Here is a 115,343-nt window from a genome sequence, read left to right on the forward strand (position 1 = left end):
TCCTTGCTTCCAACCCGCCAGATCTAGTTCAACACAGCGTCTGCGGAGTAGTTCGTAATCTGATTGTTTGTATTTTCCCATACCGACAACAAGATACGATTATTATAAGCTTATTCACGGATCAATATATGCCTTATCTCTTATCGGACAGTAAATATATTGTTCACCTTGACTATGGTAAATTGTAAATTCTGCTGGAGCCTTAGTGGGCTTTTCCTCTGTTTCAATCTCTCTAAATTTCACGATGAATTTGATTTGCTGTTCTCAGTAATGATTTGCTTTAAAAGGACCTCAAGAAAATAAAGAATCCTTTATAGACTTTCAAAATGAAGTCAATATTAGCATTTTTTCTGTTACAAATGGTGATACATTTTTAAATAAAAAAGCCCCAAATCTTACGATTTGAGGCTTTTTGCTCCCGAAGCTGGGCTCGAACCAGCGACCCTCTGATTAACAGTCAGAAATTTTTGTTTTTCTTTTCTTCGTCTTTATTTCGTAATATTACTAATATACAGGTAGTTAAATTAAAAATATTAGCTACTTTTTTCGTCTTGCTATTTGTTTTTATGGGGTAAATGTATGCAAATTTGTATGCAAATGGTTCGGCCATCTGATTGTCGGTATCTCAACCGGTTTCAAGTTAGCTAACCATCGCGAACCCATCTATGAGTGCAATTGTTAGCCTTTACCTCGACACCCGGCGCCAGAAGAATGACGGCACCTATCCGGTCAAATTGCGCGTCACTTTCAAACGAAAACAACAGTACTACCCAACCGGTATTAATCTAACCGAATCTCAATGGGAGAAAGTTGGTAAGCCAAAGCCTCGTGAAGACTACATTAAAGATACCAAGGCTTTGCTGGAAACGGCATGTAGCCGGGCCGAAAAGGTTATTCGAGATTTACCGCTATTTACGTTTGAAGAGTTCGAGACTCGCTACGCTGGTACGGTAGGGGCTCCATCTAATAGTGTATTTGCAGGATTCGAGCGTTACATCGAGCAACTTACTAAAGAAGGTCGTGCCGGTACCGGGAGCAGCTACCGATGTGCTCTAAACGCCATACAAAATTATCACCAGAGTAAGGCTCCGCTAACTTACCGTGATGTTACCCCACAATGGCTACAGGGATTTGAAAAATGGATGCTGAGCATCGGCAATTCTATTACTACTGTCGGTATTTATTTACGATCGCTAAGAACGATTTATAATAGAGCAATCGAAGATGGTGCTATTGACCGGGAAAATTATCCATTTACAAAACGTCGGTACCAGGTTCCTACTGGCCGTAATGTAAAGAAGGCATTAACCCTGGCCGATATTGAAAAGATATTCCATTATCCGGCTGAGCCAATGAGTGCTGAGGACCGGGCTCGGGATCTGTGGCTGTTCTCTTACCTCTGCAATGGGATGAATCCAAAGGATATGTGCCGGTTAACATATCAGCAAATCGGCTCAACACATATTCGATTTGTACGGGCGAAGACAGAACGTACCAAGCGTGAAGTTAAGCCGATCGTGGTAGCTATTACGGACGATGTCTGGCGGATTATCGCTAAATGGGGTCAAAAACCTGCTATTCCACATAGATACGTTTTTGGTGTTCTGGAACCAGGTATGAGTGCTGAACGGGAATTAGCAGTTGTGCAGCAATTCGTAAAGACCATCAATAAGTATATCAGCCGAATCGCTCAAGATCTAGGCATCGATAAAGAAGTGACTACATACACGGCCAGGCATTCGTTTAGTACGGTTTTGAAGCGATCCGGAGCGCCTATCGAGTTCATCAGTGAAAGTCTGGGGCATCAAGACATTCGAACGACGGAAAACTACCTTGATAGCTTTGAGGATGAGGTTAAGCTTCAATACGCCAATGCTTTGACGTCATTTAAAAAAACAGTTTAAAGTGGCCGGTCCAACCTTCTGAAACCTTTATACAATGGAAAAGAAAAGATTTGTAATTGATTTAGATAAGCTTGATGAAGGCGAGGATGCACGTGTGTATTGGGATGATCAAAATATTATAGTTGAAAAAATTGACGATTTTACAGTGGATACTGCTGAAGAGGAGCCTGAAGATCCTGAATTAGAAAAATGGGTTGATGCTATTGTAAGTTTATTTCCTTACTCCAAAACGGAATGCTATACCAGAATAAATGCTTACTACGCAATTCGAAAATCAGTATGGAATACAGATGCTAGAGAGTTGGTTACATCGATTAAAAAAGGGATTAAGTTTCTGCCGAACCCTAAGAAAGATGCCGCGAGTTTCCTAAGAAATGAGTTTGAACGTATTAAACATTTGTTTGAAGAATGTCCTCAGTGTGAGGTCGTATTTGAATATAGTCGAGGAATTCTTGTCAATTTTGTTCTTTCTGATACTTGGGACGATATTTGGTGGGATTTGGAAAGTTTGAAAAAAGAATCTACTCATGAATATCCTGCTAAAGATGAAATTTTAATCTGGGATGAATTTTGGGAGAAGGCAGAGCCAATTCTTGACAGCTACTTAAAGCCACTCGGCTACCTGGCCACTTTAAAATGGCTTCAATTATATATTCATCATATAGAAAATTCAAACCATCCTACGAATATTGAGACTGGAAAGAATAATCAGGTCAAATTATCTCATAGGCAAATCGCAATTCTCTGTCATTACCAAGATATTACAGTTGATTCTCACAACCAGGAAGAAATAGCATTAGCTAATGGTTGGTCAAAACCCACAAGTGGCCAAAGTATTTACATGGATTTTTGTAGAACCAAGTCAAAAAATGATCGAACCGCGCAGGGGAAAAATGTGGTGAACGATATCGAAGTAGTTTTGGGGTATTTGCGAGATATACAAAAAAAAGATGCGAAAATTATTAGGGCTATTAGAACCGCTGAAGACGAACTAATAAAAGCCAAAGAAAACAATCTCAAAAAATAGTAACCGGTTATAACCGGTTACTGAACGGCCAAGATTTTAGAATTGCATCAGTTAAAACACAAAACACCGGTGCAATGGAAAATCACCTTGAAGTAATCAGCAAACGGTTAGGCATTATTGAAGAATTATTGCTAGATCTGAAACACGCGCCCGCTCTTCCTCCTTCCACTTCATTCGAAGAACTTCTTACTGTCGAGCAAGCAGCACGCTTACTTAAATTAACTCCCCCAACTATTTACGGTTTGGTATATGAGCGAAAGATTCCTTATAGCAAGAGAGGGAAGCGCTTGTATTTCTCCCAGCAGGAGCTTTTAGACTGGGTAAAATCTGGACGCCAGAAAACAGCAGGTGAGTTGGAGGAGCAGGCCCGCCAAATTGTCACCATTCGGCAGAACCGTCGAATTATTTCGAAGGACAATAAAGATCAAGGAAGATCTCGTAAATCCTTAAGTTAAGTCCTACCCAGTTATTGCCATATCCACATCAGAATGAATAGCGAGAAATCAATTGCTCCAGCACTGGATTTTATACGAGCATTCCAGCAACATCAATGGAATTTTATCAACGCCAAACCACAGTGGACTCGCCAGGAGTTCGAAATAGCTTTCTACTGTCACAACGAATGGGTACCCGAGGTGCAGGATTGGTGCTACTCACGCGAAACGGTCGAGAAGTTTGCTTTCGACCCTCGAACACCCAATGATCGGGCAAAGGAACTTCGGCATGCTTTGAAACAATACCGGCAACAATAAAAGCGGAGCAGCCATGAACTACCACAGCCGCCCCGTACAGAAAGTTGAAGGACAGGGATTATTTGTACCAAAGACCGTACAAATTGAAAATGACTTTGACTTTAACACCAATGTCAAACAGCAGGAGCCTGACCATGAGAATTACTCCAAAATCATTGAAAATGCCGAAATCAACTTGTCAATTGACGAAGCAATACCACCAACTTGCTTTACGATTGAGAGTGGAAAAATCACGGCGCCGGTTGGCACGCTCGGAAACTTCTCGATTGCAACAGGGAAAGCTAAATCACGTAAAACGACTGGCCTAGCCTTTTTTATTGGGGCTGCTATTTCAGGTAATAAAGTTGGACCGGTACGCGGGCATTTCCCTGAGGACCAAAGAGTAGTGGTGCTTGCCGATACAGAACAATCTAGGTATCATGTTCAGCGATCAGCTAAACGGGCTTTACGATTGGTTGGGAGCCATTTGCAAAGTAACCTGAAAGTATATGCCTTCCGTAAAAATGACCCTCGAACTCGTCTTAAGTCGATTGAGCAGATTGTTTACAATACCCCTAACCTTGGCTTGCTGGTGATTGATGGTATCCGTGATTTGGCGCAAGACCCGATTTTAGAAGCGGATCAGGCTAACGAAATCATTACTCATTTGATGAAATGGAGTGAAGAGTTAAGAATTCACATTATTGGGGTCATTCATCAGAATAAAAGCGACTCCAATATCAGAGGGCATCTTGGCACTGAGGCTGTAAATAAGGCGGAAACGGTTTTTTCGGTTGCTAAAAATCCTGAAGATAAGGAGACGTCAATTGTTAGTCCTGAATATTGTCGGGATATTGATTTCGAACCTTTTGTCTTCGGCATCGACGAGACCAGCTTGCCTTATTTAGTTGATGATTGGAAAGCCGAAGAAAAAGGGAAAAGGAGTAACCAAGATAGTCAGGGAAAAACCAAGAAGAATACCCCTGAGGGAACACCGAATGAAAAACATATTGCCATTCTAATCCGAGTGTATGAGCAGGAAGCGGAATCTTATGGCAAAATGGTCAGTCGTATCAAAGCTGCTGCTGGGTACTATAGCTTAGCCATTGGTGACAATGCTGCCCGAGACTTCATGGCATATTACATACAGCATCAATTGATCCATAAGGTAGAACAAAAACCTTTTCCAGTCTATGCTTTGAATGCGGACAAACTGGAAGAAACCAGGCTACGGCAACCAGGTACGTTAGTGTGTTAAGTACGTTAAGCCCTCTATATATAAGGGCTTTTAACGTACTAACATTAACCTACGTTACGCTAACCTACGTTAACGCGCTTAACACAGTAACATAGTTAATAGGATGAAGGACATATACGAAGGGAAATACATTAGTTGCTATGCAAATTGCCGGAAGCCTGGAGCCCCTAAACTAGTGAAGATGATCACTTGGCTAAAATCACCCAAATGGTACTCGGAGCAATTACGGATTCGGGCATTAAAGGCAACAAATGAAAAAGCGTATCAGTACGAAAAAGTGAATACGCTGCCAGCGTCTACCATGTCCGGTGAATTTGAATACCGAGAAGCGTCGGGCCTCATCAAGCACAGTGGTTTTATCTGCCTGGACATTGACCGAAAGGATAACCCACACCTGACCAACTTCTACGAACTGAAAGAACAGTTCCCGAAAATCAAGAATGTAGCTTATTGCGGCTGGTCGCTGAGCGGGGAAGGGTATTTCATTTTGATCCCGATTGCCGAGGTAGACCGCCACTCAGAATACTTCGAGTTTTTCCGGGCGATGTTCGGAAAGTGGGGTGTGATGATCGATAAGAAGTGTGGCGACGTTAGCCGCCTTCGGATTTACAGCCACGACCCTGAAGCCTACTTTAACCATCAGGCTGAGGTAGTCCGGTTGCCTCCCCTACGGCCTAAACCGGAGCCCAAACGAAGCGAGTTCAAAGCTAAGGCAGATGATAGCAACAGTACCCGGCAAAAGGTCGAGCAGGTCATTGAAAAAATCTGCCGGCAAAATATAGACATCACTGCTTATGATGGCCGCTGGTTTCGGGTTGCCCTGGCGCTGATTGATGAGTTTGGCGAAGGTGGTCGAGAATACTTCCATGCTGTTAGCCAATTCCATCCGGAATATAATTACGCCGAATGCGATCGTAAATACAGCTACTTTCTGAAGAAGGCACGCGGTCAAGTCAGAATAGGAACCTTCTTTTCGATCTGTCGGGAATTCGGGATCGTATATGAGCATCCGGTAGGAACGCAAGCCTCTATTCAGACAGTGCCTACACAAACTTATTCAATGTGGGATAATCTGCCGATTGAATACGTGCCTGTTTCATTTGAGGCAATGGCCGATTATCCGAAGGGATGGGATGTAACGGATCAAAAACCAACATTTCGTCTTGTTGTTAGTCCTCGACGAGCCGAAATAGCCGCGGCTTTCAATCTATCTGAAGAAACGTTACCTCTCTTCTCATTTGAGTCGATTCCGGACCAGTTAGAGCAAAATCTTTCACTTACATAAACAATCAATCCACACCATGGAAATTCAAAAACAACGTGGCACACCAACAAAGTATCGGCCAGAGTTTGCTAGCATTGCCCGTAAAGTCTGTCTGCTCGGAGTAACCGACAAAGAACTAGCTGATGTATTCGGCGTTTGTGAGGCTACGATCAATAATTGGAAGCTGAGATATCCCGATTTTTTAGAGTCAGTCAAAGCGGGAAAAATTGTCGCCGATATGAATGTGGCCGAAGCCTTCTATAAACGAGCTATAGGCTTTGAACATCACGAAGTTACGCGCGAAGGGGACGCTCCATTTGACCCGAATACGGGAGGCTATGATAAAAAACTATTGCGGGTCACGAAAGTCGTTACCAAGTACTTCCCTCCGGATGCGGCTGCCTGTCTAAACTGGTTAAAAAACCGACAGCCGGAACATTGGCGCGATAAGCAACACGTCGAGTTGGCCGCTGAAATTGAACTGACGATGAATTTAGAGGGGGCAGATTCGGGAGAAAATTAATTTCAAAATCCAATCCACACCAGAATGTCTCAGGAAAAAGAAAACGAAGTTCTCATCGAGATCACCATCGATGAGGCCGCTACTGAAAAACGGATCGCAGGCCTCCGTAAATCGCTGGAGGATCTGCGGGCTGAAAAAGCCCGGATCAAAAAGGAGTTTAAGGCCGGGGCCATCACCTCCGAAGAATACGCCACGGCAATTTCTAAAAACGAACGGGCAACCAAGGCGCTGACGACCGAAATGAAGGCCAATGAACGTGCCCTGACGCTCAACGATAAGGCGAATAAAGCTGTTTCCGGATCGCTGAACGAAATGCGTACACGGCTGGCTCAGTACAAGGACCTGATCGGCGATCTCTCTCCGGAGGAACGGGCGTCGAAGGCCGGGCGCGATTTCATCAAAATGACCAACGACCTCAACGAAGAGGTTCTGGGGATCGAAAAATCGTACGGTGTAGCCGGTCGCGGAGTGGCCCGGTATGCCGACGGTATCCGGGAAGCGATTGGCAGTCAGGTGCCGATTATTGGTCAGCTAAAATCCATTCATGGACTGCTTACCGATGGGATCAGCTACCTGAAAGAAAACCGGCAGGGATGGATTGACCAGGCGAAAAGTATCCAACTGTCGTCGATCGGTGTTACCGGTTTTGGGAAGGCGGCAAAGGCAGCGCTGGCCGCGACCGGTATCGGGTTGTTGGTGCTGGCGTTTACAGCCCTGATCGGTTTTCTGACCAAAACGCAAACCGGGATGGATTTCATTGAACGAAAAACCAAGGCATTCGGGGCGGTGGTCAGTCTGATATCTCGTGGCATATATTCGCTGGGCGAGCTATTGGTCAACGTCTGGACGAAACCGGGCGAAACGATCAAGAAATTCGGCGACTTCATTCAGGAGAACCTCATTAACCGGGTGAAGGGCTTCGGGGTAATCCTGAAAGCGATCGGCGAGGGTAATTGGGTTGGCATGATGGACGGTGTTGTCCAGGTGGCCACCGGTATAACGGACGCTTCGAAAAAGGCGTCGGGCTTTGCCGATGAGTTGGAACGGGCGGCTAAGGCAGGGGAGGCCAATGCCCTGGAATCGCAGAAGATTCGGGACCTATCGATCCAGATGGAAGCCAGATACAAGCAAATGCGGGGCGAAGCCGAACGGCTCAAACAGATTGCCGACGATACGACGAAGCCGTATAACGATCGGCTGGCTGCGATCCGGAAGGCAGGCGAGTTGGAAAGCCGGTTGCAGAAGGAACGGGAGGCCTTCCAAAAACGGGTTGTCGCCAATGTGAAGGAGGAAGCCAAATTGAACGGCAACAATTTCGAGGATCGGAAGAAAGTAGCGGAAGCTGAAGCCGAATTAGGCGACATCCGGGAGGAACGCTACGAACGGGCTACCGAGATTCAAAACACCTTGAACGGTTTGGTGACGGAGGAGAAAGAAAAAAGCATCGAAGCCAGTAAGGAGGCGTTGAGTGCTCAGATTGCCGGGAATGAGTTGCGACTGAATGCCGCCAAAAAGTTAGGCCGGGATACGCTGGCCATCGAGGAGCAGTTAATCCGGCAACGGGCCGAACTGGAGAAAAAGGATTTGAAAAACAAAGCCCAGATCCGCATGGTCGATGCCAAAGCGGAGGCCGATATCGTCGATCTTCGGGTCGCGAAAGCCGTCGAGGAGCAAAGCCGGTTTTTCCGAATCCAGCAATCAGGCATTGCGGCCCGGCTGGCGTTGGTCAAAAAGGGAACCGTGGAAGAGGCTGACCTGGTCAAACAGCAGATTACCAATCAGGCTCAGCAGGAACGAATCAACGTGCTGGCCACGATCAGGAACGCCAATGAGCGAAAGGCGAAACTGGCCGAAATCGATGCGTCGGAGAAGGCTCAAAAGCTCGTCGTCGATGCGGCTTTGAAGGCACAGCTGGCGCAGAATGATGCGGTAGCAATTCAGGCCCGGTTGAATGCGGTTTCGGAAGGTTCGGACGCTGAATTTGCGCTCCGGAAGGAGTTGCTTGATGCCCAGATGAAGGCCGAACTCGAAAACATCACCCTGACGGAAGAACAGAAAAAAGAAATCAGGAGTCGGTTTGCCAAAGAACAAGCCGCGGTGGATCGGGAGTTGCTGGTCAAACAGAAAAACGATGCGGTGACGGCGGCTCAGTCCCGGTTGAATGTGACCAAATCCGGCAGCGCTGCCGAATATCGACAGCGTAAGGAATTATTGGCTCAGCAGGAAGCCTTGGAAATCGCTCAGGCCGGTAAAAATGAAGTGGCGAAGGAGGAAATTCGGACGCGTTACGCGCGGGCCCAGAAGGATTTGACAAAAGAATACTTTCAGGACATCGCCGATACCATCACCTCTACGCTGCAACAGGGTACGTCGACGCTGTCAGCCATCTACGACGCTCAAACGGCCATTCAGCAGAAGGCGTTGGATGATCAGCAGAAGTCGGCTTTGAAGTCAGCGGGGGCGAATGCCGAAATGAGGGAGAAGATCGAGCAACAGTTTCAGAAAAAACGGGAAAAGTTGGAAAAGGAGGCTGGGGAGAAGCGTAAAGCCGTGGCCAAGATCGAGGCCCGGATTAACCAGGCGCAGGCCATCACCAACATTCTGGCCAATAATGCCGGGCGTCCGTTGCTGGCGGCTTTATTGGTGGCACTGACGGAAATCCAAACGCAGGCGCAACTCCGGAAGATTGAAGCCGAGCAGTTTGCGCAGGGTGGGTACGTCTCCGATCGCCGGGGTGCATATGTCACCGGACCCGGCACCGGAACTTCAGACAGCATTGCGGCCCGGATCAGCAACGGTGAGGCTGTGATCAATGCGGAATCAACCCGGAAGCATTACCATACGTTGTCAGCAATCAATATGGATGGCGGTGGACGGCGGTTTCCGGGAGCGCTTGCGACAACTATTATCCCGCGATTCAATTACGGAGGAGTTGCTTTGCAACCAACCAGCCCCTTTGATGAGGGCCGGTTAGCAACGATGATTGGCCGGGAAGTTTCTAAGCAAATGTCTGCGGTTCTGCAAAATATTCCCGCTCCGATCGTGGCCGTTACTGACATTCACACCAAATCCGCTCAGATGACCAAAGTTCAGGTCCGGGGCGATGTCACCACCAAAGGATAATGAGACCGCTATTCAGAAAATACCGGATCCTCCGCCAACGGCGGCAAGTGATCCGGGCAATACTGGCTGAGTATCCCGACATGAAGGGACTCGTACCGGATGAAATAATCGGTCAGTATTTAACGGAGGCTGTCGCGCACTATACGACAGCGGAGATGATTTGTCGCGAAAATAACCAACCTTTGCCGACGTGTCCGGCTCTGCTCCGGAAGGTGATCGACTATCAGGCTCGCTGGCTGGACGATCCTCTGTATTATGCCATTCGTTGCCATACTGTTTTATTTCAGAAAGTGCTGCTGGAACAGGAGGTGGAGCGTTTACGGCAACGGTTGCAAGCCTACTCCCAGCACACGGAAGAGCTTTGGGACGTAACCGATGAGGTGTCTCAGCAACTCTTTGATCTTCACGAAACCACCCAAATCAAGAACCGACTGAACTGATGGAAGACGGAATCTATTTGCAGGGGCCGGCCGGCTGGGTATGGGTGGCCGAATCATTGTTGGCGCTGACGATTCAGGCTAACGACCTGACCAAGCCCGACAGTATTCAACTCACTTATTCGAATCAATTTACGCTGCCGAATTCGTTGGCCATCCAACGATTGCTGGAAAATGCCGAACAACTGGATGCGGGTAGTCAACACCCCTATAAGCTGATTCCGGCCCGGCTGGTTGAAGAGGATGAAATTGTTTTTGAAGGCGTGGCCGAATTGCAACAGTTTCAGGGTGAATGGCAAGTTGCTCTCTATGATCCGCAGCGGGCGCTGTTTGACAAGCTGGCGGAGAAAAGTATTCGTGATCTGGATTTGTCGCGGCTGGATCATCCGTGGACACTCGACGAAATCAACGCCAGGGCCGGGGCGACAGAAGGCGTTTGTTACCCTGTTCTGGATTATGGGACCATTGATGGTGGCATAGTGGCGCAGGATACCATTTTTCCCGCGGTGTTTTACAAGGAGATCATCGGGCAGGTCTTACAAGAGGAGGGCTACAAGCCGGTGGGGGCCTGGCTGGATGATCCGTTGTTGAAGCAAATGGCCATTCCATTTACGGAAGCGGAGCCGCTGGCTCGGGATCAGGAGTGGATCGATGCCCGGACGGCCCGGGTCACGGTCGAGACCATGGCGCCGACCCCCATGTTTGGCGGAGTCCTCAACCAGATCATTGCGCTTTCCGTGGATGACCGGGAACTGGACAACTGGAAAGACGGTAAAGCCAATAACTTCAACACCACGACGTATAGCTATGTGGCCGATGCGGCAATGCGATTGAAAGTAATCGCGGTGCAGCGGTTTATGATTAAAGTGGACGTGGGGACCGTGGAGGTCAAGCTGCAACTAGAAAAAAACGGGGCTTTCGTCGAGCAGGCGTACTGGTCGAAAACGACTGGTTACAACCAGAGCCGGGCGAAGATTGACCAATTAGAACTCGATACCGAGATTCTGCTGAAGAAGGGTGACACGGTAAAAATCAGACGGATTGTACAGAAACGCTCGGCGATCGCCCAGTGGGAAGGTTTTATTATGAATGATCCGGATTCGACCTATGCTTCGTTTATACCGGATCCGACAATTCATACGGGAGATACCTGGTTAGTGGCTCAGAATCTACCCGATCTCAAATGCACGGAGCTGTTGCTCAGCCTGGCTTTCAAAATGGGGGGCTGGTTTGCTATCGACAGTCGTCGGAAAACCGTGGAGCTGGTCAAGTTGACGGATGTAACCCAGAACCGGGCGCAGGCGGTGGATTGGTCGGCCTACCTGGAAGAGGGAGAAGAGCCAAGTCTTTTGTTCCAGATCGATCCGTACGCTCAGCGGAATTTGCTGAAGTATAAAGAGCAATCCGGCGTGGATAGGGGGTTTGGCGATGGCGTGATTCGTTGCGACCGGGCAACATTGCCTGCCGAGACAACGTTGTTCACGCTACCGTTTTCCGCATCGATGGAATCCATCCGGCAGGTCGGCAGCTACGGCGCACCGTTGTTGATCGAAACCAGGACAATAACCGGCAGCGGTGAGACGCTCCAGATTCAGAAGAAGGCGACCGGGGCGCGGGTTATTCTGGTAGAACCAACGAAATCATTTGAGATCAGCACGAAGGTTTTGAACACGGCAGGCGAAATTGTTCCGGCCTCGGTGACACTTACTGGCTGCTGGTTTGGCCGACGGCCCCAAACGATTATTACAGAAAACAATGCCTTTTCGCTGGCCTTCGATCCGGTACCGGCTCAGATTTCAGAAATGGGCTTAATTGCTCGGTATTATGACGGTTTGAAACGGGTGCTGCGCAGGCCTCGAGTCTTTACGCCTTCTATTTATCTGCAAAATCATGTGGTTGCCGACCTCAACCCCAAACTGCCAATTCGTCTCCGGAAAGTCAGGTTAGGTGAGATTGAAATAAGTGATGGCTATTTTTATCTGAATCAGGTTAACAGCTATAGATCAGGGCAAATGTGCACGGTAACGTTGATTGCATTTTAGTCGAATACGTAAGAACGCCCGGATCGGTTTTGGGAATTCGTTCAGGAGAAAGGCTATTGCAAATTGGAAGGACCTGCGTAAAGAATATAATTTGTCTTGTGTAATCTCGCTAATATTTTCAATCGGAATATGTCAGCCAAAATTCAGTTTTTTACCATTCAAGCACTTAGCTTCTAATAGTAACTATTTGAAAAATAGTCTTTTAATGCAGTTCTCTTACTCTCCTTGTAAAACTCCCAAACGATCCGGTAGCTACCGGATCGTTTGGGGTCGGCTTCCTGTTTTAAAACAGTTGGAAACATTATTTGAGAATAACTGATTACACTTATCAGGTAATTCTAGATATTGGAATAAAGTAATTACCAAAATGACTCGAATGTATTTTAGCAAACCTGCCATGTTGTTTTCAATGAGTACGAAGGCGTTATATAGCTGCGGGTTTAGAAACAAATTGCTTTCTTAGCGCTTCAGTCCAGCCTTCGCGATGTACCAAGCGATCTAAATGCAATTCTCCGTTGAGTATTTCCGCTTTTGTCATCTGTGAGATATTAGCCCAGTTTTCGCCTAATATATATGTAGCATTTCCCACAAACATGCTTTCTAATACGTATATACCTAACTTGGAGAATCCGAAGATTAGATAACCGTGAAAACCCGCCTTTCCTGTGGCTACAAAATCCGGCTCATGGGAAGCAACAACTTCCAATCGGTGAGCAAGAATTTTTTGCTTCTGCTCAGAAACTTGCTCAATCAGGGGCATTACTTCTGATTTAAGCCGTTGCCAAGGATACTTCCCCTGTGGCAAAACATCCCAATGAAGTCGTTTCACTTCAAACTTGTACACTGGTATCAATGCATCAGTGAGTAGTTCGCATTCTCCAAACAGCTCAAGAAACAAATTGATCAAGTGTTTTATGGCTGGGAGTTGAATATCAGCTTTTAATAGTTTTCGAGAGACAATTAGCTTGTTGCCATCTTTTTCAATAATGGTCAATTCTTCTGAGGGTGCTGGTATTGGCTCCCGTTGATAGCGTTCGTAAGGTACATACTTTACGTCAGCATACTGGTTTTTATTCCAGTCTTCCCATTCCCACCAGATCTCCCGGTAAGCGGTTTCTTTAGGTAAATCCTTTAGAACGCGAAACCCTCCTTGTGCGTTGAAGCGGGATACAGCCCCAATTGGTTTGGGCAATACCTGCGTTCCTACTGCTAACTCAGGGCCAAAACCTATACCAATAAGCTTCAAATGAAAGTCCTCGATATTTGGTAAAGACACATAAAAGTTACTTCCCTCGGCAAATTCTGTTAAAAAGTTCTCCGGTTTACGGATACGTCGTTGTTTGATGATCATATTGATAAGTTACTTTAAGTGAGTACTACAATTTTGCCCGAATTCAAATGACTTCGGACAGACTTTCAATTTCGTCAAATTAGCCTTTGCTTGATTTAGGGTCATTGCCGTAAGAATTGCGCCAGCTTATTTGCCCGTTTTGCGCATGAACTATCATTTCAATCCGCTGATTTTGGGCAATCTCCTTAGCAATTTGAATGGCTTCGCGTTGCGTATCAACAATTCTTGTTGCGCGTTCTCCGCCTGCTCGTTGCACTGCCCACTGATCTCCTCGTGGGACAACATGCGTATTTGGTTTTGGCATAGTGTTTGTTATAGTTAACATATATAATACAAATGTAAATTATAACAAACCAAATTGTCAAGTAAAAATTAACATTTTTTTGTGTCAAATAAATTGTGTTTGTAATACTTGACATTTTGTAATTAAAATGTTACCTTAGTACTATGAATAAGAAAAGTCAAGAGGAATTGTATCGACTCCTGGGAGAGAATATAAAGACCAGTCGTATTAGGCAAAAAGTCAGTCAACAAGACTTGGCAATCAAAGTTGATCTTAGTCGCACATCTATCGTCAATATTGAACAAGGGCGCCAGCATCCACCTATACATTTATTGTATGAAATCGCCGACTGCTTACAGGTTAATGCAAATGATTTGCTTCCTAAAGCCTCTGAAATAAATGTTGGAATTGTACTTGATTCAGATAAGGAGAAAATCGAACAAAATGACTTAGACGTAATTAATAGCCTTATAAAAGACTTTCAAACTACCAACACGAAGCCATGAACAAGAAACGTCAGAAACAAATAGAAGAATTGGCATTGTCGGTACTCAAAGAAACCGGTTTCTATCCTGAACCGTTGGATAACTACAGCGACTTTTTACCAATAGATGTTGAGAAGGTTGCTAAAAAAAAGAATATTGAGGTGTTAGGCGTTGATTTCACAATAGGAGTTTCGGGTGTCTTTTTGCATGATGGAGAAAAGGCTCAAATTGGTTATAGCAATAATAATAAACCTAATAGACAGCGTTTTACCATTGCCCACGAATTGGGTCATTACGTGCTAGGGCATCAGCGGAAAGGTGTCTTTGTTGATACACCCGATAAGTACTTTACGATTCTATTCCGTGATGAGAACTCCTCAACCGGTGAATTTTTGCAGGAGCGAGAGGCTAACGCTTTTGCCGCGGCATTGCTAATGCCCAAAGAAATAATACTGGAAATAATGAAAAATATTCTTGATTATTGTGATTTCCGAGAAGAGGAAAACGACGTAGTCAAAGAGCTAGCTAAACGATTCGGGGTAAGTATACAGGCAATGAGCTTCCGTTTATCAAATCTCGATTTGACATGGTAAACAGAATAAGTACCGTTTCTTGAGATATTATATTTTAACGAGCCCGGCTACCACTGCCGGGTTTTATTTTTTGTTAAATACTGAGTCAATCTTTACTTCATTATTTGCCAGATTACTTGTTCACTCAAGTTCTGACTTTCAGATTTATACAGGTGAATGATGTCCGCTTACACAGAAGTTTCCTGACTTTTAGAGGATATTGCTTTGATCAGTTTCAAGCCATTCAATATAGGAATCTCAATAATGTTCTCAGGAGGAATGATACCACTGCTGATCCATCCCAAAATTGTGTCGGTATCGTCTATACGAAACAGTTTGGCATATTCGGCGATCGAGACCCACTCCTTGAGATTGTATTGAATTCCGTTCGCATCGAGCATAGCTAAAATCTCTTGGGTTGAAGCCTGCATTTCGTCAATGAACTCCTGATTCGATTGTTGCTTTTCGGTTGCCATAGCAAAGGTTTTACCTTCAATATACGCAAAATATTTCGCTTACTTAATTGGAATATTTAGGATGAAAACCGGGTTTTAAGTTTGACATTTATTCGGTTGTTGTCCAATAGATGTCAAATTTTTACCATATTTATGTCAAACAATTTGCCGTGAAGTCTACTAATAAACGTCCTGGTAAAGCCTATCCGCTCCGTGTTTCGGACGAACGGTTTAGCAAGATGAAAGAGAAATGCCAGGAAAAGAAGATTCCCATGAATCGCTATATAAATACACTAATAGCCGCCGATCTGGAAAAGTGACGGTATAGTCCGGCGCCATTAACCGTTTACTTGAACACATGGCCATTTACTAAATAGGTAAGCCTAGCAAAATCAATGAACTACTAATATTGCCACTCATATAAACATCCTTATCATGTCAAATACACCGGAAGAAATCGGACAACTTATTAGAATTACTCGAAAGAAAAAGCAATTAACGCAGAAAGAGTTAGGAGCAAAGATGGGAGTGTCTGAATCAGCAGTTAACAAACTGGAAAGTGGTACACGTAGTCTGACTGTTCAAACTTTAAAGAAAGTGACAGAAGCATTAGGAGTTAAACTATGCATACTATTTGAGGAAGCGTAAATTTTTTATACTTTAACTTGACTATTTTGTCCAGTTTGGATATAATTGTATTATCAAATTGGCAGATATCAGAAAAGGCGCTATAGTACCGATGAGGTTGCTCGCTGGACTGTATGAGGACGCTACTTGTGAATTCAAATGAAAACCCCGACGCTGTAGTTTACGAGGCCATAGCGAGGGGGTTTTGAGAAACCCAAAACAATTACTGTTATGAGTCGGGAGCAAAGCTACATTCCGGTAGCATCTGGCGCAAGTGCGCCCCAACAATCTTCACGAACGGTTAGCCAGTTCCTCAGCTGTTGTCCAGAAGTGGGTAGCCTGAGCCTACTGCCACGGTTCAGGGTCGAATATGTCTATCCTGAGAATTACATTCCGATTAGCGTCGAGACACCTGGTGATGCCTTGCGGCTTTTCTTAGCCATGCAGGATCAGGAAGAGTACAGATGTTTAGATAAAGTATTTGCTCTGTTATTGAAAGGCAGCCAGATTCTAGCTTTGCAACCATTGGATATAACAGCTGCAGCTTTATGTAAATATCTCCGGATCTCTCGGATTGCTCGGTTGGCTTACTTCGCTGATGCGGATAATGTCATTTTGTTTTCAACGCATTCGGGCTCGAAGGCGGAAAATATCGAACATGGTGAGCTGGATTATTTACGAAGCCTGCCCGAAGAATTTGAGCCATTTGATGTGGCCTTAACCGATATCGTTCGGATTGGGGAAAATGGGGACTTCTCACTTTTTGCGGCTGGGTATCCCGAGTACGCTGGATTAACGCCTCCGGATTATTACACCTGGCAACGGAAATACAATCTATAAAATACGGTACGCCGGAAATCAACAACACCCTTGTAAAACGGCCCTCATTATCGAGGGCCCAATCTCTCCTATGAAACAGTTTCCAAGCTATCCCTTGAAAATTCCGCTGTCAGTGAAGGCACCAGACCAATTTCTTATCTGGGTAAAAACTCAGAAGAAATTGATCGATACAAATTCCATTATCCGGATCGAGGCTCAGGGGAGCTATTCGCTGATCTATACCCGAAATGGGGAGCGGTATTTGGTCAGCGGTAACCTCAGCCGACTAGGTGCTCGGTTCAAGGGCTTTGTCCGTATTCATCGCTCTCATTTGATTAACCCTGCTTTTGTCAATCGATCCGCGCCCTGGCTGATCCGGGAGAGCTTGCATTTTATGCAATTGGCCAATGGCGAATCGGTTCCGGTTTCGCGCCGAGTCTGGAGGAATACCAAGGCAATTTTAACCATTGATTTATAACTCATGGAAATATCACGCTATCTCCGCCAGGAACGTGCGGATGAGAATGGAGAATGCCCTATTGACTTTCGAATCTGTTGGAAACAACAAAAGATTCGCTTTTCATCGGGTTATAAGGTTCATCCGGACGATTGGATTGAAACCGTTGAGATGGTAGTCGATCCCGCGACCGGCAGACGGCGGAAACGTAAGAAATTCCAAACGTTGAACCGCGCCGTCAACCGAAAATTGGATGTATATTCCAATGGCCTCGAAGAATACTTTGACAAACTGGATTACTACCCAACCATTGCAGAGGTACGAGCCGAATTGGCCCGGATAAGGCAAGCAGAATTGGGGATTCAGTCAAAGCAACCAGAAAAGAAACAGCCGGAAGAAACTGCGGCAATGGCCCCGACTCTATTTGAATTCTGGGATCAGTATATGTCTGATCATACCGGCCTGAAAGCAAAACATTATGTCCGTCACTTTAAGGCCACCAAGGATCATTTGCAGCGTTTTGCTCCTTGGGCCGACTTTAAAGATATCACTCTGCCTTTTGCCAATCGCTTTTTACAATACATGATGAAGCAAGGAGTGCAGGACGAAACTGCCTATAAGCAGTTGAAGCACCTACGCGTTGTGATGAGGTATGCCCGAAAAAGCGGCATAGTTATCCCGAATGATTTCGAAGATTTTCCTTCTTATCGATCAATTATCCAACGGGAAGCCTTGAAGTGGGATGAAGTAGTAGCCCTTCAGAATGTCGACCTCTCGGGTAGCTTTGCCCGGCAACGAGACATTTTTTTATTTCAGTGTTATACCGGTTTGCGCTGGAGCGATTTAAAGCACGTTCGACCTGGTAACATGATTGAGATCCGGAGCGATGGAAATGAAATGGCGCCAGCATTGCGACTGATTCAGGAGAAGGGGAGACGTGAAAATCTGGTGCCACTCACGGATCAGGCGGTTGAACTTCTTAAAAAGTATGATGGCACCTTGCCAGTCATTTCAGGCCAGAAATATAATGTGCTGATTAAAGAGGTTGCCAGGAAAGCCGGATTGAATCGTCGGGTTGTCCTGACAGAGTACTATGCTGGTCAGCGCGTCGACGTCGAGAAAGCATTACATGAAATTATCTCTTCTCACATGGGTCGGCACACGTTTGCAATGATCATGCTCGATCGGAAAGTCGACATTACGGATTTGAGCGATTTGATGGGCCATGGATCGATTTCTACCACAATGATCTACCGGACCATTCGGGGAGAGGATAAAATCAAAGTGATGCAAAAAGCCTGGGGTAAACAATCGGCAAAAATTTAGTAAACCTAAAGTACATGAAGCCAACTTTTGAAGAGGAAGTTCGTGCAGCTTTAGCGCGAATTGAGCAAAATACACACGTCGTAGCAATCAGAGCCAAGGTGTTATATGACGTTAAGGATGTGGCATTTTTAACCGGATTTTCAAAAGACACCGTTTATGATTGGATACGTGTAGGACGTTCCATAAATGGAATGAAGAAACGGGTTTTTCTCAAACCGGCTTCCGGGCTAGATGATCGAGGCTTCCGAATATTTCCGGATGAGCTCGATGATTTTCTGTCACATTTTCCACCCATGAAGGCTTAGTCGACTATGGGCAAAACATTCGAAGAAGAAATTCGGTCTCTAATGGAGGAGCTGAAGCAACTCACAAAACAGGGAACGATTCGCTCAAAGGTACTGTACACCGTGGAGGAGGTAGCATTCTTGACCGGCTTCTCTGTTTTGACGATTTACGGCTGGATTCATCGAGGCCGACCGATCAACGGAGGCAAAAAGAGAGTTTTCTTAAAACCGGCTGCCGAAATAGCTGAACGTGGTTTTCGCATTTTTCCTGATGAACTTGATGATTTCCTTTCTCACTTTCCACCAGCTAAAGCCGAATGAAAAATATCTCAATTATATTGAAAAATTGAGATTACAAGCCCGATTCTACTCGTACAAAATTCTTGATAAGATTTCAACCTTAGTCAAGATGCTAATTCTTTTCAACTAAGGTTGAAAGTGGGACAATTTTTTTCTTAATTGATACAGGTATAAAATCGTTAGACGTCAATTCATTAATAATATAATCTTTCCAATTTGTGTCTCCATCACCTGTGTATGAAGGTCCAGCTGTTCGAAATAAGTTGATTACTTTTTGGGACCAATTTACAAAATCATTCATAGACCAGTAATAGAGGTTACTGCAGGCAAATAAATGTTCTGCTTCTATTTTCGCTCTATTTGTGAGAAATATTGTTATTATTTCTACATCTTTAGCTAGATCTTTAATATTATTTAAAATCCAATCTTTGTGGGTATTGGCTTGTCGAATATCATTTATATTAATATATCCATCCGTAGTGGAATACCATTTGTCTTCAAATACATAAACTAAGTTATTGGAAGAAATCCACCAAGGATCTGGGGAAGCTGTCGAGCTCATGTTTCCAGTACGAAAACCAAGCAGTTTACCTATCTCTTCATTTGCAGCCTCAAATTCTTCTTTTCTAAACAATTTTTCCTCAAGCTCTCTAAGTTTAAGCTGAAATTTGCTAGGTCTTGATATATTCCAAGCTCGTAATGTTATAAGAAGTGTGTCAATATTTAGCAGCAACTGCTCATCAAATTGAACTTCGGCCTTTGGTAGCTCATCTGCCAATTTTCTTAACCATGTTACTGAAGGGGCTATGACTGATGCTTTATTTAGAAATTTTCTTGAATTAGTTTTATACAGGTTATTATCTAAGTCATTTCCGGCTAACCATGCTGCAGCTCCTGATAAGTATGACCAAAATCCGCGGTATCCTTTTAGCTCATGGCCTCCTGAGAGGCCCTCAAGTACCTTTTGACTATAATTTAAGGCATTTACATAATCCTTATTCCAAAGAGCGTATAAATACCTTATTTCATCGCTGACGACATTTTCAAGTTCTGCTTCGCCAGGGATAGGCTCTCTGTTGGATTCATTTCTATAATCGATTATTTGCTTTTCCGCTTCCTTCCATTCATCACCTTGTGCAAAAAAAATATCAATATTGTCAATAAGGTCTTTAATCGTTGATTTTTTTGATTGATTAATACCAAAAGTTATTTCTGCTTGCAATTCTGGATGAAAAAAACTCCTCTTTTCTTTAAATGTAAGCCATTCAGTTAACCCGTCTCCCATTATTAATACCAATGAATAATCTTTAGGACTTCTAGTACATCTTCCTAACGCTTGAATTAAGCGAGTACGATTTCTGTCGTTGTATATTATTGAAGCATCTAGTCTTGCTCTCAAAAACTTCTCTTGTAGATTCGCAAAATACGGTATGTCAAATAATATTAGTGACCTTGCCTCTTCACCTGGAAAATCTATTCCATCAAATCTATTCGCTAAGATTAATAGCCCTTTGCGGCTATTAATAAATGTATCTTTAGATAATTCAATATCATTAATAGTAAAGATTTCAACGTCTGAAATCTTGCTAATTGAACTCGTTAACTCTGATACTTTTTCTTCACTTGAAGTTAAAATAAGCGACCTGGGCGTTGATTCGAAAACGTTTTTAAGTAGCGCTAAGGTTTCACTTTCATCTAGACTTTGTTGGGGAAATACAAAAAATCTTCGCCCAAGTCCTTCTTTATCCCAGCCTTTTGGAATGGGGATTTTGTGAAAGTTGCTGATGCCAGTTAACCTCTCTAAATCCCCACCGTTTCCTAAAGTCGCTGACATAAATATCCTTTGATTTGCATTTGCAAAAGCACTATTTGTCAAAGTTGGTGGTATCAAAGGGCGAATTAAAATTTCATTCCAGCTAAAATATAGATTGCAGGCTTCAAGGTTGTCAGAAATATTGTGCCATTTATATGAAAGGTTATTTCCTGTGCCATTTAAGAGCCCATCTAAAAGTGTTCTTAATTCTATTGTTGCACTAGTGAAATTTTTAAATGGTAATTTATCAACCCAACCTCTATAAAATGGATCATAGCTATCATTCAATAACTTATAAGATGTATGATCTTCTAGCTTGTCTTTTAAAAAATACACTAGTGCGTTAAAGATGTCCTCATTCTTAAAACGATTTATATTAACAGACCAATTAGAAGCTATATAATTTTCCGCAGCGTGAGCATCATCTATGATTATTAGGTTGCTTTCTGTAAAATATGGATTAGTATTGAATAAAGAGCTATAAGTTGTAACCGCTATGGAGTCTGCGTTTTGATACGAACTTTTGGAAGAGACAGAATACTGAGATTTTGTACCAATAAACGGTGTAGTTTTGATATCATACCTTTCTGCTAGTTCTATAACTTGCCCGACAAGTTGTTTTGTCGGGCAGAGATACAATGCTCTTTCGCCCCAGTTTATTCTTTTAAACTCTGCGATTAATAATCCGACTAATGTTTTTCCACTTCCTGTAGGAAGTTCAATGGCAATATTTTCCTTGTTTAAAGCATCTTTTTGGTAACTCCTTAATATATCGGCTTGATGCGCGTATAAAGCCTCAATGCCAACTGTATTAAGGTCCATAAAGAGAGCTTCAATGTCAGTATACTGGCTTCTTTTTGAAGCCTTAGATTTGAATGCCATAATAATTAACCGAATTTATTGACGTAAAGTGGAGCTAAACTTGTGTTTAAATAAGATTTTTATAGATAGATAAATACTTCCGGGTTAAATTGACGCCATTTATTTTATACTATGATTATATACGTAAATGCATTTCACTGATGAAATAAATTAATTCGGTCAAAAGCAACTTTTATCAGTGATGGAGTCATAATTTCTCTTTTACGAGTGCTCCAATTATGAATGTATTGTACAACAGAATCAAGAAGAGGTTTAGTCACATTGAGTTGCTTCATTGTCCAATGAACAGTCGCAAGTAATTCTAAGCCAAAAGGTGATTCAAAGCCTTCTATTAATTGTGTAACAGTTTTTAATCGCTGCTTTTCTGTTGGAGATGTATTTTGAGACAAGAAATTAGATATTTCATTAATTCTTTCATTATAAAGCGCAAGAGTATCATGAGGGCGTGCATCTGCCACGCGAATATGACCTTGTAAATATGCTCCTTCTAACCTTGCCAATAAGTGCTGGAGGTTATAGGCAAAGGGACCATATGTGCCCTGCTGGTATTTTAGCCTAAGATCAGTTTGACCAAATTCCTGCAAAAAATATGCTAGCTTCTGAATTTCAATGTGAGTAACGTCAAAACCTAATATTGTATACTGATTGATAAGTGTTAAGATAAGTGCTCTTGCTTTAGTCAGCCCTCGACTGACTTCTGGAGTAGTAACTTCTTCTGGGCTTAAGCCAGGTTCATATAAATAAACTTCTGCTTCAATATGACTTAATTTTTCTATGAGAATCGGTTTAACAGAATTCCAGTCTAATCCTCCATTTCCACAGCCGAGAGGGGGAACTGCAACTGATCGAATGTTATACTCCTGGATGACACGTATTAAGTCATCTAAGCCTTGCTCTATGTATTCTAATTTTGATTTTCCTTTCCAGTGTTCCTTGGTTGGGAAGTTTATGATAAATTTAGGATGACCTATCCGATCAGTCCTTGTAACAAACATTTTACCAATCTTAATTTCTTTTTTACTGCATGCCTTGTGGTATAATTCGTAGTTCAATGGGTACTTCTCGCGGAATTGTAGCGCAATTCCTTTACCCATAACTCCAACTGTGTTAACTGTGTTAACCAGTGCTTCAGCGTCGGATTTAAGTAGGTTGTCTTGAACGAGTGTAATCATTGTTCAATAATAGAATTTAGGTCGGCATACAACTGGCAAAAATACTTTTGCCTCTTCCATTGCTACTTCTACTGAGTTCTTGATAGTTTCATTATGGCATACTATTCCCTGAATTAAATTAATAGGGACCGTCTGATATACAAGAAATTCGGCTTGTTTTTTTTCTTTTTTTAATACTCCATACTGTTGCCCCCAATTGTCACTTTGGATTGTGGCCCAATCTAAATCAACCAATCGGCTGCAATCGTTAAAATGCTGGGCATAGTCTAACTTCGCATGACGATCTGTAAAAACGAATAGTCTGCCTGCATTTTGTATCACATTTACATTGCTTACTAAATATATAAGCTCCTCTTGTATCCCTTTGTAGTCCGGTACTTGTCCTTTATTTATCATAAATAGCATTGGTGAACGCGGAGTAAAGTAAAAAGGAACATAATCATTTAAGACACCTGACGGCGGTACTTTAACAGGTGTCTTTCCTCTTGACTCGATTAGTCTCTGAAAACCAATATTGATAAATGCCGGATCTTTAACCGGACTATTTGCACAATGTAATCCATTATGCAAGATAAATGGTAGGTTTTTATAATGGGTTAGGCGGTATATGCGTATTTTAGAAAGGTCTTCCATCAACTTTCCTACTTTATAAGCTTAACCCTTCAAACCCTCATTTAAGTAATAATGTATGCAAATCGGTATGCAAATAAAAAAGCCACTTACAAATAATTTTTCGTAAGTGGCTCACTATCAAGGCTCCCGAAGCTGGGCTCGAACCAGCGACCCTCTGATTAACAGTCAGATGCTCTAACCGACTGAGCTATTCGGGAGTGACAACCCATCGTGGTGGGTTATTGTGGGTGCAAAAGTAAGACTCCGGCTCAACTCGTGCAAGTATTTTCTTGAAAAATCCGCAAGAATTCTTTCCTGAACCGGCCTGCTTAGCCAAGTGTCGGCACCCGTTCCAGGATTAACTGCTTGATCTGCCGGGCGTCACCGCGCGTGAAGTTCTTGATCACGATTTCGGGGCGAGCCCGCGGAATGATGCGAATCGTCGAAAAAAAGAGACCATTATCAATTTCTACCCCGGAAATATCACCGTAGAATACGAAATTGTCAGTGCCGCCAATCAGTCGGTTGACCCGGAACGTTACCCCTTTTTCGTTGAACTCGACGACGTCGCGGTTGATGGGGTCTTTAAAACTGCTGGATTTAAAAATCTCTGCCATGTGCGTTTAGTAGGAATGTGGGTAGTTGTCAGGGGCGGAGCGGTTTTAGACCGTCCCGCCTGGAATTACTTGGGAATATAGATGACCTTCTTTGTTTCAAAAAACGGCTCGTCAAAATAATCAGATAATTCATAGATCCGATACTTGTCCTTCACTTCGGCCAGTTCTTCCGCCAAATCGCCCCCTTTCAGGTACAAAACACCGTTCCGAAGCTTATTGTTGCCTGTTTTCAGGATCTTGTAACGCACCCAGCCCAGAAACGGTTTCAGGCGCGTCACCGCCCGGCTGATCACAAAATCGTAGGTGGTTTTCAGGTGCTCTACCCGGGCTTGCTCCGCCCGCACGTTGGTCAGGCCCAGGGCGGAACTGACTTCCGTTACCACCTTGATCTTTTTACCAATGCTGTCGACCAGGTGAAAGTCGGCCAGCGGGAACAGAATCGCCAGGGGAATGCCCGGAAAACCGCCCCCCGTGCCAACGTCCAGGATTTCCGTACCCGGCACAAACTGAATTACTTTGGCAATGCCCAGCGAATGCAGTACGTGTTTTTCGTACAGGGAATCGATATCCTGCCGCGAAATCACATTGATTTGGGCATTCCATTGGCGATATAATTCCTCCAAAGCCGCAAACTGATCCAGTTGCTGCGTTGTCAGATTCGGAAAATATTTTTTTATCAACTCCACTACACGATAAGGAATGAATGGTGAGTTATGAATACAGGCTTGCAACGATTCACCGCAGTAGGCGCGGAGGCTCAGTGATCGGATTTCATTTCCATTTCATAAGCCGGTTTTTATGACGGGGGCGCAGGGTGACAACGCCCATCACGGCGTAATAAATTCCCAGAACGATATCCAGAAACGGAATGGCGACCCAATCGACCGTATGGCCCAGCCGGTAGCTGATCCGGCCAACAATGACCCAGAAAGCCAGAAACCGGACTAGAAACAACCCGCTCGCAGCGAGCAGTAACTGCCCTTCCTGCTGACTCGCTAAAACCGGAAAACCGCTGGCCTGTAACTGGGTGGCCGTTATTGCGACAACGACCGGCCCCAGGAGCCAGGTGAGCACGTGCGATAGCGACAGCAGCCCCAACCAGAATTTGTTCCGGGTTTTGTAGTATTTTCCGACCGACAGATGGCGCTGTTTCTGGTGCCACCACTCCGCAACCGTTTCTTTCGGTTTGGAGTACGTAAACGTCGCCGGGTGGAGGCTGATGGCTACATTTCGCGACGTGGCTACTTCGTTGATAAACAGGTCATCGTCGCCCCCCATCACCCGCATGTGCGAGTAAAATCCTTTGTTGTTGAGGAACAACTGCCGGCGGTACATCAGGTTGCGGCCGACGCCCATATACGGCATCCCGGCTCGCGCCAGGGAAAAATACTGAACCGCCGTGAAGAGGGTTTCATAGCGAATCAGCCGGTTGATCCAGCCGTGTTTGTTCCGTCGTTTGTAGGGACCAAAACCGAGAACAATCTGTTTTTGGGGATCATCCAGTTTCAGGGCCATCCCCGCCAGCCAATATTCACTGGCCGGTTGGCAATCGGCGTCGGTTAGCAGAATTATATCGTAGGAAGCATTCCGGATACCGGTTGTCAGTGCGTATTTCTTGGGGGTAACGTGTTCGTGCTCCCGATCAATGCGAATAAACCGGACGTGTTCGAACCGTTCGGCGGCTTTTTCCAGAAACTCCCGGGTGCCGTCGGTGGAGCGGTCGTCCATCACCAGTACCTCGAAATTCGGATAGACCTGATCGTCGAGCAGCGGCAGGAGTGTCCGCAGGTTTTCCAGTTCGTTCCAGGCACAAACAATAATACTAACCGGCGGATCGGCGGTTTCGCCAGCCGACGATTCGACGCCACCCGGCGACCAGTTTTCGTTGGAATCAACGTAAAACGCTGTTCGGGAAAAAATACCAAGAATATAAAAAAGCTGTATGCAAATCACAGCAAGGCATACAACCGACACGATAACCACCACGAAATACCAGGGATAATGAACTGATGGACAGGATGCGAATCCGGCCGCAAATATACGGATTTTGATTTTCGGCGCAGGTCTTTCGACCTTTGTAGTCAGAAAAGATCGTTAAACCAACAGCATGCAATTTTCCATCCAAGCTTTTGACCCGCAGTCGAAAGCCCGCACGGGCGTCATAACAACTGATCACGGTTTGATTGAAACCCCCATTTTTATGCCCGTCGGAACCGCCGGAACCGTAAAGGCCGTCCACCAGCGTGAACTGGTCGAGGACGTTCGGGCGGAGATTATCCTCGGTAATACGTATCATTTATACCTGCGCCCCGGTCTCGATATTCTGGAGAAAGCGGGCGGTTTACACCGGTTTAACGGCTGGCAACGGCCGATTCTGACCGATAGCGGTGGGTATCAGGTGTATTCGTTGTCGGGGACGCGGAAAATAAAGGAAGAAGGTGTCACGTTTAAGTCGCATATCGACGGTTCCAAACACATCTTTAGCCCGGAAGGCGTGATGGATATTCAGCGAACGATTGGGGCCGACATCATCATGGCGTTCGACGAATGCACACCCTATCCCTGTGACTACGGCTATGCGCGGAAGTCGATGGAAATGACCCACCGCTGGCTCACCCGCTGCATCGACCGGTTTGATGCCACCGAGCCGAAATACGGGTATCGGCAAACCCTGTTTCCGATTGTGCAGGGAAGTACGTATCGTGATCTCCGGCGGCAGTCGGCTGAGTTTGTGGCCGAACAGCAGCGCGACGGCAACGCCATTGGCGGTTTGGCCGTGGGTGAACCCGCCGAGGAAATGTATGGTATGATCGAACACGTCAATGCCATTTTACCGTCGGACAAACCCCGCTACCTGATGGGCGTCGGCACCCCCGAAAATATTCTGGAAGCCATTGCCCTGGGAGTCGACATGTTCGATTGCGTGATGCCCACCCGCAATGCCCGGCACGGCATTCTGTTTACAACCGAAGGCGTCATTAACATCAAAAACGAGAAGTGGAAAGATGACTTCAGCCCACTGGATAAGGCGCTGGGCGGGTATGCCGGAACGTTTTATTCCAAAGCGTACCTGCGCCATCTGATAAAGTCTGAAGAAATTTTAGGCGCACAAATTGCCAGTCTTCAAAACCTTACTTTCTATTTATGGTTAGTGAAACAGGCCCGATATCAGATAAACACGGGGAATTTTACAAACTGGAAGGATAATATGACAAAAAAACTGATGCAACGTCTTTGATGGTACCCAAATCCTGTTTTTCTTGTGCCGAGAAAACAAATCGATCGAATGAACAAACAGGCCCATAACTTGTTTGTAAACTACCGATGTCTTGTTTGCAAACTAAACGAAAATCTATAGTTTTGCGGCAAAGCGTTGAAAGTTGTTAAAAAACAACCGGATTGAATTAACCGACACACGTTGTTTCACCACACTCAATGGTTTACTAACTGTCAAACAATAACCTGATAAGTATGAAAAAAGTATCCCTGTTCGTAAGGGCAATGGGACTGGCTCTACTGGCAGCGACAGGTGCCAGTGCCCAGTATAACCCGAAAGCCTCGTATGAAGGTCCAGCTAAACTGAACACCTGGTCAGTTTCACTCATGGGTGGACCCACTCAATTCTTTGGAGACCTGCGGGAATATGACTTCTACCCAGTCTCAAAAACCAATTTTGACAGTTACAACGAACGTAAGTCCGCGTTTTTTGGCGTATCGGTCAATAAACAGTTATCCCACCTTTTCGGGCTTCAGCTCGACGGCCAATTTGGGAACCTGGTCGGTATGAAGCGCCGGCTCTATTATTCATACTTTCGGTCTAATTTCATTCAAACCGATTTGACAGGTAGTGTCAACCTGAAGAGTCTGTTGTTTGGAATCAATAAAATGAAGCGGTGGAAAATTGACGCCTACACGGGTGTGGGGGTTATGTTTTTTAAATCAACCGCTTATGAGTTAGGAACCGGACGGGTACGTCGCTGGACCAAAACCAACAATGGCGACGGGATTCTGCGGGATGCCAAATATGAAAAAGACTGGGTTATCCCCGTTGGTGTGGCCGTTAACTATGAACTGAGCTCCCGCTTCGATTTGGGCCTCGATTTTCGGTTTAACAACGTAAATACCGACCGGCTCGATGCCACTATCGGTGGAAATAGCTCCAGCTATTTCGACGGTTTCGGAACCCGTGGTCAGTTTGACAACCCGTTTGAGCGGAGAGGGGAATCGAACCTCGATAAATGGGGGTATGTGGCCGCTACGGTGACTTACAAATTAGGTAAGAACGCCATCAAGGTACAGAAAGTGAACGGGAAGTACGAGTACGATACGACCAAAGGAACCTACCACCTGCGCTGGACCGATCCGAAAAACCTGATTAAACCGCCGGTTATCTTGACGTTGGAACAAATCGACTCTGTTGCGAAAGCAAACCGGCCGAAAGACATCGATCCGAGACTGTTGATGGATACGGATAACGACGGGGTGTCTGATTTCTTCGACCGTCAGCCCAATACGCCAGCGGGTAGCATTGTTTCCGGAGCCGGTGAAGCCATCGATTTCGACAAGTACGTCAGTGCTGCGTTGCCGGGTATTGCCTGCGCCGAAATCCTGACGAACGTGACGTTCGATACGGACAAAAACATCATCAAGCCGCAGTTCTACGATATGTTGAACAAAGTGGTTGAGCTGTTGAACAAGACGCAGTGCCGCCTGCAACTGTCGGGTCATGCCGACCGCCGGGCTTCCGATCGCTACAACATCGCGCTGTCTCGTCGCCGGGTTGAAGCCGTCAAAAACTACCTAGTGAAACAAGGTCTGAATGATCCGAACCGGATCGTCATCGACTACTTTGGTTCTTTCAAACCCATCGGCGACAACTCGCGGGCGGGTCTGACGAAAAACCGCCGGGTTGAATTGCGGCTGGTTCCGTAAGGACCTTAAATAAATTTCAACAAAAAAGCCCCGGAGGTGTAACCTGCCGGGGCTTTTTGCGTCTAAAGAATACGGTTTTGAAAGTTCCATGACGCGAGATCAGCCCAAAAAGAAAGACTGGAAAACGGACACCCTACCGGTCTGCAACTCTCCGCACCGGAATGCACAGATCGCTATTTACCCTCGTTATTTATTAATGGTCTTTTGGTGACACCCATTTTCAGTAAGGTAGAAGATAGTACGGGATCGACAGCCCGGCCGAAAAATCGTAGGGTTTGGCGCCGGAAAATCGGTTGGTTTATTCTGTTAGGGAGTTTTTTGTTGACCCGTCCGATGCGGGCCCAGAAAGTAAGCGATCTGACGGATGATCAGGTTCGCCAGTTTGTACAACAGGCTAAAAGCAGCGGTCTGTCGGAAGCCCAGATCGAGCAGCTGGCCGTGTCGCGTGGATTTACCAGCGATGATATGGCCAAAATGCGGCAGCGGATTACGGCCCTGGAGAATCCAGCAGCGGTCAACGCAACCCCGCCCCCGGTTAACCGGGAACAAGCCGATCAGGGAAAAATCGATGCTGCTCCGGCACCCCACACGGGCCATACAGGGCTGCCGGTTTTTGGGGTCAGTTTGTTTTCCTCTACGAATCTGACCTTCGAACCCAACCTGCGGATTCCGACGCCGAAGAATTATCAGATCGGTCCGGAAGATGAATTGATTATCGACGTATATGGGAATGCGCAACAGAATTACCGGGTAAAAGTCAGTCCCGAAGGAGCCATTAAACTCGAAAATTTAAGCCCGATTTACGTTAATGGCCTGACTATTGAACAGGCGGAACAACGGATTGTGAGCCGGTTACGCCAACTGTATGCCGGTTTGAATTCGGCCGCCAGTGGCGTGTTCGCCACCATCACGCTGGGTAGTATTCGAAGCATCAAAGTAACCTTGATCGGGCAGGTCGTGAAACCGGGAACGTATACGTTATCGTCCCTCTCCACGGTTTTTAATGCGCTCTATGTGTCGGGCGGTCCTGATCCCGACCGGGGTTCGTTTCGCGATATTCGGGTGTATCGCGGAAACCGCCTGATTCGTTCGCTGGACATTTATGATTTCCTGCTGCGGGCCGATCAGAAAGACAACATCCGGCTTCAGGATCAGGATATTGTGTTCGTCAACCATTACGATACGCGGATCGAGCTGACCGGTGAGGTGAAACAGCCCGCTGTCTACGAAGTCCGGAAGGGAGAACTGCTGAAGAACGTGCTGGCGTTTGCCGGCGGATTTACCGATAAAGCCTATACGGCCTCGCTCACCCTGCGCCGGAACACGCCGAAGGAGTTACAGATTGTAACCGTTCCAGCGGACGAAATCCCGGTTTTTGTGCCGCAGCGCGGGGACCAGTATTCGGTGGGGGCCATCATCGATCGGTACGAAAACCGCGTCATGATTAGCGGGGCGGTTTTTCGGCCCGGAGCGTATGCCCTGCAAAAAAGCCCCACCCTTCGACAATTGATCCAGACGGCCGAAGGCTTACGGGAAGATGCCTTTTTGAACCGGGCTATTATCCGGCGGTTGCGTGACAATCTGGACCCGGAAATCATCGCGGTTGATTTGGGTAAATTGATGCGGGGCGAAGCCGGAGACATGGTGCTTCAGCGGGAGGATGTGGTAACGGTTTCGTCGTATAGCGAGCTGCGGGAACACCGCCGTGTCAGCATTCAGGGGGCCGTCAACCGGCCCGGGACTTTTGACTATGTCGACAGCCTGAGTGTGGCTGATCTGGTTATGCTGGCGGGCGGTTTTTCGGACGGCGCAACGGCCACCCGGATTGAAATTGCCCGGCGGATTCGGAAGGATACCACCGGTTTACTGCCCAGTCAGAATGTCCGGCTCTTCCAGTTTAACGTCAGCGACGATTTAAAGCGGAGGGAGACAGATGCCCGGTTTGTGCTTCAGCCGTTCGATCAGGTGTTTGTACGAACATCGTCGCGCTATGAAACCCAGAAACTTGTGACCATTACGGGCGAGGTTCCTTATCCGGGCGTTTATCCGATTCGGGATAAGTCGGAGCGAATCACGGAATTGATTGCCCGTGCGGGCGGTTTGCGACCGGAGGCTTATTTGAAAGCAACCCGGTTTGTTCGGAAAGGAGAGTTAATTTCCGTAGACCTGCGGGAGGTCATGGTGAAAGCCAGTGATAGTGGGAACCTGTTACTGTTGCAGGGGGATTCCATTCACATACCCAGGAAGACAGAGTTGGTTAAAATTCGCGGAGAAGTCCTGAATCCCGCCATTGTTGACTATAACCGCAGCAAGTCGATCAAAGACTATGTCAGCGAATCGGGCGGTTTTACTGCCAAAGCCCAGCGTCGGAAAGTATACGTCATTTATGCCAACGGCAAAGTCAATAAAACGAAAGGCTTTCTGGGTTTTCGCTCGTATCCGGAATCGGAACCGGGTATGGAACTGGTCATTCCAGCCAAACCGCCCAAGTCGGAGAGTAAATTATCACCCGCTGAACGGGTGGCCGTCATGACGGGAATTTCGTCCCTGGCGGCTGTGGTATTGACGCTGGTTCGGCTATGGCAATGAGTGAACGAAGCGGAATGGGCATGGACGAAAAAGACAGTGGACCACCAAACCGGCAGCCGAACTGGCCGACCATAAGCCCCGAAAAAATAATCGGCATCTTGTGGCGTCGACGGTGGAGGTTGCTGCTCATCGGTGGTTTGTTCGGTTTGGTGGGCGTAGCAGTGGCTTTGCTAACGACGCCGGAATACGTTTCAGAAGCCCGGATTGTTCCGGAAATGAATCAGAGTTCGGGGGATATGTTTCGGAAGCTGGCGTCAGCCGCCGGTTTTGCCGGGATTGATTTTGGGGATGCCGAAGGATTGGATGCGGTTCGACCGGACCTGTATCCCAATGTGTTACAAAGTATGCCGTTCATTTTGTATTTGCTGGAGCGCCCCGTTCTTACCAAAGACGGAACCCGGAAAACCGTTTCCGCGATTCTGTTGGAACACCGGACGGTATTTGGGAAGGGTGTTTCGTCGGAACAGACCGATGCCGTTCGAAAGGGAAATGCCCGTCAGCCAGTCCGGTTGACGCAGGAGCAGCAGGATTTGCTGGAAGATATACAGACGCGAATTTCGGCCCGGATGGATACCCGTTCGGGGATTATCACCATTTCGGCCAAAATGCCTGATCCGGTAGCAGTGGCCGCCGTAACCCAGCTGGCGATGGATTATCTGACTCAGTATGTGACGACCTATCGGACCGGTAAGGTACGGCAGGACCTGCAATTTTATACCAACCGGCTGAACGAAGCGAGAAAACGTTTTGAAACCGCTCAATACAATCTTTATCAGTATAACGACCGGCACAAATACATGATCGTGCAGGCCGCTACGATGGAAAAAAAACAGTTAGAAGCTGAACTGGCCATTTCAGAAACCGTTTATTCCGAGCTGGCCAAACAACACGAGCAGGCCAAAATTAAAGTACAGGAACGGACCCCCGTGTTTAAGGTGCTGGAACCACCTAAAATACCCCTGAAGCGGGTGTCGCCCCGTCGGACGGTCCTGGTATTCATGTATACAATGGTTGGGTTTATGGTTGGCAGTTTATTTTTGATTATTATTGGGTCTGGTACGCTCGGAATCGTTCGCCAGCGGATGCGGGAGGTTACCACTGCCTGATTGCCTACAACCCTGTTCTACTCATAAAACCGCCAGATTGTGTACCAGGAATTACGTAAAAAACAAAAACAGATTGCCGTTATTGGACTGGGTTACGTCGGACTGCCGATTGCCCTGGAATTTGCCCGTCAGTTTAAAGTGGTGGGTTTTGATATTAATGCCGACCGGGTCGCGATGATGCGCCGGGGCGAAGACCCTTCAAACGAGATCGGACCGGAAGGGTTCGAAAACCGGGATATTCACTTCACCAGCGACCTGGATGACTTGCGGAACGCCCATTTTTTCGTGGTGGCCGTTCCGACGCCGGTTGACGATTATAAGGTTCCCGACCTGAAACCGCTTCAGCGGGCGTCCGAAACGGTGGGGAAGGTGCTGAAAAAAGGCGATTATGTGGTTTATGAATCAACGGTCTACCCGGGATGCACCGAAGAAGACTGTGTTCCGATTCTGGAACAGTATTCCGGTTTGACGGGCGTAACGGATTTTAAAATTGGCTATTCGCCCGAACGGATCAATCCGGGCGATAAGGAGCGGACGTTGACCACGATTCTGAAAATTGTGTCGGGCAGTGATGCCGAAGCCCTGGACGAAATTGCTGCCGTATACGGCAGCATTATCAAGGCGGGTATTTATAAGGCACCGACGATCAAAGTGGCGGAGGCTGCCAAGGTGATCGAGAATACCCAACGCGATCTGAACATTTCGTTGATGAATGAATTGTCGATCATATTTGACAAGATGAATATCGATACGCAGGAGGTCATCAAAGCCGCCGGAACAAAATGGAACTTCCTGAAATTCACGCCCGGTCTGGTCGGTGGACATTGCATTGGGGTCGATCCGTATTACCTGCTGTATAAAGCGCGGCAGCTGGGCTACGACCCGCAGGTGATTCACAGTGGCCGGCGGATTAATGACGGGATGCCCGCGTACATTGCCACCAAACTGGTACAGATGCTGATCAAAAAAGGCAGGGCACCCCAGCAGACGAAGGTGCTGGTGATGGGGATTACGTTCAAGGAAAACGTGTCCGATATCCGGAATTCCAAGGTGGCCGATCTGGTGCGGGAATTGATGAAGTATTCCGTCAACGTTCATATTGTGGATGAACACGCGTCGCCGAACGAAGTGGCGCATGAATACAACCTGACGCTGATGGATTCCCCCTCGAAGAAATACGATGCCGTGGTGGTAGCTGTTGGGCACGACGAATACAAGCAGCTGGATATCGGTTATTTTCGGTCTATCATGAATGACCAGCCGGTTTTGCTGGACCTGAAAGGGTTATACGCATCAGAAGAAACGGAAGGCATGGAATACTGGCGGATGTAAAGACGTTTTCGGGAAATGGGAAAAATAAAGGCAGATAAATCCTTGCCAATCCTTGTTTTTAATAGTCATCCGATCCAGTATTTTGCTCCCTTATACCAGCAAATGGCTCGCGATGAAACCATTGATGTAACAGTTTATTATGCCTCCCGGCACGGTATGACGGGGGAAACGGACCGGCAGTTTGGGCAATCCGTTCGTTGGGATATTCCCCTGCTGGAGGGCTACAAACATATATTTTTGTCCAATCATTCGCTGCGACCATCGATCTATTCGTTTTGGGGTTTGCTGAATTTGTCGGTGATTCGTCGGTTGTGGGAAGCCCCCAAAAGCGTCCTGATTGTCTATGGCTGGGCGTATGCGGTTAATTGGTTGGTTATTTTGTTTGGAAATTTGCTTGGGCATACAATTTGCCTGCGTGGGGAAAGTCCCTTAAAACATGAACGCTTGAAAGCGGGATGGAAGCAGACGGTCCGAAGAGGCCTGTTGCGGTTTGGCCTGTTTCCGCTGGTTGATTATTTCCTGTATATCGGTAAACAGAACAAGGCTTTCTATCAGTCGTTTGGCGTGTCGGAAAACCGCCTGATTTTTACCCCCTATGCGATCGATAATAGCCGTTTCAGAGCTTATGCCGAGAAGTCGGTGACGAACAAAGGGCAAAACCGCCAGCGTCTGACGTTACCCGTGGACAAGCGCATTATCCTGTATTCGGGAAAATACATACCGAAAAAGCGACCGATGGATTTAATCAGAGCTTTTCATCAACTCAACCGGCCTGATACCGCACTGGTGATGATGGGGGAGGGCGAGCTCCGGTCGGCCATGGAGGAATATATTCAGGAAAACAAGCTGACTCAGGTGTATTTAACGGGCTTTGTCAATCAGTCGAAGGTTCTGGAATATTACGCTACCGCGGACGTCTATGTGATGTGTTCGGGGGTGGGCGAAACCTGGGGGCTTTCCACCAATGAAGCCATGCTGTTCGGGTTGCCAGTGGTATTGTCCGACCTGGTGGGCTGTGCGGAAGATTTACTGATTGAAGGAGAAACCGGTTTTGGATTCCGGACGGGCGATATTGATGGGTTGGTAGTGGCGTTAAACCGCCTGCTTGATCTGGACAAAACCACCTTTGAGACCCTGCGCCGACGGTCGGCCGAACAAGTGGCGGATTACAATTATAACGTCACGATATCCTCTCTAAAACAGACGTTTAGACCCTTGTTCGAATGAAAGTACTGATTGTGGGTGATGTAAATAATTATTCGCTGGAATCGTCTTACCGGCGAGCTTTTCAGCAACTGAAGGATGCGGTTCAGGAGTTTTCAATCTATCGGGAAGTCGAGCGTTATACTCGGTTTGGCCGATTGGGGCTGTCCCTGAATCGATTCTGGCCCGTGGATGCCTGGCTCCGGAAAGCAAACCGGGCCCTGGCGGTGGCGATTAAAAGCGGGATGCCGGATTTGGTACTCGTGTTTGGCAATGCACCGGTTTTATTCAGTACGCTGGCGTTTGCCAAATCAATTTCCAACGTCCGGTTTGTTCTCGTCTGGCCTGACCCATTAACGGGAATGCAAGCTCATGTGCGGGAAGCGGCTGCCTTGTACGATGGCGTAGCCACCTACTGCCGGGCCTCCAAGCCGGTTTTTGAACAGCTGGGGTTCTGCCAGGTTCACTGGGTGCCGCTGGCGGCCGATCCGGTTTTACACAAAACCGAACCGCGAAAAAATGCCTTTGGGTATGATCTCACATTTGTCGGGGCCTGGCGACCGGAACGGGAACAGGCATTGTCTGTGATAATCCGACAATTTCCACACCTGAAGATGGGCATCCGGGGAACCGACTGGCAGCGGGTGAACGACCCGGTTTTGCGACCATTTTTGCTTCGGCAACCCCTGCGAGGGAGGGCGTATTCCGACATGCTTAACCAGAGCCGGATTAACCTGAATGTGATTGATGATACCTGTTTCCCGGCCGCCAATATGCGGTTTTTTGAAATTGCCATCGCGGGTGGTTTGCAGTTAGCGAGCGCGTGTCCGGAGTGGGAAGCAATCTATAAAGATGGAGAACAGGTGCTTTATTATCATACTGATGCCGAGCTGGTTACGCAGGTTCGTCGCGGGCTTCAAAACCCCCTCGAAGCCGAATCGATCCGACAGACGGGTTTTCGGTATACGCTGAAAGAGCACACGTATCAGCAGCGGGCTGAGCAACTAAAGCATCTGTTTTACCCATCTGAGCCGGTGCGGGCTTTCACCGACAAAGACTAGATACAAAAATGGTTAGTCGTCCCTTTTTCACAGATCGCCTTCCCGTCAACCGCATGTTAGGCGTTCTGCTGAGCGTCCAGGTTATTGTGGCGCTGGCGGGACTAGCGTACGGAAAACTAACCGCACTGTATATTCCGCCCGATGAGTTTGGTACTTATTCATTGCTGTTTGCCGTCATGACGCTGGTGCATACGACATTTATTGCGCCTTGTATTCAATCATTCAAATCAACGCTGGCAGTTGCCAATCCGCAGCATACCCTACGGTTTTATAGTCAGGTATTGGGTGGTTTGTATCTGCTCATCGTGGTGGTAGGGAGCGGGTGGGGCTGGTTTACCCAGAATCATACGGTTATTTTATTGATACCCGCAGTTATCGGACAGGGCCTTTACGCTTTGTCGAATGATTACCTGAACCTGACCGCCCGACATCGCTTCTTTGCGTTGTTGCAGGTGCTGTATGCAATGGGTAACGTGCTGCTGTTTTGGGTTCTTGTCGTGCAGGCCGGACAGCGAAATGCAACGGGATTATGGATAAACCTGGCCATTCTGAATCTCCTGCTGGCCGGGCTGGCCCTGTGGACCGCCCGACGGGTCTGGCGGGCAAATCCATCTTCCGGAAAAGAAGGCGAAGCCTATCCCTATCTGCGCAACCTGATTCGCTATAGTGCTCCCCTGCTCGGGCTGGCTTTTTTCAACTGGATAGTCAATTATGCCGACCGTTATCTGATTGGCTATTTTCTGACGAAGGCCGAAGTGGGCTATTATTCAACGGGGTACAGTGTCGGGTCACGGATGCTATTGCTGGCCGCTCCGTTTACGGCCCAATTGACACCCCTTGTTTTTCAGGCCCGGAGCCAGCAGAAAGCAGCCTCCTCCGTGAATAAAACCGTAATAGCGTATTTGAAAATCTACGGATTGCTGGCCGCAACGGCTTGTTTCGTCTTTTTCGTGTTGCATGATTGGTTCGGGAGTGTACTCTTATCCGAGCAATACCGCCCTGCTTTTCTGATTGCCCCAATGATCGCAGGCGGCTACCTCTTTTTGACGGGCATTCACCTTTTGGAAGTGAAGTTTTACGTATACGGATACACAAAATTGATCCTGTTTCACAACGTCATCGGCGCCTTTTTAAATCTAGTTTTTGGCTGGTTTTTTATTCCATATTTTGGAATTATCGGTGCGGCAATGGCTACAATTTTGTGTTTTATGATCCAGTTTTGTATCGTTCTATACCTATTTCTAAAAAAATAAGCCTTCAGTATGCAAAGAATTATATGGGTATTTTCAGGCGTTTTACTAGCAGTTCTACTTTATCTAGGCAGCCCTATGACCGCTCTGGAAAGCGCATCCGTTAGTTTTTCGGCCATTACCTTTTATCAATGCTTGCATACACTGGGCCGACGCATCGCAATTCTGGAAATCTGGGTCTTTATTGCCTGTTTAGAGATCCTGTTGATTCCCTGCGTTGCGTATGCGGTTTTTCCGGCATCCATGCCCCTGGATTCCGACCTCTACCTGAGTTTTGCGCTGTCCGGTGCCATCCTGTTTTGGCTGGGTTTACATGTTCCATTCGCCCGATCCACCGTGCCGCATCAGGCATATATAGACCGGGCAAAGGCGTATTTGAAAGATAAAGGAAACGTTGGGATTGGCCTGATCGGTATTGGTCTGACGGGCCATATCGCTCAGATAGTGGCGCCGGATTCCGTAAAAGCGTTGTTTGTTGTGGTGGCAAATTGTGCCAATATCGGCGTGCTGTACACCTATTATTCCAGGAGTCGGGGCCGAAATCTGGCGATTTTGATAGCCGTTGGAGCCTTATTGCTGCAAACTGTGCGGCAAGGAATGTTCGGTGAACTGGTCTTCTGGGTGCTTCTCTGGGTTCTGATGGTCGCGATGGGGAACGATTGGGTCTTTCGTTCAGGCTTTAAACTTGGCTTAGTGGTCTTTGGTTTTGGGGCTTTGCTTGTGCTACAATCCATTAAGTTTGAATACCGTCTCAATACCTGGGGCAATACGCGGGATGAGCGAGAGGGTGATGCCGGTTTAATGGTTGAGTTGGTTGCTGAACGCCTGCAAAATCCAGCGAAACTCGTTGAAATAGCGCCACTGTATAATTCATTTACACGGTTTAACCAGGGCATTACTATGGGAAGTGCCATGGTGCATGTGCCCTTGAATGAGCCGTTTGCCAACGGAGAGGTGTTGCTGGCGCTGACCTATCCGTTTATTCCCCGGCTTTTCTGGAACAATAAACCGATTACGGGCGGAGAAGAAACCATTCGCCGGTTTACCAATCTTCCCATTTTTAAAAATAATAGTATCAACATTACTCCGCTGGGCGAAGGCTACGTCAATTTTGGTTATTGGGGCGGAATTATCTACATTTTTTTCTTTGGCCTCCTGTTTAATTGTTGTTTTCACTGGGTACTGAAAAAAGCGGAATATATCCCTACGCTGGTGCTTTGGTTGCCGAGCTTTTTTGCCCGTAGCCTGACTTTTGAGACGGACCTGTATACAACCTGGGGGAGTTTGGTTCAATCGGTTTTGTTTGCTTTTTTCTTCTATAAAATGGCGGGTTTATTACGAATAAGCATTTAGAAAAATAAAAACTATCGTCTTATTAAATGAAGATTACGTATTTATTCCGGAATGAAAAAACCGGCTTTAGTATTGAAGGGATTTTTTCCGGTTTGATGGAAGAAATGCGCTTGCAATCGATGTACCGGATTACGGCGGTGAAAATGCGGTATGTCAGTTCATCGCTGCGGTCTATTTACGAGAATCTAAAGCAGGCTCGTGGCGTTTCGTCGGATGTTTACCACATAACCGGCGACAACAATTACCTGGCCCTGGCAACGCCATCTGACCGCACGGTTTTAACGATTTTGGACAGTATCATTCTGGTACGCACCTGGGCCGATCGCCAGTATTTCCGCTTTGCCTTCTTTTGGCTGTTGTATTATTTCTGGCCGATTTGGAAGGCGGGTATTGTTACGGCCATTTCCGAAAAATCGAAGGAGGATCTTGTTCAGTTTATTGGCCGCCGTCTGGCTTCCAAGATTGTCGTGGTTCCCTGCTTTTACGATCCCGTGCTTAAACCGGCTCCTCAGCCGTTTAATACCGTCGACCCTATTATTCTACACATCGGAACCCCACCCCATAAAAACCTGCTCCGACTGATTGCGGCCCTGAAAGGAGTTCGCTGCCGACTGGATATCGTGGCCGAATTAACCGATGAAGCGCGTGATGCGTTGCGGACGAATAACATTGTGTACACGCAAAGCCAGCGGCTTAGTCAGGCGGACATAATCCGTAAATACCAGGACTGCGATTTGGTGGCGTTTGTATCGACCTATGAGGGTTTTGGAATGCCGATTATTGAAGGGAATGCCATCGGACGCCCAGTTCTGACTTCCAACTTGTCGCCCATGCGCGAGGTGGCCGGTGCGGGAGCGTGCCTGATCGATCCGTTTGATGTTCAGTCCATCCGGGAAGGGGTTCTGCGGATTTGTGAGGATGACACTTACCGGGAACAGCTCATTCAGCGTGGTTTTGAAAACGCCCGGCGGTTCACACGAAACCAGATCGCTCAGGAATACGACCTGCTTTATAAACAAATTGGTGAGCGAAACCGAAGCCGCATGCCTGAAGTAAAAATGGAAAATTAATACGATAATGACTGATTTTTTTCAGGGAAAGGCAGCTTCGTTTCCTTGATTGTTTTAACCCTTACACTATGTTAATAATTGATGCATCGAACGTGTCTGGAGGAGGAGTCGTATTACTTCAATATCTCGTAGATAAAATACAGGCGAAAGGATATGAGTTCTTCCTGATTAAAAAGCCGGGTACGCCGGTTGATGTGCCGCCGGACCTGGTCGTAGAAGCCATTAGTCCTAACTTTAAAAGGAAGACCTTTCTGAAGAAATATATTGATAGTCTTCAGGCGAAAAGGTTGCTCTGTTTTGGGAATTTTCCGCCACCCTTTAAGACGAATATTCGCACCATAACGTACTTTCATAACCTGCATATTCTTCGAGATCATGACCAGACGAATCACACTTTTCCGGATAGGGTCCGATCGATAGCCCGGCGCATGTATATGCGGTTTTATTTGAATAACTCAACGGAGTTTGTGGTCCAAACGCCACTCGTAAAAGACGGTTTTGTTGAATCATTTAACATCCCGGCTGATAAAGTAAAAATATTTCCGTTTTTTAATGAAGAAAAAATTGTGGCTGCGAAGGGGGGGTACGAACGAACCGGAATCCGGAAACAGTCCCAGACATTTTTATACGCAAGTAGTTCTGAATCCCATAAAAACCACATTAATCTATTGAATGCCTGGCGTTTGTTGGCGAAAGATGGGCTTTACCCCACGTTGTTGTTGACCATTTCGCCCCAGTCGCCGTTCACCACCACCAGACTGAAGACTTATTTACAAGCGCTTCAGCAGGAAGGGGTCCGGGTAAATAATCTGGGAAATATATCTTATGAAAAATTGCTTGATCATACATATAGTAGCTCTTTTTGCGTGTTCCCCTCCCTGAACGAAACCCTGGGGTTAGGCTTGGTAGAAGCTCAGCTAATGGGTAATCCAATTGCGGTTAGCCAGCGGCCTTTTCTAAAATATGTGGTTAAACCTACGGTCGAGTTTGATCCCTATGATCCAGCCGATATTGCGGCCGCCGTTCGAAAGTTATTGATGCAGAAAAACCCGGCGTCTGAGTTGATAATCCAGAATAAGGTCAATGAATTTATTGATTTTTTGTATCAATAACTTAAGAATGAATAGTGTTAAGGTCTGGATTTATTCAGATGAATATGAGAGACGTTAAGTACATAGTTACTGAATTATAAATTGAAGAGATAAATCATGTGCGGTATCGTAGGGCTTATAGCGGATAACCCAAAGGAGTATGTCGATTACTGTACAACTCTTCTTCACCACCGGGGGCCGGATGACCGAGGAGTTTATGCGACTGATAAACTGGCATTGGGCCATACCCGTCTGGCAATTCTGGATCTTTCGCCAAACGGGCATCAGCCGATGTTCTCGGCCGATCGTCGTTTCGTGATCGTCTTTAACGGTGAAATTTATAACCACCTTGAACTGAGAAATGCGCTCAAAGATCGGTATACATTCCGATCAACCTCGGATACTGAAACGCTGCTGTACGGTTTTGCGGCTTACGGGCCAGCGGTTTTCAATAAACTTAATGGAATATTTGCCTGTGCTATTTACGACACCCACCTGCACGAGCTGACGCTGGCTCGCGATCCGTTTGGTGTCAAACCGCTTTACTATTACCACCACAAAGGCCAGTTTTTGTTTAGCTCCGAGCTAAAAGCAATGGCTAACTATCCGGGGGTCGATAAGGCTCTCGATTACGAGGCTCTGGCCAATTATCTGCATTTTCTGTATTCACCGGGTTCCCAAACGCCCTTTCGGCACGTCTGTAAGTTACTGCCGGGGCATTTGCTGCGGATTCAGATTGATAGGCCGGAAACGATTCAGCTTGAGCGGTATTATGAGCTGCCGTTTGACGGTATCTACAGCCCGCTTTCGGAAGTCGATTTACTGAATGAACTGGATGAGCGCCTATTTCAGGCTGTAAAAAGGCAGTTGCAATCGGATGTACCGTTGGGTTTTTTTCTGTCGGGTGGCCTGGACTCCAGCATCGTGGTGGCTATGGCAAAGCGGGCGCGACCCCACGAACGGTTGACGTGCTACACGATCCAGACAGCCGGCGGTGGACTTCAGTTCGATAATTTTGCCGACGATTTACGGTATGCCCGACAAGCGGCTAGCCATCTGAAGGTAGAGTTGATCGGGGTTGAAGCCGAAGCGGCCGTAGTCCGTGATTTCGACCAGATGATTTATTACCTCGATGAACCTCAGGCTGATACCGCTCCGATTCACGTGCTGAATATTTGCCGTACGGCGAGAAAGAATGGGCATACTGTACTTTTGAGTGGAGCAGCGGGTGATGATTTATTTTCCGGTTATCGTCGCCATCAGGCGCTGGCCATGGAGCCGATGTTAAGCCGGATTCCGGCCGGGGTGGGTCAGTTTCTGCAACGAACGTTTGGGGCGGGTCACAGCAACCGCCCTCTGACGCGACGTATCCGGAAAATAACCAGCGGTTTAGGACAGTCGTCTTCCGAAAGAATGGCCGATTATTTTGCCTGGCTTCCCGTCGCGATAAACCGGAAGTTATTTCAACCCCCCATCAGGGATTCGCTCCAAACCTACCAACCCAACCAGCAATTGCTGCAAGCATTGGCGCGTATTCCGAAGGAAATCAGTCTGTTAAATCAGATGCTTTTTTGGGAGCTTAACTATTTTCTGCCGGATCATAATCTGAACTATACCGATAAGCTCAGCATGGCGGTGGGGGTAGAGGTGCGGGTTCCGTTTCTGGATAAAGAACTGGTCGAATTTAGCGCGCGACTGCCGCCGTCGCTCAAGATGCGCGGGACCACGACTAAATACCTCCTTCGTAAGCTGGCAGAACGGTATCTTCCTCATTCGGTTATCTACCGATCCAAATCCGGTTTTGGCACACCGCTGCGCGACTGGATCCTGAGCGGGCAATTGGCCGGTATGACGAGCCATTACTTATCCGAAGAAAGTCTGCGGCAGCGCGAAATTTTCGACCCGGTAGCTGTCCGGAATTTGATGGAGAACAACCAGCGGGGCAAAATTGATGCCTCCTACACGATCTGGGGGCTGATGGCGATGGAATCCTGGTTCCGTCAGTTCGTTGATTAACACGTTATTATGTCATGAGGCAACTTATACAAAACCTGAAAACCGGCGAAACCCTGCTGGAAGAAGTCCCCACGCCCCAGGTTCGGCGGGGACAGGTTCTGATCCGAACCCGGATGAGCCTGGTATCGCTCGGAACCGAGCGCATGCTCGTTGAGTTTGGCCGCGCCAGCCTGATTGCCAAAGCCCGGCAACAACCCGACAAAGTGAAACAGGTGCTGGAAAAAATCCGGACAGATGGGCTGGTGCCGACGCTGGAAGCGGTTTTTAACAAACTGGATCAACCGCTGCCGATGGGCTATTGCAACGTTGGCGAGGTGATAGCGGTGGGGGAGGACATTACCGATCTGGCCATCGGCGACCGGGTGGCGTCCAACGGCCACCATGCCGAAGTGGTTTGTGTTCCGCGTAATCTGGTGGCCCTCATTCCGGATGGGGTGACCAATGAACAGGCCGCTTTTACCGTCATTGGATCGATTGGCCTGCAAGGTATTCGGTTGTTAAATCCGACGCTGGGCGAAACCGTTGTGGTGGTGGGGCTGGGCCTGATTGGGTTACTAACGGCGGAATTGCTCCGGCTCAACGGGTGCCGGGTGATCGGACTGGATGTGGACGAACGAAAACTGGAACTCGCCCGGCAGAAGGGGATCATCGCCCTCCATCCCGCGGGCGGCTCCGATCCGGTGAAAGCCGTTCTATCCCTGACGGACGGCGTTGGGGCCGATGGAGTGGTGATCACGGCCTCGGCCAAAACCGACGAACTGATTTCGCAGGCGGCCCGGATGAGCCGTAAACGGGGCCGGATTATTTTGGTGGGCGTGATCGGTTTGAACCTGAGCCGGGCGGAGTTTTACGAGAAAGAACTGAGCTTCCAGGTGTCCTGCTCCTACGGGCCGGGACGCTACGACGACTCGTACGAGCAACAGGGACATGATTATCCACTCCCCTTTGTGCGCTGGACCGAAAACCGGAATTTTACCACCATCCTGCAACTGCTGGCCTCCGGCCAGTTGGATGTGCAGCCCCTGATTACGGAAGTGGTCCCGTTTGAGGCCTTTCACAGTATTTACGGATCCATTTCGCACTCACGTGCCGTCGCATCGTTGCTGCGCTACCCGGATGAGGTGTCTACCCGGTCGGTCGTGCCGTTGCGGACGAGTACCTATGAGGCAACAAAAACCGGGACGGTCATTGGATTAATCGGTGCCGGAAATTTTACCAGCGCCATGATTCTCCCGTCGCTGAAAACGACGGATGCCCGGTTGAAATCCATCGCCAGCGCCAACGGGCTGAACGCCCTGTTGCTGGCAAAAAAATACGGCATCGCCAGCAGTACGACCGATTACCGGGAAATTTTGAACGATCCGGCCATCAATCTCATCGTTATTACCACCCGCCATCACCAGCATGCCCGGATGACGATGGAGGCTCTGCGGGCGGGTAAGCACGTTTTTGTGGAAAAACCGCTGGCGATTTACGAAGATGAACTTGACGAGCTTATCGACACCTACCAGCAAACCGACAAAACCGTGCTGGTTGGATTTAATCGGCGGTTTTCACCCCACTCGCAGAAAATGAAAGCGCTGCTGGGCGAGTCGGCAACGGTACCGATGAATGTCGTGGCCACGATGAATGCGGGGTTCATACCGGCCCATTCGTGGGTCCACGATCGACGGGTGGGCGGTGGCCGTATTCTGGGCGAAGCCTGTCATTATGTCGATCTGATTTCTTTCCTGACGGGCAGCCGCTTGGTGGCGGTTTGCATGAACGGCATGGGACGCCGGACTACGGAAGTGTCGGACTCAGCGACATTGTTGTTGCAGTACGAAAATGGCTCGACGGGCGTAATCAATTATTTTGCGAATGGTAGCAAGGCGTATGCCAAGGAACGGGTGGAAGTGTTTTCGCAGGAACGAACGCTCATTCTGGACAACTTCCGCTCGTTGAAAGGTTACGGTTTCAAAGGTTTTTCGAGCCTAAAAACCCGGCAGGATAAAGGCCACCGGATGCAGTTTCAACGCCTGGTGGAGCAGGTCCGAACCGGAGGACTGCCGTTGATTCCGTTCGACGAGATCGTTACTACCAGCCGGACAACGCTGGCGGCTTTGCGCAGTCTCCGCGAAAAAGGGTGGGTGGAAGTGCCCGTTGGCGTATCGGAACGTTCAAACTATCCGGCTGCGGTATGAAACGCGGGTGGTTGTATTGGAATACGGTTCGGTACCTGCGGCCACAGCAGATACTCTATCAGCTTATCAACCGGTTCCGCCCCAAACCATCCTTGTCTATCGGCCGACTGCCTAAAACCGGGGTGCGTCGGTTGCATTTTCCTCCGCCCGACAAGCCGGTCAGTGTGCAGGGCCGTACCTTCACTTTTCTCAATAAGGCGGTTTCCTTTCCGGGCGCCATTGACTGGAATTATGCGGGCGAAGGGCGGCTGTGGGCCTACAATCTGAATTATTTTGATTTTCTGATTCAGCCCGGTTTGGATCGCGATCAGGGACTCGATTTGATCCGGCAGTTTATTGATAAAACCGGGCAACTGAATGACGGCCTGGAACCGTATCCGACCTCGCTTCGCATCATCAACTGGATTCGCTTTCTTTCGTTCCATGACCTCCAGGTAACAGACATCCAGGCCCATCTGCGCGCGCAGGTAAACTTACTGGAAAACCGTCTGGAGTATCATCTGGGGGGCAACCATTTACTGGAAAACGCATTTGCTCTGGTGCTGGCGGCTATCTTTTTTCAGGACCGGGTTCTGTACCGGAAGGCGTCGGCGCTGCTGCTGGAACAACTGCGGGAGCAGGTACTGGCCGATGGCGGTCATTACGAGCGCAGCACCATGTATCACCAGATTCTGCTCGATCGACTGCTGGATGTCTGTTGTGTCCTCCGTCAGCCTGACGGGTACCAGGATCCGGTTTTGGAGTCGGTGCTGCTGCACCAGGCTAGGCGGATGCTGGGCTGGCTCGAAGCGGTTACCTTTAGCAACGGCAATATGCCACTGGTCAATGATGCGGCCCAAGGAATCGCTCCTTCTGCCAGCGAGCTGGGTGCCAAAGCCCGTCTTCTGGGTATTTCTTCCGAAAAAGCCGTGTTATCGGACAGCGGTTATCGGCTGCTTAAAACGCAGACCCTTGAATTGCTGGCCGATGTGGGGGCGGTTGGCCCTGGGCACCAGCCCGGCCATGCGCATGCCGATACGTTTAGTTTTGAGTTGCAGGTTCGTGGCAAACCGGTGATTGTCGATGCAGGTACCTCGACCTACGAAGCCAACGCCCGGCGGCAGTGGGAACGGAGTACGGCGGCCCATAATACCGTGCAGGTCGGTGAAACCGATTCGTCGGAAGTCTGGGGCGGTTTTCGGGTTGCGCGACGGGCGACGGTTACGCTGGTGCAGGATTCGGCCACTTCTCTGCGGGCGCAACACAATGGCTACGCCCGATTCGGCTGTACGCACGAACGGAGCTGGGACCTGATCGACGCCGGCACGATCCGAATAACCGACCGACTCCTGGGACCCGGTAAGGTCCGGGGCGTTGCCCGGCTGCATTTTCATCCATCGGTGCGGATTTCCATCGCCGGGAAAGAACTCATGGCCGGACCGTTACAAATCAGGTTCCTGAACGTCTCAATAGGGCAAGTAACAGTCGGGACCTATGAGTATGCCGTGGCATTTAATCAGCTTCAGGTGGCTCCCTGCATCGAAATTGCCTTTTTAGAGTTGTTGGAATGGTGCCTAACGGTCGTAGAATGAATATCTTATACTTTAGCTTTTATTTCGAGCCGGACTTATGCGCCGGGTCCTTTCGGAATACACCGCTGGTCGAAGCGCTGGCCGCTCAGTTGTCAGCCGGCGATCACATTCACGTGGTGACGACGCAGCCCAACCGGTACAAAACGTTTCAGGTTCAGGCACTTTTTCACGAAGAAAAAAGAACGGAAAGCGGTTGCCGGATCACCATTGATCGCGTCGCCATTCCCACCCACACCAGCGGTTTCGTGGATCAGGCCCGATCATTCGTGGCGTATTATTACAAGGCGCTGCGGCAGGTCCGACGGAATCGGTACGATCTGGTTTTTGCCTCATCGTCCCGTCTGTTCACGGCTTTTCTGGGTGCGCGGGTCGCCCGTTCCCGGCGGATTCCGCTGTCGCTGGACATTCGTGACCTTTTTCGGGAAACCATTCTGGAGATCCTCAAGAATCCGGTTGGGCGTTGGGGGCTGGATTTCGTGTTGCGTGGGATTGAAACCTATACCTTCGGGTACGCCCGTCATATCAATTTGGTTTCGGAAGGATTTCGCAACTATTTTGATTCGTATAAGCAGGCGCACTATACGTATCACACCAACGGAATCGATGATGCCTTCCTGGCACAGCCCGCGCATACGAACCGGGACCCATCGCAGCCCTTGACTTTGGTGTATGCCGGCAATATTGGAGAGGGGCAAGGCTTACACAAAATTATTCCGCAGGCCGCCCGACGGTTGGGAAATGCCTACCGGTTTATTGTCGTGGGAGACGGTGGTGCCATGAGCAAGCTGCTGGAGGCCATGAAAACAGAAGTGGTTTTCAACGTGGAGGTTCGGAATCCGGTAAGCCGGAACGAGCTGATTGCGTTATACCAGCGTGCCGATTACTTGTTTGTTCACCTGAATGATCTGGAGGCATTTAAACGCGTTTTGCCGTCTAAATTATTCGAATACGGAGCAACCAGCAAACCCATCGTCGCGGGCGTTGCCGGGTATGCCCGCTCGTTCCTGCTCAAATACGTCGATAACTGTCTGGTATTCAATCCGGGCGATGTCGATTCGATGGTGGAGCAGCTCAGGGCGCAAACGCCGGTCTACCGCAGTCGTGACGAGTTTCGGGAGCAGTTTCAACGGAAAACCATTATGCGGGAGCTGGCCAAAACCGTTCTGCAAACGGCTGAAAAACGGAGCGAGACCGAAAATCCTTCTCTCGTGTTATCCCAATGAGCGTATTATTAACAGGCGCATCCGGTTTTCTGGGGCAGCGGCTCTACCGGGTGCTCAGCAAAACCGATCTGGTAACGTCACTCAGCCGGCAGGGCGTAGGGCCGGGGCATATTGCCTGTAACCTGGCCGTCGAAACACCGGATCTGTCGCCTTACCGCTTCGATTGCGTAGTCAATGCCGCCGGGAAAGCCCACTCCGTTCCGCGAACAGCCGGGGATGCGGCAGACTATGAGCAGGTCAATGTGCAGGGGCTGAAGCGGTTACTGACGGCGCTGGAACAGTCGGCTGCGTTGCCCCATGCGTTCGTGCACATGAGTACCATTCTGACCTACGGTTGTTCGGCAGGGGAGGTTCTGGACGAAAATACCCCCTTGCGGGCCACCGATGTATACGGGCAAAGCAAAATCCGGGCGGAAGCGGTTGTACAGGAATGGGGCGCGAAAACCGGCGTGAAAACGACGATTCTCCGGTTACCGCTGGTCGTTGCCGAAAACCCCAGGGGCAATCTGGCCGCGCTGATTCAGGCGATCCGGCGGGGGCGTTACGTTCGAATTGGCGATGGTTCCTGTCGCCGGAGCATGGTACTGGCCGATGATGTAGCCCGCATTATTCCGAAAGCCGCCCACTATCCCGGTATTTATAACCTGACCGATGGGGTTCATCCGTCGGTCCGGGAACTGGAAGACGCCATTGCGCGCCAGGTGGGGCGCCGACGCTTGCCGTCCGTTCCCCTGTTTGCGGCCCGGGCGGTAGCCACGGTTGGCGATGGCATCAATGCGATCGTCGGACGCCGGTTTCCGCTGGATTCGATGGCATTGGCCAAGCTCACCCAGTCCCTGACGTTTTCCGACCTGCGCGCCCGGCAGCAGTTGGGTTGGGATCCTAAACCGGTCGTGTCCTTTTTTGAGTAAGCTGTGCGTCCGGCTGTTATAAAAACCGATTTTCATGAAACGATTACGGGTTTTACACATTACCACGGCCCACCCCCCTTACGATCCGCGGATTGTCTATAAATATTGCCCGGCCCTAACGGAGCGGTACGAGGTCTATTGTGCCATTCCGGGGGCCGATGCCACGGTGGTTCCGCAGGTACATTTTATTCGATTGCCTTATTTCAGGCAGGTTTTTTACCGGCTTGTGATTACCGGGACCTTCATTTTCTGTAAGACCATCTGGCTTCGTCCTGCCATTGTGCACGTTTATTCGCCGGAATTTCTGCCGTTTGCTTTTCTCTATCAATGGCTGGGATCGGCCGTGGTGTACGAAGTGCAGGAAAATCTGTACAAAAAGCTTCACCTTAAAAAACAGAACGGCGGTTGGCTTTTAGGCGGCCTCTTCCGGTTTTTCGACCAGTTGGCCCAACGGCATTTTTCGCTCGTGTTCACGGAACACGGTTATTTGTCCACGTATACGAATCTGGCAAAACCGTATACGGTTATTTATAATTATCCTTCATTACCTTTTGTGGCACCCTACTGCCGCCCGTACCGAAAACCGTCGGACCCGGTTGAGTTTTTCTACATTGGCTGGCTTAGCTTCGAGCGGGCTATCGATACGCTGCTGGAAGGGCTGGCAATCCTGAAAATTGGTTATCCGGATTTTAAAATGCACCTGTTTGGCCGACGCCTGTTTACGGAAGGCGATTTGCGGAGGGTTCCGGCTTACCGACACGTGAAAGAAAACCTGATTTTTTACGGCTATACGAGTCATACAGAAGCGTTTCCGGTTGCGGCCAAAGCCGTGGCCGGGCTGGCGCTGTTAAAACCGATCGGCGATTATCCGGAATCGTATACTACCAAAATGTTCGAATACATGGCGCTGGGCCTGCCCGTTATCACCGCGGATTTTGACCTGTACCGCGATGTGATCGATACCTACCATTGCGGTTATTGCATCGATCCGACCGATCCGCTCGCGCTCGCTGAACACCTTCGTTACCTGATCAACCATCCGCAGGAAGCCGAACAAATGGGTAGAAAAGGGCAGCAGGCCACCGAAACCGCCTATAACTGGGCCACGGAACAAAAGAAATTGATTCACCTTTACGATACCCTTAGCCCTCCTTCCTCCCTATGAGCGGAATCCTGTACCTGATGACATTTGGTTTGCTGTTTGGGGCCGAAGTACTCTATATTCGCCTGGCCATCCGGTTTCGGATTATTGACCAACCCAATGAACGCAGCTCGCACACTCGGCCAACGGTGCGCGGGGGGGGGATTGTTTTCTGGCTGGCGGCCTGTCTGGCGTTTGTGTATCAGGGGTTTGTCCGGCCTTTTTTCTTCGCGGGACTCACCCTGGTGGCCCTCATCAGTTTCCTGGACGACCGGTTTTCGTTGCCCCGGCGGTACCGGTTTTTGGTGCAGCTACTCAGTATCGGACTGCTTTTTAGGGAACTTCAACTGGAGCAAGTCGTCGGGCTCTGGTGGATACCCGGGCTGGTGATTGGGGCCTGCGGTATTCTGAATGCCTATAATTTTATGGATGGCATCAACGGGATCACCGCTTTCTATAGCCTCGTTGCGGGAAGTACGTTGTTGTATATCAACCAGTTGGTCGAACCTTTTACCGAGCCGCTTTGGGCGTTTTTTTTCGTCATTAGCCTGTTGGTGTTTACGTTCTTCAATGCGCGTCGGAAGGCACGCTGTTTTGCTGGTGATGTAGGCAGTATATCCGCCGGTTTTATCATCCTGTTTCTGCTGGCCGGGTTACTGCTGAAGAGCGGTACGCTGACCTACGGGTTGCTGCTGGCGGTCTACGGAGTCGACAGCGGACTGACTATCCTGCACCGGCTCTGGCTGCGCGAAAACATTTTCCGGCCCCACAAACTGCATTTGTTTCAATTGCTGGTACACCGCTGGCAATGGTCGCATTTGCGGGTTTCGGCCGCCTATGCGGGGATGCAACTCGTTGTGAACGGAGCGGTTTTATGGCTGGTTCAACAGAAGGGAGCCGTTCAGGCGATGGGCAGTCTGGGGATTGTTCTTATACTGATGGCGGGATATGGATGGCTCAAAAACCGGCTATTAAACCAAAAGCCGCAAACGAAACCCGTTGCGGCTGATGCGATTTAAGTGATCTGTTCTGCGAATTACAAAGCGGTTCCGCTTTTGATGCCCTTCCCAATGGCCAGCAACTCTTCCGGCGATTGGTAGCCTAAGACTTTTTTGACCACCTTGCCATCACCGTCGATAAACATCAGCGTCGGATAGCCTTCAATCGGGTATTGAAGCGCCAGTTCCGGGCCTTCGCCGGCTTCCATGTCAATTTTCACGTTAATGAATTCCTTGTTGAAAAAGTCGGCGACTTCTTTCTGCGTGAAAACATTCTTTTGCAGCATTTTGCAGGGGCCGCACCAGGTTGTGTAGGCATCCAGAAAAACAATTTTATTCTCCGCTTTTGCCTTGGCCAGATGGGTTTTCCAGGCTGCTTCCGAGAATTGAATCCCGGTTTCGGGGCTGGCGGTAGAGGCCGTCGTCTCCGGTGCCTGGGTTTCGGCTTCGTCCGTTGCGGGCGTACCGGCCGCTTCGGTGCTGGCGGCCTGTTCGCTTTCCGACTGGGTTTTGGTGTTGCAGGCATTGAAAAGCAGGGCCAGCGCCAGGAACAACGACACCAAACGTGTATACTTCATGATAAGAATGTTTTGTTGACTGATAACGGTTTATAACCTCCTGTTGGTTTCCAAATACGCGAATTTTCCGGGAACGAGGAGGAATTGCCAGTACAATTCTACGGAAAAAAATCGAGTTTTGAACGGCGGTTTTCCCGCCATTTTAGCCGGATAATAGTACTCTTCTCAATTCTTTACGAACTTTGTTGCCGGAAGACGGTTCAGAAAACCGCCTTCCCAGGCACTATGGAAGTAAAACAAGCTGAGTTTGTCATGAGCAATTCCGATCCGGCCCGCTGCCCGAAGCCGGACCGACCGGAATACGCATTCATTGGCCGTTCGAACGTCGGAAAATCGTCGCTCATCAACATGCTGACCACCCGGCATAAGCTGGCCAAGACCTCGCAAACGCCCGGAAAAACCCAGTTGATCAACCATTTTCTGATCAATTCGGACTGGTATCTGGTCGATTTGCCGGGTTACGGTTTTGCCAAAGCTCCGCAGCGTGAACGGGAAAAATGGGAGCGCATGATCGATAGCTACCTCACCAACCGCTCCAACCTGATCTGCACCTTCGTGCTGGTCGATGGCCGGATCGAACCCCAGCGGATCGATCTGGAATTTATGGAGCGCATGGGCGAACGCGGTTTGCCGTTTGCAATCATTTTTACAAAAACCGAAAAAAGCAGTACGAACGCGGTTCAACAGGCGGTGAAACGGTATGAGCAGACATTGCTGAAAACCTGGGAAGAACTACCCCCCATGTTTATTTCGTCGTCGGTGAGCGGGCGCGGGCGCGACGAAATTCTGGTATACATCGACCAATTGAACAAGGAATTCGAACGGGACGTGAAGCCAGCGAAATAAGCCCGGATCGGGTGTCGATAATTGCGTCGGGAGGCTACCATTGGCCGGTTATTAACCGTATCTTTGCCGGTCAGTTTTTAGGAAAATTGGCAATAACCGAATCAAATTGACCGTTACCCATAAAACAAGCAGCATGGAAGCGCTGAAAGAAATTGCAAATATTGCCGGAAAAGGAGGTCTTTTCCGAATTGTAAAACCCAGCCGTGCCGGTGTGATTGTGGAGGCACTAGACGATCGGAAAGAAAAGTCGATGATCGGTCCCACGGCCCGTGTTTCGGTTCTGAAAGACATTTCGATTTATACGGACGACGAGGAACAATCGAAACCCCTGGCGGATGTGTTCCTGGCGATTTACGAAAAATACGGAGATGCTTTGCCGATAGCACCAAAGGCTGCGTCAAATGCTGAACTGGCGGATTTTATCGGGGAAGTAGTCCCGGAATACGATCGCGATCGGGTACACATGTCCGACGTGAAAAAAATGATCGGCTGGTACACAATTCTGCGGAAATACCTGCCGGAAGCGTTTGAGAAAACAGCCGAAGTTTCTCCGGAAGAAACGCCGTCGGCCCCCGCCGAAGCGGAGGAGACGAACGCGTAACGATTTCCATTTTCAGTAATCGAAAAAGCAGGAATGGCCCTTGGCTTCCTGCTTTTTTATTGCTGGGAAGAAAGAGAGAAAAGACAAAATAGCGCCAAAGCGTTCTTGTCCCAATTCCCGGGTCTGACCTTATAAAAACCGCTGAATATTTTCTTCCGCAAAACCGGCGCTGGAAGTCATGCCTTTGCCGCCAATGCCGGTGATGATGTGAATGTTACCCAGGCTGGCTTCAAAAATCTCCTGCGTCGTCTGGGCGTAAAAACCGGCCCATGTCCGCTGAATCTGATCGACCGGAAAACGGACAATACGACGGGCTTCCTCAATAATGAGTTGATTGATTGCCTCGTTGGTGTCGAAGCCAAGGTCGTCGATCTGGGTCGCGGATGCGTACTCGTGCGAATCACCGATGATGATGGAACCGTCGAGCGCCTGTTTGAACAGGATGTGAATACCCCATTTTTTCAGTTCGGCTAAATGATCGGGCGTCTGCAGATTTGCGTACGACGGACAGTCGGCGAACGACTCGTAGCGTCGGATCGTGAGGCCCGTCAGAATGTTGCCGGGGAGTGCAATCTGGGGCATCGGAACGGTTTGCATCATCTGCAATTTGCTCACAACCAGGCCACTTTGCGCGAACAGATCGGGATACAGCAGCCGGAATTCACTGCCGTTGCAGAGCAGGACCCGCTGCGTCTGAAACCGTTCGCCGTTCGCCAGTTGCACCGTTGCGCCCTCCGCCGTCGATTCACAGCCAATGACGGCTGCGTTGTTCCGGTAGGTCACGGTCGAATATTTCGTTGTTAGGTACGTCAGCAGCCGGTGAATCATCCGATCGGGTTCCACACTGATTTCTTCCGGAAAAACCAGCGCACCGAGCACGTAGTCCGGCTGCAAAACCGGGTAGTGGGCCAGCGTCTGAGCTTTCGACCACAATGCACACGGATAGCCATCGGCCCGGCGCTGGTCGTATAATTCATTCGCGAGCGCCCATTCCTCCGCGTCCGAAGCGATATAAACCGAGCCGTTCTGGCGCACCGTAATGTCGAATTCCTGCTGGATTTCGCGGTACAGCTCCAGACTCCGCCGTCCATAGGGGTACCAGCGTCCGCTCAAACCGGACGGCACGACCTGGCCAAAATTACGGACGGTAGCCCCAACGGGACGGTTATCTTTTTCCAGGATGAGAACCCTTTTGCCCGCGCGCGCTGCGTGGAACGCATGAAACGTGCCTAACGCACCCGAGCCGATAATGATAAAATCGAAAGAAGCCAAAGGAAGAAGGATTAAAAATGGTGGATTAATGGATGGTACGTGGCATAGACAATCACCGGCCAAACTTACAAAAGAGCCGTTTATAAACGGTTATTGGTTGATTAAATCCCGAAATTCTTGAGCTTATCCCGACTTCTTTGTAGTTTCCGATTTTCCTGGACGGAATTCAGTGTATCTTGGTTTCGTCCTATTCTTTCTGACTGATATTATTATGGCATATCGTTGTGCTGTTCGGAATACCACATACCGGTTTGACGACCTGAAAACATTGCTGGCGAAGGCAACGCCCCTGCGTTCGGGGGACCAATTGGCGGGGGTAGCGGCCCAGACTGCCGAAGAACGAGTGGCTGCCCAGATGGCGCTGGCCGATCTGCCGCTGACCACCTTCCTGAACGAAACCGTTATTCCGTACGAGTCGGACGAAATTACGCGCCTGATTCTGGATACGCACGATGCGGATGCGTTTGCAACGATCCGTCACCTGACGGTGGGGGATCTGCGGAATTACCTGCTGTCGGACGAGGTAGGAGCCACTACGTTGGCCAGCCTGCAAACGGGTTTGACGCCGGAAATGGTAGCGGCTGTCAGCAAACTGATGCGGAATCAGGACCTGATTACCGTGGCGGCTAAGTGCGAAGTGGTCACCCGGTTTCGCAACACCATCGGGCTGAAGGGGCGGTTTTCGACGCGCCTGCAACCCAACCACCCGACCGACGATTTTCGGGGGGTGGCAGCCAGCATCATCGACGGCTTGTTTTACGGTAGCGGAGATGCGGTGATTGGAATCAATCCCGCTACGGACCACGTGCGCACGGTGGTCCGGCTGGTCGAACTGATGGACCAGATTCGGCAACGCTTCGAGATTCCGACGCAATCGTGCGTCCTGAGTCACATCACGACCACCTTGCAGGCCATCGAACAGGGTGCGCCGGTCGATCTGGTTTTTCAGTCCATCGGCGGGACGGAGGCTGTCAATACCTCGTTCGGCGTCAATCTGTCAGTTTTGCGCGAAGGGCTGGAAGCCGGACGGTCGCTGAACCGGGGCACCGTGGGGTCAAATGTGATGTATTTTGAAACCGGGCAAGGGAGTGCCCTGTCGGCCAACGCCCACCACGGCGTTGATCAGCAGACCTGTGAGGTGCGGGCCTACGCCGTCGCCCGGCTTTTTGAACCACTGCTGGTTAATACCGTCGTTGGTTTTATTGGGCCGGAATACCTCTACAACGGCAAACAGATCATTCGCGCCGGACTGGAGGATCATTGCTGCGGGAAACTGCTCGGGCTGCCGATGGGCGTCGATATTTGTTACACAAACCACGCCGAGGCCGATCAGGACGATATGGATACGCTGCTGACGCTGCTCGGCACGGCAGGTATCAACTTCATCATGGGCGTTCCCGGTGCCGACGATGTGATGCTGCATTACCAGAGTACGTCGTTCCACGATGCGCAGTATGTCCGTGATCTTTTCCGGTTACGCCCCGCACCCGAGTTCGAAGCCTGGTTATACCGCATGGAACTAATGAATCCGGACGGAAAGTTATTGCCCGCCCAACAAACCCACCGTTTACTGCAAGCTGCCGGTTTATGAACTTTTTAATTGACCAACCCGATCCCTGGGCTTTCCTGCAAAACCATACTTCCGCCCGCATTGCCCGGGGGCGCACGGGGCACAGCCTGCCCACCCGCGCTTTACTGGACTTCCAGCTTGATCACGCCCGCGCCCGTGATGCGGTTTATTCGGTGCTGGAAACGGATGAACTGGAGACGTTGCTATCCTCGATTCACGAGCCGGTTTTGCGACTTCACAGTCGGGCCGCCGACCGGCAACAGTACCTGCAACGACCGGATCTGGGCCGCCGATTGGATGAGAACAGCTTGGGAATGGTACAGGGGACGAACGCCAGTATAAGTGGTTTTGACCTCTGCCTGGTCGTTGCGGATGGGTTATCAGCGACGGCCATCAATCGCCACGCGGTGCCGGTCGTTTCGCGGCTGGCCGAAGAAGTCCGGAAGCGGGGCTGGTCGCTGGCGCCGGTTTGCGTGGTGGAACAGGGGCGGGTCGCGATTGGCGACGAAATTGCGCACGCGCTCGGGGCCGAAACCGTCGTGGTGCTGATCGGCGAACGACCCGGTTTGACCTCGCCCGACAGCCTCGGGGCTTACCTGACGTTCCGGCCGGAACCCGGATTGACCGACGAATCCCGCAACTGCCTTTCCAACATCCGGCCCGAAGGACTGCCGTACGAAGCCGCCGTACAAAAGCTCCTTTACTTACTCACCGAGATGAAAACCCGCAAACTGTCGGGTGTACAGTTGAAGGACGAGTTCGACGATAACCTCCTGACAAATTAGCGCAGGGGGCGTAGCGTGGCTTTCATGCGGGTGGTCAGAAAGACTTTTTTGCCGGAAATCCGCTCGAGTAGTGGCTTCAGAATTTTGTCGGCATTTTCGCGGGTCTGGTCCAGGATGCCGCTGTTTACGGCCGACTGCCGGATTTGCGATTCGGCCCGTCGATACGCTTCACTGACCAGTTGCGCTTCTTCCAGAAAGGCGTATTCCGTATTGAACACCCGCGAACGCCGGTGGTCGATTTTGTACGAACAGATTTCGGGTTCGGGCAGGTGAACAATCAGGCTGTCGCCCTGGGTCGTAATATCGTCCGCCGTTATTTTCGTTAAATCCAGACAGCCAATGGCTTCCCCTTCCACGATCAGTATGGCCTTCGGATTCGGTAGCCAGTCCCGGACGAGCTGGTGCTCCACAATGTCCTTAAAGCGGTATTTAACCAGTTCCAGTTTTCCCAATTCGCTGACTTCCTGGAGCACCACCGTTTGCGTGGTCTTTTCTGATTTTCGCAACCCGCTGAATACCGGCCAGTTCCGGAGCTGTTCCCAGAATACGATCAAGCCAACTACCAGCAAACTAACCAGGAACAAACGAAGGATTGCATTGATAAAACGGGTCATAGGAAATGAGTTAGAGAGTGTACGGTTTACAGGGTATCTCGCTTTTGTAAGCAGCTTGCGTCAGTCCCGGTGGGAAACCACACCGAAAACCGTAAGGATATTCAGACAAACGAAAAGAGAACTGATCAATGAATTGAAGGTCAGTGTGATTTTTTTATGCCTTTTCTCTTTGGTCTGACAGTTTGCTCTCTAAACGAAAAATCCCAAACTAATTGCTTAGTTCAGGACTTCAGGGCACTCCTTCATCATAGGTTAGTGAAGTGATTGCGGGGAGTCGGTGGGTTGTTTTTCCAAATCGAAAAGATCCGTCAGAACATCGATCAGCGTGTCGGCTTCTCCGCGTTTGCAGGCGGCTTTCAGTTGCAGCACCGGCGCCTTCATGATTTTCTGCATGATGTTGCGCGTGATTTTCTCCACTTTTTCGGATTCTTCCGCCGTCATGTTTTTCAGATGACGGGCGATTTCATCTTTCCGAATCTGCTCCAGCGCGTTTTTGAACTTGTTGATGGTGGGTGATACGACCATTTCGCGGGACCAGTCGTTAAACTCGCCAATCGACTGGTCGATGATGGCTTCCACCTGCGGAATCGACGCCATCCGGCGGCTCAGAGCTTCGTCGGCCCGATTGCGAATGTGGTCGATGTTATACAGCAGAACGCCCGGCACCTGCTCGACGTTGACATCGATGCTCCGGGGAACAGATAAGTCAAAGAAATATTTGAACGTCAGCGAGTTCAACCCTGACAGTAATTCGGCGGTAACAAGCGGTTTTTCAACCAGCACCGACGAGATAATCACATCGGCTTTGGCAATTTCTTCCGTCAGATTGGCAAAATCAGCAACCCGAAAACCGTGTTTTTCTGCCAGCACGTCGGCTTTCGAACGCGTCCGGTTGCAGATTGTAATCCGGTTCATCTTGCGGGCGGCCAGATTTTCGCAGATGTCGGCCCCAATTTCACCCAGGCCGATTACCAGAACCGTCGGACCGGTTGACCCCTGTTCGGCCAGGTGCGGACAACCGCTGGCTCCACCCACCAATTCCTCGATCAACTCAACGGCGGCATACGAAACCGATGCGGCTCCGTCGCGGAAGCTGGTTTCCTGCGCCACCCGTTTGTTGGTGTAGAAAATGGTGTGCATCAACCGGTGCAGAAACGGCCCCGCCATATCGAGATCGGCGGACCACTGGTAGGCCTGCTTGACCTGATTCGGAATCTGCATGTCGCCCACCACCTGCGAGTGCAGACCGGTGCAAACCTCAAACAAATGCCGGACGGCCGTAGCCTGGGTATCAAAAAAATGAAAATAAGAAAGGTAGTCGTCGGTAGAGGTGATTCCTTTTTCGGCGAGCAGCAGACGAGCAATTTCCTGATTCAGATTCCGGGCGGATGTGTAATAAACCTCAGTCCGGTTACAGGTAGAAATGACCAGCGATTCCGTCGCTCCGAAAAAGTCACGGAGCTTGATCAGGAATCCCTTGGACTCGTCTTCGTTTAATGCAATTAGCTCCCTGACGGCCAGTGGGGCGGTTTTGTGCGAAAGACTAATTGATTTAAAGAAATCGTGCATTGCTACTATTCAAATAATGCCCAAAATTACAATACAATTCTCTTACAGAAAACACTGTCGGTACAGATTCAGTTTACTGGTTACTTATTTAGAACCACTATAAACTATCCCAAAGTTCTCCTTCTTATATCCTATTTACAAGAATATTCCGGTGAGATGGAAAATAGGTACATTGAATTGTCAAAATTGAGCGTTATGACGTAAGTTCATGCGAAGTTACTTCCGGCACACCCCTGGTACGATGATGATTATCAGCAAACAAAATGATATTTTTCAATCGGTACGCAGAAAACCGTAAGCGAGTTGCCTGAAACGAAAGTTTATGTTAAAATCACTGGATATATACGGTCAGCGGAATACGCTGAAGATTGTAGTTGCCCTGAATCTGTTGCTGGTCGGTACGGCTTCGCTGCTGTATACCAACAGCCTGGTGGAGAAATTGGAGGAGCGGGAGGAGAATTATGTCAGACTGTACGCCAAGGCGTTAATCAATATCTACAATAACGATTCGAACGAAGATGTCTCGTTTATTGCCAATGAGATTATTCTCGTCAATCAGAAAAACCAAGTCGAGACGATCTACGTCGATGAGACGAACCGGATTGCATTTAGTAATCTGGTGTTTCCCCCGGGAACATCCGAAACGGAGAAAGTTCGCCTGGAACAGGAAGAGCTAGAGGAAATGAAAAAGGAGCATAAGCCCATCGTGGTTGAGCTCGAAAACAACAAGCGCGGCTATATTTATTACCACAACTCGTCCCTGTTGACGCAACTCCGGTATTTTCCGTATGGACAGCTCGGGGTCATGGTTACACTCGGTTTTCTGGCATATCTGGCGTTCAGTTCGGCCCGTCGGGCGGAGCAAAACCGGGTCTGGGTGGGGCTGGCCAAGGAAACCGCCCACCAGCTGGGTACTCCCCTGTCGTCGCTGATGGCCTGGGTGGAGTACTTCCGGATGGATGATTCGATGGATCAGTCGATTGCGGATGAGATTGAGAAAGATGTGAAACGACTCGAAACCATTGCCACCCGGTTTTCGAGCATCGGCTCCATTCCGACACTGAAAAGCGAGGATATTTACGAAACCGTGTATCAGTTTGTCTCGTACCTTGAAAAGCGGATTTCAACCAAGGTTAAAATGCACGTCGAGAATTTTTTGGTTGAAGGTAAGGAGGTTAAAATCAATAAGTTACTCTTCGAGTGGGTCATTGAGAATATTTGTAAAAATGCCGTTGATGCCATGAGTGGCGTCGGCAAACTGACCATCCGGCTGATGCCCTTACCCCGCAACGAAATTGCCATCGATATTACGGATACGGGCAAAGGAATCAGCAAAGCCAATCTGCAGAAGGTGTTCACGCCGGGCTACAGTACCAAAAAACGGGGCTGGGGACTGGGGCTGACGCTGGCCAAACGGATTATTGAAGAATACCACGACGGACGGCTGTTTGTCAAAAGCTCCGAAGTTGGGAAAGGAACCACGTTCCGGATTTTGCTGAAAGAAAACATCGTGACCGAAGGACCCGTGGTGAAAGGCGAAAAAACCGTCAAGAGCGCCTGAAACCGTTAGGCGCTCTTGACGAAATCAGAAATTAAGCGGAACGGAAATCGTATCGGTTTCAACGACATTGCTGACGTTGAGCCGCCGATCCCGGATGCGAATGGCAAATTTCACCGGCGTCAGTTTGTAACCGCGCGACCGCAAAAAGCTCTGCGAGAAATCGAGCTTGCCTTCCAGCGGACTTTTCTTATCATCGGGTTTCAGGCGCGGGAAAAACAATTTATCCAAGACCGCCAGATTGACGGATTCGAATTTCCCGTTGACAAACCGGTAGGTTTTTATTTCGTAATTACCCCAGTTTTTGTAGGCCACGGTATCAATTTTCTGCCGTTCTTCCGCCGACAATCCCAGGTCGCCGTCGCCGTCCTGAAAGCGGACCGTGATCACCAGCGAATCCTTCGGAACCTGCGAAAAATCGTCGAACGTCGGGTAGCTGGTAACGGAAGGCGAACTGATTTCCGGTATATCACTGAAATCGGGCGGTTCGATACAGCTAATGAGGAAGGTTGTCAATCCGAAAAAAAACAGCCCTTGTCGAATAAATCGCGGAGACATCGTGTTAATAGACTATTGTTATTGATATGATAGGGCATACAAAGCCCCTTTTATTCCATTCTAGTGTTATTCACCAGCATTCGTCAGCAACTCCGGAACCGGATTATTCAATTGCTCCCCGCCGACCAGCCGGCGTTTGATTCCGTCGCCCTGGATGTGTTCCGGTATCAGGCCGCTACCAATTCCGTTTACGGCGAATACCTGCGTCACCTGCGAATTGAGCCTGAAAAGATACAGCGAATTGATCAGATTCCGTTTCTGCCCATCGGTTTTTTCAAGCAACACGTTATCCTGACGCAGGCGGCAGAAAGCCCGGCAAACCCGCAGAATCTGCTGACGTTTGCGAGCAGCGGAACCACCGGTACCCTCACCAGCCGCCATTACGTGGCGGATCCGGCTTTGTACGACACCGTCAGTCAGCGGTTGTTTGAACAGGTGTACGGCCCGCTCGACCGCTTCCACATTCTGGCGTTGTTACCTTCCTATCTTGAACGAAATAACTCGTCGTTGGTGTATATGGTTCAGCGGTTTATTGAAAAAACCGGGTCGAAGCGTTCCGGTTTTTTCCTGCACAATACCGCCGATCTGACCGCCACGCTACGCGACCTGGCCGCGCAGCGGGTACCCCGCCGGCGTATCCTTCTCATTGGCGTTACCTTTGCGCTGCTCGACTGGGCCGAATCCGGTACGGATTTTTCCTTTCTCCGGCAGTTGCCCGAATTGATTGTGATGGAGACCGGCGGCATGAAAGGCCGGCGGCAGGAATTGCTCCGGGAAGAAGTGCACAACATTCTGACCCATCGGCTGGGCGTTCCGGCGATTCACTCCGAATACGGCATGACCGAACTGCTCTCCCAGGCATATTCGACCGGTGAAGGGGTTTTCCGGATGTCGGCCACGCTGCGCATCCGGCTGCGGGATGTGAATGACCCGTTTTCCCTCTATCCCGCGCCGTCCGACCCGTCATCGACGCCATCGGTTCGGCAAACCGGGGGCATCAACGTGATTGATCTGGCCAATCTGGATTCGTGCAGCTTCATCGAAACGCAGGATCTGGGGCAGTACGACCAAGAAACGCCCGACGGTTTTCGAGTCATCGGGCGGTTTGATAATTCGGATATTCGGGGTTGCAACCTCCTGGTGTTGTAATGCCATCGCGCTTCATCCGAACGGGAATTCCATTGTAAACGCTTCGGTTTGCCAGTCCGCCGGAAAGGAGTTCGCGATTTGCAATCCGCGAACCGGTTCGCCAAAACCTTTTAAGCGTACGTCTCTACGTCATAGCGGGTGATCTGATCACCGCAAAGAATCACCAGCCGTTCAACCACGTTCCGGAGTTCCCGGACATTCCCGGTCCAGGGCAGCGATTTGAGGTATTCCATCGCATCGGGCATGATCTCTTTGGGCTGTGCTCCGTATTCTTCCGCAATGTCGTGCAGGAATTTTTCCGCCAGAAGCGGCACGTCCTCGCGCCGATCGGCCAGCGGGGGGACATGAATACGAATGACACTCAGCCGGTGAAACAGGTCTTCGCGGAAATTGCCTTCCTGAATTTCCTTCCGGAGGTCCTTGTTCGTGGCCGCAATGACCCGCACGTTAATCTTAATTTCCTTGTCACCCCCTACGCGGGTGATTTTGCTTTCCTGCAGGGCCCGCAGCACCTTGGCCTGGGCCGAAAGGCTCATGTCGCCGATTTCATCCAGAAAAAGTGTTCCGCCGTCGGCCTGTTCGAACTTGCCCTGACGCCGGGCCGAAGCCCCGGTAAAGGCACCTTTTTCGTGACCAAACAATTCGCTTTCAATCAATTCACTCGGAATGGCAGCGCAGTTCACTTCGATCAGGGACATGGCAGCGCGGCTCCCTTTTTCGTGAATTTGTTTGGCGACCATCTCCTTGCCGGAGCCGTTGGCACCCGTAATCAGCACGCGGGCTTCGGTGGGGGCTACGCGTTCGATGGTTTCTTTCACCCGGCGAATCGCATCGGAGTCGCCGACGATTTCGTTTAATTTATAAATCCGGCGCTTGAGCGTTTTGGTCTCCATCACCAGCTTGGCCTTTTCAATGGCATTCCGGACCGTCACCAGCAGGCGGTTCAGATCAGGCGGTTTGATGATGAAATCGAAGGCGCCCCGCTTGGTGGCTTCCACGGCGTTTTCAACATTTCCGTAGGCCGAAATCATGATGAACTGCGTTCCTTTTCCCACTTCAGCGGCTTTCAGGAGCAACTCGAGACCATCCATTTTGGGCATCTTAATATCACAAAGCGCAACATCATAATTATTCTGCTTGATCAGGTCCAGTCCTTCCTCCCCATCTTTCGCTTCCTCAACTTCGTAGCCTTCATATTCCAGAATATCACGGAGCGCATCCCGAATGCTTTTTTCATCATCAATGATGATTAATCTCGCCATAAATCAATTGTTACTAAATGGATCAACCTGGACACTTGTTCGAAAAATATCTCCTACGAACCTGAAATTAAGCGAAAAGTAACAGAAAGAGATTTCAATAAGCAAGGTTCCCTCTTTTTTTTTAGCAGGAATTAGGGAAAGGGACTTTCGGAGGAAATACGGTCGGGAGGGGTGCGTGGAGGAGTCCCAAACGAAATCGACCGTCGCGTGAATTTGGTAAATTTCCGGGGAATGGGCCGAAATTAGGAAAATGAAAGATTTCATAACGTGGAGTGAAAAATATCTAACTAATACCTTGTAATATCCTAAAAATTAGCGCAAATTGTAGGGAGGGATTATGCTGGCCGAATGCTCAATTCACCGGATGTCATCCTGCTTTTTATACCATCTTTATTTTTAAACTCTTCTTGTATGCGTTATTTTACCTTCCTACGCTGTCTGTTAACCCTATGGCTTGGCGCCTGGTTAATTGCGGCCGTTCAGGCACAAGACCGACGGATTTCCGGGACCGTTTTTTCCGGGAAAGACCAGCAGCCCATCGCCGGGGTTTCCATTTTAATCAAGAACACAACCCTGGGCACAACCACCGATGCCAGCGGTAAATTTACGATCAATGCGCCCGCCAATTCGGTTCTGGTATTCAGTTCTATTGGATTTATGGGTCGGGAAGTGGCCGTTGGGAACCAAACGACCCTGACCGTCACCCTGGAAGAAGAAGAACAAAGCCTTAATGAAGTCGTGGTAACGGCGCTCGGGATCAAAAAAGAAGCCAAGCGCCTGGGCTATGCCACGGCGAACGTCAGCTCGGAGCAGATTTCAACCAACCGCTCCGTCAACTTCATGAATGCCCTGCAGGGCAAAGTCGCCGGGGTGAACATCTCCAGCCTGGGCACGGGCGCGGCCGGAACGAGTAAAATCCGGATTCGCGGCCAGTCGTCGTTTTCGGGTCAGAACAACCCGCTGATCGTGGTGAACGGGGTGCCGATCGATAACACCAACTTCGGCCAGAACAACGGGAACACGGGGAGTGACGGCTCCATCGGGAACCGGGACCGCAACTATTCCGACGGGGGGGACGGGCTTTCCTCGATCAACCCGGACGATATCGAAGGCATGACGGTTTTGAAAGGCGGAACCGCAGCCGCCCTGTACGGTTCGCGGGCGAAGGATGGGGTCATTATGATCACGACCAAAACCAAAGGCAGCGGTCAGGGCATCGGGGTGACGTATAATACCAACTTTACGAGCGATACCCCGCTGGATTTTACGGATTATCAGTACGAGTATGGCCAGGGTGAATACGGGGTTCGGCCGACGGCGCCCAACCCGACCACCGGGGTCTGGAGCTTTGGGGAAAAGTTTAACGGCCAAACTCAGGTCCTGTTCGGTGGGGTAACCGTCCCGTACGTCCCGGTTCGAAATCATATAAAGAACTTTTACCGGACCGGTTCGACCTGGACGAACTCGATTTCGGTTTCGTCGGGGAGCGAAAAAGGCGGTTTTAATCTGTCGGTTTCCAATACGGATAACAAAGGCATTACGCGCAATAACACCTTCAACCGGAAAACGATCAACCTTGGGTTTAGCTACAATCTTTCCCCTAAACTAACGGTTACGGGAACGATCAACTATTCGAATGAATACAATAAAAACCCGCCCCAGATTGCGCAACAGGACAACAGTACGCCGACGGTGATCTACACGCTGGCGAACTCCATGCCGCTCGACGTGCTGGAAGCCAACCAGATCAACCCGACGACGGGCAACGAATTCATCTGGTCGCGGTTTCAGAACCGGACGAACCCGTACTTCGTGCTGTCGCAGAAATTTGAAAATATCCGGCGCGACCGCCTGTTTGGTAACCTGACGGCCCGGTATAATTTTACGGACTGGCTGTATCTCCAGGGCCGGGTAGGTCAGGATTTCTGGTCGCGGGACCAGGACTACAACTTCCCGACGGGTCAGGCTTCGCTGGCGGCTGCTCCGGCCGGTTTTGTAAACGGTGCCTACGTGCAGGAAGCGCGTCGGTTCCGCGAACTCAATTCCGACTTCCTGATCGGTGTTAACAAAACGTTCGGGAAATTCGGCATCGATATCACGGCGGGAGGCAATCAGTTGTACCGCCGAAGCGACATCAACAGCGTGCTGGTGACGGATTTTATCGTGCGCGGGCTGTATATTCCGCAAAACGGGCGCGTGAAAGACCCAACCTACGGCCTGAGCGAACGGAAAGTTAACTCCCTCTACGGAGCTGCCGAATTTTCGTTCAATGATTTTCTCTACCTGAACGTAACGGCCCGCAACGACTGGTTTTCGACCCTGGCACCGGGAAACCGCAGCATTCTGTACCCATCCATCACGGGAAGTTTCGTCTTTTCGCAAGCCTTTAACAACCTGCCCAACTGGCTGAATTTTGGTAAAATCCGGGCGGCTTACGCGCAGGTTGGTAGTGATGGCGACGTCGCCCCGTATTCCAACAACCTCTTCTACAGTGTGGCGGCCAACCTCTTTCCGAACCCGGCCGGGCTGGGGCAACCGGTAGGAACCATCACGTCAGGAACCGTTCCGAGCGCAACGCTGAAACCCAGCCGGACCGCCGAAACCGAGGTGGGTCTGGAACTGAAACTGTTCAACAATCGCCTTGGGCTGGATCTGGCGGTTTACAACAAAATTACGAGCGACCAGATTGTGGCCGCGCAGGCATCCGATGCTTCCGGCTATACCAATACGCTGATTAACAGTGGACAAAGCCGGAACCGGGGTTTTGAAGTGCTGCTCAATCTGTCGCCGGTCCGGACGAAAGCTTTTTCCTGGGATATTACCCTGAACGGCTCCTACAACGAAACAAAACTGCTCCGGCTGCTGACCGATGTTCCGGGCGAACAGATCGTGGTGGGGAACGGGATTTACGTCGGGGACCTGCGCCATGTGGTCGGCGAGCCACTGGGCCAGTTGTACACGTTTGGGTATCAGCGGGACGCGCAGGGCCGGATTGTACACGGCGGTGACGGGCTTCCGAACCGGACGCCGACACCGATTTCGTTTGGATCGGCCTTGCCGAAGTACATGGGTGGGATCACTAATTCGGTGACTTACAAAGGCATCAACCTGTCGTTCCTGATTGATTTCAAACTGGGGGGTAAGATGATTTCGGGGACTAACCTGAACGCCTTCCGGCACGGTTTGCACAATGAGACGCTGGTGGGCCGGGGCGAAGCCGATAATAAAATGGTGGGTATTGGTGTCAACGAAAAAGGCGAAACGAATACCGTTCGGGCGTTTGTGCAGGATTACTACTCCGTCGGGCGCTCGAAAAGCCTGGGTGAGCAGGTGGTCTACGATGCCGGTTTCTGGAAACTGCGCCAGATTTCGATTGGCTATGATTTCACGAAAATGCTGCCCGGTAAGCTCTTCATCAAGGGAATCCGCCTGAATGCGGTGGCCAACAACGTCGCCATGCTGAAAAAATGGGTGCCCAACATCGATCCTGAACAGTTCGGTTTCAGTTCCGACAACCTGATGGGGCTGGAGTCCACCGGTTTGCCCACTACCCGCAGCATTGGCTTTAACCTGAACGTTCGATTCTAAAACCGGTTTTCGGTATTGGGTTTGTCGTTTTCGGGGCTGATGCTCAAGACAATAGAACTGCGCAGCTACCGTATACTGAAAACCGTATACTGAAAACAGAAAACCGTAAAAACATGAAAAAGAAATTCTTATATATACCCCTCATGGCCCTGCTGGTCGGTGTCGGCGGGTGCGAGAAAGGATTCGACGAGCTGAATATCAACCCGACAGCCGCAACGTCGCTCAATCCGTTGTTTACGTTCAACAACGCGATGATCAACACCACCTTCCCCGGATCGACCATGGTCTTTGAACATCCGATCGTCCAGCAGGTTTTTTCGCCCAATTCCGGGGTGTTGGCCGGTGGAAACTTTAATGTGGATAACCGGGGACCCACCGGGCCTAATACCGGGATCTGGCAGCGGTATTACCGGGATGTGATCCGGTATCTGGTGGATGTGCTTGACAAAACCAAAGCCGATGCCAACCGGACGAACCTCTACAACATGGCCCGCATCTGGAAGGCGTACGCGTCGATGGTGCTGACGGATACCTACGGGGATATTCCGTATAAAGAAGCGGGACTCGGTTTTCTGGGAGCCAATGTGGCACCTAAATACGATACCCAGCAGAGCATTTACGACGATATCATCAAGGAATTAACGGAAGCTACGGCCGCGCTGGATGCCAGCAAGCCAACCGAAGCCGGTGATATTATGTACGGTGGCAATATCACGAAATGGAAAAAACTGGGTAATTCGCTGCTGCTACGGGCCGGGATGCGCCTTTCCAAAGTGAACCCGACGCTGGCCCAGGCCACAGCCGCGAAAGCCTTTGCCGGTGGGGTGATCACCACCAACGCTGATAACGGGGTCGTTCGGAACAATGCCAATTATCAGAATCCGGTCGGAGTAATGCTCAACTCGACGGAGGCTGCCAATTTATACCTTACCCGGTATTTTGTGGATTACCTCCGGACGAACAGCGATCCCCGGCTGGCGTCGATTGCGGGGCGGTATGTGGGCGCTAAAAGCGGAGCCGAACAAACAGTCGCCCGCATCAACCGTGATCCGGCCGTACAAATCGGGATGCCAATGGGTTTTGATAACGGCACGATTCCGGCGCAGGCCACGGCGGATAAACTAGCCAGCTTCTACGATTATTCACAACTGGACCGGACTCGCCTGGGCAAACTGGATGCGCCAACGTTTATGGTGACAGCGGCCCAGTCGCAACTGCTGCTGGCCGAAGCCGCCCAACGGGGGTGGATTACTGGCAATGCGGCCGACTTCTATGCCGCCGGTATTACGGCCCATATGCAACAATTGGGCGACGCTGATGCTGGTTCAGCGGTTCCGGAGGCTGCCATTACGGCTTATCTCCAGAAACATCCGTACGCTGCCGCCAATGGGTTGGAGCTGATCAATACGCAATACTGGGTGGCTTCACTGTTGAACGGCCCGGAAGTATTTGCCAATTTCCGACGGAGCGGTTTCCCGAAACTGACGCCGAATCCCTATCCCGGCAAGGAAATCAAAGGCAATTTTATTAACCGGATCACTTATCCTGATTCTGAAGGATCAGTCAATGTTGCTAATTTGAAGGAAGTGCTTTCCCGGCAAGGGCCTGATAATCAGGATTCCCGGGTTTGGTGGGATAAGCAGTAAAAAAACAAAAAGGGCCGCGAAAGCGGCCCTTTTTGTTGAAAAAGGAAGGCTTATTTTTTGTACATCACCGCATTAACGGCATCCAGCGTCCGTTTCACGTTCGGCAGGATCACTTCGATCAGCGTCGGGGCATACGGCAGCGGCAAATCCAGGCTGTTGACCCGAATCACCGGCGCGTCCAGGTAATCGAAGGCGTTGCGCTGGATGTTGTAAGCTAGTTCGGACGAAATAGCCGCCAGGGGCCAGGCTTCTTCGACCACCACGCAGCGGTTGGTTTTCTTCACCGAATTGATCACGGTTGCGTAGTCGATAGGCCGAACCGAACGCAGGTCGATGACCTCCGCCGAAATGCCGTTTTTCGCCAGCTCATCGGCGGCTTGCAGGGCCACTTTCATGAATTTACCGAACGAAACAATCGTGACGTCGTTGCCTTCGCGTTTGATGTCGGCTTTGCCGATCGGAATCAGGTATTCTTCTTCCGGCACCTGGCCTTTATCGCCGTACATCAGCTCCGACTCCATGAAAATGACCGGATCATCGTCGCGGATGGCGGATTTCAGCAAACCCTTGGCATCGTACGGATTCGACGGCACCACCACTTTCAGACCGGAGGTATTGGCGTACCAGTTTTCAAAGTTCTGGGAGTGTTGCGACGACAGCATCCCGGCGTTTCCGGTTGGCCCGCGGAACACGATCGGGTTGGAGTATTGCCCCCCCGACATCGACATGATTTTCGCCGATCCGTTGATGATCTGATCGATGGCCACCAGCGAAAAGTTAAACGTCATGAATTCGACAATGGGCCGCAAACCGTTCATGGCGGCTCCAATGCCGATCCCGGCAAAACCCAATTCAGCAATGGGCGTATCGATTACCCGCTCCGGGCCAAACTCATCGAGCATGCCCTGGCTAACCTTGTATGCTCCATTGTATTCAGCCACTTCTTCGCCCATCAGGAAGACCTTCTCATCCCGGCGCATTTCTTCGGACATGGCTTCGCGGAGGGCTTCGCGGAATTGTATTTCTCTCATCGTGCGTGAGTTAGTAGTTATCGGCTTTTAAAAAACGGTCAAAAATAGGCAAAACAGGCTAAAAGAACAATTCGATTGTAAGACGCCGATCATCCGGTTGTCCGGCGCGGCAGAACCCGCAACCGCAAACCGCCTTTAGGGCGTAGCGTAATGCCGGGTTCCGGCCGGATTTCCCGGGTATCAACCGGCTGAAAGTCAAATTCCCGCACCAGCAGGCTCAGCACGATCTGCATTTCCATCATCGCAAAATGATTGCCAATGCAAAGCCGGGGGCCCCCCCCAAACGGCAGGTACGCGTAGGTGGGTCGCAGTTTAACGGCTTCCGGCCGAAAATGGTCCGGATCGAACGTGTCCGGTTTTTCCCAGTAACGCGGGTCGCGGTGGAGCAGATACGGGCAGATCAGTACGCCGTTGGCTCCCGGAACGGTTAGCCGGTACGCTCCGAATTGATCGGACTGCAGCGGTTGTCGCCCAAAAATCCAGGCCGGCGGATACAAGCGCATCGTTTCCTGAATGACCTGCGTCGTGTAGGGAAGTTCGCGCAGGGTTTCGACGGTTGGGAAACGGGTGGCGCCTAAAACCCGGTTTATTTCGTCCCGCACTTTTGCCGCGACCTCCGGGTGCTTTGCCAGCAGATACAACGCCCACGACAGGGCGTTGGCGGTGGTTTCGTGGCCGGCCATGAAAATCGTCGTGATTTCGTCGCGAAGTTGCTGATTGGTCATCCGCTCCCCGGTTTCGTCGTCCTGAGCCTCCATGAGCATGCCCAGCAGATCGTCATGCGACTGGGCGGGGAGGGCGGCCGTCTGGCGCCGGTGGATGATTTCGTAGATGATTCCTTCAATTTTGGCGACCGCCCGGCGGTAACGGATGGCGCGGGGCGTGGGCCATTTCCGGGTGATCGGGAAAAAGTTAAAGAGCTCTTTGTAAGCGGTTTCGATGATGATCGTAATGGATTCAGAAACGTTGTCGAGGTGGTTTTTAACATCCGAACTGAACAACGAATGCGTGACAATGGCCAGCGCCAGCTGCATCATTTCCTCCGAAATCAGCAGCGGTTTTTCTAGCGTCCGGTTTTTCCAGCGGGCCATCAATTCACCGGTTTCGCGGTTCATGCCCTCGACCAGCAGTGCCAGCCGCTGTTTGTGGAAAGCCGGTTGGGCCAGCCGTCGCTGCCGTCGCCAGAAATCGCCTTCGCTATTGAGCAGGCCGTTGCCCAGAAACATCTTCAGCACTTCGTAGGCATCGCTTTTGACGTAATTGCGGTTATTTTCCTGGAGAATGTGTTTGGCGTCTTCGGGTGTCAGGGTGAGGGTAATGAGCCGCCCGACGGCATCAAATTGCACCAGCCGGTCGTAGCGTTGTTGTAAGCCAGTCAGGAACGCCAGCGGATCGCGGGCAAAATCGAACGTGCTGCCCACCCAGGGCAATCCTTTCCGCTTTGGGATGGGTTTCGAAGCGTTCGCAGTGGGAACCATACCTCGTTTCTGTCAAGATTTTCATAAAGTTACAAACTCCTTTTCAATCAGAACTCTCCGTTCCAAACCTTTCGGTTATCTTTGCAGGCATTTAACCCTCTGATCAACTCTGGTGTTCTCTGATTAACCCTGTGTAACAGTGTAAAGGTTATAACACAGAGTGGATCAGAGAACACCAGAGTTAATCAGAGAAATAGTTCTTTTTATGTCGAAGACCATTCAATCTGCGCTTATTTCGGTTTATTACAAAGACGGCCTGGAACCGCTGGTTCGTCTGCTGCATCAAAACGGTGTGCTGTTGTATTCAACGGGCGGAACCCAGACGTTCATCGAGCAACTGGGCATTCCGGTAACGGCCGTGGAAGACATTACCGGCTATCCGTCCATTTTTGGCGGACGCGTCAAAACACTGCACCCGGTTGTCTTTGGGGGGATTCTTTACCGCCGGAATCTGGCCGAGGACGTTGCTCAGGCCAGCCGTCACGACATCAATCCCATCGATCTGGTGGTGGTCGACCTGTATCCGTTTGAGGAAACCGTGGCGTCGGGTGCGTCGGATGAAGACATTATTGAAAAGATCGATATTGGCGGTATTTCGCTCATCCGGGCGGCTGCCAAGAACTACGAAGATGTGCTGATCGTTTCGTCCCGGAACCAGTACGAAGACGTGGTCAACCTCCTGACAAAGAAGCAGGGCGCGACGGATGTGGAAGACCGTCGGCGGTTTGCCAAAGAAGCCTTCGCCATGTCGTCGGGGTACGACCGGGCGATTCACAATTATTTTGCGGCATCGGTTGCGGACGAGAGCGATTTTCGTCAATTGCCCGCCCAGTCGTTGCGCTACGGCGAAAACCCGCACCAGCAGGCGACGTTCTACGGCGATCTGAACGCCCTGTTTGACCAGTTGAACGGAAAAGAACTGTCGTATAACAACCTGGTCGATGTGGATGCCTGCGTGAGCCTGATCGACGAGTTTACGGACACCACCTTTGCCATCATCAAACACACCAATGCCTGCGGTGTTGCGTCGGCCCCGACGGCCAAAGAAGCGTATGTAAATGCGCTGGCCTGCGACCCGGTTTCGGCCTTTGGAGGGGTGATAATTACCAACACCAAAGTCGATCTGGAAACCGCCGAAGAGCTGAATAAACTCTTCATGGAAATCCTGATTGCCCCCGAATACGACGACGACGCCCTGAAGCTGCTGAGTGCAAAGAAAAACCGTATCTTGTTGAAACGGAAGCCCGTTACGTTTAGTCCGAAGATGTTCAAGACCTTGCTGAACGGCGTGCTGGAGCAGGATAAGGATAACCGGACCGAAACCGCCAGCCAGTTTAAAACCGTCACGGAAAAGCCCCCCACCGACAGTGAACAACGCGCCCTGGAGTTTGCGCTGAAAATTTGCAAGCATACCAAATCGAATACGATTGTGCTGGCCAACGACGGCCAGTTGTTAGCCAGCGGTGTCGGGCAGACCAGCCGTGTCGATGCGCTCAAACAGGCGATTGAGAAAGCCCGGACGTTCGGGTTCGACCTGAAAGGGGCGGTGATGGCGTCGGATGCCTTCTTCCCGTTCTCCGACTGCGTGGAAATTGCGGGCGAAGCCGGTATTTCGGCGGTGGTCCAGCCCGGAGGTTCCATTCGTGACAAAGACAGCATCGATGCCTGCAACCAGCGCGGGATGGCGATGGTAACCACGGGCGTGCGGCATTTCAAACACTGATATGTTATACACAATCTGGTGCGGCTTCTGGTTTCTGGCGCTGTTCATCGTGCTGTTTCCATTCATGTTCATTTTTCTGCAACGCGAAGAATGGAAGCCGTACGCGCACAAAATGAACTACGTCTGGGGGCGGTTATTTTTCTGGATCATCGGGATGCCGCTCGACATCGACTACCGGTTTCGGCCGGATCCGAAGCGGACGTACGTCTTTTGTGCCAACCATTTCTCGTACCTGGATATCGCCGTTATGGGCTTGATTATCCGGAACTACTACGCCTTTGTCGGTAAAAGCGGCATCAAGCGCGCGCCCCTGTTCGGCTATATGTTTGCCAAACTGCACATTCAGGTGGATCGCAGCCAGGCCAACAGCCGGGCCTATTCGCTTTCGAAGGGCATCCGGACGCTGAAAAGCGGGCGTAGTATCATGATTTTTCCGGAAGGAGGCATTCGGGCCAAACACCCGCCCAAAATGTTTCATCCGTTCAAAGATGGGGCGTTTACGATGGCCGTGCAGCAGCAGGTGCCGATTGTGCCGATTGCGCTGCTGAATAATCACGAAATTTTCCCGGACAAGAAAAAAATGCGGATGCACTGGCGCCGGATCAAGGTAGTGGTGCATCCGCCCATTGAAACGAAGGGGCTGACGCAGGCCGACGTGGAGCAATTGAAGGAAGAAACGTACCGGATTATCGACGGGTCGCTGATGGCCCAATCGGCCAGCCGCCCTTTACTGAAAAATAACCTATGAAAGTTGATCACGAAACCCTGCATAAAATCGCGCATCTCGCCCGGCTGGATGTCCGGCCGGAGGAAGAACAATCGCTGATTGAGAGCCTGAATGAGGTGTTAACGTGGATGGAACAGCTCAACGAAATTGATACGACCGGTGTCGAACCGTTGACCCATATTTCGGCGGAATTGAACGTGCTGCGCGAAGACGAGGTGGCGAATCAGCTGCCGCGCGAACAGGCGCTGGCCAATGCCCCGGAGAAGAATGATGCCTATTTTCAGGTGCCGAAAGTGATTGAATAAGAGCGGTTTTGCAGGAATGTAGCCCTGGAATTGCCGGTTTAGCCCTGCCACCGGCTGACTTCGCCTGTATCCGGACATTCGGCCAGCAATTGCTGGTTGGTTTTCCGCAAAACCGGGTGGATAAACGCCGGGGCGATTTCCGTCAGCGGGACCAGCGTAAACCGCCGTTCGTGGAGGAACGGATGCGGCAGAATCAGCGTTTCGCTTCGCTGAATGTGATCATCGACGTACAGCAAATCGATGTCGATGAGCCGACTACCCCATTTTTCGCGCCGGATGCGGCCCAGTCGGTTTTCGATGGCCTGCGTTTTTTGCAGGATTTCCTCGGGCGGAAACACACTCAATACCTTCAGCACCTGGTTTAAAAAGGCGGGCTGGTCGGTAATGCCCCAGGCTGCGGTTTCGTACAGCGCCGATTGCTCCAAAACCGGCCCCAGATCGATCCGGATGGTTTCGAGCGCCCGGTGCAGGGTAGCAGCCCGATCACCCAGGTTGGCACCGAGCAGCAGAAAAACCGTATGCGTCGTCATGCACTAAAAGCCAATGGCCCGTTTCGCTTTATTGGCAAAATGAACCTCCTCTTCCAGGTGATAAATATCCGCCAGGGTCATGGGCTGGGCCGTGCGGTAGGCAAGTTCGCGTTCTTCGAGCAGGCGGTTGGCTTTCTCGGTAGCCAGTTCCTGAAATTCATAGCGGGCGATGAGCCGCCCTTTTCGCAGAAGTGCCGGGTCGAGCCGGTTGATGTCGGTATTGAACGTACAGATGATCTGAATGGCCAGACAGTCGGCCAGCAAACCGTCGGTCAGGTTTAACAGGTTGGAAACGGCGGCATTCCGCACGTCGGTTTCGCGGTCCATCAGCACCTGCTCGGCTTCTTCGATAACCAGAATCGAATTGCGCTGTTCGAGCAGAAACGGGATAAAACCGGGTTGCGTCATCACCTCCACCAGTTGGGGGGGCAACACCAGAATCTGCTTGGAAAGCTGCGTTGTCAGGTGGCGAATCAGGTTGGTTTTCCCAGTTCCCGGTTTGCCATGCAGAATAATCAGCCCCTTTTCGCCGGTTGCGTTCAAGCGGTTGGTCAGTTTTTCGTAAACCGGCCCGAGGTCGTCGTTATAATGCTTTTCCAGGTCGAGCGGCAACAGCTTCAGCTGGGTTTCCTCAACCACCAGTTCGTTATACTGCTGCGTAATGAGTCCAACCTTGCCCAGCGAATTGTCCGGGTCCGGAATCTTGTACGCATCCAGACCGGTCAGAACCCGATCCAGGATTTCACGACTGGTGTAGCCGCCTAGAACGGAATACGCTTTCATGGCGGGCAGGTAATGCAACCGGAGCAGCACGCCATCGGGATGCGACCAGAAGGAATGTTCCTCCTGTTTGGTGAACAGTTCGGTGCGCTCGTGCACCTTCGTAAACCGCTGCTCGGTCAGAAAATTGGGCAGGGTCATTTCGAACTGATGACGGCAGATGAGCTGATTCGGAAAAACGCCAAACTGCTGAACGAAATAATAGATATTGGGAAAATCGTCGTCGTCGGGCGAGAATTTATACTGATCGGCAGGTAGTTTCCAAGACATGCTGTAAAAATCGTGCAATGCCCGCAAACGTGCAAAAAAACCGTCATAAACCCGCCCGATTTCATAAAACCGGGCGGGTTTATGACGCCATCAATTGAACGAAGGCGTGGGGTGCGATGGGGAGTTGGGCCGTTGGAAAAAACTGACCACCCATACCAGGGCGGCAATACTGGCACCAAGGATGGCGACCAGCGAAACCGACCCGTTGCCTTGTTGGCCGGCGGCAATAGCGGCATACGCCCAGACAAAAACCAGCAGGTAGGCAAAACTTCGCAGTCGGCTGAAGACAAACAGCCCGATGGCCAGGCCGACCGCAATCATGATCTGTGCCCAGACCGGCCCACTGATTCCCCAACCGTTCCACTGGGTCGATTCGAGCCAGACGCAGACGTTGGCGATGGTGGCTACCGTTATCCAGCCGAAATAGAGCCCGAACGGGATCCGTGCCAGCCAGGTCTCGGCCGTCGGTACGTCCGTCGCTTTCAGCCGGAGGCCCAGGTTAATGCCGTAGAGCGTATACAGAATACCGGCAATGAACAGAACGGAGACAAAAAGCCATTCATTCTGGAAAATCACCAGCCACAGGCTGTTGAACAAACCGTTCAGGACCACCAGGGGGCCAATAGCCCGAAACCGTGGATTGGTTCGCTGCGACGGTAACGCCTGATAAATTGCAAAACCAAGTAACCCCAGGTAAATAACCCCCCAGATGGAGAAGGCAAAACCGGCGGGCGTGAAGTCGGTGAAATATTTGTCGGAAACCTGGGCGTTGGTCTGGCCACCAAAAGGAACTGCGCTCGACAGGTAGTTCATGACGATGGTTGAAATAAGGATGAAAACCACCAGGAACTGCCGGATTTTATCGTTTTTCATAACAAAACGGGTTTACAGTTTGCCGGTTTTCCGTGGCCGGTTTTTAGTTCGCTCCGCATCCGTTAGGAAATGCGTCAACGACCGAAAACCGGCTATGAAAAACCGTACACTATAAACCCGTTCGATGAGTCAAGGTTTGAAACCCGGACCTTAGAAGTCCAAAATCTTGAACTCCGTCCGGCGGTTGCGCTGGTGTTCGTCCTCGGTTTTGGCCTGTTTGACGATCAGCTGCGTTTCGCCGTAGCCTTTCGCAATCAGGCGGTCTGCGGCAATGCCTTTGGAAACGATGTAATCGACGGCGGCTTTGGCCCGGTTCTGCGACAGGCGCATGTTATAGGCATCCGCGGCCCGAACGTCGGTATGCGAACTCAGCTCGATTTTCAGCGTCGGATTGTCTTTCAGGATCGTGACAAGTTTGTCCAGTTCTTCCGCAGCGTCGGGCCGGATGTTGTATTTATCCAGGTCGTAATAAATATTTTCGAGCACGAACGTTTTACCCAGCGACACTTTATCGAGCAGAATCGGGACGTCGAACGTCGTATCGGTCTCGGCTTTTTTCAGGAAGATCGGCGGAATACTCCGGCCCTGCATCGTAAACTGTTCGCGTTTGGTCAGATAACCGGGGCGCTCCACCAGAATCGTATAATCCTTTCCTTCCTTCAGCGGGAATTTGCCGTAGGTGCCGGGATCGCCCGTCAGCGCATCGCCAATCGGTGTTTCCACGCCATCTTCGAGAATCCGGACGCGGGCGGAGTCCAGCGGAGCCTGCGGAGACGCATTTTCCGAAACCGTACCGGCAAGGAAATACCGGACGCGCTTGGGGGCTTCGGTCGGGGGTGTTGCCGCAAGGGGCGGATTTTCCGTGGTCCCTTCCGAGTCGTCGAAATAATAAATATCGTCGTCCCCCTTGCCGCCTTCGCGGTTCGAGGCAAAATAGCCTTTGTGGTTATCGATCAGCACCAGCCCGAAATCATCCGCCGGCGAGTTGATCGGCACACCCAGGTTTTCGACGGAAATAATGCCCTGGGAGCGCGTGGCTACGAAAATGTCGAGTTTCCCCAGACCCGGATGCCCGTCGGACGCAAAGTACAGTTTGCCATCGGCGGCCACGTACGGAAACATCTCGTCGCCCGGCGTGTTGATGTCGCGGCCCATGTTGACCGGACGGCTAAACCGGCCCGACGCATCCATGTTGGTGCGGTAGAGATCGATCCCGCCCACCGAACCGGTGCGGTTGGAGGCAAAATAAAGGGTCTTGCCATCGGCCGAAAAAGCCGGGCTGCCATCCCAGGCCGTCGAGTCGCTGATGGGCAGTCGGGCGGGTTCGCTCCAGACCGTACCGTTCAACCGACTGATGTACAGATCGACATCCAGCCCCCCTTTGCGTTTTCCGTTGTTCCCGCGGGCAAAAATCATGGTTTTGCCGTCCTTCGAGAACGCGGGCGTTCCTTCGTTGGCATCGTCCTTAAAGATGCTGGCGCTGAATTTCTCCGGATTGTTGCCGGTTTCGTCGGGTTTCTGCGCCAGTTTGATTTTGTACAGACCGGTCATCGGCAACCCGTTGTTCTTGTAGACTTTCTCTTTCCGGGAAGACGTAAAAACCAGTTCGTCACCGAGCAGAACCGGGGCGTATTCCGAACCGGGTGAGTTCAGGTTTCCGAGGTTGCGGGGCTGGTACGCAATTTTCTTCTGGCTGATCACCTCGATGGCGCGCAGGGTTTCGGCTTCGCGCCGGGCTTTTTCCAGATTGACCTTGCTGGCCGGTTTTGACGCAATGTACTGATTCAACTGGGCCAGGGCTTCGGGATACTGTCCCTGCGCCTTCAGGGCGTAAGCGTAGTACATCTTGGCATTGGCCTCCGTGATTCCGGCCTCAATGGCTTTCTGGTAGAACGGGGCCGCCTGCGGAAACCGGTTCGACAGACGGTATGACTCGGCCAGCAGGTAATTCAGCCGGGCTACATCGGTGACACCCTTGCCGTTGGCGGCTTTCTGTAAATTCTCAATGGCCAGATTGTATTCCCCTTGTTCGAATTGGCGAACGCCTTTTTTATACACCTGCAGGGCGGAGTTGCATCCGGCCAGCCCGATGGCCAGCCCCAGCGCCACCAGCAAGGAATAGGAGGTACTGATTTTCATATAGTTACTGGTAACAGTATGCTGTGATTGCCGCCAAGTTAACGATTTATCGCTTGGCTATACATTTTAACGCTTAGAAGTTGATTTTATTGGCGGAAAATCCGGGGAGAAAGTGGGATTGGCACCAATGAAAAATCCCGCCGGAAGCCGGCAGGATTTTCGGGAAAGACGCAATTGAATAGAAAACGCCAAAGTGGGGTAAATAGTTTACCTTCTGAAAAATTGTTGCATTATTTTTCAGAATAATTACCCCGACAAAAAAATATCAGAACGAATGGAACATAACCTGCTTTTTCGACCCCATGAGCCCCGGAAAGCAGGTCGCAGAGTTCGGGTAAAATACTAGGGCTTTAGACCGGAACGCCTATCTTTGTAGTAATGAAAAAGTATGAGTGGATTTAAAAAGTTAGCGAGCGATACGGCGCTGTACGGCATCAGTACCATTCTGGGACGGATGCTCTACTGGCTCATGGTGCCGTTGCACACGCGAATTTTCGAGCGCACCGGCGAACTGGCCTCGAATGTGGAGCTATTTTCCTACATACCGGTTTTGCTGCTGGTTTATACCTTAAGTCTGGATACGGCTTTTTTCCGGTATGCGGCCCGGCAGAACGATAACCGGCAGCGGGTGTTCAACGAAACCCTGAGTATTGTCCTGATTCTGAGTCTGGGCGCGACGGCCCTGATTACGGTTTTATCCCCTCAGATTGCCAATTGGCTCGATTACCCCGGTCAGCAGACGTTTATTACCTGGGTCGCGATGATTGCCGCCACGGATGCCATTGTGTCGATTCCGTTTGCCCGGTTGCGGATCGAGAATAAAGCCCGGCAGTTTGTGAAAACCAAACTCATCAACATTTCCCTCAATGTGGCGTTAAATGTCTTTTTCCTGGTCATCTGTCCGCAGATTTACAACGGCGACTACCTGCTTTTTCTCCAGCCCTTTGTCGATTTATTCTACGACCCGTCCGTTGGTCCCGGTTATATTTTTCTGGCCAATCTGATCGCCAACCTGCTGTATTTCCCGCTCTTGTGGAAAGCGTTCGCTGGTTTCCGGCTTCAGGTCGATCGGGCGCAGGTAAAACTGCTGCTGGCGTATTCGTTTCCGTTGATGCTGACCACCCTGGCCGGTAACATCAATATGCTGACCGACCGCTGGTTTCTGCGGCCGCTGCTGCCGGAAGGGTTTTACCCGGGCCTGACGTCGGAAGATGCCCTCGGGATTTACGGAAACTGTTATAAGCTTTCCATCTTCATGGCGCTGGCGATTCAGTCATTCAAGTTTGCGGCTGACCCGTTCTTTTTCTCCCGGGCCGAAGACAAAAATGCACCCGGTTTGCTGGCGGAAGTCAACAAATGGTTCATCATTGTCTGCGTCATCATCTGGGTCGGCATCAGCCTGAATCTGGACTGGATCGGTTTGTTTATTGGTAAAACCTACCGGCAGGGGTTGGGCATCGTGCCGATTCTGCTGCTGGCCAATCTGGTGCTGGGCGTATACTACAACATTGCTTTCTGGTTCAAACTAAGCGATAAAACCGCCTACGGAACGGCTATTACGGCCCTGGGCGCGGGGGTGACGGTCGGCCTGAACATTCTGCTGATTCCGCTTATGGGCTATATGGGCTGCGCCGTGGCTTATCTGGCCTCGAGTGTTGTGATGTGTGTTACGTGCTACCTGCTCGGGGAGAAACACTATCCGGTGCCGTATGATGTTCCTTCTGCCCTGATTTATGTATTCAGCGGGGGTGTCCTGATTTACCTGGCTTCCCAGATAGACATTTCGAGTCTCTGGATTTCCGTGCCGTATCACCTGGTGCTGTTTGCGCTGTTTCTTGGTGTGATGCTGGTAATGGAGCGGAAAACGTTCGTACCGTTGCTGACCCGGATTCGGAACCGGGGCCGGGACAAGAGCCTGATGCAGGAATCAGGTAACGGGTAAGGTGATGACAAATTCCGTTCCGTTACCGGGCTGGCTGGTAACGGTCAACGTGCCATTGTGGCCTTTTGTAACGATGTCGTAACTCAGGGAAAGCCCCAGACCGGTGCCTTCGCCCGTCGGTTTCGTCGTAAAAAAGGGCTGAAATACTTTCTCTTGCACCAGGGCGGGCATGCCCATTCCGTTGTCGATCACCCGGATTTCGATCCGGCGATCCCCAGCCTTCGTCTGAACCGAAACCACCGGTTTATACGGCTCTGATGCGGTTTTTTGCTTTTCCTGAACGGTGTAAAATGCGTTATTGAACAGGTTCAGCAACACGCGCCCCATTTCCTGCGGTACGATGTTTACCAAACCGATACGGGCATCAAAGTCGGTTATCAGCTCACAGTTAAACGTATTGTCTTTCGCCCGCAAGCCGTGGTAAGCCAGCCGCAGGTATTCATCGCACAGCCCGTTCAGATGGGTGGGTTGCCGCTCGCCCGCACTGGTGCGCGAATGGGCGAGCATACTCCGGACGATCTGGCTGGCGCGTCTGCCGTGGTGGCTGATTTTCTGGAGATTCTGTTTCAAATCGCCGAGCAGTTCCTGTTCCAGTTCGGTGTCACGATCCGGTTTTTGCCGCTCGTCTTCCAGTTCACTGACGAGTTCCGCGCTAACATCTGAAAAGTTGTTGACAAAGTTGAGCGGGTTCTGAATTTCGTGGGCAATGCCGGCGGTCAGTTCACCCAGCGAAGCGAGTTTCTCCTGTTGAATCAATTGATTCTGGGCGGCTTTTAATTCTTCGAGCGAGGTCTGCAACTGGGCCGTTCGTTCTTTTACCTGTTGTTCAAGACGTTCGTTCTGGCTGGCAATGATGCGGTTTCGCTCAATTTCGCGTTCTTTTTCGAGTTGTTCTTTCTCAATAGCCTGTTGCGCGACTCGTTTTCGGGCCAGGTTATACCGGTTGAACAGGGCGCCCGAAAATGAAATGATGAGCCAGGCAAAGCAGAAACCTTCCACGTAGGGCATCGCGGCCCGGAAGGATTGGGATAACTTAAGGCCAAAGTACCGACCGAAAAGGTGTGTGCTTAACGTGAAAAGCCAGTAGGAAAATAAAGGCAAGGTAGCCAGGAGCGCAAACCGTGCATCGCTCGATCCGCGCCGGATCTTTTTCACGACCGCAATCGTCGTCAGAATGTAAATCACCCGGATCAGGATTTCCATCCCAAACTGAAAGCCGTACGGGGATGAACCAGGAAAGCGAAATATAAAAAACTGAATAATATTAACCCCGAGCGATACAATCAGAAAAAAGGTAATGGCCAGATTAAGCCGTCGCAACTCCAAACGGGCCTGAATGAATTTTAGGATCGACTGGATGAAAAAGAAGAAGAATACAGTGAAGAAGAAGTTGCCGGCTAACTTGAAAAGATAAGGCTGGTTGGGCAAAAAAGCCTGCTGGATCCCGTACTGGTTGCGGTCTAAGGTGAAGAATAACAGACAGATCGCAAAATAAAGGTAAACCGTGTCCCGGATCGACACGAAGATGAGCAGATTGTAGCAGACCGCCAGCAGAAGGATCCCGATCATGATCCCGTCGAAATAATCGAGCTTCCACCCTTTTTCGACCCAGGTCGATTGGTAGAAGGCATGGAACCGGTTTTGTTCGGTTTGGAATTGGGGTTGGACCTCACTCATCGCCGGATGCCAGTAGGCGGTTTCCAGGCGTTGGTAAAGGGTAAGCTGCTCGCCCGGTTTCAGGTGCAGGAACAGCCGGGCCCGCTCTTTGCTTCCATGGCGGTCCGAAATCTGATTTTCGGGCACCAGATCACCGGTTTTCTGGTGGTGCCAGCGCTGGGTACTGTCCTGCCAGTATAGATCCAGGTAACTGGCGTAGAAATTAAGGGAATACAGATCCAGCGCGTGAGGCAGCGAATTCCGGACCCGAAAACGTACCCAGCAGACATGGGCCGTGCGTTTAGGATCAGAAGGAGTGTCGTACCGGAAGTCGGGGCTGCGTCGGACCTGCTCAAAGGTGAGCTTTTGCGTCAGATCTTCCAGGACCTGGTAATGCGTGCTGTCGACCGTGATCCGGGCCGAATCGGTTTTGAATTCGAAAACCGGGGGCCAGGGCTGCTGGGCAAAACCGGTGGGAAGAAAAGCCAGCCAGCAGATCAGCAAGAACGCACCCTGAATAATGAACGATGAAAAAAAGCCGCCTGGCCACCTGACGTTGTTCGGAGTTACGGGTACATTCTTCATTGCGTTCACGCCTGGGTATCGCGCAACAACTTGTTCGCGTAAATAAACTCGTTCAGTTCCGGCACGTTCGAGTGGGTGATGGTAGCACTGGTGCCTTCCCAGAGCTTTTGGCCTTTATAGAGGAATAGAATCTTTTCGCCGATTTCAATCATCGAGTTCATATCGTGGGTGATGACTACCGTAGTGATTTTAAACTCGTCGGTGATTTCCCGGATCAGTTCGTCGATTTTGATGGACGTCAGGGGGTCCAGGCCGGAATTGGGTTCGTCGCAGAACAGGTATTTGGGGTTCATGACGATGGCGCGGGCAATGCCGACGCGTTTTTTCATTCCCCCGCTGATTTCCGAGGGCATCCGGTCGGCGGCTGCTTCCAGCCCCACCCGTTGCAGACAAAACCGGGCCCGTTCCTTCTTCTCGGAGGAGGACATGTGGGTGAGCATGTCGAGCGGAAACTGAACATTTTCCAGGACGGTTTTGGAATCGAATAGGGCTCCCCCTTGGAACAAGACGCCCATTTCGCGCCGAATGGCTTTCTGGGTATCCTGGTCACCATTCAGAAAGTCGCGCCCGTTGTAGAGCACCTGACCTTCTTCCGGTTTGATCAGACCGATCATGCATTTGAGTAATACACTTTTGCCGGTGCCACTGCCCCCGATGATCAGGCTGGTATCGCCGGGTAGAAACGTCCCGGAAATGCCCGCCAGCACGGTCCGGCCGCCGAAGGTCTTCTGAATATTTTTGATTTCAATCATGATGCTTGAACGGTTGCACCAGGTTAATCCGGGAGCCTCCGATCTGCTCGGATTACCTCGGTGTAATGATCGATGAACTCACAACAATAACTGCGCGAGTAAAAAATCCGCAGCCAGGACGGCAATACAACTATTGGTTACGGCGGCTGTCGATGCCTGTCCGACTTCCAGCGCTCCCCCGGACGTGTAATACCCTTTGAATGACGAAATCGTGGAAATCAGAAAGGCAAACACCACCGACTTGATGAGCGCAAAGGTGATGTTAAAGGGGTTGAAGTCGGAACGCAGGCCGTATATATATTCTTCCGATGTGATGAGTTTGGCCAGTGTTCCGGCAATATATCCGCCATAAATGGATAAAAAACCGGCCAGAATGACCAGCATCGGAAACGTGATCATGGCCGCCAGAACTTTGGGAAGAACCAGGTAGGAGGTGGAATTGATGCCCATCACTTCCAGGGCGTCGATTTGTTCCGTGATGCGCATGGTTCCTAGCCCTCCCGCAATGTTGGAGCCGACTTTTCCCGATAGTACCACGCAGGTGATGGTAGGAGCCAGTTCAAGAACAGTCATGTCCCTGACAATGAGGGATATGATGTACGTTGGGACGAAAGGGCTCACCATGTTGTAGGCCGTCTGAACGCAGGTTACGGCCCCGATGAAGGTCGAAACAATGGAAACGATGAAGACGGAGTTGATGCCGATTTGGATGCATTCGTCCAGAACCAGTCTGGTGTATACTCCTACTTTCTCGCGGTTCCGGAACAGGGCGCCTAAGAAGATAAAATAACGTCCAAGATAATGCATGAGCGCAAATAACAATAAAACTACGGTAAAGATAGAACGGTTTTGTGCGTATCTTGCCAAAAACATTAAAGAGTCGATAGTCATTTAGGAACAATCCGGCGTATTTTATCCGATTGGACAGGGGCTAATGACCGTTGGCGATTGTATGAATCCATTATTGGTAGTCACGGGCGGTACGAAAGGGATCGGGCGAGCGGTGGTAGAGCGGTTTGCCGAGGGCGGTTTTGACGTCGTGGTATGCGCCCGCAACGAAGGCGATTTACGGCAGTTGAAACACGAAATCGAAGAATCGGTTTCGGAAGTGCTCGAAGGCTTTGAGGAGGCCATTATTCCGACCATTTTCCCGTTTGCGGCCGATCTGGCCGAACGTTCCGAAGTCAACCGGCTGGTTGCGTTCATTCGTTCGTTGGCCCGTCCGGTCAGCGCGCTGGTCAACAATGTGGGCATTTTTCAGCCGGGGCAAATCTACAACGAGCCGGAAGGAACGTTTGAGCTGACCATGAGCCTCAATGTTGCCAGTGTGTATTACCTGACCCGCGGGCTGATCGGTGACATGATGAAGCAACGGCAGGGGCACATTTTCATGATGGGTTCCACGGCCAGCATCAAGGCCTATCCCAACGGGGGCTCCTATTGCATTTCCAAATTTGCCCTGCTGGGACTGGCGAAAGAGCTGCGGGAGGAAATGAAACCGTATGGCGTCAAAGTAACGACCCTGCTGCCCGGGGCGACGTATACCGACAGTTGGGCCGCCAGCGGCTTGCCCGAAACCCGGTTTATGCAGGCGGCTGATATCGCGGAAGTGATCTGGTCAGCCTATAACCTGTCGGCCGGCGCGGTGGTTGAGGAGATTCTGCTCCGACCGCAACTGGGTGATATCGAGTAGCGATTTGAAAAAGGCGGCAATTGAATACCCTGGTGCACCATCCGGCCAGCCCGGCAATGTTCATATTTTGCTACTCATTAAAATCTAACTTCGTATCTTGCGGGCTCATCGATAAAGGATAAACGAGAAAGCATCATTTCTAACATAAAACTCCAGTAATGGAATCGGTTCAATATTTGGGTATTGACGTCGGCGGTACGAATGTCAAAATGGGGATAGTCGACGCACAGAGCGGTAATATTTCTAATTTCTATAGCCACGATACGGCCAGCTGGCGCGAATCGGGCCATTTTGTCGAACAGTTTGCCGACGCGATTGCGCTTCAACTGTATGAACATAAAGAGATTCGGAAGGTCGGAATCGGGCTGCCCGGTATGATCAACCGGGAGCGCACCGTTCCCCTCGAAATCACCGCCATTCCCGAATTGAACGGTGTACCACTGGTCGAAACGTTGACGAAGCGGTTTCCCGACGTGCAGTTTTTTCTGGAAAACGACGCTAATGCAGCCGCTCTGGGTGAATTCTATTTTGCCGACGAGAAAATTGACGAAAACTACATTTTCATCACGCTCGGAACGGGCGTCGGTGGGGCGGCCATTATCAATAAAAAAGTGTTCTTAGGGGGCGACGGAAACGCCATGGAACCGGGTCACCTGCCTTCGCGCAACAACCGGGTGCTCGAGCGGAACATCGGTAAAAAAGAACTGCTGGACCTGGCCAACGACCGGCGGCAGGAATACACCGGTTCGACGCAGCTTGCTTCCGACGGCAGCATTTCAACCACCAGCCTGGTGGCGGCCGCTGCGGTCGGCGACAAACTGGCGCTCCAGATCTGGACGGAAGTAGGGGAGATGCTGGGCGACGGGCTGGTTTCGCTGATTCGCGTCCTTGATATCAAGCAAATCCTGATTGGGGGCGGTTTGTCTGCTTCGTACGATTACATTCTGCCGGCAGTCCAAAAACAACTCGATTTCTGGCTGACTCCTTATTATCAGAAAGGTCTGTCGCTCAAACGTGCCACCCTCGGCAACGATGCCGGGCTGCTGGGTGCGGCCTCGCTCTGTTTTGAGTAGTTGAATGCTGGATTTGGTAAAGGCTTCATTCAACACTCGGTGTTGGATGAAGCCTTTTTGTTTTAAGGATTTCTACAGGCAGGGCCGCTAAACTGATGGACGGGCAGAAAATACGACCGGGTCATAACCTGACAGACCGGCAACGCGGGCTTTTGCTGGGCCTGGTGGGCGTCATTTGTTTCAGTTTTACCGTTCCCATGACCAAGCTGACGCTGGGAAGTTTAAATCCCTGGCTCGTCAGTTTCGGACGAATTGCTGGCGCCGGTCTGATTTCGCTGGTGATCCTGTATCAGCAGGGCAAGTTATTCCTGATTCGAAAACACTTCCGTACGCTGGTCGGGATTTCGTTTGGCGTCGGGCTGGGTTTTCCGGTTTTAATGACCGTTGCCATGTATTCAACCTCTTCGTCCCACGCGGGAATTGTGCTGGCGCTTTTGCCCCTGACTACGGCCCTTTTTGGGGCCCTGATCCACCGGGAAACGCACAAAACCGGGTTCTGGATTATTTCGGGGAGCGGTTGTCTGACGGTCCTGGGCTACGTTCTGTTTCGGGAGAAAGTAACGCTGCAAACGGCTGACCTGCTGCTGCTCGGTGCCACGGTTTCGGCGAGCCTTGGTTACGCGCTGGGAGCTCAACTGACGCGGCAGCTTTCGGGGCTGGACGTGATTTGTTGCGCGCTGGTGCTGGTTTTGCCAATCAGTATTCCGGCCGCTGTCGTTTCGTGGTTCTACCAGCCGCCATCAGGGTTGACAGCAAGTGCGTTGACAGGCATGGTTTACGTGACGCTGCTCAGCCAGCTCTTCGGTTTTGTTCCCTGGTATAAAGGGCTGGCGTTGGGCGGAGTGGCGCTGGTTTCCCAATTACAACTGTTGCAAACGTTCTTCACCCTGATCATTTCGGCCTGGCTGTTGAGCGAGTCGATCGGTTGGGTCGAATACGGTGTCGCCCTGCTGGTGATTGCGCAAATCTACCTGGCGAAAAAAGTGGCCTAAGCGGTTTTTAGACAATATTCACTTCCGGGTTCAGCCGAATGCCGAACTTGTCGTCCACGGACTGCTGAACTTTGTACGCCAGCTGGAGGATTTCGGAACCGGTAGCACCCCCGTGGTTGACCAGCACAAGCGCCTGCCGGGTATGAACGCCCGCATTACCGATTCGTTTGCCTTTCCAGCCAGCCTGCTCGATGAGCCAGCCCGCCGGAACTTTCACGGTCAGGTCGCCGGTCGGATAGCCGGGCAGCGTCGGGTAGGCGGTTTTCAGGGTTTCGAACTGATCCTTGGAAATTTCCGGATTTTTGAAAAAGCTGCCCGCATTGCCAATGTCGGCCGGATTGGGCAATTTGCTCCGCCGAATCCGGATCACCGCATCGCTGATGGCCTTGATACTCAGGTTATCCTCCGAAATCCCCATGGCAGTCAAAGTTTCCTGAATGGCTCCGTAAGACGTGTGAAAAACCGGGTGTTTATCCAGCCGGAAGGTAACGCTGCTGATGAGGTATTTCCCTTTGGCTTCGTGTTTGAAAACACTTTCGCGGTAGCCAAACCGGCATTCGGCATGGGTGAAAACCCGGATCTCCCCCGTTTCGATGGCCACCGCTTCCAGATGATCGAAAACCTGCTCAATTTCAACGCCGTAGGCGCCGATGTTCTGCATGGGAGCCGCCCCGGTGGTGCCCGGAATCAGCGAAAGATTTTCAATTCCGGCGTATCCGTGATGGACACAGTGCATTACCAGCTGGTGCCAGTTGACTCCCGCACCGGCTCTGACGTACACGTGCGCATCGTCTTCCCGAATGACCTCGATGCCTTCAATGGAGACCTTCACAACCAGCCCTTCAAAATCGCGTGTAAACAACAAGTTACTGCCACCGCCCAGAATGAGCTTCGGAACGGCCAGGTATTCGGATAATTGAAAGAGCGTTTTTAATTGATCTTCGGAATCGATCTCCACCCAATAGCGTGCTTTTGCGTCGATACCAAACGTATTATACGGTTTCAGCGATACGTGACTCTGAATATCTAACATAGGTTAGCGTAATAAAGCTACCTCAAAGTAAGTAAAAAGATGGCAAAACGTTAGTATCTCGGCGGGAGTGCCCAACAAGATAGCGGCTAGATTGTTGCATAACCAGATAGTTGCTACATTTGCAAAGCAGGCATGAACGCACAAATGAATAGATTCCGGTCAGAAAATCTGGTGATTTTGGCCCTTCTGGTGGGGCTTTCGGGCTGGATCAGCTCGTGTGCCTCCTCTAAAAAGACGGCTTCACGCGCTTCTTCGACCGATTACAACAATTATACTTACGATTTATCGGCTACCCGCCCGAAATACAGCGTTTCTGCGGCTACCCCATCCAGCCCCCCGGCACCCGCCACGCGCCCGGCCCCGGAAAACCGCCGGACGCTTCCGATGGCCGAACCAATGCACATCAATAAAAAACTGGATGCGGTTTTGGACACGATTTCGGTTAAAAACCGGACCATCCGCTACGCGCAGGGGTACCGGATACAGATTTACGTCGGAAATGAACGGACAGAAGTAGACCGGGTCAAACGATTTACCTACCAGAATTTCCCGGAGCTTAATCCGTATACAACCTTCCGGCAGCCGACGTATCGGTTAAAAGTTGGTGATTTCATGCGTCGGCTCGACGCCGAGCGGTATCTGGCCCAACTCAAGCAGCAGTTTTCGTCGGCTACGCTCTTACCGGATCGGATCGAAATCCGGCGGAGTCTGTCCGTGAAATGAAGACGACTGACGATTAATGCATTGCCCACATATTTGCAAGAATCTATGAAAAAAGCACTTATTACCGGTATTACAGGGCAGGATGGCTCGTATCTCGCGGAACTTCTTTTATCGAAAGGCTACGAAGTTCACGGGATTAAACGCCGAAGTTCGCTGTTTAATACCCAGCGGATCGACCATATCTACGAAGATCCGCACGAAAAACACGTCCGGTTTCGACTGCATTACGGGGATCTGTCCGACTCCACCAACATCATCCGGATTATTCAGGAAATCCAGCCCGACGAAATTTATAACCTGGGGGCCATGTCGCACGTCCGGGTGAGTTTTGAAGAACCGGAATACACCGCTCAGGTCGATGGCATCGGGACGCTGCGCATTCTGGAAGCGGTTCGGTTGCTGGGCTTAACGAATAAAACCCGGATTTATCAGGCTTCTACCTCCGAACTGTACGGTGGCGTTCAGGGGCATGCCCAGTCGGAAATGACGCCGTTCTATCCCCGTTCGCCCTACGCCGTTGCCAAACTCTACGGTTACTGGATTACGGTCAATTACCGGGAAGCCTACAACATGTATGCGTGCAACGGGATTCTGTTCAACCACGAATCGCCCCTGCGCGGTGAAACCTTCGTGACCCGGAAAATCACACGGGCGGTGGCCCGGATTGCGCTCGGGTTGCAGGAGAAGGTGTATATGGGTAATCTGGACGCCCAGCGCGACTGGGGCCATGCGAAGGATTATGTCGAGGCCATGTGGCTGATGTTGCAGCAGGACCAACCGGAGGACTTTGTCATTGCAACCGGCCAGACGACGCACATCCGCGATTTCATCCGGATGGCGTTTGCCGAAGTGGGCATTGAACTGGAATTCAAAGGCGAAGGCATTAATGAAACCGGCATCGTGGTCAAATCGACCCATCCGCAGTATCCGCTGGAAATTGGCAGGGAAGTCGTTTGTATCGACGAGCGGTATTTCCGGCCGACCGAAGTGGATTTGCTGCTCGGTGACCCGACCAAGGCCATGACTAAATTAGGCTGGAAACCCAAGTACGATCTGGCGGCACTGGTGAAAGAAATGGTGGCTGCCGATGTCGAGTTGTTTCAGCGTGACCAATTGCTGGAAAAGAGTGGGCACCGGGTGATGAATTACTTCGAATAACCGCTTTCGTCGGCTTCGCCTAAAAAAGCCGCCCGGTTCTCAGAACCGGGCGGCTTTTTTATAATTCGCTACTATTGACTAACTTAAACAGGCACGGCGTAGTAGTACATCCGGGAACTGTTCGGATACATCCCGATCAGCAGCAGTCCTTCGCCTTCTTTGGTCGAATTCAGGGCACCTTGCAGATCTTTCATCGTGCGAACGACTTTGCCATTGGCTTTTACAATGATAAAGCCTTCTTCGATATCTGTGTCGGACATTTTCCCGTCACGAATCCGTTTGATACGAACACCACCGTCGATTCCCAGCCGTTTGGCATCGGTCGCCGTCAGTTCTTCGAAGTCGGCACCGAGGGAGCTCAGGCTGGCTGATGCGCTGGATACCGAAACGTTATCGCTTTTCTTGATGATATCCCGGCCACCGTTGCGGTTGCGCAACTCAACCCGGAAATCACGCAGGTCACCATTCCGGTTGACGGTCATGGCAATGACATCACCCGGACGACGACGGCCAATGATCTCGCGCATCTGGGCGTCGGAATCCACGTTCTGACCTTCCATTTTCACGATAACATCACCTTTTTTCAGACCGGCAGCGGCCGAGGCACCGCCTTCAACCACTTCGTTGATGTAAATACCGCGTCCGATTTTAGAGCCCAGTTCCTGAGCGCGGAGGCTGTTCAGCTCAACCGGGATGATGCCCAGGTAGCCCCGTTGTACGTTACCGTATTTCACGAGGTCAGCCGAAACTTTTTTCACCAGCGATACCGGAACGGCAAAACCGTACCCACTATAGTAACCCGTTGCCGAAGCGATGGCCGAGTTAATACCAACCAGTTCACCCCGCAGGTTCACCAGCGCACCACCGGAGTTACCGGGGTTGATGGCTGCGTCGGTTTGAATGAAGGCTTCCACCGGTGAATCCGGTTTTTCGGCGTTGCGGTCAATGTTCTGATCCAGAATACCGATCCGGCGGCTTTTCGCGCTGACAATCCCGGCGGTTACCGTAGATTCCAGATCCAGCGGATAACCAACGGCCAGTACCCATTCGCCCAGTTTCAGGACGTCGGAATCACCCAGTGTAATGGCGGGCAAATTCTTGGCATTGACCTGAATGACGGCGAGGTCAGTCAGGGGATCGGTACCGATCACTTTGGCTTTGAAGCTCCGTTTGTCGGTCATAATGACTTCCACTTCGTCGGCACCCTGCACCACGTGGTTGTTGGTAACAATATAGCCATCCTGGCTGATGATCACCCCAGACCCTGAAGCCTGTCCCCGTTGCCGTTGCGGAGCTCCTCCGTTGCCCCGGCCGAATTCGTCACCGAAGAAGTCGCGGAAAATATCCGGGATCTGTTGCTGACGCACGGTCCGGGTGATGGTGGTTTTAATATGGACGACGGCTGGCGTAGCAGCTTCGGCGGCATAGGCAAAGTCGCCCGGCGCCGACTGCGGAGCGGTCAAGGCGGCTAACCGCCCGATGGGAGTCGACGCGGGAGCCGATTCATTGAAAACAACATCCTGTTTGTTAAATCCCAGGAAGTTGTAAGCGGCCAGCGTGACAAAGCTCGATAAGAGAGCGATGATTGCTAAAGATTTCCAGTTGCTTTTCATGACTTGATTCTAAAATGGGTCGTTTACTGCTTTCGCATCAGTTCACCATGATAACGAAATCCGCTTTTCCAAAAATTCGATTTTCTAACGCAATTAACAAATTTTAACGAACGAATGTTGATAGGCTCAGTAACCACAAAACCAGGTTCGAAAGTAAGGAAAATTTCGATTTTCGGGTATCCCGGTTACGGATTCGGATTTAAAAGTATACCATCCAAGTGACAACATTCATACCAGTCGAATGTTTACGTCAAGCTATGTCATTATGGCGGAGTTTCTGATCGCTGGGGAAGGGTCTGACAGTCAGTTTGGCATACGGTTTTTCAAATAACCGCATATCGTTCCGCACGCTGACAAAATAGCATCAGATTATTTGGAAGCTCAAGCTGCCGGGCCAGAAAACCGTTGGTTCGGAAAGTGAGGGAAAGAGCGCCGGCGGGGTAAATCGGCCTCAGTTGGAAACCGGTTTCATCTGCAATTGCTCACAGGCTTTTTCAGCCGCCGACTGCTCGGCTTTTTTCTTGCTGTAGCCGCTCCCCTGCGCAAACGGTTCGTCGTTGACCGTGACCTGCGAAATGAATTCCCGGAAGTGATTGTTACCGCGCTCGGAAATGATGATAAATTCGACCTTTTTGCCTTCGCGCTGCGCCCATTCGATCAGGCGGCTTTTGTAGTTGGCGTTGTTACTGATCAGCGCTTCGAGGTCGTAATGCGCCAGCAGTTCCTTAAGGATGAACCCGCGGGTAAACCGGAATCCTTTGTCCAGGTAAATAGCACCCACCAGCGCTTCCAGCGCATCGCCGTACATGGAGGTGCGGGAGGGAACAATGCCCCGGCTGCGGCTACCGTCGTATTCAATCAGGTTTTCGAGGCCAATTTTGCGGGCAATGCCGTTCAGCGTTTCGCGGTTGACAATCCGGGAGCGGATTTCCGTCAGAAAGCCTTCATCCTTGTAAGGGAATTTCTTGAACAGAAATTCGGCAATCACCATTCCCAAAACCGCATCGCCCAGGTACTCCAGGCGTTCGTTGGATTCCTTAAATCCTTTGATGGCGGTTTCCCGCGATGCGGAGGTATGCCGGAAAGCGAGCTGATACAGCCCGACATTGGAAGGAGCTTCCCCAATAATGTGCTCGATGGAACGCTTGAATTTTTTGCGTTCGCTATTCCCCAACCGCAGCCGGAAGAAACTGAGAATAGGTTCGAGTACTGGATTGGATGAAGCGGCTTGCACGCGGCTAATCAGGACTGGTGACGATTAGGAATCAAGTTTACGAAATATAACTGAAAAATTGTGTCCGCCAAAACCGAATGTATTACTGAGCGCAATATTAATGGGTCGATGCTGCGCCTGATTGAACGTGAAATTCAGCTTGGGGTTAAAGGATTCTACGTCGTCGGTAAAGTGGTTAATGGTGGGTGGAACGACGCCGTGTTTCATCGCCATGATACAGGCGATGGCTTCGATGGCACCGGCCGCGCCCAGCAGGTGCCCCGTCATGGATTTGGTTGAACTGATGTTCAACTGGTAGGCATGTTCGCCGAAAACCTTCTCGATGGCAGTGGCTTCACTGACATCCCCCAGGGGGGTAGACGTCCCGTGAACGTTGATGTAATCGACATCTTCCGGCCGGATCTGGGCGTCGTCCAGCGCATCCTTCATCACATTCAACGCACCCAGTCCCTCGGGATGGGGGGCGGTGATGTGGTAGGCGTCGGACGACATGCCTCCGCCGATCAACTCGGCGTAGATTTTAGCTCCCCGGGCTTTGGCGTGCTCGTATTCTTCCAGAATGAGCGCACCCGCCCCTTCACCCAGCACAAAACCGTCGCGGTCTTTATCAAAAGGCCGTGACGCCGTTTCCGGCGAATCATTCCGTTCGGACAAGGCCCGGAGCGCATTAAAACCGCCAACCCCCGCTTCGGTTACGGCGGCTTCCGAACCACCGGAAATGGCGATGTTCAGCCGACCCAGCCGGATAAAGTTGAAGGCGTCGATCATGGCATTGGTCGCCGACGCACAGGCCGAAACCGTCACGTAATTGACCCCGTGAAAACCGTACCGGATCGAGAGCATGCCCGATGCGCTGTCGGCAATCATTTTCGGAATGAAGAACGGATTGTAGCGGGGAGTGCCATCGCCGGTGGCGTAGTTTTTGACTTCGTCCTCGAAGGTTTTCAACCCTCCGATTCCGGAACCCCAGATAACACCGGCTTTGTTCAAATCGAGTTTTTCAAGATCGAGACCGGCGTCCTTGACGGCTTCGTCGGCCACAATGAGCGCATATTGCGCAAAGGGGTCCATTTTACGAGCTTCCTGGCGAGGGATGAACTGGTTAATATCCAGCCCTTTGACTTCACAGGCAAATTTTGTCCGAAATTTTTCGGCGTTAAATTTAGTAATCGGACCGGCGCCACTTACACCGGCAGATAAGCCGTTCCAGAACTCTTGTACTGTATTACCAATCGGCGTAAGAGCGCCCAGGCCGGTGATTACTACTCGTTTAAAAGGCATAGAATAAACTACAAAAAGAAACGCTTATTTCACATTCTCTTCCAGATACGTAATGGCTTGGCCAACCGTACCGATGTTTTCCGCCTGATCGTCGGGAATAGAGATGTTAAACTCTTTTTCGAATTCCATAATCAGTTCGACCGTGTCGAGCGAATCGGCGCCCAGATCGTTGGTGAAGCTGGCTTCCGGGGTAACTTCCGATTCCTCAACACCCAGTTTTTCAACAATGATTGCTTTTACTTTGTCTGCAATTTCTGACATTTCGGTATGCGTTTGGGGTTTTAAAAAACTGTGCAAAGAAAGAGATTAAAAACAGTATTGTCAAATAATTTTTTCTATTGAAAATCGTTTAAAAAGGTTTGGTTTTTTTTGTAAAAAGACAGATTGACAGGCTATTACAAAATAAAATTGTATTTACCAACCGCTCACCAGTTCCTGACTGCCTGATCCGGTCAGGGACCCGTTCGTGAAGATTCAATCGCCCGGCCGGACTCATTCTGCTGTCTGATAGACCCGGATAAATAGGATTAAATCAATATATTGTAATTAACCGGCTGAACCCGGTAAAGGTTATAAAAACCGGCATTTTGATGAAACCGATCCGTGTAAGGCGGTAATTGCGTAGCTTTGTCCGAAAAAAGCCCGTGAAGCTTCCCAAACTGAAACATACCCAGTCGGGTCACTTTTTCCTGATCGCGGGACCCTGCGCTATCGAAAGCCAGGACCTGGCCCTGGAAATCGCCGAAAAGCTGGTCGCGATGACGGATCGGCTGCAAATTCCGTTCGTTTTTAAAGGATCGTACCGCAAAGCCAATCGGACCAAACTGAACTCATTTACCGGCATTGGCGACCAGGTGGCGCTGGAGATTCTGAAAAAAGTCGGGGATACGTTCCAGGTGCCGACGCTCACGGATTTTCACGAATCAGATGAAGCCGAAAGGGCGGCCGCCTACGTGGACGTGCTCCAGATTCCGGCTTTTTTGTGCCGCCAAACCGATATGCTGACAGCCGCTGCGACTACCGGAAAGGTGGTAAATGTCAAAAAAGGGCAATTTATGTCGGGCGAATCGATGGCTTTTGCCGTTGAGAAAATAAAAGCCGTTAACCCGGAAGCCGAGGTTTTTCTGACCGACCGGGGGAATTCCTTCGGCTATGGCGATCTGGTGGTCGATTACCGGAATCTGCCGATTATGCAGGCTCACGGTGTACCGGTGGTGATGGATTGCACCCACTCGTTGCAGCAACCCAACCAGGCATCCGGGGTAACCGGCGGAAAACCGGCCCTGATTGCCACCATTGCCAAGGCGGCCATTGCCGTGGGAGCCGACGGGTTGTTTATCGAGACGCATCCTAATCCATCGGACGCCAAATCAGACGGGGCTAATATGTTGCCACTGAGTCAGTTGGAAGCGTTGCTGGAGAAGCTGATCCGGATTCGGGAAGCAATTTCCTGACGGAAATTTAGTAGATATTCCCGTAATGATACTCTCTCTGTAAACCACCCTGCCATCTGTATGCAAACCCGCTACGCCACCAATCCAACGGATTTTAAACAGTATGATACGGACCGCATACGGCGGGATTTTTTGATCGAAAACCTGTTCACGGCTGATTCGTTCGAACTGGTTTATTCCCATTACGACCGGATGATTGTGGGGGGCGTCATGCCCGTTGAAACGCCACAGATGTTGCCAACCTACGATGAGCTGAGGGCCGAATTCTTCCTTCAGCGCCGGGAACTGGGCATCCTCAATGTGGGTGGAGACGGAACGGTTACCGTTGACGGGCAGGTGTTCGAACTGACGAAGAAGGATTGTCTCTACGTTGGCATGGGGAGCCAGGACGTGGTATTTGCCAGTAATCAACCGGAACAACCCGCCAAATTTGCCCTGCTGTCGACCCCGGCTCACCGGACCTGTTCAACGGCGAAACTGACCGCTGCGCAGGCATCGCCCGTGGATTTAGGGGCGCAGGAAACGGCCAACCAGCGTACCATCTACAAATACATTCACGCCGATGGATTGCAAAGCTGCCAATTGGTGATGGGGATGACCACCCTAAAATCCGGCAGTATCTGGAACACCATGCCGCCCCATGTGCACGACCGCCGGATGGAAGCGTACATTTACTTCGATATCCCGGAGAACCAGCGCGTTTTTCATCTGATGGGCCATCCGCAGGAAACCCGGCATCTGCTGGTGGCTACCGATCAGGCGGTTCTTTCACCGCCCTGGTCGATCCATGCGGGAGCCGGAACAGCAAGCTATTCATTTATCTGGGCGATGGCGGGCGAAAACTATACCTTTACGGATATGGATTTTGTTCCCTTGGCGGGTGTACGATAGGCTCTCCGTTCCGGTTAGATTATTTAAAGCGATTTTCGTTGCATTTTCAGGATTTGTCCCGGATGAAATGCTGGAAACGGCAGGAAAATTGATGATCTAGTAGTGAATAAAATGACTAAATGGAAATCGCTGATAATCAGAGGGTATAGATTGAGGGAGGGCGCTTTTTCGGGGATTCATTTTTTGGGCTAATATGATTTTATTCAGACTGAATTACCTTTGAATACATTTTTCACGTCACCTGAAAATTATGTCCATCGTTAACAAAGCCAAACAGGCTTACAAGAAGCTGTTTCCTGCCCCCATTCTGAAGGATTTTCCGGCTGAAAATCTACCCTGGATTGACAAGAAAAACCCCGACGTTGATGGATTTGTCAAGCAATTTCCTAAAGCCGCCCAATTGCCCTATGATCTGGCCGAAAAACTTCGCTTCTGGAACCAGAACGGGTACGTCATTCTCGAGCAGATTATTTCGGATGAGTTGATTGACGCTTATCTGGCGGACGTACAGGAATTGATCGAAAAGCACAAGGAGTACGATATTAACATTCGCATCGATCGCCCGGAATACCGCAAACACCCCGTGATGAAAATTCGGGATGTGCCACGCGAAATTATTGAAGGCCAGTATATTAAGATTATGGAATTCCATAATGCATCGGTGGCGGGTAAAAAACTGATGCTGCACAAAGCCATCGTTTCATTCCTGGAGGCCATTTTTAACCAGAAAGTGGTGGCCATGCAAAGCCTGACTTTCCTGTACGGTTCTCAGCAGGAAACGCACCAGGATTTTCCGTATGTGGTGCCGCAGGTACCGAGCCACCTGGCTGCCGCCTGGATTGCGCTGGAAGATGTGAAACCCGGATCGGGCGAACTTCACTATTATGTGGGGTCGCACAAAGTGAAAAAGTTCGACTGGGGGAACGGGATCTTCTTTAATGGCGAATCAACCAAAAACCCGACTGATTTTGGCAAGTACCTCAGCGCCGAATGCGAACGCATGGGCCTGGAACGCCGGACGCTGCTGATCAAGAAAGGCGACGTGCTGATCTGGCACGCGGCCCTGGCCCACGGGGGCGAACCGATTCTGGACCCGGAACTGACCCGGAAATCGTACGTTTGCCATTATTCTTCCGAATTAGGCTATTACCGCCACCGGCATGATCTGGTGAACGAACCTGTCCGGCACAGCATGAACGGCGCCGACGTTTTTGCCGATCCCACGTTAACGTCTTACGAGAACTCCTTCAAACGCGGGGAGAAGGTCAACTGATCTGCGGTTTTTGCTATTCCCAAAAAAACGCCATCCGAAACCGGGTGGCGTTTTCTGATTCTACCAATCTCTATTCAAATTCGTTATTAATCGACACTCCGAACCGAACTGGCACCGGAGGTATTGGAGCGGATGGAGGCTGAGCCACGGTAGGTCACACTGCTGGCTCCGCTGGCTTCGGCTTCCAGCCGGTCGGTGACGTTCAGGCGGGCGCTGCTGGCTCCTGATACGTCGACTCGGGCCTTGGCCACTTTCAAATCATACGCCTTCAGGGTCGTGGCACCCGATACCTCCCCTTCGAGCCGTTTGGCCTGCCCGGTCAGGGTGACATTCGAGGCCCCGGATAGATCGACCACTACGCGCTCGGCATCAACTTCAAGGGTCGAGGTCGAGGCTCCTGAAATATCAACGTCCAGGTCTCTGACATTGCGAAAACCGGTTACGTCCGACCGGGAAGCGCCCGAAAAATGAACGCCTTTCAGGTCTGGCATCGTCACGTTGACCGTGACACGCTGGCGGTTACGGTTCCAGCTTTTGTCTTTGTACCGAATTTGCAGGGTATTGTTCGAAACCTTCGCTTCCAGGTCTTCCAGGTCGGCACTCCGGCCGGTGGCGGTGACTTTGTAACTACCTCCCCGGGTCACATGAATGGTGAAAGCACTGCCCAGATTGAGCTGGTCGAAGTTGCTGACACTGAAGGTGCGGGTTTCGTCCTGCAGGTTCAGGTTCATGAGTTCCGCCAACCGGGACCCCGAAGGGTGGACGGCGGCCACCGACAGGAAAACCGCAGCAAGCAACAAAGGGAGGGAAAGACGCAGGGCTGAAGACCTTTTCATACTGAACGTTTTTTGACGACTGTTAACTAACCAAAGATGTAAGGTATTCTTAAAAAGTTGCATCCGGTTTTCGGACCGCCGGACTTTTGACGGTGATTGTTCTGAACCTACCTGGAGATTCAGCAAGTCACGGCCGAAAGTCCGGCGATGGGGCCGTTACTGCTCGTTTGTGGGACCGTGGACGCTGCTGGCTCCGGTGGTTCTGGATTTCAGGTTTTCCACCGTACCAAATTCGGCATGGCTGGCCCCTACGGCTTCCACATCGGCCTGCCCCACGTTCATGGCCGTCGCATTGAGTTTGCAGGCTCCGGACAGGTGAGCGTCCAACGTGCTGGCCCGGCCCCGCAAAGTCGCTTTCGAGGCCCCGGTCAGGTCAATATTCAGTTTGGCGGTTTTGACGTCAACCAGGGTTTTGCAGGCTCCGCTCAGGTTCATGTCCAGGTTGTCGATGTTGTCGAAACCGGTAATAATAGACTGGGTAGCGCCCGAAAAATGGATGGCATCTACATCCGGCATCGTCACGGTGAGGCCGATGCGACGGCGATTGCGTAACCGGAAGATTCCTTCGTTGCGGAAATCAACGTGCAGTTCCCCATTTTCCACCCGAACCCGTACATCATCAATGTCTTCCTCGCGACCGTCGGCTACGACTTTGTAGGAATCCCCCCGTTTTACCCGCACGGCGAAGGCTCCGCCGATGCTGATTTTGGAGAAATTGGTGGCCTCGAACTGGCGGGTGTATTCGCCTTTGTGATCAAAATCATCCCCCAGTTCGTTGCGCAAAACCTCATCGATGGCGTCGTTCGTATCAAAATCGTCCCGGTAGCGGTCTTCGTTCAGTTCGCGCGGGTGGGTCAGCGACACCAGACCGTCGGTTTTACTGAATTTCCAGAGGCTGGTTTTCATCCGATCCAATTCCTCGTTACCGAACTCGTTCCGAATGTGCCGGGCAAAGGCTTCGGTCATCCGGAAAGGGCGCTCGTAGGGGATATACACTGTAACGTCAACATCCTGCCCCCGGAACCGCGATCCTGATTTGATTTCGTAGCTATTGTCGAAGCGAATCAACGAATCTTTAACGGCCCAGTTATAGATAATACTCCGGGCGTTGCGCTGAGCGGCCTGCCGGTTAGGGCCCTGGGCTTCCAGCCGTTTCAGCATTTTCCAGGCAGTACCGTCGATGCCTTCCAGTTCAATCGAGGTATGAAAATCGCCGTCGTTATCGTCCAGGTCGTTGATGTCCAGCGTCGGAATGGCAACTGGGGGTTGGATGGCTACGGTTTCTTCAACGTGACTCCGGCTTCTGAATTCGCTCACCAGCGGGGGCACGGTAGCCGCCAGACCGATCAGACCCGCAAACCAGATCGACAACAAGGTGAGGGCAATCGCCGTGGTGACCATCGCTCGCTGCGAAATGATCATCAGACCCAGAATGGCCAGCCCCAGCCCCGGCAGAAAAGCCGTGATGAAAGCCGACAATACCATCAGGGGCGAAATTTCCCGCTGAATCAGGTACGGAATTTCACTGTTGCCGAAGTTCAGTCCCTGCAGGCCGAAAATCGTTCCCAGCGCACCGAGCGACCCGATCATGATCGCAAAACCGACCATCACCAGAAACACGCCCGCCAGCACGCGGATGATCGAGATCAGCCCCCGTGCCATTGGCCCCAGCGCATTCGCCAGACCGTTGAAAATCATGGCGATCATTCGAAACGGAAACAGCAGGATTTTTGCCAGGGTGCTTTCTTCGGCCGTTTCGTTGATATCAAGGCTGCGCTTGATATTGCTCTCGATATTCGAGAGCGTAATGGGCTCCCCCTGCATTTCCATCTTTTCGGTTAAGGTGTTGGCGGGAGGAGAAATAATCCAGAGAATGATGTACGCCAGAAAACCGGTTCCGAACAGAAAGATGGTCAGTACAAACAGCAGACGGACCACACCGGCATCGGTGCCAAAGTAAGCGGCAATTCCCGAGGCAACCCCGCCCAGGACCTTATCGTCGGGATTTCGGTAAAACTTCTTGACACTCTTGTCGTCTTCGAGGGTCGTTGAACCCGGAAACGCAATCCACATGGCGATGTAGAGCACGACCGTAAAACCGGAAAGGCTCCCGAAAAACTCACCACCCCCGTTGAAAATCCCGCTGAACGGCGGCAGGGCCAGAATGAGCGTGACGAAAATCAGCCGGACCCAAACCGGGTCGATGTTGAAATAGTTGGCAATCCCGGAAGCAACCCCGCCCAGAATTTTCCGGCGCAGGTCGCGGTAGAGTTTCCGGGGCGGCTGGGCCGGACGTGGCGGAACCGGGCCGCTGCCCGCGAAGCTCCCGGCCCCCGGTTGCTTGCTTTCGCCCACGGGCGGAACCGTTTCGAACGTTGACTGCGGCCGGCTGGCACTGGCCGATGTCGCACCGATCATGTCTTCTTCTTCGATGGCTTCGAAATCGGCGACGGTCCCCATCGACTGAATCAATTCGTTAACATCCTCAAGAGTAACCACCTGGCGCGGAACGGCCTGCTTTTCGGCGGCTTTGAGCTTGTTAAGCAGCTTTTCGGCAATCCGGTTTTCAATGTCGGTAATGATCTCCTGACTGTCCTCGTAGGTCGAAAAGTAGTGCTGAATCGACGTGAGATACCCTTTTAATTTATCGTAGCCATCCTCCTCGATGTGGAAGATCACTCCGCTTATATTTATACTGATGGTCTTTTTCATGGCAAAAAGCGTGTGAAAGAATCGAGATGAGTTTAGGTCAGTTTTCCGGGCTGGGTGGTGGAGAAGTTGCCTCACCGGCTGATCCGCTGGATTCTGCCGGGGTCAGACCATTGACGGCTGCTTTGTGCGTTTCGGTTTTACTGACAATGGAGTTAACCGAGTCGGATAATTCCTGCCACGTATCGTTCATTCCTTTCAGCGACGCCCGGCCGATGTCGGTCAGCAGGTAGTATTTCCGCGGGGGGCCGGAGGTGGATTCTACCCACTTATAATCCAGGAGCCCGGCGTTCTTGAGCCGGGTGAGCAGGGGGTATAACGTCCCTTCCACGACCATAATGCGGGCGGATGTCAGCTCCTCCAGCATATCGGACGCGTAGACTTCGCCCCGCGAGATAATGTGCAAAATGCAGAATTCCAGGATTCCCTTCCGCATTTGCACCTGAGCATTTTCAATATTCATATCACTACATGACGTTAAATAGTTGATGGAGGTCGGAGCTGATCAGTTTATGGGTGACGGACTTGTTCATCAGTTGTTGTTTACGTGGTAAAAGTGCCCGATCAGCTCCGCCCTTTTCCAGTTTCAGTTAATCAAAGGTACAAAAAGGTACTATGTGATGCAAGGTACTATGAGAATTAAACCTGGCCGGAATGATGAACGGAAGAAATGCCGCGTTGAGTGGTTGATTTGGCGGGAGTTCCAAAATATTCGTAAGTTTATACCCCTTGACTCTGTCCGTCTTTTTCCATGAGAATCACCACCCTCTGTTTTTTGATCAGCGTTTTTACGCGAAAATTGCTTGCGCAATCAATTGAAGTTGGAAACAAATGGATCAATTACGATCAGACGTATTACCGAATTCCAATCGTTCAGCCCGGTGTTTACCGACTCACTACGGCCGATCTGCAACAAGCCGGGATTCCGGTTTCTTCCGTCAATCCGACCACCGTTCAGCTTTTTCGCCGGGGGGTCGAACACGCGATTTACGTAGCCGGAGAGTCGGACCAGCAATTCGATCCGGACGATTACCTCGAGTTCATCGGTGAACGCAACGACGGTCGGCAGGACACGCTGCTGTACCGGCCCATGCAGGCGCAACCGCATCCGTATTACAGCATGTATTCCGATACGGCGGCCTACTTCCTGACCTGGCGGCTGGACGGAAAACCGGGCAAACGGATGGCGGTGAGCACCGAAACCAACCCGACAGGATTGACGCCCGAACCCTATCACATGGCGGAAGAGTTGACAGTTTTGACCAGCGAACTATCGATCAACCAGGCCAACGGCGGGCCGTCCCCGTTTCCGTCGGCCAACGAACTGTTTTTTGAAGAAGGGGAGGGCTATACGGGGCCGATGTTGCACAAAGACAGCCTTGTTAGCCGAACGTTTCAGCTGCACGGCTGGGTACGATCGGCACCGGAAAAACCGCATCTGGCGGTGTTGCTGAACGGCCGCGACAATACTTCACACCAGGTCGATCTGTTGCCGGGAAAACCCAGTGTGGGCCAAAAACCGCTGGCGACGGCGCAGTTTGAGTGGTTCAATACCGCCCGACTATCGGCCGATATTCCACCGGAAGCCGTGTCGGCTTCGAACGAGCTGCTGGTGTCTACGCAATCGCGCGGCCCTTTCGAAACCGACCGCTATTCCGTGAGTTACTACCGACTTTGGTATCCGCAGTCGTTCAGCCTCGCCAACCGGACGCAGCAGACCCTGCACCTGTTGCCCAATCCGAAAGGGCGCTCTTACCTCGAACTGACGGATGCACCCGGGAATCCGCTGGTGTATGACCTGACCGACCCGGTTCTGCCGCGCCGGTTGAAGACCGTGCCCGACGGGGCGGTTTTGAAACTGGTGGTACCCGACACGGAGACCGCCCGCCATATCGGGGTCAGTTTCGGGGCGCAGAAACCGCCCCGGCTGGAACGAACGGTTTTTCGGAAAATCGATCCTGCGAAACATAATTATTTGATTGTGAGCCACGAAAGTCTGATGCAGCCGGTTGGCGAGGTGGCCGATCCGGTCAGGGCCTACGCGGGCTATCGGGCGTCGGCGGCCGGTGGTGGGTACGATACACTGGTGGTGACGACCAAAGAATTGTTGAACCAGTTCAGCTACGGCGAACGCACTCCACTGGCCATTCGCCGGTTTGCTGATTTTATGCTGACCGAAAAAACCGGCTCGGCCGATACCACGAAATACCTGCTGCTGATCGGTCGAAGCAACGCCTACTACCCGAACCGGACGAGTCCCGATCAGTATTTTCGGGATCTGGTGCCGACCATCGGGAACGTGCCCGGCTCCGATTTGCTGCTGACGGCCGGGCTGGCGGGGTGTCCGGAGAATGTACCGGCCCTTCCGACCGGGCGAATCAACACGCTGAACCCGGCGGAAATTCTGACGTACCTCGAAAAAGTCAGGGAGTTTGAGCAGCTACCGGTCAATGAACCCTGGCGCAAGAACGTTCTGCATCTGAGCGGAGGGCATTCTTCGTTCGAACTGGAAACATTCCGGCGTATTTTGGAGCAGGTCGGAAAAACCGCCCGGCAGCAGTATGTCGGCGCGAAGATCACCCTCAAAGCCAAACAAACCGACGAACCCGTGGAGCGCATCGACATCAGCGGGTTGGTCAATTCCGGGGTGGCACTCCTGACGTTTTTCGGTCATTCCTCTCCCGTAGTAACCGATCTGGATTTTGGCTATGCGTCCAACCCCACTTACGGGTACCATAACCAAGGGCGGTATCCACTGATGTTTTTCAACGGGTGTGGCGTAGGGAATATCTTTTTCGGGGCTACGAACAATCTTGCGACCGACTGGCTGCTGACGCCCGGCAAAGGGGCTATTGCGGTGCTGGCGCATAGCGGTTCCGGCTATTCCGGGCCGCTCGAAACCTACACGCAACAGTTTTACCAGACGTTATTTGCCGACAGCGCCTTGTTGAACAAACCGATCGGCCTCATCCAGCAGGAAACCACCCGGCGGGTGCTGGAGCAATACAGCAGTCCGTACGACCTTTCGAATGCCCACCAGATGGTGTTGCAGGGCGACCCGGTTTTGCGGTTGTTTCCGCTGCAAAAACCGGATTTTAGCCTTGGTTCGCCGGGGGTGTTTCAGGCCGGTCCGCAGAAGGATTCGGTGCGGCTGGCTGTGGTGGTTGCCAATACCGGGCGATTCGACCCCCATCAACGGGTGAGTCTGGCGGTTCGGCAACGGCTGGCAACCGGCGATGCCTACTCGTACGGCGCAAAACCGCCTACCGCCATTGCTTACCGCGACACGATTTATTATGCTTTCAGGCCCGATACTGTGCCGGTCGCCGGAAAGCCCGAAACACCCGGCCGGTTTGAGGTGGTGGTTGATCCGGAGAACCGGATTGACGAATCGGATGAAACCAATAATGTCCTCGTTTTTGACCTGAAACCGGATGCGAATGGCTACCGGGTCGTCCTGCCGGATTCAGGGCAGCGGTTTCCACCCGACCGGTTGAATCCGTTGCTGGACGTCACGTTTGACGGCGTTTTTATTCGGAATCAGGCGCTGGTTTCGCCCACCCCACGCATTCAGATTACGTTGCAGGATGAGGATCGCTACCGGATTCGGACGGATACGGTGGGCATGGCGGTCTTTCTGAAAAAACCGTGCAGAGCCTGCGACTGGGAGCGGGTGTCGCTGGGCGGAACCGACGTGAGGTGGAAACCCGCCGGACCCGATAACCGGTTTGTCATCACCTATCACCCCAACTGGCTGACCGACGGCCTGTATGCCTTGCAGGTTCATGCTGCTGACCTGAGCGGCAACCGCCCCGGGCCGCAACCGTACGAAATTCAGTTTCGGGTGCAAACCGACGATAGTCTGTCCGGTCTTCGGGCGACACCGAATCCGTTTTCCACACACACCCGGTTTCGGTTTGCGGTGACCGGAAAAGATGCGCCAGGTGAGGGCCTGATCCAGATTTGGAACCTGAAGGGGCAGGTGGTTCGGACCTTACGGCAAGCCGTTCGGCTTGGCGAAAATACCGTCTTCTGGGAGGGTACCGATCAGGGCGGGGGGCCACTGCCGAATGGAGTATACCTGATCCGGCTGCGCCTGCCCGATGGTCGGCAGCGAAGCGGCAAGGCGGTTTTGAGCCGGTGAGTTTTCGGCTCAGTCCCAGCATTCCATCAGGAGCAGATCGCCGGTCCGGTACCGGATTTTGACAAAACCGTCTTCGGCGGCTTCGTTGCTGCTGCCGGTGCGGTAGCCCAGCGTCAGGGTTTCGTCGTTCAGGTTGTATTTCAATCCTTCCGTCACGATGCCGTCCACCACGCCAACCGGAATGAGGGAAATGATCGTTCCTTTGGCGTACCATTTTTCAAACGAACCGGTCAGCGGAACGATCTTCGAATGATCGTCGATGACGACAATCTTGATCCGGTCTTTGTACCGGACAATATCGGTCATGTTGGTAATAGCATGGTCGGCCCGGCGGCCCGTCGCCCACACAATGTTGACCGCCGGAAAACCGCGTTCAATCAGAAACTCGATGCCTTTATCGAGGTCGGTTTTGTTCTGATCCGGCGTGTGGATGATCTCAATCGGATACTGCCGCTCACGCACTAGCTCAAAATCCGGCTGGTTATCGAAGTCGCCGAGCAGGGCGTCCACCTTGATTTCCAGGTTCAACACCCGCCAGATGGCATTGTCCAGCACCACCACGAACGGATTCCATTCGAGCAGTTGGCCCAGCAGTTCGGGGTCGCAGCTTTCGCCGTTGGCAATCAGCAAAGCCGGTTCCTGTTTATCGCGTACAATATGGTGAGAAGACATAGGGCGTGAAGAGTTCTGAGTGAAGAGTTATGAGTGAAGAGTGATGATGGGGCACGGGGCTTCATCGCACTAGCGGGTGTCAACCAACTCATCACTCATAAGTCCTAATTCCTTTTACGTTTGTCTGGGTTGGTTTGACCCGGTTTTAGCCTTTTCTGGACCGTTATGACATCGTCGGGCGTATTGGCGTTGGTCAATTCCCGCACATCGTCGATGACCAGTAACTCAATCTCGTGCTGCATCAGAATGGTTCGGGGATACGGTTTTCCTTCCTCGATGGCCCGCAGAATAGCCGGATAGGCCGCCGGTTCCCAGATGCAGACCGAGGGGTCCGGAAACTGGTGGTCGCTGTCCCGGAAAACCGTCGCCAGCTTGTCGGGCTTCCGGTTCGAAACCAGTTTTCGGATGGATTGTTCCGACAACAGCGGCAGGTCACACACCACCGCCAGCCAGGCGTGATCGGCGGATCGGTTTTGAAAAGCTGTCAGAATCCCGACTAATGGCCCGGCCACCGCGGCATCATCTTCGATCTGCGTAAACCGGCTTCCGGCCAGTCGAACGGCCTGTTCGGCATTGACGGAAAGAAAAACCTCGTCGCAGTAGGTCGCCAGCAGATCGTATACATACTCGAACTGCGGTTTTCCGTGGTAATTGATCGTGCTTTTGTCAACGCCCATGCGGGTGCTGCGCCCACCAGCCAGCACCAGGCCCAGCAGGGGTGGGGTGGATTCAGGCGGTTTGGTGGAAGTCATGCTTGCCGCCTGTTTTGTCCAGTAACCGGGTTTCTTTGATCACAATCTCGTGCGAAAACGCCTTGCACATGTCGTAAACGGTCAGGGCCGCGACGGATGCACCCACCAGAGCCTCCATTTCAACGCCGGTTTTGGCTTCGAGCGCAGTGGTACACTCGATGATCACCTCGTTGCCGTTGGTCGTGATCGAGAATTTACAGCTATCCAGACCGAGCGGGTGGCAGAGCGGAATCAGATCGGAGGTGCGTTTGGCGGCCATTGTGCCCGCCAGGATGGCGGTCTGGAAAACCGGCCCTTTTTTCGTCTGAATATCTTCGCCCTGAAGGTGCTGCATGATTTCATCGGTCAGCACCACGATGCTCCGGGCGCGGGCCACCCGCCGGGTGACGACCTTGTCGCCAACATCCACCATCGCCGGATTACCTTTCGGATCAATATGGGAAAACATAAGAGAGTTAAAAGTTATGAGTTAAAAGTGATGAGTTATAGCGTTGCGTTAGCCAACTCTTAACTCATCACTTTTAACTCATAATTCCTAAGTGACTGGTAAACAAGGTGGACGGGGAGACCCATGACGGTGTAGAACGACCCTTCGATGCGCTGGATACCGATCATGCCGATGGGTTCCTGCACCCCGTACGCACCGGCTTTATCGAACGGTCGGTACTGGTCGACATACCATTGGATAACGGAATCGTCCAGCGGGTTGAAAAAAACCGTGACGACATCCGTAAACGAAACGGTTTCTTCGGCAGTTAACAGACAAACGCCCGTCATCACCTGGTGGGTGCGGCCTGATAACCGCCGGAGCATCTGCACGGCCTCGCCGGCGTTGGCGGGTTTGTTCAGAATATCGGAATCGACCACCACAATCGTATCGGCACACAGCACCAGCTGATCGCCCAGATCCGAACGAAACTGATCGGCTTTTTGCCGGGCCAGAAACGCCGGAACCTCGGCAACGGGCATATCCGCCGGAAAGGCTTCGTCGGTGGGCCGGACGTCAACGCGGAACGTGTAGCCCATTTCACGCAGCAATTGTTGTCGCCGGGGCGAATTGGAAGCCAGCACAAGCGGGCGGGTCAGTTGCATGGATAATTGAAATATTTTTCGTAACCTTTAAACGGGTAATGCGGGAATCGCATCTTCTACCTGCAAACTTACTAACTAAACCGTCTTGAAAACATCTTTTCCAATTCGGACCGCTACGCTGGACGACGTCCCGGCGCTGACCGAACTGGCGATTCGTACGATGCGGCAAGCCTTCGGTCCCCCGCACAATCCGGCTGAACTGGTGGAAGCGTACATCACCGAAACGTTTTCTTTGGAGCAGACGCAGCAAGAGTTGAACGATCCGAAGGCGACGTTTCTGGTCATGATGGATACGAATCAGGCGTTGGTGGGGTATGCCAAATTGACCCGAAACCGGCCCCCGCGTCAGTTAAAAGGCCAACATGCCCTTGAAATTCAGCGTTTATATGTTTCGGAGGAGCACATTGGAAAAGGATTGGGCCGGCACTTGATGGAAAACTGCCTGCAGCAGGCCCGGTCGGAGGGGTACAAAACCGTGTGGTTGGGCGTATGGGAGCGAAATGCCCGCGCCATCGGTTTTTACGATCAACTGGGTTTCGAGAAATGTGGCTGGCACTATTTTCAGTTTGGTGGTGAACGGCAGCGGGATTACTGGATGAAAAAAGAAGTGTAGCGGGGTGAAAGAAGTCGGTCGTCAGCAGATTCGTTTTGGTATGCTACCCTTCCAAAAGCGGGGCGGACTGACGGTTTTTTGGCTGTTGCTGACGGTTTCGGTGGTTTGGGCGCAGGAAATCAGGATTCCGGTTCCGAACGCAAGAACCGATTCAACCACCCTTTCCGATTCGCTGGCTAAGGTAACCCGTGATAGCGCGCTGGCCGTCCGCGACAGCATCTTGTATACAAAGCTGAAAACAAAGATGGCCAAACGCCGGATTACGCGCGAGTTGCACCGTCTGCTGTTTCACGACATGTACAACAGCCGCCTGAAAACCGGGGATGTCAACGAGATAGAGGTTAATCCGTTTGCTGCCTACCGGGGGCGGATTATCAGCAACATTTACATCCGGCGGCTGGAAGTGCTGGGCCCCAGTGTCTACGATACGTTGCGACAGCCCCGAAGCTGGCTCGAGCGGTTTGCCAACCGGCTCCACGTCGACACGCGTGAGGGCGTGATCCGGCGATCGTTCCTGTTGTTTGAAGAGGGCGACCGGGTGAGTCCGGATACCCTGCGCGACAACGAGCGGCTGCTGCGGAACTCGAACGTTTTTCACGATGCCCGAATCATTGTGGTACCGCACGCCCAAAGTCGGGGGTTTGTCGATGTCTACGTCATTACGCAGGATGTCTGGTCGCTAATCCCATCGGGCAGCGTGGGCGGCCTGAACCGGTTTGACCTGCGGCTCGACCAGCGGAACTTCCGGGGACTGGCCCATACGTTCAGTAATCAGGTGTATTACAACGCCGATGACCCTTTCCAGAAACTGGCGTACCGGGGGCGCTACGTGATTCCGTATATTGGAAAAACGTTCTTTACGGGGCAGGCCGACGTGATCGACACGCGGGATCTGAAGCAGTACGCCCTCCGGTTTTACCGACCGTTTCTGACGCCGGACACTCGCTGGGCCGGTTCGATCGAATTGAGCCACAACCGGTTTCCACGATACCTGATTTTTTCGGAAGACAGCGTTCAGATCACCAAACTCAACTACAATTACAGCGACGTCTGGGCCGGATATTCCTTCAAGCCCTTCTTCAGTTTTCTGGGCGAGGGCGACGACCGCACGCGGCTGGTCGTGGCGGCCCGGTATACGCGCCTGGGCTTTACGAATCGACCGGAAGTCCGGGCCGATACCAATCAACTGTTCCAGAACACCAATGCCATCCTGTTCAGCATCGGTTTGTCGCGACGCCGGTATGTGCGGGATGTCTTAATTTACGGTTTTGGCCGAACAGAAGACGTACCGTTCGGGAGTCTGGCTTCGATTGTCATGGGCTACGACAACGCCGAACTCGGCCAGCGTAAGTACCTCGGTTTCAAGTATTCCAAGGCGCATTACCTCGAGTCGATGGGGTATCTGTACGGGGCGGTGAATATTGGCGGTTTTTTTCGTAAACACAATGATCTTGAACAGGGCGTTCTGGCGCTGGAATCGAGCTATTTTACCCCCTTGCGGACCACCAACTGGGGGAGCTGGCGGCATTTTATCAATTTCCGGTACACCATGGGTGCCCAGCGGTTCAATAACGAATACCTGACGCTGAGCGGCCGCGACCGGCTGGGTATCAACAACGACAATATGCGCGGCACCAAACTGTTGCTGACAAACATCGAAAACATTCTCTTTTCCCGCTTGAATATTGTCGGTTTTCGGGTGGCCATTGTCACCTTCGCCAACCTCGGCCTGGTTAGTTATCAGACGAAACGCCTGTTTCAGGGGCCTTTGTATCAGGGATACGGCTTTGCTTTCCGGCTCCGGAACGAAAATCTCACCTTCAATAGTTTTCAGATTCGGGTGGCCTGGTATCCGAACATTCCGGGCAATGCGGCCCCCATTCGGCCGGCTTTCGAGGGGGTGCCGACGGCCCGTTTCCGTGACTTCGATACATCGGCACCCGAAATAATTCCATTCCGCTGAAACTTTTTTCGTATATGATGTTGTTACATTAAATGTAAAGACATTATATTTGCAACGTTAACAGGAAACTGGAATTCAGGGTTTAATAGTTATTTTGCGTCCGAACCGGAAAGTCCTTTTCCAATTAGCACCCATGACAATGCCAATCGAAAATGACATAAAACAAACAGCCTCCTTCAGGTCGCCCTATCATCGAATGACGGTCAACCTGATGTATACCAACGGGTGGATCTGTGACGAACAGATGCAGCTATTGAAGCCCTACGGGCTAACCATTCAGCAGTATAACGTGCTCCGGATATTGCGCGGGCAATACCCCAATCCGGTGAAAGTGGCCGATATCACCGAGCGGATGCTGGATAAAATGTCGAATGCGTCGCGTTTGGTCGATAAATTGCTGTTGAAAGAATTGGCCCAGCGGACCGAATGCCCCAACGACCGTCGCGCCGTCGACGTCATTATCACGGAAAAAGGTCTGGACCTGTTGAAAACCATGGACCAGCACCAGAACCAGTGGGAGAAGCGGTTTCATAACCTTTCGGAAGCCGAAGCCGACCAACTGAATTACCTGCTGGATAAGCTCCGCGGCTCATCGGAATAGGAACTTTTTGAATCAATAAGTTAATCACAACCAACCAATTGTTTACCCTAAATTTAATTTAATCTCATGTACAAGCAAATTTTAGTAGGATTTATAGCCCTGGCAGTGGCTATTAGCAACCCGGTCGTCGCCAAGGGAACGCCTGGCACTGGTAACAACGCCAAGAAAAATGTCGCCAAAGCCACGACGTATACAATCGATACCGAAAAAAGCGTATTGACCTGGAACGGCAAGAAAGTAACGGGCGAACACTCCGGCCCGGTGAAAGCCGAAAAAGGCTATTTAACGGCGAATGGTGGCAAATTGACGGGTGGGGTGGTTTCGATCGACCTTCGTACCATGACCAGCACTGACCTGAAAGACAACAAGGAGTACCACGATAAGCTGATCAACCACCTGAAATCGGATGATTTCTTCTCGGTCGCCAAGCACCCGGTCGCGACTTTCAAGATTACGAAAGTAAAAACGAATAGCGGCAACACGGCAGATGTAACCGGTGATCTGACGATCAAAGGCATTACGAACGCCGTTACGTTTCCGGTAACCTATACGCTTTCGGGCAACACCCTGACCGCCAGCGGAAAAGCGACCATCAACCGGGCTAAGTTTGACATCCGCTATGGTTCGAAATCGTTCTTCGATAACCTGGGTGACAAAGTTATTTACGACGATTTTACGGTTGACATGAACATCGTTGCTTCGGCCGACAACGCTTCGTCTTCGGTGAAATCCAAATAAGCCGTAAACCGTACCTTCCGTAACGAACCGCCCCCTGACGCTCAGGGGGCGGTTTTTTGTGTTTGCCACTGAAGGGCATTATGTCGTGTGCGGTTGTGAATCAGGTTGGATGAGTGAATTGTCACGTAGTCTGGTGTGGCGTAAATAGGGTATTCACATCCGATTGGGCAAGACCAGGGAACAATAACGCGCCAGGTTAGATCCCGACGCCGGTTTTTTAGGCATTCTCTCTTAACTTTGCCAAGGTCCTGTTTTCTTCTCCTTATCTGCTGTCGTAAATTGTATTGCCTGAATGGAAAGTAGTAAAGTCCCGCCGAAAAACCGTATCGCTCTTTTTCCCGATCATCCTATACTGACCCCGGCAATAAAAATTATTTGCGTCGTATTCGGTATCTATTTTCTGGTTAAGCAATATTATTATACCCCAAATATTCCATTCGGCGATGACCTGCCGACCATCTTTCATTTTCTGTTTAATTACGATCAGGCCCCTACATTATCCGAAAAAATATCGATCATTTTTAATAATCGAATGGTTGAGCACCGCTTATTGAGCTTAAGCGTAATCAGTGCCTTTATTTACCAGCTTTCGGGCGATATTCCGTTGCCTGTTTTATCGACTATTGCGGGCTTAATGTGGGTAAGTATTTCTTTTTTTTACTATACTATTTTAAAACGAAGGAATTTGTCCATCCTTTGGTTGGTGCCCATACTCTGTTTTTTACTCTCTTTTTCGCCCTATCAGCCTTTCTTGTGGCCAATGGCTGCCATGCAGCATTTAATTGTGATTTCTTTGGCCTTTTTAACGGTTTTTCTTCTGGCTAACCACGACCATTCAGGGCCTTCCGGATGGCGCACTTTTTTCTTTCCTGTATCCATTTTTGTCGGTATCCTGACGACCTTTTCCGCTGGGAATGGTATGCTGATCTGGCCCACCGGTTTTCTTATCCTGGTAATACAACGGCGGATAAAGCCGCTTGTTTATTGGTTAATTGCCGCTATTCTGGCCATAGGAGGATATTTCTATCGGTTATCGCTCGATGGAACGCCGTCCAACCAGGCGCTGGAAAAGATACTGGCGAATTATGGCAAAGAAATAATCGGTTTTTTTGCCGGTTTAGGGAGCGCTATTCGGACCAAAGGATACGAAACATTTCTGGATGATAACGACTTGCCTTTCTCGTTAAAATACCCTGCTATTTATTTGGGAATACTCATTACGTTCGTATTTATTGCCCTGTTTGTAAAATCGGTCAAAACCAGGGAGAGGAATAGTTTATCGATTCTCGGTGCTTCGGCCTTTATCTTCCTGACCGTAGCCACCCTGGTTGTCGGACGAACGAATATGAACGGCGATATAATTGCTTTTAAAAGCCGGTATTATTTATACGCTGTCATCGCCATTAGTAATGCAATTAGTACCGTTGCTCTCTTGATACCTTCCTATAAATACAAAGAAATTATATTGGCCGCGTGCTTTGCGCTGGGCCTGGTATTCTGGGGCGTCTGGGAAGTTGTGTCGTTCCATAAAATAATCAATCACCACAATATGCTCGATGCGGCTTTATTTAATTGGCATCGGAATCATAAATGGATTATGTATCAGCCCAGTGCTTTTTATGAGAACTACTTCAATGGTTTTTTTGAGAAAACCGAAAAAAGTGCCTTCCCCTACCGGCTTCCTCCCTCAAGAATAAGCCAGGCTTTTCAGCATAAACAGTGGCGTGATGACTTTTTTCCGAAAGCTCAACCCGTGGAACTCGTTGAGAAGAGCGGGGATAAAAAACTGGTTCAGATTAAACTGGTGAATGAGCAGGCTGCCCCGATCCACGGGATTGATGAAGGCTATTCCGTGGTCATGGCGTCGGAAAAGGATACGTTTATGCTCTGGTCCATTGTTTCCCCGACGGGGGTTCGGAACTTTCTGAAAAACCGGGAAACGTGCCGGAAAGGCTATCGGGTGGAAGTTGAACTGGACCGGGATAAGATGCCCAAAGGCACGTACTGGTTCCACCAGTTTTATTATTCAGGCGATCGCAGCGTCATCAACAAACAGCCGGCGGGTAGTATTGTCTTTTAAACGGCCCGGACCGGTGGTGGGTTAACTTGTTTTAGGGCGCAAAACGCGGTAGGTCGTCCAGAAAATCAACGGTATTGAGCTGGTGGTTGACGCAGCAGCAGAAGTGCGTCAAGCCGTTGGTGACCACCAGGTAAGGGGCCTGGTGCACGTGGTTGTAGCGGGCAATCTGGTCGAAAACCTGCTGGGTAACGGCCACCTGGGGCGCTTTGCATTCAACCAGTAAATACGGTTTTCCCAACCGGTCGAACACCAGAATGTCGGTTCGTTTCCGAAGCTGATTCAGCTTGAGTCCCCCCTCGTTTCGGATCAGGGCTTTCGGATACCCATAGTGATTCAGGAGCAAATGGACAACGTGTTGGCGAACCCATTCTTCCGGCGTGATCAGCACAAACTTCTTCCGGAGCACATCGAAAATATGCGGTTTCCCTTCGATGTGCTTCATATTGTAATCAAAAACCGGTAGGTTTAACGACTCCATTGTTCAAAAATACGGATTAAAGCGCAAAAGAAAGGAATTGTTCCGGACGATCTTTCCCCGCTAGTGGCTTTAATCGCTTTTCCTTTATTTCGATGAAAACGAAAGACGAGATTGTTCAGAATTGGCTCCCCCGGTATACCGGCACCCCCATTGAGGAATTTGGGGAGTATATTCTGCTGACGAATTTCATCAATTATGTCGAGCGGTTTGCCGAAAATTTCAATACGAAGATCTACGGGTTGGGCCGGGCCATGCAAACCGCCACCGCCGACAACATCACGATCATCAACTTCGGAATGGGCAGCGCCATGGCCGCCACGGTGATGGATCTGCTGACGGCGGTAAACCCCAAAGCCGTGTTGTTTCTGGGGAAATGCGGTGGTCTGAAAAAAACACTGGTGGGTGACCTGATTCTACCCATTGCCGCCATCCGGGGCGACGGCACCAGCAACGACTATATGCGCCC

Annotated in this window: 100 protein-coding genes and 1 tRNA gene (1 of these 101 running past the window's edge); 63 read left to right on the top strand and 38 right to left on the bottom strand. The window is 50.8% G+C overall.

The genetic code is table 11. From position 1 onward, the window contains the following. Window positions 1-665 precede the first annotated feature (665 nt). The 10 genes from ACFPMF_RS07350 (at window position 666) to ACFPMF_RS07395 (ending at window position 12,309) form a co-directional block, all read left to right on the top strand. Window positions 666-1,904 carry a tyrosine-type recombinase/integrase gene (locus ACFPMF_RS07350; RefSeq protein ID WP_379842755.1) on the top strand — a complete coding sequence of 413 codons (1,239 nt, stop codon included), beginning with the start codon at window positions 666-668 and terminating at the stop codon, window positions 1,902-1,904. A 34-nt stretch (window positions 1,905-1,938) separates the two neighbouring features. After that, window positions 1,939-2,931, top strand: a complete 993-nt coding sequence (locus tag ACFPMF_RS07355) for a hypothetical protein (protein WP_379842756.1) — start codon at window positions 1,939-1,941, stop codon at window positions 2,929-2,931. A gap of 74 nt (window positions 2,932-3,005) precedes the next feature. Next, on the top strand, window positions 3,006-3,386 hold the full coding sequence (locus ACFPMF_RS07360) for a helix-turn-helix domain-containing protein (protein ID WP_379842757.1): 381 nt from the start codon (window positions 3,006-3,008) through the stop codon (window positions 3,384-3,386). Window positions 3,387-3,419: 33 nt separating this feature from the next. Continuing rightward, window positions 3,420-3,683: a hypothetical protein gene (locus ACFPMF_RS07365; protein WP_379842758.1), complete on the top strand. Its 264-nt coding sequence runs from the start codon at window positions 3,420-3,422 to the stop codon at window positions 3,681-3,683. Between the two features lie 13 nt (window positions 3,684-3,696). Continuing rightward, complete coding sequence (locus ACFPMF_RS07370; RefSeq protein ID WP_379842759.1) at window positions 3,697-4,920, top strand: AAA family ATPase; 1,224 nt, start codon at window positions 3,697-3,699, stop codon at window positions 4,918-4,920. 181 nt (window positions 4,921-5,101) lie between these two features. Beyond that, the gene (locus ACFPMF_RS07375; protein WP_379842760.1) at window positions 5,102-6,205 is read left to right on the top strand and encodes a BT4734/BF3469 family protein; all 1,104 of its coding nucleotides are present in this window, start codon (window positions 5,102-5,104) and stop codon (window positions 6,203-6,205) included. 16 nt (window positions 6,206-6,221) lie between these two features. Continuing rightward, a complete protein-coding gene (locus ACFPMF_RS07380; protein ID WP_379842761.1) occupies window positions 6,222-6,707 on the top strand; it encodes a helix-turn-helix domain-containing protein in 486 nt (161 codons plus the stop codon). 24 nt (window positions 6,708-6,731) lie between these two features. Next, window positions 6,732-9,830, top strand: coding sequence for a coiled-coil domain-containing protein (locus ACFPMF_RS07385; RefSeq protein WP_379842762.1), 3,099 nt, complete (start codon window positions 6,732-6,734; stop codon window positions 9,828-9,830). After that, the gene (locus tag ACFPMF_RS07390; protein ID WP_379842763.1) at window positions 9,830-10,270 is read left to right on the top strand and encodes a hypothetical protein; all 441 of its coding nucleotides are present in this window, start codon (window positions 9,830-9,832) and stop codon (window positions 10,268-10,270) included. The genes ACFPMF_RS07385 and ACFPMF_RS07390 overlap by 1 nt, the downstream gene beginning before the upstream one ends. After that, complete coding sequence (locus ACFPMF_RS07395; protein WP_379842764.1) at window positions 10,270-12,309, top strand: hypothetical protein; 2,040 nt, start codon at window positions 10,270-10,272, stop codon at window positions 12,307-12,309. The genes ACFPMF_RS07390 and ACFPMF_RS07395 overlap by 1 nt, the downstream gene beginning before the upstream one ends. A 424-nt stretch (window positions 12,310-12,733) precedes the next feature. Here the strand turns inward: ACFPMF_RS07395 and ACFPMF_RS07400 are convergent, their stop codons facing one another. Together ACFPMF_RS07400 and ACFPMF_RS07405 are read right to left on the bottom strand one after the other, a co-directional pair. Continuing rightward, window positions 12,734-13,660, bottom strand: a complete 927-nt coding sequence (locus ACFPMF_RS07400) for a hypothetical protein (protein ID WP_379842765.1) — start codon at window positions 13,658-13,660, stop codon at window positions 12,734-12,736. A gap of 79 nt (window positions 13,661-13,739) precedes the next feature. Then, a complete protein-coding gene (locus ACFPMF_RS07405) occupies window positions 13,740-13,964 on the bottom strand; it encodes a DUF2188 domain-containing protein (protein ID WP_379842766.1) in 225 nt (74 codons plus the stop codon). 143 nt (window positions 13,965-14,107) lie between these two features. Between ACFPMF_RS07405 and ACFPMF_RS07410 the strand changes: the two genes are divergently transcribed. Both ACFPMF_RS07410 and ACFPMF_RS07415 read left to right on the top strand, forming a co-directional pair. Beyond that, complete coding sequence (locus ACFPMF_RS07410; protein WP_379842767.1) at window positions 14,108-14,449, top strand: helix-turn-helix domain-containing protein; 342 nt, start codon at window positions 14,108-14,110, stop codon at window positions 14,447-14,449. Further along, the gene (locus tag ACFPMF_RS07415; protein ID WP_379842768.1) at window positions 14,446-15,021 is read left to right on the top strand and encodes an ImmA/IrrE family metallo-endopeptidase; all 576 of its coding nucleotides are present in this window, start codon (window positions 14,446-14,448) and stop codon (window positions 15,019-15,021) included. The genes ACFPMF_RS07410 and ACFPMF_RS07415 overlap by 4 nt, the downstream gene beginning before the upstream one ends. Window positions 15,022-15,188: 167 nt before the next feature. On the opposite strand, the gene ACFPMF_RS07420 is transcribed toward ACFPMF_RS07415, so the two are convergent. Beyond that, window positions 15,189-15,476 (bottom strand): hypothetical protein, encoded by a 288-nt coding sequence (locus ACFPMF_RS07420; protein WP_379842769.1) that lies wholly within the window; start codon window positions 15,474-15,476, stop codon window positions 15,189-15,191. 414 nt (window positions 15,477-15,890) lie between these two features. Between ACFPMF_RS07420 and ACFPMF_RS07425 the strand changes: the two genes are divergently transcribed. From ACFPMF_RS07425 to ACFPMF_RS07450, 6 genes are all read left to right on the top strand, one after another. Then, window positions 15,891-16,103, top strand: a complete 213-nt coding sequence (locus tag ACFPMF_RS07425; protein WP_379842770.1) for a helix-turn-helix domain-containing protein — start codon at window positions 15,891-15,893, stop codon at window positions 16,101-16,103. A gap of 210 nt (window positions 16,104-16,313) precedes the next feature. Further along, window positions 16,314-16,922, top strand: a complete 609-nt coding sequence (locus tag ACFPMF_RS07430) for a hypothetical protein (RefSeq protein WP_379842771.1) — start codon at window positions 16,314-16,316, stop codon at window positions 16,920-16,922. A gap of 70 nt (window positions 16,923-16,992) precedes the next feature. Next, window positions 16,993-17,379, top strand: coding sequence for a LytR/AlgR family response regulator transcription factor (locus ACFPMF_RS07435; protein WP_379842772.1), 387 nt, complete (start codon window positions 16,993-16,995; stop codon window positions 17,377-17,379). Between the two features lie 3 nt (window positions 17,380-17,382). Next, window positions 17,383-18,684, top strand: a complete 1,302-nt coding sequence (locus tag ACFPMF_RS07440) for a tyrosine-type recombinase/integrase (protein WP_379842773.1) — start codon at window positions 17,383-17,385, stop codon at window positions 18,682-18,684. A 14-nt stretch (window positions 18,685-18,698) separates the two neighbouring features. Further along, complete coding sequence (locus ACFPMF_RS07445; RefSeq protein WP_379842774.1) at window positions 18,699-18,989, top strand: helix-turn-helix domain-containing protein; 291 nt, start codon at window positions 18,699-18,701, stop codon at window positions 18,987-18,989. A 6-nt stretch (window positions 18,990-18,995) separates the two neighbouring features. Beyond that, window positions 18,996-19,289 (top strand): helix-turn-helix domain-containing protein, encoded by a 294-nt coding sequence (locus ACFPMF_RS07450; protein WP_379842775.1) that lies wholly within the window; start codon window positions 18,996-18,998, stop codon window positions 19,287-19,289. Window positions 19,290-19,380: 91 nt separating this feature from the next. Here ACFPMF_RS07450 and ACFPMF_RS07455 read toward each other — a convergent pair whose 3' ends face one another. From ACFPMF_RS07455 to ACFPMF_RS07485, 7 genes are all read right to left on the bottom strand, one after another. Continuing rightward, window positions 19,381-21,903 (bottom strand): DEAD/DEAH box helicase family protein, encoded by a 2,523-nt coding sequence (locus ACFPMF_RS07455; RefSeq protein ID WP_379842776.1) that lies wholly within the window; start codon window positions 21,901-21,903, stop codon window positions 19,381-19,383. A gap of 194 nt (window positions 21,904-22,097) precedes the next feature. Continuing rightward, window positions 22,098-23,135 (bottom strand): type II toxin-antitoxin system antitoxin DNA ADP-ribosyl glycohydrolase DarG, encoded by a 1,038-nt coding sequence (gene darG / locus ACFPMF_RS07460; RefSeq protein WP_379842777.1) that lies wholly within the window; start codon window positions 23,133-23,135, stop codon window positions 22,098-22,100. Window positions 23,136-23,138: 3 nt separating this feature from the next. Further along, a complete protein-coding gene (gene darT / locus ACFPMF_RS07465; RefSeq protein WP_379842778.1) occupies window positions 23,139-23,768 on the bottom strand; it encodes a type II toxin-antitoxin system toxin DNA ADP-ribosyl transferase DarT in 630 nt (209 codons plus the stop codon). 123 nt (window positions 23,769-23,891) lie between these two features. Continuing rightward, window positions 23,892-23,965: transfer RNA gene (locus ACFPMF_RS07470), tRNA-Asn, on the bottom strand. A 111-nt stretch (window positions 23,966-24,076) separates the two neighbouring features. Next, window positions 24,077-24,364, bottom strand: a complete 288-nt coding sequence (locus ACFPMF_RS07475) for a hypothetical protein (protein ID WP_379842779.1) — start codon at window positions 24,362-24,364, stop codon at window positions 24,077-24,079. A 65-nt stretch (window positions 24,365-24,429) separates the two neighbouring features. Then, window positions 24,430-25,050, bottom strand: coding sequence for a 16S rRNA (guanine(527)-N(7))-methyltransferase RsmG (rsmG, locus tag ACFPMF_RS07480; RefSeq protein WP_379842780.1), 621 nt, complete (start codon window positions 25,048-25,050; stop codon window positions 24,430-24,432). Window positions 25,051-25,135: 85 nt separating this feature from the next. After that, a complete protein-coding gene (locus tag ACFPMF_RS07485; protein ID WP_379842781.1) occupies window positions 25,136-26,317 on the bottom strand; it encodes a glycosyltransferase in 1,182 nt (393 codons plus the stop codon). Between the two features lie 154 nt (window positions 26,318-26,471). Here ACFPMF_RS07485 and tgt point away from each other — a divergent pair, with 154 nt between their 5' ends. The 18 genes from tgt to ACFPMF_RS07575 all read left to right on the top strand — a co-directional run bounded on the left by tgt (window position 26,472) and on the right by ACFPMF_RS07575 (window position 51,415). Then, window positions 26,472-27,602 carry a tRNA guanosine(34) transglycosylase Tgt gene (gene tgt / locus ACFPMF_RS07490; protein ID WP_379842782.1) on the top strand — a complete coding sequence of 377 codons (1,131 nt, stop codon included), beginning with the start codon at window positions 26,472-26,474 and terminating at the stop codon, window positions 27,600-27,602. Window positions 27,603-27,835: 233 nt separating this feature from the next. Next, a complete protein-coding gene (locus ACFPMF_RS07495) occupies window positions 27,836-29,296 on the top strand; it encodes an OmpA family protein (RefSeq protein WP_379842783.1) in 1,461 nt (486 codons plus the stop codon). Between the two features lie 321 nt (window positions 29,297-29,617). After that, window positions 29,618-31,885, top strand: coding sequence for an SLBB domain-containing protein (locus ACFPMF_RS07500; RefSeq protein WP_379842784.1), 2,268 nt, complete (start codon window positions 29,618-29,620; stop codon window positions 31,883-31,885). Beyond that, window positions 31,882-32,991, top strand: coding sequence for a Wzz/FepE/Etk N-terminal domain-containing protein (locus ACFPMF_RS07505; protein WP_379842785.1), 1,110 nt, complete (start codon window positions 31,882-31,884; stop codon window positions 32,989-32,991). Before ACFPMF_RS07500 ends, ACFPMF_RS07505 begins: the two co-directional genes overlap by 4 nt. A 39-nt stretch (window positions 32,992-33,030) precedes the next feature. Continuing rightward, on the top strand, window positions 33,031-34,323 hold the full coding sequence (locus ACFPMF_RS07510; RefSeq protein ID WP_379842786.1) for a nucleotide sugar dehydrogenase: 1,293 nt from the start codon (window positions 33,031-33,033) through the stop codon (window positions 34,321-34,323). A 102-nt stretch (window positions 34,324-34,425) separates the two neighbouring features. Next, window positions 34,426-35,550 carry a glycosyltransferase gene (locus ACFPMF_RS07515; RefSeq protein ID WP_379842787.1) on the top strand — a complete coding sequence of 375 codons (1,125 nt, stop codon included), beginning with the start codon at window positions 34,426-34,428 and terminating at the stop codon, window positions 35,548-35,550. Beyond that, complete coding sequence (locus tag ACFPMF_RS07520; protein ID WP_379842788.1) at window positions 35,547-36,587, top strand: CgeB family protein; 1,041 nt, start codon at window positions 35,547-35,549, stop codon at window positions 36,585-36,587. Before ACFPMF_RS07515 ends, ACFPMF_RS07520 begins: the two co-directional genes overlap by 4 nt. Before the next feature lie 53 nt (window positions 36,588-36,640). Further along, window positions 36,641-37,840, top strand: a complete 1,200-nt coding sequence (locus tag ACFPMF_RS07525) for a lipopolysaccharide biosynthesis protein (RefSeq protein WP_379842789.1) — start codon at window positions 36,641-36,643, stop codon at window positions 37,838-37,840. A gap of 75 nt (window positions 37,841-37,915) precedes the next feature. Next, window positions 37,916-39,190: a hypothetical protein gene (locus ACFPMF_RS07530; RefSeq protein WP_379842790.1), complete on the top strand. Its 1,275-nt coding sequence runs from the start codon at window positions 37,916-37,918 to the stop codon at window positions 39,188-39,190. A 26-nt stretch (window positions 39,191-39,216) separates the two neighbouring features. Continuing rightward, on the top strand, window positions 39,217-40,260 hold the full coding sequence (locus tag ACFPMF_RS07535; protein WP_379842791.1) for a glycosyltransferase family 4 protein: 1,044 nt from the start codon (window positions 39,217-39,219) through the stop codon (window positions 40,258-40,260). Window positions 40,261-40,328: 68 nt separating this feature from the next. Then, window positions 40,329-41,372, top strand: a complete 1,044-nt coding sequence (locus tag ACFPMF_RS07540) for a glycosyltransferase (RefSeq protein ID WP_379842792.1) — start codon at window positions 40,329-40,331, stop codon at window positions 41,370-41,372. 96 nt (window positions 41,373-41,468) lie between these two features. Then, window positions 41,469-43,367: an asparagine synthase (glutamine-hydrolyzing) gene (gene asnB, locus ACFPMF_RS07545; RefSeq protein ID WP_379842793.1), complete on the top strand. Its 1,899-nt coding sequence runs from the start codon at window positions 41,469-41,471 to the stop codon at window positions 43,365-43,367. Between the two features lie 14 nt (window positions 43,368-43,381). Next, window positions 43,382-45,550 carry a bi-domain-containing oxidoreductase gene (locus tag ACFPMF_RS07550; protein WP_379842794.1) on the top strand — a complete coding sequence of 723 codons (2,169 nt, stop codon included), beginning with the start codon at window positions 43,382-43,384 and terminating at the stop codon, window positions 45,548-45,550. Further along, window positions 45,547-47,121, top strand: a complete 1,575-nt coding sequence (locus ACFPMF_RS07555; protein WP_379842795.1) for a heparinase II/III family protein — start codon at window positions 45,547-45,549, stop codon at window positions 47,119-47,121. Before ACFPMF_RS07550 ends, ACFPMF_RS07555 begins: the two co-directional genes overlap by 4 nt. Next, window positions 47,118-48,344, top strand: coding sequence for a glycosyltransferase family 4 protein (locus ACFPMF_RS07560; RefSeq protein ID WP_379842796.1), 1,227 nt, complete (start codon window positions 47,118-47,120; stop codon window positions 48,342-48,344). The genes ACFPMF_RS07555 and ACFPMF_RS07560 overlap by 4 nt, the downstream gene beginning before the upstream one ends. After that, window positions 48,341-49,255 (top strand): NAD-dependent epimerase/dehydratase family protein, encoded by a 915-nt coding sequence (locus ACFPMF_RS07565; RefSeq protein WP_379842797.1) that lies wholly within the window; start codon window positions 48,341-48,343, stop codon window positions 49,253-49,255. The genes ACFPMF_RS07560 and ACFPMF_RS07565 overlap by 4 nt, the downstream gene beginning before the upstream one ends. 34 nt (window positions 49,256-49,289) lie before the next feature. Further along, window positions 49,290-50,420, top strand: coding sequence for a glycosyltransferase (locus ACFPMF_RS07570; RefSeq protein WP_379842798.1), 1,131 nt, complete (start codon window positions 49,290-49,292; stop codon window positions 50,418-50,420). After that, complete coding sequence (locus ACFPMF_RS07575) at window positions 50,417-51,415, top strand: MraY family glycosyltransferase (RefSeq protein WP_379842799.1); 999 nt, start codon at window positions 50,417-50,419, stop codon at window positions 51,413-51,415. Before ACFPMF_RS07570 ends, ACFPMF_RS07575 begins: the two co-directional genes overlap by 4 nt. 17 nt (window positions 51,416-51,432) lie before the next feature. Here the strand turns inward: ACFPMF_RS07575 and ACFPMF_RS07580 are convergent, their stop codons facing one another. Continuing rightward, a complete protein-coding gene (locus tag ACFPMF_RS07580) occupies window positions 51,433-51,972 on the bottom strand; it encodes a thioredoxin family protein (RefSeq protein ID WP_379842800.1) in 540 nt (179 codons plus the stop codon). A 225-nt stretch (window positions 51,973-52,197) separates the two neighbouring features. Between ACFPMF_RS07580 and yihA the strand changes: the two genes are divergently transcribed. Beyond that, on the top strand, window positions 52,198-52,818 hold the full coding sequence (yihA, locus tag ACFPMF_RS07585) for a ribosome biogenesis GTP-binding protein YihA/YsxC (RefSeq protein WP_379842801.1): 621 nt from the start codon (window positions 52,198-52,200) through the stop codon (window positions 52,816-52,818). A gap of 133 nt (window positions 52,819-52,951) precedes the next feature. Beyond that, window positions 52,952-53,419: a DUF5606 family protein gene (locus ACFPMF_RS07590; RefSeq protein WP_379842802.1), complete on the top strand. Its 468-nt coding sequence runs from the start codon at window positions 52,952-52,954 to the stop codon at window positions 53,417-53,419. A 129-nt stretch (window positions 53,420-53,548) separates the two neighbouring features. On the opposite strand, the gene ACFPMF_RS07595 is transcribed toward ACFPMF_RS07590, so the two are convergent. Then, the gene (locus tag ACFPMF_RS07595; RefSeq protein ID WP_379842803.1) at window positions 53,549-54,691 is read right to left on the bottom strand and encodes a TIGR03364 family FAD-dependent oxidoreductase; all 1,143 of its coding nucleotides are present in this window, start codon (window positions 54,689-54,691) and stop codon (window positions 53,549-53,551) included. A 211-nt stretch (window positions 54,692-54,902) separates the two neighbouring features. Between ACFPMF_RS07595 and ACFPMF_RS07600 the strand changes: the two genes are divergently transcribed. After that, window positions 54,903-56,282: an ethanolamine ammonia-lyase subunit EutB gene (locus ACFPMF_RS07600; RefSeq protein ID WP_379842804.1), complete on the top strand. Its 1,380-nt coding sequence runs from the start codon at window positions 54,903-54,905 to the stop codon at window positions 56,280-56,282. Beyond that, window positions 56,279-57,046 carry an ethanolamine ammonia-lyase subunit EutC gene (gene eutC / locus ACFPMF_RS07605; protein WP_379842805.1) on the top strand — a complete coding sequence of 256 codons (768 nt, stop codon included), beginning with the start codon at window positions 56,279-56,281 and terminating at the stop codon, window positions 57,044-57,046. The genes ACFPMF_RS07600 and eutC overlap by 4 nt, the downstream gene beginning before the upstream one ends. Here eutC and ACFPMF_RS07610 read toward each other — a convergent pair. Both ACFPMF_RS07610 and hemA read right to left on the bottom strand, forming a co-directional pair. Further along, entirely contained in the window at window positions 57,043-57,660 is a 618-nt protein-coding gene (locus tag ACFPMF_RS07610; RefSeq protein ID WP_379842806.1) for a DUF4230 domain-containing protein, read from the bottom strand. The two genes, eutC and ACFPMF_RS07610, sit on opposite strands and share 4 nt — an antisense overlap. 252 nt (window positions 57,661-57,912) lie before the next feature. Further along, window positions 57,913-59,229 carry a glutamyl-tRNA reductase gene (gene hemA, locus ACFPMF_RS07615; protein WP_379842807.1) on the bottom strand — a complete coding sequence of 439 codons (1,317 nt, stop codon included), beginning with the start codon at window positions 59,227-59,229 and terminating at the stop codon, window positions 57,913-57,915. Window positions 59,230-59,551: 322 nt separating this feature from the next. On the opposite strand from hemA, the gene ACFPMF_RS07620 reads away from it, so the two are divergent. Beyond that, window positions 59,552-60,790, top strand: coding sequence for a sensor histidine kinase (locus tag ACFPMF_RS07620; protein ID WP_379842808.1), 1,239 nt, complete (start codon window positions 59,552-59,554; stop codon window positions 60,788-60,790). 24 nt (window positions 60,791-60,814) lie between these two features. On the opposite strand, the gene ACFPMF_RS07625 is transcribed toward ACFPMF_RS07620, so the two are convergent. Further along, window positions 60,815-61,345 (bottom strand): hypothetical protein, encoded by a 531-nt coding sequence (locus ACFPMF_RS07625; protein ID WP_379842809.1) that lies wholly within the window; start codon window positions 61,343-61,345, stop codon window positions 60,815-60,817. Between the two features lie 63 nt (window positions 61,346-61,408). Here ACFPMF_RS07625 and ACFPMF_RS07630 point away from each other — a divergent pair, with 63 nt between their 5' ends. Then, a complete protein-coding gene (locus tag ACFPMF_RS07630; protein ID WP_379842810.1) occupies window positions 61,409-62,494 on the top strand; it encodes an acyl transferase in 1,086 nt (361 codons plus the stop codon). A gap of 110 nt (window positions 62,495-62,604) precedes the next feature. Here the strand turns inward: ACFPMF_RS07630 and ACFPMF_RS07635 are convergent, their stop codons facing one another. Next, the gene (locus tag ACFPMF_RS07635) at window positions 62,605-63,756 is read right to left on the bottom strand and encodes a sigma-54-dependent transcriptional regulator (protein ID WP_379842811.1); all 1,152 of its coding nucleotides are present in this window, start codon (window positions 63,754-63,756) and stop codon (window positions 62,605-62,607) included. Window positions 63,757-64,167: 411 nt separating this feature from the next. On the opposite strand from ACFPMF_RS07635, the gene ACFPMF_RS07640 reads away from it, so the two are divergent. Beyond that, window positions 64,168-67,344, top strand: a complete 3,177-nt coding sequence (locus ACFPMF_RS07640) for a SusC/RagA family TonB-linked outer membrane protein (protein ID WP_379842812.1) — start codon at window positions 64,168-64,170, stop codon at window positions 67,342-67,344. 113 nt (window positions 67,345-67,457) lie between these two features. After that, entirely contained in the window at window positions 67,458-68,990 is a 1,533-nt protein-coding gene (locus tag ACFPMF_RS07645) for a SusD/RagB family nutrient-binding outer membrane lipoprotein (RefSeq protein WP_379842813.1), read from the top strand. Between the two features lie 50 nt (window positions 68,991-69,040). On the opposite strand, the gene ACFPMF_RS07650 is transcribed toward ACFPMF_RS07645, so the two are convergent. Both ACFPMF_RS07650 and ACFPMF_RS07655 read right to left on the bottom strand, forming a co-directional pair. Next, window positions 69,041-70,021, bottom strand: coding sequence for a pyruvate dehydrogenase complex E1 component subunit beta (locus ACFPMF_RS07650; protein WP_379842814.1), 981 nt, complete (start codon window positions 70,019-70,021; stop codon window positions 69,041-69,043). Between the two features lie 89 nt (window positions 70,022-70,110). Continuing rightward, window positions 70,111-71,499: a cytochrome P450 gene (locus ACFPMF_RS07655; RefSeq protein WP_379842815.1), complete on the bottom strand. Its 1,389-nt coding sequence runs from the start codon at window positions 71,497-71,499 to the stop codon at window positions 70,111-70,113. Window positions 71,500-71,704: 205 nt separating this feature from the next. Here ACFPMF_RS07655 and purH point away from each other — a divergent pair, with 205 nt between their 5' ends. From purH to gatC, 3 genes are read left to right on the top strand one after another with little or no spacing between them, the layout of a single operon-like run. Continuing rightward, window positions 71,705-73,222 carry a bifunctional phosphoribosylaminoimidazolecarboxamide formyltransferase/IMP cyclohydrolase gene (gene purH, locus ACFPMF_RS07660; RefSeq protein WP_379842816.1) on the top strand — a complete coding sequence of 506 codons (1,518 nt, stop codon included), beginning with the start codon at window positions 71,705-71,707 and terminating at the stop codon, window positions 73,220-73,222. Window position 73,223: 1 nt separating this feature from the next. After that, on the top strand, window positions 73,224-73,970 hold the full coding sequence (locus ACFPMF_RS07665; RefSeq protein ID WP_379842817.1) for a lysophospholipid acyltransferase family protein: 747 nt from the start codon (window positions 73,224-73,226) through the stop codon (window positions 73,968-73,970). Continuing rightward, the gene (gene gatC / locus ACFPMF_RS07670; RefSeq protein WP_379842818.1) at window positions 73,967-74,254 is read left to right on the top strand and encodes an Asp-tRNA(Asn)/Glu-tRNA(Gln) amidotransferase subunit GatC; all 288 of its coding nucleotides are present in this window, start codon (window positions 73,967-73,969) and stop codon (window positions 74,252-74,254) included. Before ACFPMF_RS07665 ends, gatC begins: the two co-directional genes overlap by 4 nt. A gap of 38 nt (window positions 74,255-74,292) precedes the next feature. On the opposite strand, the gene folK is transcribed toward gatC, so the two are convergent. The 4 genes from folK to ACFPMF_RS07690 all read right to left on the bottom strand — a co-directional run bounded on the left by folK (window position 74,293) and on the right by ACFPMF_RS07690 (window position 78,846). Continuing rightward, window positions 74,293-74,784, bottom strand: coding sequence for a 2-amino-4-hydroxy-6-hydroxymethyldihydropteridine diphosphokinase (gene folK / locus ACFPMF_RS07675; RefSeq protein ID WP_379842819.1), 492 nt, complete (start codon window positions 74,782-74,784; stop codon window positions 74,293-74,295). Between the two features lie 3 nt (window positions 74,785-74,787). Next, window positions 74,788-75,834, bottom strand: a complete 1,047-nt coding sequence (locus ACFPMF_RS07680; RefSeq protein WP_379842820.1) for an AAA family ATPase — start codon at window positions 75,832-75,834, stop codon at window positions 74,788-74,790. A 90-nt stretch (window positions 75,835-75,924) separates the two neighbouring features. After that, on the bottom strand, window positions 75,925-76,707 hold the full coding sequence (locus ACFPMF_RS07685; protein WP_379842821.1) for a tryptophan-rich sensory protein: 783 nt from the start codon (window positions 76,705-76,707) through the stop codon (window positions 75,925-75,927). Between the two features lie 150 nt (window positions 76,708-76,857). Beyond that, on the bottom strand, window positions 76,858-78,846 hold the full coding sequence (locus ACFPMF_RS07690; protein ID WP_379842822.1) for a CHU_0125 family OmpA-like outer membrane integrity protein: 1,989 nt from the start codon (window positions 78,844-78,846) through the stop codon (window positions 76,858-76,860). A 388-nt stretch (window positions 78,847-79,234) separates the two neighbouring features. On the opposite strand from ACFPMF_RS07690, the gene ACFPMF_RS07695 reads away from it, so the two are divergent. Next, entirely contained in the window at window positions 79,235-80,788 is a 1,554-nt protein-coding gene (locus ACFPMF_RS07695; protein WP_379842823.1) for a polysaccharide biosynthesis C-terminal domain-containing protein, read from the top strand. Here ACFPMF_RS07695 and ACFPMF_RS07700 read toward each other — a convergent pair. The 3 genes from ACFPMF_RS07700 to ACFPMF_RS07710 form a co-directional block, all read right to left on the bottom strand. Further along, the gene (locus tag ACFPMF_RS07700) at window positions 80,774-83,029 is read right to left on the bottom strand and encodes a sensor histidine kinase (protein WP_379842824.1); all 2,256 of its coding nucleotides are present in this window, start codon (window positions 83,027-83,029) and stop codon (window positions 80,774-80,776) included. The two genes, ACFPMF_RS07695 and ACFPMF_RS07700, sit on opposite strands and share 15 nt — an antisense overlap. 5 nt (window positions 83,030-83,034) lie before the next feature. Next, window positions 83,035-83,781, bottom strand: coding sequence for an ABC transporter ATP-binding protein (locus ACFPMF_RS07705; protein WP_379842825.1), 747 nt, complete (start codon window positions 83,779-83,781; stop codon window positions 83,035-83,037). 78 nt (window positions 83,782-83,859) lie between these two features. Beyond that, window positions 83,860-84,588: an MlaE family ABC transporter permease gene (locus tag ACFPMF_RS07710; protein WP_379842826.1), complete on the bottom strand. Its 729-nt coding sequence runs from the start codon at window positions 84,586-84,588 to the stop codon at window positions 83,860-83,862. 145 nt (window positions 84,589-84,733) lie between these two features. On the opposite strand from ACFPMF_RS07710, the gene ACFPMF_RS07715 reads away from it, so the two are divergent. The 3 genes from ACFPMF_RS07715 (at window position 84,734) to ACFPMF_RS07725 (ending at window position 87,539) form a co-directional block, all read left to right on the top strand. Further along, window positions 84,734-85,474: an SDR family oxidoreductase gene (locus ACFPMF_RS07715; protein WP_379842827.1), complete on the top strand. Its 741-nt coding sequence runs from the start codon at window positions 84,734-84,736 to the stop codon at window positions 85,472-85,474. A gap of 158 nt (window positions 85,475-85,632) precedes the next feature. After that, window positions 85,633-86,547, top strand: a complete 915-nt coding sequence (locus tag ACFPMF_RS07720; RefSeq protein ID WP_379842828.1) for an ROK family protein — start codon at window positions 85,633-85,635, stop codon at window positions 86,545-86,547. A gap of 95 nt (window positions 86,548-86,642) precedes the next feature. Further along, entirely contained in the window at window positions 86,643-87,539 is an 897-nt protein-coding gene (locus ACFPMF_RS07725) for a DMT family transporter (protein ID WP_379842829.1), read from the top strand. Between the two features lie 7 nt (window positions 87,540-87,546). Here ACFPMF_RS07725 and murB read toward each other — a convergent pair whose 3' ends face one another. Beyond that, window positions 87,547-88,572, bottom strand: coding sequence for a UDP-N-acetylmuramate dehydrogenase (murB, locus tag ACFPMF_RS07730; protein WP_379842830.1), 1,026 nt, complete (start codon window positions 88,570-88,572; stop codon window positions 87,547-87,549). A gap of 132 nt (window positions 88,573-88,704) precedes the next feature. On the opposite strand from murB, the gene ACFPMF_RS07735 reads away from it, so the two are divergent. Together ACFPMF_RS07735 and gmd are read left to right on the top strand one after the other, a co-directional pair. Then, window positions 88,705-89,295, top strand: coding sequence for an SPOR domain-containing protein (locus tag ACFPMF_RS07735; protein ID WP_379842831.1), 591 nt, complete (start codon window positions 88,705-88,707; stop codon window positions 89,293-89,295). A gap of 45 nt (window positions 89,296-89,340) precedes the next feature. Further along, window positions 89,341-90,453 (top strand): GDP-mannose 4,6-dehydratase, encoded by a 1,113-nt coding sequence (gene gmd / locus ACFPMF_RS07740; RefSeq protein WP_379842832.1) that lies wholly within the window; start codon window positions 89,341-89,343, stop codon window positions 90,451-90,453. 83 nt (window positions 90,454-90,536) lie between these two features. Here the strand turns inward: gmd and ACFPMF_RS07745 are convergent, their stop codons facing one another. The 4 genes from ACFPMF_RS07745 to ACFPMF_RS07760 form a co-directional block, all read right to left on the bottom strand. Further along, complete coding sequence (locus ACFPMF_RS07745; protein ID WP_379842833.1) at window positions 90,537-92,066, bottom strand: S1C family serine protease; 1,530 nt, start codon at window positions 92,064-92,066, stop codon at window positions 90,537-90,539. A 451-nt stretch (window positions 92,067-92,517) separates the two neighbouring features. After that, window positions 92,518-93,300 (bottom strand): ribonuclease III, encoded by a 783-nt coding sequence (rnc, locus tag ACFPMF_RS07750; protein ID WP_379842834.1) that lies wholly within the window; start codon window positions 93,298-93,300, stop codon window positions 92,518-92,520. A 24-nt stretch (window positions 93,301-93,324) separates the two neighbouring features. Further along, the gene (gene fabF, locus ACFPMF_RS07755; protein WP_379842835.1) at window positions 93,325-94,581 is read right to left on the bottom strand and encodes a beta-ketoacyl-ACP synthase II; all 1,257 of its coding nucleotides are present in this window, start codon (window positions 94,579-94,581) and stop codon (window positions 93,325-93,327) included. Between the two features lie 24 nt (window positions 94,582-94,605). After that, window positions 94,606-94,842 (bottom strand): acyl carrier protein, encoded by a 237-nt coding sequence (locus ACFPMF_RS07760; RefSeq protein ID WP_038121612.1) that lies wholly within the window; start codon window positions 94,840-94,842, stop codon window positions 94,606-94,608. A gap of 383 nt (window positions 94,843-95,225) precedes the next feature. On the opposite strand from ACFPMF_RS07760, the gene kdsA reads away from it, so the two are divergent. From kdsA to ACFPMF_RS07775, 3 genes are all read left to right on the top strand, one after another. After that, a complete protein-coding gene (gene kdsA / locus ACFPMF_RS07765; RefSeq protein WP_379842836.1) occupies window positions 95,226-96,035 on the top strand; it encodes a 3-deoxy-8-phosphooctulonate synthase in 810 nt (269 codons plus the stop codon). A gap of 60 nt (window positions 96,036-96,095) precedes the next feature. Then, complete coding sequence (gene kduI / locus ACFPMF_RS07770; RefSeq protein ID WP_379842837.1) at window positions 96,096-96,926, top strand: 5-dehydro-4-deoxy-D-glucuronate isomerase; 831 nt, start codon at window positions 96,096-96,098, stop codon at window positions 96,924-96,926. Window positions 96,927-97,176: 250 nt separating this feature from the next. Further along, a complete protein-coding gene (locus tag ACFPMF_RS07775) occupies window positions 97,177-98,199 on the top strand; it encodes a phytanoyl-CoA dioxygenase family protein (RefSeq protein ID WP_379842838.1) in 1,023 nt (340 codons plus the stop codon). 86 nt (window positions 98,200-98,285) lie between these two features. Here the strand turns inward: ACFPMF_RS07775 and ACFPMF_RS07780 are convergent, their stop codons facing one another. From ACFPMF_RS07780 to ACFPMF_RS07790, 3 genes are all read right to left on the bottom strand, one after another. Next, window positions 98,286-99,035 carry a head GIN domain-containing protein gene (locus ACFPMF_RS07780; RefSeq protein WP_379842839.1) on the bottom strand — a complete coding sequence of 250 codons (750 nt, stop codon included), beginning with the start codon at window positions 99,033-99,035 and terminating at the stop codon, window positions 98,286-98,288. Window positions 99,036-99,191: 156 nt separating this feature from the next. Next, window positions 99,192-101,747: a PspC domain-containing protein gene (locus tag ACFPMF_RS07785; protein ID WP_379842840.1), complete on the bottom strand. Its 2,556-nt coding sequence runs from the start codon at window positions 101,745-101,747 to the stop codon at window positions 99,192-99,194. A gap of 37 nt (window positions 101,748-101,784) precedes the next feature. Continuing rightward, entirely contained in the window at window positions 101,785-102,207 is a 423-nt protein-coding gene (locus ACFPMF_RS07790) for a PadR family transcriptional regulator (protein WP_379842841.1), read from the bottom strand. 288 nt (window positions 102,208-102,495) lie between these two features. On the opposite strand from ACFPMF_RS07790, the gene porU2 reads away from it, so the two are divergent. After that, window positions 102,496-105,888: a putative type IX secretion system sortase PorU2 gene (gene porU2, locus ACFPMF_RS07795; protein WP_379842842.1), complete on the top strand. Its 3,393-nt coding sequence runs from the start codon at window positions 102,496-102,498 to the stop codon at window positions 105,886-105,888. A 9-nt stretch (window positions 105,889-105,897) separates the two neighbouring features. Here porU2 and ACFPMF_RS07800 read toward each other — a convergent pair whose 3' ends face one another. The 4 genes from ACFPMF_RS07800 to ACFPMF_RS07815 form a co-directional block, all read right to left on the bottom strand. Further along, entirely contained in the window at window positions 105,898-106,560 is a 663-nt protein-coding gene (locus ACFPMF_RS07800; protein ID WP_379842843.1) for a thiamine diphosphokinase, read from the bottom strand. 104 nt (window positions 106,561-106,664) lie between these two features. Further along, on the bottom strand, window positions 106,665-107,312 hold the full coding sequence (gene mobA / locus ACFPMF_RS07805) for a molybdenum cofactor guanylyltransferase (protein WP_379842844.1): 648 nt from the start codon (window positions 107,310-107,312) through the stop codon (window positions 106,665-106,667). Beyond that, window positions 107,290-107,760, bottom strand: a complete 471-nt coding sequence (moaC, locus tag ACFPMF_RS07810; protein ID WP_379842845.1) for a cyclic pyranopterin monophosphate synthase MoaC — start codon at window positions 107,758-107,760, stop codon at window positions 107,290-107,292. The genes mobA and moaC overlap by 23 nt, the downstream gene beginning before the upstream one ends. Window positions 107,761-107,819: 59 nt before the next feature. Then, complete coding sequence (locus tag ACFPMF_RS07815; RefSeq protein ID WP_379842846.1) at window positions 107,820-108,404, bottom strand: Maf family nucleotide pyrophosphatase; 585 nt, start codon at window positions 108,402-108,404, stop codon at window positions 107,820-107,822. A gap of 85 nt (window positions 108,405-108,489) precedes the next feature. Between ACFPMF_RS07815 and ACFPMF_RS07820 the strand changes: the two genes are divergently transcribed. From ACFPMF_RS07820 to ACFPMF_RS07840, 5 genes are all read left to right on the top strand, one after another. Then, window positions 108,490-109,017: a GNAT family N-acetyltransferase gene (locus ACFPMF_RS07820; RefSeq protein WP_379842847.1), complete on the top strand. Its 528-nt coding sequence runs from the start codon at window positions 108,490-108,492 to the stop codon at window positions 109,015-109,017. 40 nt (window positions 109,018-109,057) lie between these two features. Next, the gene (locus ACFPMF_RS07825) at window positions 109,058-110,980 is read left to right on the top strand and encodes a BamA/TamA family outer membrane protein (RefSeq protein WP_379842848.1); all 1,923 of its coding nucleotides are present in this window, start codon (window positions 109,058-109,060) and stop codon (window positions 110,978-110,980) included. A 139-nt stretch (window positions 110,981-111,119) separates the two neighbouring features. After that, on the top strand, window positions 111,120-111,581 hold the full coding sequence (locus tag ACFPMF_RS07830) for a MarR family winged helix-turn-helix transcriptional regulator (RefSeq protein ID WP_379844546.1): 462 nt from the start codon (window positions 111,120-111,122) through the stop codon (window positions 111,579-111,581). Between the two features lie 66 nt (window positions 111,582-111,647). Further along, window positions 111,648-112,319 (top strand): YceI family protein, encoded by a 672-nt coding sequence (locus tag ACFPMF_RS07835; protein ID WP_379842849.1) that lies wholly within the window; start codon window positions 111,648-111,650, stop codon window positions 112,317-112,319. A gap of 292 nt (window positions 112,320-112,611) precedes the next feature. Then, entirely contained in the window at window positions 112,612-114,399 is a 1,788-nt protein-coding gene (locus ACFPMF_RS07840) for a hypothetical protein (RefSeq protein ID WP_379842850.1), read from the top strand. A 31-nt stretch (window positions 114,400-114,430) separates the two neighbouring features. Here ACFPMF_RS07840 and ACFPMF_RS07845 read toward each other — a convergent pair whose 3' ends face one another. Continuing rightward, window positions 114,431-114,877: a type I restriction enzyme HsdR N-terminal domain-containing protein gene (locus tag ACFPMF_RS07845; RefSeq protein WP_379842851.1), complete on the bottom strand. Its 447-nt coding sequence runs from the start codon at window positions 114,875-114,877 to the stop codon at window positions 114,431-114,433. 92 nt (window positions 114,878-114,969) lie between these two features. Between ACFPMF_RS07845 and ACFPMF_RS07850 the strand changes: the two genes are divergently transcribed. Next, window positions 114,970-115,343 carry the 5' end (the start) of an AMP nucleosidase gene (locus ACFPMF_RS07850; RefSeq protein ID WP_379842852.1) on the top strand. 397 nt of this gene lie beyond the right edge of the window, so only the first 374 of its 771 coding nucleotides appear in the window; it begins with the start codon at window positions 114,970-114,972; its stop codon lies beyond the right edge, outside the window.

Origin of the sequence: Larkinella bovis (genome assembly GCF_042655385.1) — a bacterium.
In the GTDB taxonomy this organism is placed as follows: Bacteria; Bacteroidota; Bacteroidia; order Cytophagales; family Spirosomataceae; genus Larkinella; species Larkinella bovis.

Coding starts and splice junctions, on each gene's coding strand:
- ACFPMF_RS07705 (WP_379842825.1), bottom strand. CDS start 83,781: ATGATTGAAATCAAAAATATTCAGAAGACCTTCGGCGGCCGGACCGTG.
- murB (WP_379842830.1), bottom strand. CDS start 88,572: ATGTTAGATATTCAGAGTCACGTATCGCTGAAACCGTATAATACGTTT.
- darT (WP_379842778.1), bottom strand. CDS start 23,768: ATGGAAGACCTTTCTAAAATACGCATATACCGCCTAACCCATTATAAA.
- tgt (WP_379842782.1), top strand. CDS start 26,472: ATGCAATTTTCCATCCAAGCTTTTGACCCGCAGTCGAAAGCCCGCACG.
- ACFPMF_RS07400 (WP_379842765.1), bottom strand. CDS start 13,660: ATGATCATCAAACAACGACGTATCCGTAAACCGGAGAACTTTTTAACA.
- ACFPMF_RS07450 (WP_379842775.1), top strand. CDS start 18,996: ATGGGCAAAACATTCGAAGAAGAAATTCGGTCTCTAATGGAGGAGCTG.
- ACFPMF_RS07445 (WP_379842774.1), top strand. CDS start 18,699: ATGAAGCCAACTTTTGAAGAGGAAGTTCGTGCAGCTTTAGCGCGAATT.
- ACFPMF_RS07785 (WP_379842840.1), bottom strand. CDS start 101,747: ATGAAAAAGACCATCAGTATAAATATAAGCGGAGTGATCTTCCACATC.
- ACFPMF_RS07360 (WP_379842757.1), top strand. CDS start 3,006: ATGGAAAATCACCTTGAAGTAATCAGCAAACGGTTAGGCATTATTGAA.
- ACFPMF_RS07375 (WP_379842760.1), top strand. CDS start 5,102: ATGATCACTTGGCTAAAATCACCCAAATGGTACTCGGAGCAATTACGG.
- ACFPMF_RS07550 (WP_379842794.1), top strand. CDS start 43,382: ATGAGGCAACTTATACAAAACCTGAAAACCGGCGAAACCCTGCTGGAA.
- ACFPMF_RS07365 (WP_379842758.1), top strand. CDS start 3,420: ATGAATAGCGAGAAATCAATTGCTCCAGCACTGGATTTTATACGAGCA.
- ACFPMF_RS07475 (WP_379842779.1), bottom strand. CDS start 24,364: ATGGCAGAGATTTTTAAATCCAGCAGTTTTAAAGACCCCATCAACCGC.
- ACFPMF_RS07700 (WP_379842824.1), bottom strand. CDS start 83,029: ATGAAGAATGTACCCGTAACTCCGAACAACGTCAGGTGGCCAGGCGGC.
- ACFPMF_RS07370 (WP_379842759.1), top strand. CDS start 3,697: ATGAACTACCACAGCCGCCCCGTACAGAAAGTTGAAGGACAGGGATTA.
- ACFPMF_RS07665 (WP_379842817.1), top strand. CDS start 73,224: ATGTTATACACAATCTGGTGCGGCTTCTGGTTTCTGGCGCTGTTCATC.
- ACFPMF_RS07520 (WP_379842788.1), top strand. CDS start 35,547: ATGAAAGTACTGATTGTGGGTGATGTAAATAATTATTCGCTGGAATCG.
- ACFPMF_RS07710 (WP_379842826.1), bottom strand. CDS start 84,588: ATGCATTATCTTGGACGTTATTTTATCTTCTTAGGCGCCCTGTTCCGG.
- ACFPMF_RS07600 (WP_379842804.1), top strand. CDS start 54,903: ATGGCATATCGTTGTGCTGTTCGGAATACCACATACCGGTTTGACGAC.
- ACFPMF_RS07745 (WP_379842833.1), bottom strand. CDS start 92,066: ATGAAAAGCAACTGGAAATCTTTAGCAATCATCGCTCTCTTATCGAGC.
- ACFPMF_RS07560 (WP_379842796.1), top strand. CDS start 47,118: ATGAATATCTTATACTTTAGCTTTTATTTCGAGCCGGACTTATGCGCC.
- eutC (WP_379842805.1), top strand. CDS start 56,279: ATGAACTTTTTAATTGACCAACCCGATCCCTGGGCTTTCCTGCAAAAC.
- ACFPMF_RS07565 (WP_379842797.1), top strand. CDS start 48,341: ATGAGCGTATTATTAACAGGCGCATCCGGTTTTCTGGGGCAGCGGCTC.
- ACFPMF_RS07555 (WP_379842795.1), top strand. CDS start 45,547: ATGAAACGCGGGTGGTTGTATTGGAATACGGTTCGGTACCTGCGGCCA.
- ACFPMF_RS07580 (WP_379842800.1), bottom strand. CDS start 51,972: ATGAAGTATACACGTTTGGTGTCGTTGTTCCTGGCGCTGGCCCTGCTT.
- purH (WP_379842816.1), top strand. CDS start 71,705: ATGTCGAAGACCATTCAATCTGCGCTTATTTCGGTTTATTACAAAGAC.
- ACFPMF_RS07800 (WP_379842843.1), bottom strand. CDS start 106,560: ATGTCTTCTCACCATATTGTACGCGATAAACAGGAACCGGCTTTGCTG.
- ACFPMF_RS07845 (WP_379842851.1), bottom strand. CDS start 114,877: ATGGAGTCGTTAAACCTACCGGTTTTTGATTACAATATGAAGCACATC.
- ACFPMF_RS07790 (WP_379842841.1), bottom strand. CDS start 102,207: ATGAATATTGAAAATGCTCAGGTGCAAATGCGGAAGGGAATCCTGGAA.
- folK (WP_379842819.1), bottom strand. CDS start 74,784: ATGACGACGCATACGGTTTTTCTGCTGCTCGGTGCCAACCTGGGTGAT.
- ACFPMF_RS07355 (WP_379842756.1), top strand. CDS start 1,939: ATGGAAAAGAAAAGATTTGTAATTGATTTAGATAAGCTTGATGAAGGC.
- ACFPMF_RS07395 (WP_379842764.1), top strand. CDS start 10,270: ATGGAAGACGGAATCTATTTGCAGGGGCCGGCCGGCTGGGTATGGGTG.
- ACFPMF_RS07435 (WP_379842772.1), top strand. CDS start 16,993: ATGAAACAGTTTCCAAGCTATCCCTTGAAAATTCCGCTGTCAGTGAAG.
- ACFPMF_RS07625 (WP_379842809.1), bottom strand. CDS start 61,345: ATGTCTCCGCGATTTATTCGACAAGGGCTGTTTTTTTTCGGATTGACA.
- ACFPMF_RS07655 (WP_379842815.1), bottom strand. CDS start 71,499: ATGGTTCCCACTGCGAACGCTTCGAAACCCATCCCAAAGCGGAAAGGA.
- ACFPMF_RS07515 (WP_379842787.1), top strand. CDS start 34,426: ATGGCTCGCGATGAAACCATTGATGTAACAGTTTATTATGCCTCCCGG.
- ACFPMF_RS07440 (WP_379842773.1), top strand. CDS start 17,383: ATGGAAATATCACGCTATCTCCGCCAGGAACGTGCGGATGAGAATGGA.
- ACFPMF_RS07570 (WP_379842798.1), top strand. CDS start 49,290: ATGAAACGATTACGGGTTTTACACATTACCACGGCCCACCCCCCTTAC.
- ACFPMF_RS07390 (WP_379842763.1), top strand. CDS start 9,830: ATGAGACCGCTATTCAGAAAATACCGGATCCTCCGCCAACGGCGGCAA.
- ACFPMF_RS07725 (WP_379842829.1), top strand. CDS start 86,643: ATGGACGGGCAGAAAATACGACCGGGTCATAACCTGACAGACCGGCAA.
- ACFPMF_RS07825 (WP_379842848.1), top strand. CDS start 109,058: ATGCTACCCTTCCAAAAGCGGGGCGGACTGACGGTTTTTTGGCTGTTG.
- ACFPMF_RS07425 (WP_379842770.1), top strand. CDS start 15,891: ATGTCAAATACACCGGAAGAAATCGGACAACTTATTAGAATTACTCGA.
- ACFPMF_RS07715 (WP_379842827.1), top strand. CDS start 84,734: ATGAATCCATTATTGGTAGTCACGGGCGGTACGAAAGGGATCGGGCGA.
- ACFPMF_RS07415 (WP_379842768.1), top strand. CDS start 14,446: ATGAACAAGAAACGTCAGAAACAAATAGAAGAATTGGCATTGTCGGTA.
- gatC (WP_379842818.1), top strand. CDS start 73,967: ATGAAAGTTGATCACGAAACCCTGCATAAAATCGCGCATCTCGCCCGG.
- ACFPMF_RS07650 (WP_379842814.1), bottom strand. CDS start 70,021: ATGAGAGAAATACAATTCCGCGAAGCCCTCCGCGAAGCCATGTCCGAA.
- ACFPMF_RS07685 (WP_379842821.1), bottom strand. CDS start 76,707: ATGAAAAACGATAAAATCCGGCAGTTCCTGGTGGTTTTCATCCTTATT.
- gmd (WP_379842832.1), top strand. CDS start 89,341: ATGAAAAAAGCACTTATTACCGGTATTACAGGGCAGGATGGCTCGTAT.
- ACFPMF_RS07350 (WP_379842755.1), top strand. CDS start 666: ATGAGTGCAATTGTTAGCCTTTACCTCGACACCCGGCGCCAGAAGAAT.
- ACFPMF_RS07815 (WP_379842846.1), bottom strand. CDS start 108,404: ATGCAACTGACCCGCCCGCTTGTGCTGGCTTCCAATTCGCCCCGGCGA.
- ACFPMF_RS07690 (WP_379842822.1), bottom strand. CDS start 78,846: ATGAAAATCAGTACCTCCTATTCCTTGCTGGTGGCGCTGGGGCTGGCC.
- ACFPMF_RS07840 (WP_379842850.1), top strand. CDS start 112,612: ATGGAAAGTAGTAAAGTCCCGCCGAAAAACCGTATCGCTCTTTTTCCC.
- ACFPMF_RS07535 (WP_379842791.1), top strand. CDS start 39,217: ATGAAGATTACGTATTTATTCCGGAATGAAAAAACCGGCTTTAGTATT.
- ACFPMF_RS07830 (WP_379844546.1), top strand. CDS start 111,120: ATGCCAATCGAAAATGACATAAAACAAACAGCCTCCTTCAGGTCGCCC.
- asnB (WP_379842793.1), top strand. CDS start 41,469: ATGTGCGGTATCGTAGGGCTTATAGCGGATAACCCAAAGGAGTATGTC.
- ACFPMF_RS07540 (WP_379842792.1), top strand. CDS start 40,329: ATGTTAATAATTGATGCATCGAACGTGTCTGGAGGAGGAGTCGTATTA.
- darG (WP_379842777.1), bottom strand. CDS start 23,135: ATGATTACACTCGTTCAAGACAACCTACTTAAATCCGACGCTGAAGCA.
- ACFPMF_RS07525 (WP_379842789.1), top strand. CDS start 36,641: ATGTTAGGCGTTCTGCTGAGCGTCCAGGTTATTGTGGCGCTGGCGGGA.
- ACFPMF_RS07735 (WP_379842831.1), top strand. CDS start 88,705: ATGAACGCACAAATGAATAGATTCCGGTCAGAAAATCTGGTGATTTTG.
- mobA (WP_379842844.1), bottom strand. CDS start 107,312: ATGACTTCCACCAAACCGCCTGAATCCACCCCACCCCTGCTGGGCCTG.
- ACFPMF_RS07505 (WP_379842785.1), top strand. CDS start 31,882: ATGAGTGAACGAAGCGGAATGGGCATGGACGAAAAAGACAGTGGACCA.
- ACFPMF_RS07430 (WP_379842771.1), top strand. CDS start 16,314: ATGAGTCGGGAGCAAAGCTACATTCCGGTAGCATCTGGCGCAAGTGCG.
- ACFPMF_RS07610 (WP_379842806.1), bottom strand. CDS start 57,660: ATGACCCGTTTTATCAATGCAATCCTTCGTTTGTTCCTGGTTAGTTTG.
- moaC (WP_379842845.1), bottom strand. CDS start 107,760: ATGTTTTCCCATATTGATCCGAAAGGTAATCCGGCGATGGTGGATGTT.
- ACFPMF_RS07635 (WP_379842811.1), bottom strand. CDS start 63,756: ATGGCGAGATTAATCATCATTGATGATGAAAAAAGCATTCGGGATGCG.
- ACFPMF_RS07420 (WP_379842769.1), bottom strand. CDS start 15,476: ATGGCAACCGAAAAGCAACAATCGAATCAGGAGTTCATTGACGAAATG.
- ACFPMF_RS07760 (WP_038121612.1), bottom strand. CDS start 94,842: ATGTCAGAAATTGCAGACAAAGTAAAAGCAATCATTGTTGAAAAACTG.
- kduI (WP_379842837.1), top strand. CDS start 96,096: ATGCAAACCCGCTACGCCACCAATCCAACGGATTTTAAACAGTATGAT.
- ACFPMF_RS07775 (WP_379842838.1), top strand. CDS start 97,177: ATGTCCATCGTTAACAAAGCCAAACAGGCTTACAAGAAGCTGTTTCCT.
- ACFPMF_RS07640 (WP_379842812.1), top strand. CDS start 64,168: ATGCGTTATTTTACCTTCCTACGCTGTCTGTTAACCCTATGGCTTGGC.
- porU2 (WP_379842842.1), top strand. CDS start 102,496: ATGAGAATCACCACCCTCTGTTTTTTGATCAGCGTTTTTACGCGAAAA.
- yihA (WP_379842801.1), top strand. CDS start 52,198: ATGGAAGTAAAACAAGCTGAGTTTGTCATGAGCAATTCCGATCCGGCC.
- ACFPMF_RS07680 (WP_379842820.1), bottom strand. CDS start 75,834: ATGTCTTGGAAACTACCTGCCGATCAGTATAAATTCTCGCCCGACGAC.
- hemA (WP_379842807.1), bottom strand. CDS start 59,229: ATGCACGATTTCTTTAAATCAATTAGTCTTTCGCACAAAACCGCCCCA.
- fabF (WP_379842835.1), bottom strand. CDS start 94,581: ATGCCTTTTAAACGAGTAGTAATCACCGGCCTGGGCGCTCTTACGCCG.
- ACFPMF_RS07620 (WP_379842808.1), top strand. CDS start 59,552: ATGTTAAAATCACTGGATATATACGGTCAGCGGAATACGCTGAAGATT.
- ACFPMF_RS07385 (WP_379842762.1), top strand. CDS start 6,732: ATGTCTCAGGAAAAAGAAAACGAAGTTCTCATCGAGATCACCATCGAT.
- ACFPMF_RS07645 (WP_379842813.1), top strand. CDS start 67,458: ATGAAAAAGAAATTCTTATATATACCCCTCATGGCCCTGCTGGTCGGT.
- ACFPMF_RS07495 (WP_379842783.1), top strand. CDS start 27,836: ATGAAAAAAGTATCCCTGTTCGTAAGGGCAATGGGACTGGCTCTACTG.
- ACFPMF_RS07590 (WP_379842802.1), top strand. CDS start 52,952: ATGGAAGCGCTGAAAGAAATTGCAAATATTGCCGGAAAAGGAGGTCTT.
- ACFPMF_RS07575 (WP_379842799.1), top strand. CDS start 50,417: ATGAGCGGAATCCTGTACCTGATGACATTTGGTTTGCTGTTTGGGGCC.
- ACFPMF_RS07720 (WP_379842828.1), top strand. CDS start 85,633: ATGGAATCGGTTCAATATTTGGGTATTGACGTCGGCGGTACGAATGTC.
- ACFPMF_RS07455 (WP_379842776.1), bottom strand. CDS start 21,903: ATGGACCTTAATACAGTTGGCATTGAGGCTTTATACGCGCATCAAGCC.
- ACFPMF_RS07780 (WP_379842839.1), bottom strand. CDS start 99,035: ATGAAAAGGTCTTCAGCCCTGCGTCTTTCCCTCCCTTTGTTGCTTGCT.
- ACFPMF_RS07695 (WP_379842823.1), top strand. CDS start 79,235: ATGAGTGGATTTAAAAAGTTAGCGAGCGATACGGCGCTGTACGGCATC.
- ACFPMF_RS07405 (WP_379842766.1), bottom strand. CDS start 13,964: ATGCCAAAACCAAATACGCATGTTGTCCCACGAGGAGATCAGTGGGCA.
- ACFPMF_RS07380 (WP_379842761.1), top strand. CDS start 6,222: ATGGAAATTCAAAAACAACGTGGCACACCAACAAAGTATCGGCCAGAG.
- ACFPMF_RS07835 (WP_379842849.1), top strand. CDS start 111,648: ATGTACAAGCAAATTTTAGTAGGATTTATAGCCCTGGCAGTGGCTATT.
- ACFPMF_RS07530 (WP_379842790.1), top strand. CDS start 37,916: ATGACCGCTCTGGAAAGCGCATCCGTTAGTTTTTCGGCCATTACCTTT.
- ACFPMF_RS07410 (WP_379842767.1), top strand. CDS start 14,108: ATGAATAAGAAAAGTCAAGAGGAATTGTATCGACTCCTGGGAGAGAAT.